Source organism: Xanthomonas sacchari (genome assembly GCF_024266585.1).
GTDB classification, from domain to species: Bacteria; Pseudomonadota; Gammaproteobacteria; order Xanthomonadales; family Xanthomonadaceae; genus Xanthomonas_A; species Xanthomonas_A sacchari_C.
The window spans coordinates 4762117-4874314 of the sequence record NZ_CP100647.1 but is presented as its reverse complement, the minus strand read 5'-3'; the positions used below and the strand labels follow the sequence as shown (position 1 = coordinate 4874314).

100 protein-coding genes, 1 tRNA gene, 3 pseudogenes and 2 riboswitches (2 of these 106 running past the window's edge) are annotated in these 112198 nt (G+C 70.4%); of the genes and pseudogenes, 60 read left to right on the top strand and 44 right to left on the bottom strand.

What is annotated here, in order from left to right:
- Positions 1 to 347 carry the beginning of a response regulator transcription factor gene (locus NKJ47_RS20635; protein ID WP_254459564.1) on the bottom strand. The gene continues 364 nt to the left of window position 1, outside the view, so the window shows 347 of its 711 coding nt (coding positions 1-347); its start codon is at positions 345 to 347; the stop codon falls past the left edge of the window.
- Between the two features lie 121 nt (positions 348 to 468).
- Here NKJ47_RS20635 and NKJ47_RS20630 point away from each other — a divergent pair, with 121 nt between their 5' ends.
- Both NKJ47_RS20630 and zwf read left to right on the top strand, forming a co-directional pair.
- The gene (locus NKJ47_RS20630) at positions 469 to 2259 is read left to right on the top strand and encodes a glycoside hydrolase family 15 protein (RefSeq protein WP_254459563.1); all 1791 of its coding nucleotides are present in this window, start codon (positions 469 to 471) and stop codon (positions 2257 to 2259) included.
- The gene (gene zwf / locus NKJ47_RS20625) at positions 2256 to 4073 is read left to right on the top strand and encodes a glucose-6-phosphate dehydrogenase (RefSeq protein ID WP_254459562.1); all 1818 of its coding nucleotides are present in this window, start codon (positions 2256 to 2258) and stop codon (positions 4071 to 4073) included. Before NKJ47_RS20630 ends, zwf begins: the two co-directional genes overlap by 4 nt.
- A gap of 736 nt (positions 4074 to 4809) precedes the next feature.
- On the opposite strand, the gene NKJ47_RS20620 is transcribed toward zwf, so the two are convergent.
- Positions 4810 to 6639 (bottom strand): monovalent cation:proton antiporter-2 (CPA2) family protein, encoded by a 1830-nt coding sequence (locus tag NKJ47_RS20620; protein WP_254459561.1) that lies wholly within the window; start codon positions 6637 to 6639, stop codon positions 4810 to 4812.
- 472 nt (positions 6640 to 7111) lie between these two features.
- On the opposite strand from NKJ47_RS20620, the gene NKJ47_RS20615 reads away from it, so the two are divergent.
- The 3 genes from NKJ47_RS20615 (at position 7112) to NKJ47_RS20605 (ending at position 11331) form a co-directional block, all read left to right on the top strand.
- A complete protein-coding gene (locus NKJ47_RS20615; RefSeq protein ID WP_254459560.1) occupies positions 7112 to 9808 on the top strand; it encodes a bifunctional acetate--CoA ligase family protein/GNAT family N-acetyltransferase in 2697 nt (898 codons plus the stop codon).
- Between the two features lie 534 nt (positions 9809 to 10342).
- Positions 10343 to 10891 (top strand): excalibur calcium-binding domain-containing protein, encoded by a 549-nt coding sequence (locus NKJ47_RS20610; protein ID WP_254459559.1) that lies wholly within the window; start codon positions 10343 to 10345, stop codon positions 10889 to 10891.
- Between the two features lie 65 nt (positions 10892 to 10956).
- Positions 10957 to 11331 (top strand): hypothetical protein, encoded by a 375-nt coding sequence (locus tag NKJ47_RS20605; RefSeq protein WP_254459558.1) that lies wholly within the window; start codon positions 10957 to 10959, stop codon positions 11329 to 11331.
- 130 nt (positions 11332 to 11461) lie between these two features.
- On the opposite strand, the gene NKJ47_RS20600 is transcribed toward NKJ47_RS20605, so the two are convergent.
- The 5 genes and pseudogenes from NKJ47_RS20600 to NKJ47_RS20585 all read right to left on the bottom strand — a co-directional run bounded on the left by NKJ47_RS20600 (position 11462) and on the right by NKJ47_RS20585 (position 18251).
- The gene (locus tag NKJ47_RS20600; protein WP_254459557.1) at positions 11462 to 12199 is read right to left on the bottom strand and encodes a DUF6065 family protein; all 738 of its coding nucleotides are present in this window, start codon (positions 12197 to 12199) and stop codon (positions 11462 to 11464) included.
- Between the two features lie 79 nt (positions 12200 to 12278).
- A pseudogene (locus NKJ47_RS20845) lies at positions 12279 to 12545 on the bottom strand (acetyl-CoA carboxylase biotin carboxyl carrier protein subunit); the annotation flags it as partial.
- Positions 12546 to 12772: 227 nt separating this feature from the next.
- Positions 12773 to 14288, bottom strand: a pseudogene (locus NKJ47_RS20595) (acetyl-CoA carboxylase biotin carboxylase subunit); the annotation flags it as partial.
- A gap of 1075 nt (positions 14289 to 15363) precedes the next feature.
- A complete protein-coding gene (locus NKJ47_RS20590; protein ID WP_254459555.1) occupies positions 15364 to 16974 on the bottom strand; it encodes a carboxyl transferase domain-containing protein in 1611 nt (536 codons plus the stop codon).
- Positions 16975 to 17087: 113 nt separating this feature from the next.
- Entirely contained in the window at positions 17088 to 18251 is a 1164-nt protein-coding gene (locus tag NKJ47_RS20585) for an isovaleryl-CoA dehydrogenase (RefSeq protein ID WP_254459554.1), read from the bottom strand.
- Positions 18252 to 18382: 131 nt separating this feature from the next.
- Here NKJ47_RS20585 and NKJ47_RS20580 point away from each other — a divergent pair, with 131 nt between their 5' ends.
- From NKJ47_RS20580 to NKJ47_RS20570, 3 genes are all read left to right on the top strand, one after another.
- Positions 18383 to 18991 carry a TetR/AcrR family transcriptional regulator gene (locus NKJ47_RS20580; RefSeq protein ID WP_254459553.1) on the top strand — a complete coding sequence of 203 codons (609 nt, stop codon included), beginning with the start codon at positions 18383 to 18385 and terminating at the stop codon, positions 18989 to 18991.
- Positions 18992 to 19147: 156 nt separating this feature from the next.
- A complete protein-coding gene (locus NKJ47_RS20575; RefSeq protein WP_254459552.1) occupies positions 19148 to 19666 on the top strand; it encodes a c-type cytochrome in 519 nt (172 codons plus the stop codon).
- A 94-nt stretch (positions 19667 to 19760) separates the two neighbouring features.
- Positions 19761 to 21509, top strand: a complete 1749-nt coding sequence (locus NKJ47_RS20570; RefSeq protein WP_254459551.1) for an ExeM/NucH family extracellular endonuclease — start codon at positions 19761 to 19763, stop codon at positions 21507 to 21509.
- A 1173-nt stretch (positions 21510 to 22682) separates the two neighbouring features.
- Here NKJ47_RS20570 and NKJ47_RS20565 read toward each other — a convergent pair.
- On the bottom strand, positions 22683 to 23066 hold the full coding sequence (locus NKJ47_RS20565; RefSeq protein WP_254459550.1) for a MerC domain-containing protein: 384 nt from the start codon (positions 23064 to 23066) through the stop codon (positions 22683 to 22685).
- Between the two features lie 75 nt (positions 23067 to 23141).
- Here NKJ47_RS20565 and NKJ47_RS20560 point away from each other — a divergent pair, with 75 nt between their 5' ends.
- Positions 23142 to 24467: a GTP-binding protein gene (locus NKJ47_RS20560; protein ID WP_254459549.1), complete on the top strand. Its 1326-nt coding sequence runs from the start codon at positions 23142 to 23144 to the stop codon at positions 24465 to 24467.
- Between the two features lie 176 nt (positions 24468 to 24643).
- Here the strand turns inward: NKJ47_RS20560 and NKJ47_RS20555 are convergent, their stop codons facing one another.
- Positions 24644 to 25507 carry an EamA/RhaT family transporter gene (locus tag NKJ47_RS20555; protein WP_254459548.1) on the bottom strand — a complete coding sequence of 288 codons (864 nt, stop codon included), beginning with the start codon at positions 25505 to 25507 and terminating at the stop codon, positions 24644 to 24646.
- An 85-nt stretch (positions 25508 to 25592) separates the two neighbouring features.
- Here NKJ47_RS20555 and NKJ47_RS20550 point away from each other — a divergent pair, with 85 nt between their 5' ends.
- Both NKJ47_RS20550 and zapE read left to right on the top strand, forming a co-directional pair.
- Positions 25593 to 26258, top strand: coding sequence for an alpha/beta hydrolase (locus tag NKJ47_RS20550; protein WP_254459547.1), 666 nt, complete (start codon positions 25593 to 25595; stop codon positions 26256 to 26258).
- On the top strand, positions 26255 to 27352 hold the full coding sequence (gene zapE / locus NKJ47_RS20545) for a cell division protein ZapE (RefSeq protein WP_254459546.1): 1098 nt from the start codon (positions 26255 to 26257) through the stop codon (positions 27350 to 27352). The genes NKJ47_RS20550 and zapE overlap by 4 nt, the downstream gene beginning before the upstream one ends.
- 22 nt (positions 27353 to 27374) lie before the next feature.
- Here zapE and NKJ47_RS20540 read toward each other — a convergent pair whose 3' ends face one another.
- Positions 27375 to 27779 (bottom strand): hypothetical protein, encoded by a 405-nt coding sequence (locus NKJ47_RS20540; protein WP_254459545.1) that lies wholly within the window; start codon positions 27777 to 27779, stop codon positions 27375 to 27377.
- A 144-nt stretch (positions 27780 to 27923) separates the two neighbouring features.
- Here NKJ47_RS20540 and NKJ47_RS20535 point away from each other — a divergent pair, with 144 nt between their 5' ends.
- The 3 genes from NKJ47_RS20535 to NKJ47_RS20525 all read left to right on the top strand — a co-directional run bounded on the left by NKJ47_RS20535 (position 27924) and on the right by NKJ47_RS20525 (position 29819).
- A complete protein-coding gene (locus NKJ47_RS20535) occupies positions 27924 to 28382 on the top strand; it encodes a MarR family winged helix-turn-helix transcriptional regulator (protein ID WP_254459544.1) in 459 nt (152 codons plus the stop codon).
- A 73-nt stretch (positions 28383 to 28455) separates the two neighbouring features.
- Positions 28456 to 28887, top strand: coding sequence for an organic hydroperoxide resistance protein (locus tag NKJ47_RS20530; protein ID WP_254459543.1), 432 nt, complete (start codon positions 28456 to 28458; stop codon positions 28885 to 28887).
- Between the two features lie 161 nt (positions 28888 to 29048).
- Positions 29049 to 29819, top strand: a complete 771-nt coding sequence (locus NKJ47_RS20525; protein WP_254459542.1) for an SIR2 family NAD-dependent protein deacylase — start codon at positions 29049 to 29051, stop codon at positions 29817 to 29819.
- 34 nt (positions 29820 to 29853) lie between these two features.
- Here the strand turns inward: NKJ47_RS20525 and NKJ47_RS20520 are convergent, their stop codons facing one another.
- The 3 genes from NKJ47_RS20520 to ompR form a co-directional block, all read right to left on the bottom strand.
- Entirely contained in the window at positions 29854 to 30780 is a 927-nt protein-coding gene (locus NKJ47_RS20520) for an alpha/beta hydrolase (protein ID WP_254459541.1), read from the bottom strand.
- A 77-nt stretch (positions 30781 to 30857) separates the two neighbouring features.
- Positions 30858 to 32126 (bottom strand): ATP-binding protein, encoded by a 1269-nt coding sequence (locus NKJ47_RS20515; RefSeq protein WP_254459540.1) that lies wholly within the window; start codon positions 32124 to 32126, stop codon positions 30858 to 30860.
- Positions 32123 to 32851, bottom strand: coding sequence for a two-component system response regulator OmpR (gene ompR / locus NKJ47_RS20510; RefSeq protein WP_254459539.1), 729 nt, complete (start codon positions 32849 to 32851; stop codon positions 32123 to 32125). Before ompR ends, NKJ47_RS20515 begins: the two co-directional genes overlap by 4 nt.
- 178 nt (positions 32852 to 33029) lie before the next feature.
- On the opposite strand from ompR, the gene NKJ47_RS20505 reads away from it, so the two are divergent.
- The 6 genes from NKJ47_RS20505 to NKJ47_RS20480 all read left to right on the top strand — a co-directional run bounded on the left by NKJ47_RS20505 (position 33030) and on the right by NKJ47_RS20480 (position 39692).
- Positions 33030 to 33557: a hypothetical protein gene (locus NKJ47_RS20505; protein ID WP_254459538.1), complete on the top strand. Its 528-nt coding sequence runs from the start codon at positions 33030 to 33032 to the stop codon at positions 33555 to 33557.
- 186 nt (positions 33558 to 33743) lie between these two features.
- Positions 33744 to 33964, top strand: a riboswitch (cobalamin riboswitch).
- A 178-nt stretch (positions 33965 to 34142) separates the two neighbouring features.
- A complete protein-coding gene (locus NKJ47_RS20500) occupies positions 34143 to 36554 on the top strand; it encodes a ribonucleoside-diphosphate reductase subunit alpha (protein WP_254459537.1) in 2412 nt (803 codons plus the stop codon).
- A gap of 110 nt (positions 36555 to 36664) precedes the next feature.
- Positions 36665 to 37705, top strand: coding sequence for a ribonucleotide-diphosphate reductase subunit beta (locus NKJ47_RS20495; RefSeq protein ID WP_010340146.1), 1041 nt, complete (start codon positions 36665 to 36667; stop codon positions 37703 to 37705).
- Between the two features lie 87 nt (positions 37706 to 37792).
- Positions 37793 to 38353: a flavodoxin gene (locus NKJ47_RS20490; protein WP_254459536.1), complete on the top strand. Its 561-nt coding sequence runs from the start codon at positions 37793 to 37795 to the stop codon at positions 38351 to 38353.
- A gap of 85 nt (positions 38354 to 38438) precedes the next feature.
- Positions 38439 to 38771 (top strand): thioredoxin family protein, encoded by a 333-nt coding sequence (locus tag NKJ47_RS20485; protein WP_148827238.1) that lies wholly within the window; start codon positions 38439 to 38441, stop codon positions 38769 to 38771.
- Between the two features lie 255 nt (positions 38772 to 39026).
- Positions 39027 to 39692 carry a VOC family protein gene (locus tag NKJ47_RS20480; protein ID WP_254459535.1) on the top strand — a complete coding sequence of 222 codons (666 nt, stop codon included), beginning with the start codon at positions 39027 to 39029 and terminating at the stop codon, positions 39690 to 39692.
- A gap of 148 nt (positions 39693 to 39840) precedes the next feature.
- On the opposite strand, the pseudogene NKJ47_RS20475 reads toward NKJ47_RS20480, so the two are convergent.
- A pseudogene (locus NKJ47_RS20475) lies at positions 39841 to 40719 on the bottom strand (LysR family transcriptional regulator); the annotation flags it as partial.
- Positions 40720 to 40818: 99 nt separating this feature from the next.
- Here NKJ47_RS20475 and NKJ47_RS20470 point away from each other — a divergent pair.
- The 7 genes from NKJ47_RS20470 to purU all read left to right on the top strand — a co-directional run bounded on the left by NKJ47_RS20470 (position 40819) and on the right by purU (position 47773).
- Positions 40819 to 42072 carry an MFS transporter gene (locus NKJ47_RS20470; protein WP_254459534.1) on the top strand — a complete coding sequence of 418 codons (1254 nt, stop codon included), beginning with the start codon at positions 40819 to 40821 and terminating at the stop codon, positions 42070 to 42072.
- 33 nt (positions 42073 to 42105) lie between these two features.
- Entirely contained in the window at positions 42106 to 42486 is a 381-nt protein-coding gene (locus NKJ47_RS20465; protein ID WP_254459533.1) for a VOC family protein, read from the top strand.
- Positions 42487 to 42670: 184 nt separating this feature from the next.
- Complete coding sequence (locus tag NKJ47_RS20460) at positions 42671 to 43549, top strand: NAD-dependent protein deacetylase (protein WP_254459532.1); 879 nt, start codon at positions 42671 to 42673, stop codon at positions 43547 to 43549.
- Between the two features lie 87 nt (positions 43550 to 43636).
- On the top strand, positions 43637 to 44734 hold the full coding sequence (locus NKJ47_RS20455) for an NADH:flavin oxidoreductase/NADH oxidase (RefSeq protein ID WP_254459531.1): 1098 nt from the start codon (positions 43637 to 43639) through the stop codon (positions 44732 to 44734).
- A gap of 58 nt (positions 44735 to 44792) precedes the next feature.
- Positions 44793 to 45671, top strand: coding sequence for an NAD(P)-dependent oxidoreductase (locus tag NKJ47_RS20450; protein WP_307547109.1), 879 nt, complete (start codon positions 44793 to 44795; stop codon positions 45669 to 45671).
- 123 nt (positions 45672 to 45794) lie between these two features.
- Positions 45795 to 46235: an XVIPCD domain-containing protein gene (locus NKJ47_RS20445; protein ID WP_254459530.1), complete on the top strand. Its 441-nt coding sequence runs from the start codon at positions 45795 to 45797 to the stop codon at positions 46233 to 46235.
- A gap of 686 nt (positions 46236 to 46921) precedes the next feature.
- Positions 46922 to 47773: a formyltetrahydrofolate deformylase gene (gene purU, locus NKJ47_RS20440; protein ID WP_254459529.1), complete on the top strand. Its 852-nt coding sequence runs from the start codon at positions 46922 to 46924 to the stop codon at positions 47771 to 47773.
- Between the two features lie 239 nt (positions 47774 to 48012).
- Here the strand turns inward: purU and NKJ47_RS20435 are convergent, their stop codons facing one another.
- Positions 48013 to 50007, bottom strand: a complete 1995-nt coding sequence (locus NKJ47_RS20435; protein WP_254459528.1) for a choice-of-anchor X domain-containing protein — start codon at positions 50005 to 50007, stop codon at positions 48013 to 48015.
- 239 nt (positions 50008 to 50246) lie between these two features.
- Entirely contained in the window at positions 50247 to 52538 is a 2292-nt protein-coding gene (gene metE, locus NKJ47_RS20430) for a 5-methyltetrahydropteroyltriglutamate--homocysteine S-methyltransferase (protein ID WP_254459527.1), read from the bottom strand.
- A 211-nt stretch (positions 52539 to 52749) separates the two neighbouring features.
- A riboswitch (cobalamin riboswitch) is annotated at positions 52750 to 53003 on the bottom strand.
- Positions 53004 to 53145: 142 nt separating this feature from the next.
- Between metE and dusA the strand changes: the two genes are divergently transcribed.
- The 6 genes from dusA to NKJ47_RS20400 all read left to right on the top strand — a co-directional run bounded on the left by dusA (position 53146) and on the right by NKJ47_RS20400 (position 60171).
- Complete coding sequence (gene dusA / locus NKJ47_RS20425; RefSeq protein ID WP_254459526.1) at positions 53146 to 54165, top strand: tRNA dihydrouridine(20/20a) synthase DusA; 1020 nt, start codon at positions 53146 to 53148, stop codon at positions 54163 to 54165.
- 407 nt (positions 54166 to 54572) lie between these two features.
- Positions 54573 to 54956, top strand: coding sequence for a hypothetical protein (locus NKJ47_RS20420; protein WP_429002464.1), 384 nt, complete (start codon positions 54573 to 54575; stop codon positions 54954 to 54956).
- Between the two features lie 73 nt (positions 54957 to 55029).
- Positions 55030 to 55713 (top strand): response regulator transcription factor, encoded by a 684-nt coding sequence (locus NKJ47_RS20415; RefSeq protein ID WP_003469280.1) that lies wholly within the window; start codon positions 55030 to 55032, stop codon positions 55711 to 55713.
- An 82-nt stretch (positions 55714 to 55795) separates the two neighbouring features.
- A complete protein-coding gene (locus NKJ47_RS20410; RefSeq protein WP_254461485.1) occupies positions 55796 to 57166 on the top strand; it encodes an ATP-binding protein in 1371 nt (456 codons plus the stop codon).
- 198 nt (positions 57167 to 57364) lie between these two features.
- Positions 57365 to 58951 carry a DUF1800 domain-containing protein gene (locus NKJ47_RS20405; protein ID WP_254459525.1) on the top strand — a complete coding sequence of 529 codons (1587 nt, stop codon included), beginning with the start codon at positions 57365 to 57367 and terminating at the stop codon, positions 58949 to 58951.
- Between the two features lie 29 nt (positions 58952 to 58980).
- The gene (locus tag NKJ47_RS20400) at positions 58981 to 60171 is read left to right on the top strand and encodes a DUF1501 domain-containing protein (protein ID WP_254459524.1); all 1191 of its coding nucleotides are present in this window, start codon (positions 58981 to 58983) and stop codon (positions 60169 to 60171) included.
- A gap of 478 nt (positions 60172 to 60649) precedes the next feature.
- Here the strand turns inward: NKJ47_RS20400 and NKJ47_RS20395 are convergent, their stop codons facing one another.
- A complete protein-coding gene (locus NKJ47_RS20395; RefSeq protein WP_254459523.1) occupies positions 60650 to 61438 on the bottom strand; it encodes a zinc-dependent peptidase in 789 nt (262 codons plus the stop codon).
- On the bottom strand, positions 61405 to 61689 hold the full coding sequence (locus NKJ47_RS20390; RefSeq protein WP_254459522.1) for a hypothetical protein: 285 nt from the start codon (positions 61687 to 61689) through the stop codon (positions 61405 to 61407). Before NKJ47_RS20390 ends, NKJ47_RS20395 begins: the two co-directional genes overlap by 34 nt.
- Before the next feature lie 142 nt (positions 61690 to 61831).
- Between NKJ47_RS20390 and birA the strand changes: the two genes are divergently transcribed.
- The 4 genes from birA (at position 61832) to NKJ47_RS20370 (ending at position 64814) form a co-directional block, all read left to right on the top strand.
- A complete protein-coding gene (gene birA / locus NKJ47_RS20385; RefSeq protein ID WP_254459521.1) occupies positions 61832 to 62809 on the top strand; it encodes a bifunctional biotin--[acetyl-CoA-carboxylase] ligase/biotin operon repressor BirA in 978 nt (325 codons plus the stop codon).
- Positions 62806 to 63543 (top strand): type III pantothenate kinase, encoded by a 738-nt coding sequence (locus tag NKJ47_RS20380; protein ID WP_254459520.1) that lies wholly within the window; start codon positions 62806 to 62808, stop codon positions 63541 to 63543. The genes birA and NKJ47_RS20380 overlap by 4 nt, the downstream gene beginning before the upstream one ends.
- 105 nt (positions 63544 to 63648) lie before the next feature.
- Entirely contained in the window at positions 63649 to 64479 is an 831-nt protein-coding gene (locus NKJ47_RS20375; protein ID WP_254459519.1) for an SPOR domain-containing protein, read from the top strand.
- A gap of 259 nt (positions 64480 to 64738) precedes the next feature.
- Positions 64739 to 64814, top strand: a tRNA-Thr gene (locus NKJ47_RS20370).
- A 10-nt stretch (positions 64815 to 64824) separates the two neighbouring features.
- Here NKJ47_RS20370 and NKJ47_RS20735 read toward each other — a convergent pair.
- A complete protein-coding gene (locus NKJ47_RS20735; protein ID WP_302329799.1) occupies positions 64825 to 64950 on the bottom strand; it encodes a hypothetical protein in 126 nt (41 codons plus the stop codon).
- Between the two features lie 63 nt (positions 64951 to 65013).
- On the opposite strand from NKJ47_RS20735, the gene NKJ47_RS20365 reads away from it, so the two are divergent.
- Complete coding sequence (locus tag NKJ47_RS20365; protein ID WP_254459518.1) at positions 65014 to 65478, top strand: hypothetical protein; 465 nt, start codon at positions 65014 to 65016, stop codon at positions 65476 to 65478.
- A gap of 41 nt (positions 65479 to 65519) precedes the next feature.
- Here the strand turns inward: NKJ47_RS20365 and NKJ47_RS20360 are convergent, their stop codons facing one another.
- Together NKJ47_RS20360 and NKJ47_RS20355 are read right to left on the bottom strand one after the other, a co-directional pair.
- A complete protein-coding gene (locus NKJ47_RS20360) occupies positions 65520 to 66017 on the bottom strand; it encodes a hypothetical protein (protein ID WP_232131726.1) in 498 nt (165 codons plus the stop codon).
- A 1-nt stretch (position 66018) separates the two neighbouring features.
- Positions 66019 to 66963, bottom strand: coding sequence for a hypothetical protein (locus NKJ47_RS20355; protein WP_254459517.1), 945 nt, complete (start codon positions 66961 to 66963; stop codon positions 66019 to 66021).
- Positions 66964 to 67488: 525 nt separating this feature from the next.
- On the opposite strand from NKJ47_RS20355, the gene NKJ47_RS20350 reads away from it, so the two are divergent.
- Positions 67489 to 67845: a PriCT-2 domain-containing protein gene (locus NKJ47_RS20350; protein ID WP_254459516.1), complete on the top strand. Its 357-nt coding sequence runs from the start codon at positions 67489 to 67491 to the stop codon at positions 67843 to 67845.
- A 139-nt stretch (positions 67846 to 67984) separates the two neighbouring features.
- On the opposite strand, the gene NKJ47_RS20345 is transcribed toward NKJ47_RS20350, so the two are convergent.
- Entirely contained in the window at positions 67985 to 68254 is a 270-nt protein-coding gene (locus NKJ47_RS20345) for a hypothetical protein (protein ID WP_104562876.1), read from the bottom strand.
- A 55-nt stretch (positions 68255 to 68309) separates the two neighbouring features.
- Positions 68310 to 68744 (bottom strand): hypothetical protein, encoded by a 435-nt coding sequence (locus NKJ47_RS20340; RefSeq protein WP_254459515.1) that lies wholly within the window; start codon positions 68742 to 68744, stop codon positions 68310 to 68312.
- A gap of 398 nt (positions 68745 to 69142) precedes the next feature.
- Here NKJ47_RS20340 and rocF point away from each other — a divergent pair, with 398 nt between their 5' ends.
- The 4 genes from rocF (at position 69143) to NKJ47_RS20320 (ending at position 70989) form a co-directional block, all read left to right on the top strand.
- Positions 69143 to 70066 carry an arginase gene (rocF, locus tag NKJ47_RS20335; protein WP_254459514.1) on the top strand — a complete coding sequence of 308 codons (924 nt, stop codon included), beginning with the start codon at positions 69143 to 69145 and terminating at the stop codon, positions 70064 to 70066.
- A gap of 144 nt (positions 70067 to 70210) precedes the next feature.
- Positions 70211 to 70363: an entericidin A/B family lipoprotein gene (locus tag NKJ47_RS20330; RefSeq protein ID WP_017908941.1), complete on the top strand. Its 153-nt coding sequence runs from the start codon at positions 70211 to 70213 to the stop codon at positions 70361 to 70363.
- Between the two features lie 90 nt (positions 70364 to 70453).
- Positions 70454 to 70588, top strand: a complete 135-nt coding sequence (locus tag NKJ47_RS20325) for an entericidin A/B family lipoprotein (protein WP_160966335.1) — start codon at positions 70454 to 70456, stop codon at positions 70586 to 70588.
- 185 nt (positions 70589 to 70773) lie between these two features.
- The gene (locus NKJ47_RS20320) at positions 70774 to 70989 is read left to right on the top strand and encodes a CsbD family protein (RefSeq protein WP_254459513.1); all 216 of its coding nucleotides are present in this window, start codon (positions 70774 to 70776) and stop codon (positions 70987 to 70989) included.
- A 70-nt stretch (positions 70990 to 71059) separates the two neighbouring features.
- Here NKJ47_RS20320 and NKJ47_RS20315 read toward each other — a convergent pair whose 3' ends face one another.
- Positions 71060 to 72004 carry a hypothetical protein gene (locus NKJ47_RS20315; RefSeq protein ID WP_254459512.1) on the bottom strand — a complete coding sequence of 315 codons (945 nt, stop codon included), beginning with the start codon at positions 72002 to 72004 and terminating at the stop codon, positions 71060 to 71062.
- Positions 72005 to 72112: 108 nt separating this feature from the next.
- Between NKJ47_RS20315 and NKJ47_RS20310 the strand changes: the two genes are divergently transcribed.
- From NKJ47_RS20310 to NKJ47_RS20300, 3 genes are all read left to right on the top strand, one after another.
- The gene (locus tag NKJ47_RS20310; RefSeq protein WP_254459511.1) at positions 72113 to 73405 is read left to right on the top strand and encodes a tryptophan--tRNA ligase; all 1293 of its coding nucleotides are present in this window, start codon (positions 72113 to 72115) and stop codon (positions 73403 to 73405) included.
- 287 nt (positions 73406 to 73692) lie between these two features.
- Complete coding sequence (locus tag NKJ47_RS20305; RefSeq protein WP_254459510.1) at positions 73693 to 74625, top strand: MBL fold metallo-hydrolase; 933 nt, start codon at positions 73693 to 73695, stop codon at positions 74623 to 74625.
- A gap of 107 nt (positions 74626 to 74732) precedes the next feature.
- Positions 74733 to 74900 carry a peptidase gene (locus NKJ47_RS20300; RefSeq protein WP_254461484.1) on the top strand — a complete coding sequence of 56 codons (168 nt, stop codon included), beginning with the start codon at positions 74733 to 74735 and terminating at the stop codon, positions 74898 to 74900.
- Positions 74901 to 75219: 319 nt separating this feature from the next.
- Here NKJ47_RS20300 and NKJ47_RS20295 read toward each other — a convergent pair whose 3' ends face one another.
- Entirely contained in the window at positions 75220 to 75834 is a 615-nt protein-coding gene (locus NKJ47_RS20295) for a hypothetical protein (RefSeq protein ID WP_254459509.1), read from the bottom strand.
- 442 nt (positions 75835 to 76276) lie between these two features.
- The gene (locus NKJ47_RS20290) at positions 76277 to 76690 is read right to left on the bottom strand and encodes a Rap1a/Tai family immunity protein (RefSeq protein WP_254459508.1); all 414 of its coding nucleotides are present in this window, start codon (positions 76688 to 76690) and stop codon (positions 76277 to 76279) included.
- Positions 76691 to 76813: 123 nt separating this feature from the next.
- Here NKJ47_RS20290 and yedA point away from each other — a divergent pair, with 123 nt between their 5' ends.
- Complete coding sequence (gene yedA, locus NKJ47_RS20285; protein ID WP_254459507.1) at positions 76814 to 77710, top strand: drug/metabolite exporter YedA; 897 nt, start codon at positions 76814 to 76816, stop codon at positions 77708 to 77710.
- Positions 77707 to 78624 carry an EamA family transporter RarD gene (gene rarD / locus NKJ47_RS20280; RefSeq protein ID WP_254459506.1) on the top strand — a complete coding sequence of 306 codons (918 nt, stop codon included), beginning with the start codon at positions 77707 to 77709 and terminating at the stop codon, positions 78622 to 78624. The genes yedA and rarD overlap by 4 nt, the downstream gene beginning before the upstream one ends.
- A 104-nt stretch (positions 78625 to 78728) precedes the next feature.
- Here the strand turns inward: rarD and NKJ47_RS20275 are convergent, their stop codons facing one another.
- From NKJ47_RS20275 to NKJ47_RS20255, 5 genes are all read right to left on the bottom strand, one after another.
- The gene (locus NKJ47_RS20275; protein ID WP_254459505.1) at positions 78729 to 79871 is read right to left on the bottom strand and encodes an alpha/beta fold hydrolase; all 1143 of its coding nucleotides are present in this window, start codon (positions 79869 to 79871) and stop codon (positions 78729 to 78731) included.
- 144 nt (positions 79872 to 80015) lie between these two features.
- Positions 80016 to 81326, bottom strand: coding sequence for an ABC transporter permease (locus NKJ47_RS20270; RefSeq protein ID WP_254459504.1), 1311 nt, complete (start codon positions 81324 to 81326; stop codon positions 80016 to 80018).
- Between the two features lie 64 nt (positions 81327 to 81390).
- A complete protein-coding gene (locus NKJ47_RS20265) occupies positions 81391 to 82548 on the bottom strand; it encodes an ABC transporter permease (RefSeq protein ID WP_254459503.1) in 1158 nt (385 codons plus the stop codon).
- A gap of 13 nt (positions 82549 to 82561) precedes the next feature.
- On the bottom strand, positions 82562 to 83251 hold the full coding sequence (locus tag NKJ47_RS20260) for an ABC transporter ATP-binding protein (RefSeq protein ID WP_048489272.1): 690 nt from the start codon (positions 83249 to 83251) through the stop codon (positions 82562 to 82564).
- A 1040-nt stretch (positions 83252 to 84291) separates the two neighbouring features.
- Positions 84292 to 85536, bottom strand: coding sequence for an efflux RND transporter periplasmic adaptor subunit (locus NKJ47_RS20255; RefSeq protein WP_254459502.1), 1245 nt, complete (start codon positions 85534 to 85536; stop codon positions 84292 to 84294).
- A gap of 250 nt (positions 85537 to 85786) precedes the next feature.
- Here NKJ47_RS20255 and NKJ47_RS20250 point away from each other — a divergent pair, with 250 nt between their 5' ends.
- The 5 genes from NKJ47_RS20250 to NKJ47_RS20230 all read left to right on the top strand — a co-directional run bounded on the left by NKJ47_RS20250 (position 85787) and on the right by NKJ47_RS20230 (position 91223).
- Positions 85787 to 86689, top strand: coding sequence for an ABC transporter ATP-binding protein (locus NKJ47_RS20250; protein WP_254459501.1), 903 nt, complete (start codon positions 85787 to 85789; stop codon positions 86687 to 86689).
- The gene (locus NKJ47_RS20245) at positions 86686 to 87474 is read left to right on the top strand and encodes an ABC transporter permease (RefSeq protein WP_254459500.1); all 789 of its coding nucleotides are present in this window, start codon (positions 86686 to 86688) and stop codon (positions 87472 to 87474) included. The genes NKJ47_RS20250 and NKJ47_RS20245 overlap by 4 nt, the downstream gene beginning before the upstream one ends.
- Positions 87475 to 87574: 100 nt before the next feature.
- The gene (locus tag NKJ47_RS20240; RefSeq protein WP_254459499.1) at positions 87575 to 88774 is read left to right on the top strand and encodes a sensor histidine kinase; all 1200 of its coding nucleotides are present in this window, start codon (positions 87575 to 87577) and stop codon (positions 88772 to 88774) included.
- 51 nt (positions 88775 to 88825) lie between these two features.
- Positions 88826 to 89428, top strand: a complete 603-nt coding sequence (locus NKJ47_RS20235) for a response regulator transcription factor (RefSeq protein ID WP_254459498.1) — start codon at positions 88826 to 88828, stop codon at positions 89426 to 89428.
- 103 nt (positions 89429 to 89531) lie between these two features.
- Positions 89532 to 91223, top strand: a complete 1692-nt coding sequence (locus NKJ47_RS20230) for a diguanylate cyclase (RefSeq protein WP_254459497.1) — start codon at positions 89532 to 89534, stop codon at positions 91221 to 91223.
- Between the two features lie 70 nt (positions 91224 to 91293).
- Here the strand turns inward: NKJ47_RS20230 and fhuE are convergent, their stop codons facing one another.
- From fhuE to NKJ47_RS20215, 3 genes are all read right to left on the bottom strand, one after another.
- A complete protein-coding gene (gene fhuE / locus NKJ47_RS20225; protein ID WP_254459496.1) occupies positions 91294 to 93459 on the bottom strand; it encodes a ferric-rhodotorulic acid/ferric-coprogen receptor FhuE in 2166 nt (721 codons plus the stop codon).
- Between the two features lie 370 nt (positions 93460 to 93829).
- Complete coding sequence (locus tag NKJ47_RS20220) at positions 93830 to 94396, bottom strand: cytochrome b (RefSeq protein WP_254459495.1); 567 nt, start codon at positions 94394 to 94396, stop codon at positions 93830 to 93832.
- Positions 94393 to 95490, bottom strand: a complete 1098-nt coding sequence (locus NKJ47_RS20215) for a catalase family peroxidase (RefSeq protein WP_254459494.1) — start codon at positions 95488 to 95490, stop codon at positions 94393 to 94395. The genes NKJ47_RS20220 and NKJ47_RS20215 overlap by 4 nt, the downstream gene beginning before the upstream one ends.
- A 207-nt stretch (positions 95491 to 95697) precedes the next feature.
- Between NKJ47_RS20215 and NKJ47_RS20210 the strand changes: the two genes are divergently transcribed.
- Entirely contained in the window at positions 95698 to 96648 is a 951-nt protein-coding gene (locus NKJ47_RS20210; protein ID WP_254459493.1) for a calcium/sodium antiporter, read from the top strand.
- A gap of 95 nt (positions 96649 to 96743) precedes the next feature.
- Here NKJ47_RS20210 and NKJ47_RS20205 read toward each other — a convergent pair whose 3' ends face one another.
- The 6 genes from NKJ47_RS20205 to NKJ47_RS20180 are packed head-to-tail and all read right to left on the bottom strand — an operon-like array spanning position 96744 to position 102653.
- Positions 96744 to 97115, bottom strand: a complete 372-nt coding sequence (locus NKJ47_RS20205) for a Na+/H+ antiporter subunit G (RefSeq protein WP_254459492.1) — start codon at positions 97113 to 97115, stop codon at positions 96744 to 96746.
- Positions 97112 to 97396 carry a K+/H+ antiporter subunit F gene (locus tag NKJ47_RS20200; RefSeq protein WP_017908201.1) on the bottom strand — a complete coding sequence of 95 codons (285 nt, stop codon included), beginning with the start codon at positions 97394 to 97396 and terminating at the stop codon, positions 97112 to 97114. The genes NKJ47_RS20205 and NKJ47_RS20200 overlap by 4 nt, the downstream gene beginning before the upstream one ends.
- Positions 97393 to 97896 (bottom strand): Na+/H+ antiporter subunit E, encoded by a 504-nt coding sequence (locus NKJ47_RS20195; protein WP_254459491.1) that lies wholly within the window; start codon positions 97894 to 97896, stop codon positions 97393 to 97395. Before NKJ47_RS20195 ends, NKJ47_RS20200 begins: the two co-directional genes overlap by 4 nt.
- Before the next feature lies 1 nt (position 97897).
- Entirely contained in the window at positions 97898 to 99460 is a 1563-nt protein-coding gene (locus tag NKJ47_RS20190; RefSeq protein ID WP_254459490.1) for a monovalent cation/H+ antiporter subunit D, read from the bottom strand.
- Complete coding sequence (locus tag NKJ47_RS20185) at positions 99457 to 99822, bottom strand: Na+/H+ antiporter subunit C (protein ID WP_010341385.1); 366 nt, start codon at positions 99820 to 99822, stop codon at positions 99457 to 99459. The genes NKJ47_RS20190 and NKJ47_RS20185 overlap by 4 nt, the downstream gene beginning before the upstream one ends.
- Positions 99822 to 102653: a monovalent cation/H+ antiporter subunit A gene (locus tag NKJ47_RS20180; protein WP_254459489.1), complete on the bottom strand. Its 2832-nt coding sequence runs from the start codon at positions 102651 to 102653 to the stop codon at positions 99822 to 99824. Before NKJ47_RS20180 ends, NKJ47_RS20185 begins: the two co-directional genes overlap by 1 nt.
- A 431-nt stretch (positions 102654 to 103084) precedes the next feature.
- On the opposite strand from NKJ47_RS20180, the gene NKJ47_RS20175 reads away from it, so the two are divergent.
- Complete coding sequence (locus NKJ47_RS20175) at positions 103085 to 104020, top strand: NAD-dependent epimerase/dehydratase family protein (RefSeq protein WP_254459488.1); 936 nt, start codon at positions 103085 to 103087, stop codon at positions 104018 to 104020.
- 124 nt (positions 104021 to 104144) lie between these two features.
- Here the strand turns inward: NKJ47_RS20175 and NKJ47_RS20170 are convergent, their stop codons facing one another.
- The 4 genes from NKJ47_RS20170 to NKJ47_RS20155 form a co-directional block, all read right to left on the bottom strand.
- On the bottom strand, positions 104145 to 104627 hold the full coding sequence (locus NKJ47_RS20170; protein ID WP_254459487.1) for a DUF962 domain-containing protein: 483 nt from the start codon (positions 104625 to 104627) through the stop codon (positions 104145 to 104147).
- A 521-nt stretch (positions 104628 to 105148) separates the two neighbouring features.
- On the bottom strand, positions 105149 to 105607 hold the full coding sequence (locus NKJ47_RS20165; RefSeq protein WP_254459486.1) for a hypothetical protein: 459 nt from the start codon (positions 105605 to 105607) through the stop codon (positions 105149 to 105151).
- 220 nt (positions 105608 to 105827) lie between these two features.
- Positions 105828 to 106508, bottom strand: a complete 681-nt coding sequence (locus NKJ47_RS20160; protein WP_254459485.1) for a hypothetical protein — start codon at positions 106506 to 106508, stop codon at positions 105828 to 105830.
- A 169-nt stretch (positions 106509 to 106677) separates the two neighbouring features.
- A complete protein-coding gene (locus tag NKJ47_RS20155) occupies positions 106678 to 107604 on the bottom strand; it encodes a phosphoribosylaminoimidazolesuccinocarboxamide synthase (RefSeq protein WP_254459484.1) in 927 nt (308 codons plus the stop codon).
- Between the two features lie 141 nt (positions 107605 to 107745).
- Between NKJ47_RS20155 and NKJ47_RS20150 the strand changes: the two genes are divergently transcribed.
- The 5 genes from NKJ47_RS20150 to trpE form a co-directional block, all read left to right on the top strand.
- Complete coding sequence (locus NKJ47_RS20150; protein WP_254459483.1) at positions 107746 to 108078, top strand: J domain-containing protein; 333 nt, start codon at positions 107746 to 107748, stop codon at positions 108076 to 108078.
- Positions 108079 to 108087: 9 nt separating this feature from the next.
- Positions 108088 to 108756: a ribulose-phosphate 3-epimerase gene (gene rpe, locus NKJ47_RS20145; RefSeq protein ID WP_254459482.1), complete on the top strand. Its 669-nt coding sequence runs from the start codon at positions 108088 to 108090 to the stop codon at positions 108754 to 108756.
- A gap of 1 nt (position 108757) precedes the next feature.
- Positions 108758 to 109243, top strand: a complete 486-nt coding sequence (locus NKJ47_RS20140; RefSeq protein ID WP_254459481.1) for a GNAT family N-acetyltransferase — start codon at positions 108758 to 108760, stop codon at positions 109241 to 109243.
- A 221-nt stretch (positions 109244 to 109464) separates the two neighbouring features.
- A complete protein-coding gene (yegS, locus tag NKJ47_RS20135; protein WP_254459480.1) occupies positions 109465 to 110403 on the top strand; it encodes a lipid kinase YegS in 939 nt (312 codons plus the stop codon).
- 888 nt (positions 110404 to 111291) lie between these two features.
- Positions 111292 to 112198 carry the 5' portion of an anthranilate synthase component I gene (gene trpE / locus NKJ47_RS20130; protein ID WP_254459479.1) on the top strand. Its footprint extends 569 nt past the window's final position, so the window shows 907 of its 1476 coding nt (coding positions 1-907); the start codon lies at positions 111292 to 111294; its stop codon lies off the right edge, out of view.

Here is a 112198-nt window from a genome sequence, read left to right as displayed (position 1 = left end):
TCGATTTCCACCGGCTTGGACAGATAGGCGTCGGCGCCGCCGGTCAGGCCGCGGATGCGGTCCTCGGTCTGGCCCAGGCTGGTCAGCATGACGATGCCGAGGTCCGGGTACTGCTGGCGCAGCACGCCGGCCAGGGTGAAGCCGTCGGTGTCGGGCAGGCCGACATCCAGCACCACGATCTCGGCACCGTCGCGCTGCACCCGCTGCTGCAGTTCCGCGCCGGTGCCGCAGCCGTCGGCGACGAAGCCGAAGCGGCGCAGGCCCGGCACCAGGATGCGGTCGCGCAGTGTCGGATCGTCCTCCAGGACCAGGGTGCGCAGGGCGGCGGCAGCGGGATCGGAAGTCATGCGCAGGCGCAGTGTAGCCGCAGCCGCCGGCTTGCGCGCGCCTGAACGGCACCTCGCGGCGATTACGCAACGCAAACACCGGCGCTGGCAGACTCGAGGCTCCTCCGTCTCGGCCCCCACGATGGCCTCGCGAATCGAAGACTACGCCATGCTGGGCAACTGCCGCAGTGCGGCGCTGGTGGACCGCCACGGTTCGATCGACTGGCTGTGTTTGCCACGGTTCGATTCCGATGCCCTGTTCGCCGCCCTGCTCGGCGAACCCGACCATGGCCGCTGGGCGATCGCCCCGCAGGGCGCCTACACCAGTACCCGCGCCTATCGCGACGGCAGCCTGGTGCTGGAGACGCGCTTCGAGACCGAGACCGGCACGGTGGCGCTGCTCGACTTCATGGTCGCCAGCCACGACGATGTGCTGCACAGCCACGTAGTGCGGATCGTGCGCGGCCTGCACGGCCGGGTGCCGCTGCGCATGCAATTGCAGTTGCGCTTCAACTACGGACGCACCATCCCCTGGGTGTCGCAGATCGACGGCGGCCTGCAGGCGGTGGCCGGGCCGGACCAGATCGCGCTGCGCAGCCCGCAGGCCATGCACGGCCACGGCTTCGCCACCGAGGCCGAGTTCGCGCTGGAGGCCGGCGAAAGCACCTGGTTCGTGCTCAGCCACGGCGCCTCGCACCTGGAGCTGCCGCCGTTGCTGGCGCCCGAACAGGCGCTGGCGCAGACCGAGGCGTTCTGGCACGGCTGGTCGCACCGCTGCCTGCATGCCGGCCCGTGGACCGAGGCGGTACGACGCTCGCTGGTGGTGCTGAAAGGCCTGAGCTACCTGCCGACCGGCGCCATCGTCGCCGCGCCGACCGCTTCGCTGCCCGAACGCCTGGGTGGCGAGCGCAACTGGGACTATCGTTTCTGCTGGCTGCGCGATGCGGTGTTCACCCTCAACGCCCTGCGCGCCGCCGGCTACGACGATGAGGCCGCGGCCTTCCATGCCTGGCTGCAGCGCACCGTGGCCGGTTCGCCGGACCAGTTGCAGGCGCTGTACGGCATCGGCGGCGAGCGGCGCATGTCCGAATGGGAGGTGGAGTGGCTGCCAGGCTACGAAGGCGCCGCACCGGTGCGCATCGGCAATGCCGCGGTCGGTCAGTTCCAGCTCGACGTGTATGGCGAGGTGATCGCCGCGTTCCATCACGGCCACCGTGAAGGCATGACCAGCGCGGTGCACGGCCGCTCGCTGGCGCGGCAGTTGCTGGAGGTGCTGGAGCAGCGCTGGCGCGAGCCGGACGAGGGCATCTGGGAGATCCGTGACCATCGCCGCCATTTCGTGCACTCCAAGGTAATGGCTTGGTTGGCGTTCGACTGCGGCGCCCGCGACGGCGTCACCGACGCCGATGCTGCGCAACGCGCGCACTGGCGCGCGGTGGCCGACGAGATCCGCGAACAGGTGCTGGCGCAGGGCGTGCACGCGGACGGCTATTTCGTGCAGAGCTATGGCAGCGACCGCCTGGATGCGGCGACCCTGCTGATCCCGCTGGTGGGCTTTGTGCCGCCTGACGATCCGCGCGTGGCGGCCACGGTCGATGCGATCGCCCAGCGCCTGAGCATCAATGGCCTGGTCGAGCGTTACCGCGCCGACGAGGACAGCGGCGACGGCCTGCCGGCCGGCGAGGGCACGTTCGTCGCGTGCAGCTTCTGGCTGGTGGAGAACTACGTGTTGCTCGGCCGTAACGAGCAGGCGCGCGCGCTGTTCGAGCACCTGCTGGGCCTGTGCAACGACGTCGGCCTGCTGGCCGAGGAATACGATCCGCGCAGCGGCCGCATGCTCGGCAATTTTCCGCAGGGCTACTCGCACGTGGCACTGGTCCACGCGGCGTTGCGCCTGCACGGCTTGATCGGTAAACAGGAAACCCTCCCATGAGCGATGCGACCCGGACCCCGCAGACCACCCCGCCATGCCTGATCGTGGTGTTCGGTGCGCGTGGCGACCTGACCCGGCGACTGGTGCTGCCCGCGCTGTACAACCTGCGCCACAGCGGCGCGTTGCCAGAGCAGTTCGCGGTGATCGGCGTGGACCACGGCCAGATCAGCGAGGCCGGCTGGCGGCGCTCGCTCGGCGACAGCATGCGTGGCCTGCTCGCCGACCGCGACGCCGAGTTCAAGGCCGACGGCCTGGATGAGGAGGTATGGGATTGGTTGCGCTCGCGCCTGTACTACCTGCAGGCGGAATTCGACGACACCGCCACCTACCAGACGCTCGGCGGCATGCTGGAGAAGATCGGCGCGCAGTATCGTACAGGCGGCAACGTGCTGTTCTATATGGCGACCGCCGCGCGCTTCTTTGGCCCGGTGATCGAACGGCTGGGCGCGGCAGGGCTGGTGCGGCAGGGCATCGGCGGCGGCTGGCGCCGGGTGATCGTGGAGAAGCCGTTCGGCCACGACCTGCAGAGCGCGCGCGAGCTCAACGCCATCGTCGGCCGCGTGCTCGGCGAGGACCAGGTGTTCCGCATCGACCATTTCCTGGGCAAGGAAACGGTGCAGAACATCCTCGCGTTCCGCTTCGCCAACGGTCTGTTCGAGCCGGTGTGGAACCGCGACCGCATCGACCACGTGCAGATCACCGCGGCCGAGACGATCGGCGTGGAGGGCCGCGGCGGCTTCTACGATCCCACCGGCTGCCTGCGCGACATGGTGCCCAATCACTTGTTCCAGTTGCTGGCGATGATCGCGATGGAGCCACCGGCCGCGTTCACCCCGGCGTCGATGCTGCGCCGGCGCGCCGAGGTGATCGAGGCGGTGCGGCCGCTGAGCCCGGCCGACGTGGTCCGCGGCCAGTACGCGGCCGGTGCGATCGGCCGCAACGCGGTGCCCGGCTACCGCGAGGAAGACACGGTGCCGCCGGATTCCAACACCGAGACCTATGTGGCGATGAAGCTGCAGGTCGACACCTGGCGCTGGGCCGGCGTGCCGTTCTACCTGCGCACCGGCAAGCGCCTGCGCGAGCGCACCACCGAGATCGCGATCCGCTTCAAGCCGGCGCCGCTGGCGCCGCTGCGCAGCGCCGAGATCGGCGGCTACGGCCCGGACTGGCTGGTGCTGCACATCCAGCCCGACGAGGGCATCTCGCTGCAGTTCGACGTCAAGCGCCCGGGCGCGCGGGTCAGCCTGGCACCGGTGCGCATGGATTTCCGCTACCGCGACTGGTTCCCCAAGGAATACACGGTGGGCTACGAGCGCCTGCTGCAGGACTGCATGCACGGCGAGGCCGGGCTGTTCCAGGATGCGACGATGGTCGAGGCGGCCTGGACCATCGTGCAGCCCATCCTCGATGCCTGGCAGACCTCGGCCGACGAAACCCCGCAGTACCCGGCCGGCAGCGCCGGCCCAGCCGCCGCCGACGCGCTGCTGGCGCTCAACGGCGGCCACACCTGGCGTACCCTGACCCCCGGCCGCCGGCCACCACCGCGGCGTCCGCCGGAATCGCCCACCCCCACCGAGACCCAGCCGGTGACCCCGGCGCCCAAGCGCAGCGTGGCAAAGGCGGCCAATCCCTCGGATTCCACCGCGCCGCGCAAGTCGACCAGGCGCAAGGCCGCCTCGTCGCCAGCGACGAAGACGCCTGCGGTGAAGAAGGTCGCCAAGAACGCCGCGAAGAAAGCGGTCAAGCGCGCCGCAAAGAAGGCGACGCAGCCTGCCGCGGGCAGCCGTGCCCGGCGTCCGTCGCGCGCACGATGAGGGGGCGTGTCCGAGCGCCTGCCTGAGCGCCGGCGCCCGCGGCAGTGCTCTGCGGCGAAACGGGAAGCAGGGACCGCGGTTGGATGGTGCAGTCGGGGCTGAAGCCCCCTCCCACACGGGAAGGTCGGCAGGCGGCGGACAGGGCGCGGGCGCCGAACGTGGTCTTGGCGGATCGGGCATGCATCGTCGGGCTCAGTCGCCCGTCGCCCCCGTCGTCACAGCGCAGCAATCGGTCGCCGTGGCGGACGCTATCGGCCGCACCTGTGGGAGCGGCTTCAGCCGCGACGCGACTCAGCGTCAGCGCACGGGGAAGCCTCCATGACGAGGAGCGGGCAGCGACGACGGCGGGATACTGCAGTCGGGGCTGAAGCCCCTCCCACATTGAAGGTTGGCGGGTGGCGGACAGGGCGCGGGCGCCGAACGCGCGCGTGATGAAAACGGGCTTCAACGAGCCGGGCAACGAGTGCATTGGTCTTGGCGGATCGGACATGTGCATTGCCAGGGGTTCGTCGCCCTCGTCGTCACAGCCAGTAATCCTTCACCTCGGCGGACGCTATCGAACGCACCTGTCGGAGCGGCTTCAGCCGCGACGCGACCATGCTGGACGGCCCCCGCGCCACGCCGCACCTTGGCGATGCATCCACCTCCCAGCGCGTTCCCGTCGCGTGCGTACATCGCAGCGCACGCCTGCAATACCACTGGCCATGTGGCCACAGCCACACCCAAGCCCCCGGCATCAACTGCGCTGTGGTCCCGTGCCTGGCGCATCCGTCGGCCCAACCGAGGGATCGTTGACGTCGGCTTCGAACAGTTTGGTCAGGTCGGCGCGCGCCGCGCGGGCGGTCTGCACCACCGCGGCCTCGTCGTCGTAGACCAGGTGCTGGGCGCGCAGCAGCTGCATGTCGTGCTCGCGGAAGCGGGCGATGCGGTCGTGGGCGGTGGCCGCGTCCAGGCCGAGGCCGAGCAGCACCTGCTCGCTCAGTTCCAGGCTGGAGGCGAACACCTCGCGGAACGGTTCGGCGCCCAGGTCCATCAGCCGCCAGGCATGCTGGCGGTTGCGCGCGCGCGCCAGCACCTTGGCGGTGGGGTAGAGCCGGCGGATCAGCCGCGTGGTCTTGATGTTGGTCTCCGGGTCGTCCATCGCCACCACGAAGATGCGGATGTCATCGCTGCCGGCCGCACGCAGCAGGTCCGGTCGGCTGGGGTCGCCGTAGTAGAGCTGGTTGCCGAAGCGGCGCAGGTCCTCCACCCTGTCCGGATTGTGTTCCAGCGCCACGAACGGGATGCGCTGCGCGGTCAGCAGGCGCGCCACGATCTGGCCGAAGCGGCCCATGCCGGCGATCAGCACCTGCGCGCGCTGTGCGTCCACGGCGTCGTACTGCGCGTCCGGCGGCGGCGGGCGCTTGCCCTTGCCGGCCTCGCTGCCGCCGAGCAGGCGCTGCATGCCGATCAGCAGCAGTGGCGTCAGCGCCATCGACACGCCGACCACCGCGACCAGGCGGTCGTGGGTGGCGTCGTCGAGCAGGCGCACGCGCTGCGCCTCGGTGAACACCACGAAGGCGAACTCGCCGCCCAGCCACAGCAGGCTGCCCAACAGCAGCGCGCTGCGCCAGGGCAGGCGCAGCACGCGGCCGATGCCGGCCAGCAGCGTGAACTTGACCAGCAGCAGCGTGGCCACGGCGCCGGCGATCAGCCACGGCTCGGCGACGATGCGGTCCAGGTCGATGCCCATGCCCACGGCGATGAAGAACACCCCCAGCAGCAGGCCCTGGAACGGCTCGATCTGCGCTTCCAGCTCATGGCGGAACTCCGAATCGGCCAGCAGCACGCCGGCCAGGAACGCGCCCAGGCTGGGGCTCAGCCCGGCCTTCTGCAGGAACCAGGCGTTGCCCAGCACCACCAGCAGCGCGCTGGCGGTGAACACCTCGGGCATGCGTGTGCGCGCCACCGTGCGGAACAGGTGGCGCAGCACGAAGCGCCCGCACAGCACCACCAGGGCCAGCGCGCCCAGCGCCTGGCCCACTTCCGACCAGGTCAGCGTGTCGTTCTTGGCGCCGCCGAGCAGCGGCACCGCGGCCAGCAGCGGGATCGCGATCAGGTCCTGGAACAGCAGGATGCCGAAGCCGAGCCGGCCGTAGTCGCTGTTGAGCGCCTTGCGTTCGGCCAGCAACTGCAGCCCCACCGCGGTGGAGGACAGCGCCAGCGCCAGGCCGATCACCAGCGCGCTCTTCCAGTTCAGGCCCATGCACAGCGCCAGCGCGCCCAGCGGCAGCGCGGTCAGCGCCACCTGCGCGCTGCCGGCGCCGAACACTGCGCGCCGCATCAGCTTCAGCCGCGCCGGCGACAGTTCCAGGCCGATCAGGAACAGCAGCATCACCACGCCGATCTCGGCGGCGTTGAGGATGCGCTCGGTGTCCTGCACGAAGCCCAGCCCGTCCGGCCCCAGCACCACGCCCGCAGCCAGGTAGGCCAGCACCGCGCCCAGGCCCAGCCGCTTGAACACCGGCACCGCGATCACCGCGGCCAGCAGCAGGACCAGCGCCAGTTCCAGGCCGCCGCTATGCACGAGTCGTCTCCATCGCCGCATTATGCGGCCGCCAAGGCGACCGTCTGCTGACGCGCGCATATGCGGGTGCCCGCTGCGTCGCGAATCCTTGGGTCGGGGTGGGTGGGGCGGTCCTGCGGGCATCCTGTGGAGGAGGGGGAATCGCCCGGGGTAGAGTGCCGTGTGCGCCCTGTTGCCTGGCCTGGCCTGGCTTGGTTGCGTCGCGACTGAAGTCGCTCCCACAAGGGCAAGCCTGCCGTGGCCCGCGTCGTTCCGGATTCCAGCAACGCGGGCGAGCTGCGAGCACCAAGCGGCCGATCAAGCCCTTGTGGGAGGGGCTTCAGCCCCGACGCGCGGATGCCGGACTCGCGACAGTGCAGCCCGTCGCCGAACGCGCGGCACGTCCTGCACCAGCGCATCCCTCGACCCGGATCATCCCCGCGCCGCGGCCAGCCGTGTACCGTTAGCGCATTCACTGGTCCTTGCCGTCGCCATGAGCACCTATCACCTGCAGTCCGTGTTCCGCCCCGCCTCGGTCGCCATCGTCGGTGGCAGCCCGCGCGAGCGCTCGGCCGGGCGCGCGGTGGTGCGCAGCCTGCGTGCGGCGGGGTTTCCCGGGCAGATCGGCTGGGTCAGCCCGCGCTACCGCGAGATCGACGGCGTCCCCACCGTGCGCCGCCTCACCGACCTGCCGTGGGTGCCGGACCTGGTGGTGATTACCGCGCCGGCGCGGATGTTGCCGCGCATCGTGTCGATCGCCGCGCGGCGCGGCGTGGCCGCGGCGATCATCCTCACCGCCGGGCTCGGCAGCGGGCCGGGGTCGGCCGCGGCGCGGGTGGAAAGCGCCGCGCGCGCCAAGGGCCTGCGCATCCTCGGCCCGCACTGCCTGGGCGTGATCGCCCCGCATGCGCGGCTCAACGCCAGCATCGCCGCGCACTGCCCGCAGCCGGGCGACCTGGCGCTGATCTCCGAATCCAGCGCCATCGCCGCGGCGCTGGTGGAGTGGGGCGTGGCGCGCGCGGTCGGGTTCTCCGCCGTGGTCTCGCTCGGCGATGCGCTGGACGTGGACTTCGCCGACCTGCTCGACTACTTCGCCACCGACTACCGCACCCGCGCGATCCTGCTCTACGTCGAGCACATCCGCGACGCGCGCAAGTTCATGTCCGCCGCCCGCGCCGCCGCGCGCGCCAAACCGGTGGTGGTGGTGAAGTCGGGCCGGCAGCTGCGCATCGATCCCAACGCCGACACCCACGTGCAGGCGCTGGCCAGCTCCGACGCGGTCTACGGTGCCGCGTTCGCCCGCGCCGGCCTGCTGCGGGTGCGCGCGCTGGACGAACTGTTCGCCGCGGCGGAGACGCTGGGCCGGCTCAGCACCTTCCCGGGTCGGCGCCTGGCCATTCTCAGCAACGGCGGCGGCGTCGGCCGCCTGGCGGTGGATACGCTGGCCGACCTCGGCGGCACCCTGGCCGCGCTGTCGGCGCCCATCCAGCAGCGGCTGGACGCGGCGCTGCCGCAGGAGTGGTCGCACCGCAATCCGGTGGACATCGTGGTGGACGCCGATGGCGAGCGCTACGCCGCCGCCGCCGGCGCGCTGCTGGACGATCCGGAGAACGACGCGGTGCTGGTGGTCAATGTGCCCACCGCGTTCACCTCCTCCGCCGATGCGGCGCAGGCGTTGACCCGCATCCTCGGCCAGCGCCCGCGCCACCACCGCGACAAGCCGGTGTTCGCGGTGTGGCTGGGCAACGACGAGAGCGCCATCGCCACGCTCAACGCCGCGCGCATTCCGACCTACGCCACCGAGGCCGACGCGGTGCGCGGCTTCATGCACCTGGTGCGCTACCGCGAGGCGCAGGCGGCGCTGATGGAAACCCCGCCGAGCCTGCCCGACGATTTCGCCTTCGACGCCGCCGCCGCGCGCGGCATCGTCGACGCCGCGCTGGCCGCCGGGCAGACCTGGCTGGATCCGCTGGCGGCCACGCGGTTGCTGGCCGCCTACGGCATTCCCACCGCGCCGGTGGCGCACGCCGCCGATGCCGAGGCCGCGGCGCAGGTGGCCGCGCCGATGCTGGCGCAGGGCTCGGCGGTGGCGGTGAAGATCCACTCGGCCGACATCCCGCACAAGTCCGACGTGGACGGCGTGCGCCTCAACCTGGTCAGCGTGGAGGCGGTGCGCGATGCGGCCGAGGGCATCCTCGCCCGCGCGCGCGCCGCGCGTCCGCAGGCGCGCATCGACGGCGTGCTGGTGCAGCCCTCGCTGCTGCGGCCCAAGGCGCGCGAGCTGATCGCCGGCATCGCCGACGATCCGACCTTCGGTCCGGTGATCGTGTTCGGCCGCGGCGGCACCGCGGTGGAGGTGATCGACGACAAGGCGCTGGCGCTGCCGCCGCTGGACCTGCGCCTGGCCCACGAACTGATCGGCCGCACCCGCGTCAGCCGCATCCTCAAGGCCTACCGCGACGTGCCGGCCGCCGACGAGCGCGCGGTGGCGATGGTGCTGGTCAAGCTGGCGCAACTGGCCGCCGATTTGCCGGAGATCCGCGAACTGGACATCAATCCGTTGCTGGCCGACCGCGACGGGGTGATCGCGGTCGACGCGCGGGTGGCGGTGGCGCCGTCGCGGCGCCTGCACAAGGGCCGCGGCCATCCGCGCTTCGCGATCTTCCCGTATCCCAAGGAGTGGGAGCGGCGCATCGTGCTCAACGACGGCAGCGCCGCGCTGGTGCGTCCGGTGCGGCCGGAGGACGACGCGCTGTTCCGCAGCTTCTTCGCCCGCGTCACCGACGAGGACCTGCGGCTGCGCTTCTTCCAGGCGGTCAAGCATTTCAGCCACGAGTTCATCGCGCGCCTGACCCAGCTCGACTACGCGCGCTCGATCGCGCTGGTGGCGATCGAACCGCGCAGCGGCGACATGCTCGGCGCGGTGCGCCTGCATGCCGATGCCGACTACGACCGCGGCGAGTACGGCATCCTGATCCGCTCCGACCTCAAGGGCCACGGCATCGGCTGGCAGCTGATGCGGATCATGATCGAGTACGCCGGCTGGCTGGGCCTCAAGGTGGTCGAAGGCCAGGTGCTGCGCGAGAACCGCACCATGCTGGCGATGTGCCAGCAACTCGGTTTCAAGGCCACCCCGGATCCGGACGACGCCACGCTGATGGATGTGGTGCTGCCGGTGACGCAACACTGAAGGGGGCGCCGCGCTGTCGACGTTCTCGCGCAGCGTCTTTAGATCCGTCCGTCGACGCCTTGCGGATCGCCCGGCATGGCCAGTTCGTTCGCCTGCCCCGCATGGAGGCAACCGCAATGGACGAGCGTGCGCGCCGAGCGTGGGGGGAAAGGCGCGGACCCGGCAGGCAGCATCGGGGGACGAATGCTGCGGGGCGGCGCCGTGCGGCGGCCGCGATGCCGGGTTGCGCGTCGATCGCCGGCCCCGCGCAGTCGCGGGCGTCGGCGTTGCTCGACGCGTCGAACTCTAGCGAGCGCCGCGCAGCCGGTGGTAGACAGTTGCGCCCGCGGGGCCGCGGCGGCGAACGGGCGGCAGGCCATCGCGGTGCGCCGACCTCGCATGCGGCCGGGGTCCCCGGCCGGCACGGACGCCCCGGCCGTGGCATGCTGCCTGCCGGGGCTGCGCTTGCCGGGAGCGGGCAGGCGCGGTGGGGACGGTGGACGCGCCAGGCACGGCGGCATCCACCGCGGCGATGCACTTTCTTGCGGTGACGCCATGCGCACGCACGGAACCTTGATTCAGTGGAACCAGGAGCGCGGCTGCGGCCTGGTGCGCCTGGCGCATCGCGAGACCGAAGCCGAGGTGCAGCGCGCGGCGTTTCCCGCCGACGGCGTGCCCCCGCGGGTCGGCGAGCTGATCTCCTTCGACCTGGAGCACGACACGCAGGGACGGCTGCGCGCGGTGCGGGTGATGCGGCCTGGCCGCGCAGCGGCAGCGCCGGCGCGTGCGGTGGCCGCACCGCGCGCATGGCGCGGCCTCTGGCTCGGCGTGCTGGTGCTGGCGCTCGCGATCGCCGCCTACGCGGCGCTGCGCTTCCTGGCGGCACCGCAGGTCACTCGTACAGCGCCACCATCGACCACTTCGCCAACGCCCACTGCACGGGCCACGCCCGCGACGGCACCCGCGTTCCAGTGCGATGGCCGCACGCATTGCGCGCAGATGACCTCCTGCGCCGAAGCGGTGTACTTCCTGCAGCACTGCCCAGGTGTACAGATGGACGGCAACCACGACGGCGTGCCGTGCGAACGGCAGTGGTGTCATTAGGGCGTGTTTCGCTCACGCAATCCGCCCTCCTTGCCAATGCGGCTCAGCCCAGGCGTCAGTCCATCGTGCGGTCTCTTGCAGCGATCGATATTCCCGCGGCGTTGCGTCGTGGAAAGTCGGTGGAGCGGTTCCTTGGCCGCGGTGGCCGGGGCAAGGCATGCATCGTCACCTCGTGCGCAGGAGCGATACAGCGATGGGGGCACGATGTCGGGGATATCGGCAGCGAGCACGCTCTGGATTTGTACCACGTCCCGTATCAGGAAGCAGACGGGCCTGAAGCGCCGGTAGCCACATTCGCCGATCCGCAAGGCGCGCTTGCCTATGCCCATGCAGCGCTGGCCGCCGATACCGGCCGCTGGGTGAATGAAGGCGTCGCGCAGTCCGAGTACCTCGATGACATCCGGGCAGGCCGGCCGGCCAAATGGCCGCATGCCCGTTGACGCTCCACCGAACACCGATGCGGCGTGGCGGGCCGGTGTCGATGTCTGTCTTGGCGCGCAGCCGCATGCGCCACGTCAGCCGGTCACTGGCAAGGTCGATGCCCCACCTCGGCAATGCGTCGACGCGCGTTCAGCCGTCTTCGTCGCGGGTGAACGGCGCCAGCCGCAACTTGACCCGATGTTCCACGCCGGCCGGGCACTGCCCCGGCGCCGGCCCGCGGAAGTAGCTGCGCTGCCAGCCTTCGCGGCTGGCGTCGGAGTCGGGCTGGTCCAGGTCGTGCAGGAATTGCCCGCGGCTGCGCATCCACGCGTGGTGTTCGCGCTCCAGTTCCGGCGTCTGCGACAGCGGTTGCCAGCGCGGCTCGGTCTCGGCCAGCACCCGTCGCTGCACCGGGAAGAAGTGGCAGAACGGCTCGCCGGCCTCGAACCGCACCCGGCCGGGCCGGGTGAACTGCCAGTTCATGGTGAAGGTGTACGGGCTCCAATCGGTCTCGATCAGCCCGGTGAGCCCGGCGATGCCGTCCTTGGGCCGGTTCACCGGCGCGGTGACGTACAGGTCCACGCCCGCCTCGGTACGGAACAGGCAGGGCACGTGGAAGGTGAGCACGCCGTAGCCGAAATGGCTGACCGCCGGCGCGTGCGTCCCCGGCGCCGGCTGCACGCGCAGGTCGTCGAGCGCGTTGCCGCCGTTCCATTCGGCCTCGAACGCGGTCTGGCACAGCAGCTCCCAGCCGTGCGCATTGGCGATGTCCAGCGGCAGGCAGCGGTAGGCGTAGCGCTCGGCGGTGCGGTCCATCCACGGCCGCTCGCGCGGTGCCGGGCGTACGTCGAGCGTATGGCCGTCGAGAACGTGGGCAGTGAGTTTCATGGCGCAGGCAGGACGATGGACCAGTGCCGAGTGTGACGCCTCGCCGCGGCCTTGGCGACCGCGGCACGGCACGCGGGGCTCAGACCGCTTCGAAATCCAGCAGCGCCACGCCGTCGCCGACCAGCTCGCCCTCGCGCACGCGGAAGCCGTGCACGGTGCCGTCGGCCGGCGCCTGCAGGGTGTGCTCCATCTTCATCGCCTCCAGCACCAGCAGCGGCGTGCCGCGACTCACCTGGGTGCCGGGTGCGACCAGCAGGGCGACGATGCGCCCGGGCATCGGCGCGGTCAGGCCGCCGCTCTCCACCGCCGGCTGGTCGGCCTCGGCGACCGGGTCGTGGCGTTCGAACAGATAGCCCTGGCCGTCGACGAATAGGTGCAGCTGCGCGCCGGCGAACACCGCATCGGCCTGCACCCGCTGCGTGCCGAGAAACGCGCACAGGCGCCCGTCGTGCCACTGGCCGCTCGCCTCGAGCGCGTCCTGCGCCTGCGCGGCGTGGATCCGCCAGCCGCCCGCGTGCGCGGCCAGGTGCAGCGTGCGTTGCGTGTCGCCGTGCCGCAAGGTCAGCGTACGCGGCGCCGGCGCGCCCAGCCGCCAGCCGTCGCGCAGGTCCCACGGCGAGTGCGGATCGGTCGGCTGCGCGGGCGCGTCGCGTTCGTGCAGTTGCCAGGCCAGCGCGGCCAGGCTCCACAGCGCATCGGTGGTGGGAGCGGGGGTGTCGAACAGGGCGGCGTGCTCGCGCTCGATCAGCGCGGTGTCCAGGTCCGCCTGCGCGAACGCGGTGGTGCCGACCAGGCGCTGCAGGAACGCGGCATTGGTCGACACCCCGACCACCTGGCACGCCGCCAGCGCCGCCTGCATGCGCCGCAGCGCGCGCTCGCGGGTCACGTCCCAGACGATCAGCTTGGCGATCATCGGATCGTAGTGCGGGCCGATCACGTCGCCCTGCTCGACGCCGGCATCGACGCGGGTATGCGCATCGGCGGCGGGCAGGCGCAGGTGTTGCAGCGTGCCGATCGAGGGCAGGAAGCCACGCGCCGGGTCTTCGGCGTACAGCCGTGCTTCCACTGCGTGGCCGCGGATCGCCAGTTCGTGCTGGCGCTGCGGCAGCGGCTGCCCGGCGGCCACGCGCAACTGCCACTCGACCAGGTCGGTGCCGGTGATGCACTCGGTGACCGGGTGTTCCACCTGCAGGCGGGTGTTCATTTCCATGAAGTAGAACGCGCCATCGGGCGCGACGATGAACTCCACGGTGCCGGCGCCGACATAGCCGACCGCGCGCGCGGCCTCCACCGCGGCCTGGCCCATCGCCGCACGCCGCGCCGGGGCCATGCCCGGCGCGGGCGCTTCCTCCAGCACCTTCTGGTGGCGGCGTTGCACCGAGCAGTCGCGCTCGAACAGGTAGACCAGTTCGCCATGCATGTCGCCGAACACCTGGATCTCGATGTGCCGCGGCCGCAGCACGTACTTCTCCACCAGCACGTGCGCATTGCCGAACGCGGCCTGCGCCTCGCGCTGGCAGGCGGCGAGCGCGGCGGCGAACTCTTCGTCGCGATCGACCCGGCGCATGCCCTTGCCACCGCCGCCGGCGCTGGCCTTGATCAGCACCGGGTAGCCGATGGCCGCGGCCTGTTCGCGCAGGAAGTCCGGGTCCTGGCGCTCGCCATGGTAGCCGGGCGTCAGCGGTACCCCGGCCGCCTGCATCAGCGCCTTGGCCGCGCTCTTGTCGCCCATGGCACGGATCGCCGCTGGCGGCGGCCCGATGAACACCAGCCCGTGGGCGGCGCAGGCTTCGGCGAATTCGGCGTTCTCGGACAGGAAGCCGTAGCCGGGATGGATGGCCTGTGCGCCGCTGCGTTGTGCGGCGTCGAGGATGCGTTCGCCGCGCAGGTAGCTTTCGCGCGCCGGGGCGGCGCCGATGTGCACGGCTTCGTCGGCCAGGCGCACGTGGCGGGCGTCGCGGTCCGCATCGGAGTACACGGCCACGGTGGCGATGCCGAGCCGGCGGCAGGTGGCGATCACCCGGCAGGCGATCTCGCCGCGATTGGCGATGAGGATCTTGTCGAAGGTCGGCAGGTCGGGGGTGGCCATGGTCGGGTGCCTGGAAATTAGGTCAGGGGTGCTGCGGGTGCTGAGCGAAGCGTTGCGTGAGACGCGCGCGTTGGTTGAGCCGTAGCTGTGGCCGTTGCGTCTGCATCTGTAGTTGTTGGCGTTGGCGTTGGCGTTGGCGTTGCTGTAGCTCTGCTTTTGCTGTTGCGTTTGCTTTTGATTTACTGGGTTCCCTTACGAAGCGGCGGCCAGCTCGGGGAAAAACCCCGAAGGGGCGGCGCACAGGGATGTGCGCCGTCCGCGGCAGGGGCAGGATGCCCCTTCCGCGGATCCCCGGGCTGGACGCGGACCCGGAGCGCGCAGCGCGGAGGGCGCGAGGCAGGGCGCGCTTGACCAGCCTTCGGCTGTGGTAAAGCGCTTCTTTTGGTTACCTTTTCTTTGCGCGAGCAAAGAAAAGTAACTCGCCCGCAAGGGCGAAAGCTCTTGCTGTTGCTCGATGTTTGCGTGTCGGGCGAGAAGGTCTGTAGGAGCGGCTTTAGCCGCGACCCACATGATCGGTAATGCCAGTCGCGGCTGAAGCCGGTCCTATGATCCAGCGGCCGCCGCCGCCGCAGCAGCAGCAGCAGCAGCAGCAAGTGCAAGAGCAAGTGCAAGAGCAAAGCTTTCGCCTTGCGGCGAGTTACTTTTCTTTGCTTGTGCAAAGAAAAGTAACCAAAAGAAAGCACACCCCGCAGCGCGCCCTCCGCGCTACGCGCTCCGGGTGCGCAGCCACGACGGGGATTCGCGGAAGGGGCATCCTGCCCCTGCCGCGAACGGCGCACATCCATGTGCGCCGCCCTTCGGGTTTTTCCCCGCCGCGGCTGCCGCGCCGAGGGGACCCGGTAAGTCAAAGGCAAAGCAAGAGCAACCGCGGGAGCAACCGCGGGAGCAAAAGCGGGAGCAAAAGCGGGAGCAAAAGCGGGAGCAAAAGCGAAGGCCGTCGCGTCGGCCGCCGCCGCAGAGCCGATCAAATGGGCCACTGCCGGGCACGCTGCCCCACACATCGCTTGCGACCACCTGCGTGGCCACCGCCGATCCCGGCACACGCGCGCCTGCCACCGCGAGCCTATACGCCCGCTCACATCCGGAACACCCCGAACCGGCTCGGCTCCGCCGGCGCGTTCAACGCCGCCGACAGGCCCAGCCCCAACACCCGCCGCGTCTGCGCCGGATCGATCACCCCGTCGTCCCACAACCGCGCACTGGCGTAGTACGGATGCCCCTGGCGCTCGAACTGATCGCGGATCGGCGCCTTGAACGCCGCCTCCTCGGCGTCCGACCACTGCCCGCCCTTGGCCGCGATGCCGTCGCGGCGCACCGTCGCCAGCACGCTCGCCGCCTGCTCGCCGCCCATCACCCCGATGCGCGCGTTCGGCCACATCCACAGGAAGTTCGGCGAATACGCCCGCCCGCACATGCCGTAGTTGCCGGCGCCGAACGAACCGCCGATCACCACCGTCAACTTGGGCACCTTGGCGCAGGCCACCGCCATCACCAGCTTGGCGCCGTCCTTGGCGATGCCGCCGTGCTCGTACTTGCGGCCGACCATGAAGCCGGTGATGTTCTGCAGGAACACCAGCGGAATGCCGCGCTGCGCGCACAGCTCGATGAAGTGCGCGCCCTTCAGCGCCGACTCGGAGAACAGGATGCCGTTGTTGGCGACGATGCCGACCGGATAGCCATGAATGTGCGCGAAGCCGGTGACCAGCGTGCTGCCGTAGCGCGCCTTGAATTCGTCCAGGCGCGAGCCGTCCACCACCCGCGCGATCACCTCGCGTACGTCGAACGGCTTGCGCGGGTCGGCCGGGATCACCCCGTACAGCTCCTCGGCCGGATACAGCGGCGGCTCCGGCGCGCGCAGCGCCAGCGCCGGGGCCGGCTTGCGCCAGTTGAGCTGGGCGACGATCGCGCGCACCCGCGCCAGCGCCTGCAGGTCGTTGTCGGCGAAGTGGTCGGCCACGCCGGAGATGCGCGTGTGCACGTCGGCGCCGCCCAGCTCCTCGGCGCTGACGTCCTCGCCGGTGGCGGCCTTCACCAGCGGCGGGCCGCCGAGGAAGATGGTGCCCTGCTCGCGCACGATCACCGTCTCGTCGCTCATCGCCGGCACGTAGGCGCCGCCGGCGGTGCACGAGCCCATCACGCAGGCGATCTGGGCGATGCCCTGCGCCGACAGGTTGGCCTGGTTGTAGAAGATCCGGCCGAAGTGGTCGCGGTCGGGGAATACCTCGTCCTGCAGCGGCAGGAACGCGCCGCCGGAATCGACCAGGTAGAGGCACGGCAGGCGGTTCTGCTGGGCGATCTCCTGCGCGCGCAGGTGCTTCTTCACCGTGATCGGGTAATAGGTGCCGCCCTTGACCGTGGCGTCGTTGGCGACGATCACGCATTCCACCCCGGACACGCGGCCGATGCCGGCGACCACGCCGGCGCACGGCACCTCGTCGTCGTACAGGCCCAGCGCGGCCAGCGGCGCGATCTCCAGGAACGCGCTGCCCGGGTCGAGCAGGGCGTCGATGCGTTCGCGCACCAGCAGCTTGCCGCGCGCCTGGTGCTTGGCGCGGGCGGCGTCGCTGCCGCCCAGGGCGATGCGCGCCTGGGTGGCGTGCAGGTCGTCGACCACCGCGCGCAGCGCGGCGGCATTGGCGGCGAAGGCGTCGCTGCCGGATTGCAACTGGGTCTGGATCGCGCTCATGGCTGGGCCGTGGGGGGAAGGAGGGAAAGGTGGACGGCGACTGTGGGAGGGGCTTCAGCCCCGACGCGATGGCGCCGGAACGGCCTGTCGGCCGATACCTCTTTCGCCGCGCATCACTTGGTCCGCTCGAACAGCTCGCGGCCGATCAACATGCGGCGGATCTCCGAGGTGCCCGCGCCGATCTCGTAGAGCTTGGCGTCGCGCCACAGGCGCCCGGTCGGGTAGTCGTTGATGTAGCCGTTGCCGCCCAGCACCTGGATCGCCTGGCCGGTCAGCCAGGTCGCCTTCTCGGCGGCGTAGAGGATCGCGCCGGCGGCGTCCTGGCGGGTGGTGCGGCCGGCGTCGCAGGCGCGCGCCACCGCGTACACGTAGGCGCGGCAGGCATTCAGGCCCACGTACATGTCCGCCAGCTTGCCCTGCATCAGCTGGAAGCTGCCGATCGGTTCGCCGAACTGGCGGCGTTCGTGCACATACGGCAGCACCACGTCCAGCGCCGCGGCCATCAACCCCAGCGGCCCGCCGGACAGCACCACACGCTCGTAGTCCAGGCCGGACATCAGCACGCGCACGCCGCCGCCGATCTCGCCCAGCACGTTCTCCGCCGGCACCTCGCAGTCCTGGAACACCAGTTCGCAGGTGTTGGAGCCGCGCATGCCGAGCTTGTCCAGCTTCTGCGCGGTGCTGAAGCCGGGCATGCCCTTCTCGACCACGAACGCGGTGATGCCGCGCGCGCCGCCGCTCGGGTCGGTCTTGGCATAGACCACCAGCACGTCGGCGTCGGGGCCGTTGGTGATCCACATCTTATTGCCGTTGAGCACGTAGCGGTCGCCGCGCGCCTCGGCGCGCAGCTTCATCGACACCACGTCCGAACCGGCGCCGGGTTCGCTCATCGCCAGCGCGCCGACGTGCTCGCCGCTGCACAGCCTGGGCAGGTAGCGCGCCTTCTGCGCCGGGCTGGCGTTCTTGCGCAGCTGGTTCACGCACAGGTTCGAGTGCGCGCCGTACGACAGGCCGATCGCGCCGCAGGCGCGCGAGATCTCCTCCATCGCCACCACGTGCGCCAGGTAGCCCATCGCGCTGCCGCCGTACTCCTCTTCGACGGTGAGGCCGAGCAGGCCCTGCTCGCCGAGCTTGCGCCACAGCGGCGCGGGAAAGGCGTTGTCGCGGTCGGCCTGCTCGGCCAGCGGCGCGATCTCGCGCGCGGCGAAGGCGGCGACGCTGTCGCGCAGCAGGTCGACCTCCTCGCCCAACTCGAAATTCAACGACGGCATCAGCATGGCGGCAACTCCGGGGATGGCGGATGGCCGGCGGCGCCTAGAATCGGACCCGCGCCGGGCAAGAGCGCCCAGCGTAGCCGGGAACGGCAAAGAAGTGAACAGAAATTCATTAATTGAACATAGAATCAGCCATGGCCTACAAACGCTCCGCCCTGATGGAAGAACGCCTCGCCGGCAACCGCCAGCGGATCCTGCTGGCGGCGCGTCGGCTGATCGCCGCCGACGGCTTCCGTGGCGCCCCGGTGACCGCGGTGGCGGCCGAGGCCGGCGTTTCCACCGGGCTGATCTACCGGCATTTCCCGTCCAAGGCCGAGCTGTTCGTGGAGGTGCTGACCGCGGCGGTGGAGCACGAGCTGACCATCCTGCGCGGCATCGCCGCCGCGCCGGCGCCGGCGGCGCAGCGCCTGCGCGAGGCCATCGCCTCGTTCGTGCGCCGCGCCCTGGCCGGCCCCGGGCTGGCCTACGCCTTCATCGCCGAGCCGGTGGAGCCGGAGGTCGACGCCGAGCGCATCCGCTGCCGGCGCCTGCTCGGCGACGTGTTCAAGGGCATCCTCGCCGACGGCGTGGCCGCGGGCGAGTTCCCCGCGCAGGACCTGGATGCGGCGGCCGCGTGCCTGGTCGGCGCCTACACCGAGGCCCTGGTCGGCCCCACCGCGCCCAGCCGCGACGGCCCACGCGACAGCGAGCGCCTGGTCGAGGCGGTGTGCGGGTTCTGCCTGCGCGCGGTGGGCAGTGCCTGAGCGTGTCGACCGCCGTAGCGCATGTGTCGAACTGCTGCGATGCAGCACGCATCGCCTGCGATTCCGTGCGGTTCCGGCGTGCCGCGCGGCGCAAACGCTGGCTATACTCGGCCGCGTAGCGGTGGTCCGGATTACCACGTGCCAAAGGGGTGTGATGTGCGGAATTACGACCTCGAATTTCTCAAGCGCTTCTCGATGGTGATCGGCCTGCTGGTGCTGATCACCCTCGGCCTGATCGTGTTCGCGCACTACCTGCAGCGGGCCATCCCGCCGGAGGTCTCGCCGATCGCGCAAAAGCGCACCGAGGAGCGCATCGCGCCGGTGGGCGCGGTCTACGCCGGCAGCACCGGCGCCGCGGCGCAGGCCGCCGCGCAGGCGGCGGCACTGGCCAAGGCCTCGGCGCAGGCGGCCTACGGCGGCACCACCGACGGCAAGACCATCTTCAACAACCTGTGCACCGCCTGCCACACCACCGGCGTGGGCAAGGCGCCGACGCTGGACCACGCGCATTGGGATGCGCGCATCGCGCAGGGCAAGGAGACGCTCTACAAGCACGCCATCGAGGGCTATACCGGCCCCGACGGCGGCATCATGCCGCCCAAGGGCGGCAATCCCGGCCTGACCGAGGAGCAGATCCACGCCACCGTGGACTGGATGCTGGCCAACCTGAAGTAACCTTGCGCCTCCCGCACGCCATTGCGCCGCCTTCGGGCGGCGCAGTCGTTTCCGCGCCCGTCGCGTGCCGGCGCAAAACAAGGAGAGTGATCGCATGCGCATGCCGCCGCCATCGTTGTTGTCGTTGTTGCTGCTGGTCGCAGCCCCCGCCGCGCAGGCGCTGACGCCGCCGACGCTGCTGCCGATCGGGCAGTTGCGCCCGGGTCCGCAGGCGCAGGGTGTGGTGTTCGAGGGCGTGGTCACCGCGCGGGTGGAGGCCGGCGGCAGCGGCTACCTGGTGCAGGACGCCGGCGACGACGATCCGCTCACCGCCGACGCGCTGCTGGTGCGCGGCGATGCCGAGCGCAGCCTGACGCCGGGCGACCGCGTGCGGGTGTGGGGCGAGCTGGCGCCGCAGGCCGCGGCGCCGGCCAAGGCCGGCACCGCGTTCGTCGGGCGCAGCGTGCTGGAGCAGGGGCATACGCTGCTGGCGCGCGCGCAGCCCTTGCCGTTGCAGGTGCTCGACGCCGCACCGGCCGACTGGTCGGCGCTGGCCGGCATACGCGTGCGCATCGCCGCGCCGCTGACCGTGGTCGACAACGACGCGCTGGGCAAGACCGGCGAACTGGGCGTGGCCTTTGGCGGGCGCCTGTGGCAGCCCAGCGAAGTGGCCGCGCCCGGCAGCGCCGAGTTGGCGGCGGTCGTGGCCGACAACGCGCGGCGCGGGCTGCGGCTGGGCACGCTCGGTGCATCGACTCCGACTCCGACTTCGGCAACGGCAACGGCAACTGCAAAACTCCCGGATTATCTGGGCAGTGCCACTGCGCCGCCGCGCGCGGGCAGCACGGTGCAGGACGTGGAGGGCATCGTCGGTGGGGTGATCGATGGCACCGCGCGGCTGTACCCGACCGCTGCGTTGCAGCTGACCCCGCCGCCGGAGCCGGCGCCGCCGCAGGTCGACGGCAGCGTGCGCATCGCCGCGTTCAATCTGGAGAATTTCTTCAACGGCGACGGCCGCGGCGGCGGTTTCCCGACCTTGCGCGGTGCGCGCACGCCCGCCGAGTTCCAGGCGCAGCTGCGCAAGCTGGTGGCGACGATCCGCCCGCTGCAGGCCGATGTCGCCGCGTTGATGGAGCTGGAGAACGACGGCTACGGGCCGACCTCGGCGATCGCCAGTCTGGTCGATGCGCTCAACGCCGGTGGCGGCGACTGGCGCTTCGTCGATGCCGGGCGTGGCCCCGGCGACAACCCGATCCGGGTCGGGCTGATCTACCGTGCCTCGCGGGTCAGCCCGGTGGGCAAGCCGGCGGTGCTGGAAGGCGGGCCGTTCGCCGAGCACAGCCGGGTGCCGTTGGCGCAGGCGTTCCGCCGCGGCAACGGTGTGCCGTTCGTGGTGGTGGCCAATCACTTCAAGTCCAAGGGCTGTGGCGAAGCCAGCGGCGCCGACGCCGACCGTGGCGACGGCCAGGGCTGCTGGAACGCGACCCGCACCGAGTCGGCGCGCCGCGTGGACGCGTGGTTGCGCAGCGACCCCACCGGCACCGGCAGCGCGGCCAGCGTGTTGCTGGGCGACTTCAACGCCTACGCGATGGAAGATCCGCTGCGCCTGCTGGGCGATGCCGGCTGGCGCGACGCGCTGCGCGAGGCGCATGTCGCGCAACCCTACAGCTTCGTCTATCGCGGCCTTAGCGGCCGGCTGGACCACGCCTTGCTGAGCCCGGCGCTGGCTTCGCGGTTGCGCGGCGCCGCCGAATGGCACGTCAACGCCGACCTGCCCGACAGCGACGGCTACCGCGAGCGCGATCTGCCTGGTCCGTGGCGCAGTTCGGACCACGATCCGTTGCTGCTGGGGTTTGATCTGTAGGCCGGGAATGGGGAAATGGGAATGGGGAATCGGGAAAGCTGGTTGTCGCTTTCCTTTCCCAGCCTCGATGTACGGGGCGTACCGCCGTAACTGATGTCATGCGCGAAGCGCACGACTGCCGTCATGCGTAATAGTGCTGTGTTTCAGACGGCACGTGCTGCGCGTCCCGCCTTGCATGTCACCAACGGCTCTTGAGGACTGCTTATGTCCCTTGTGGCGTTGCCGCGCGTGTTGCCTTGGTGCCGACCGAAGCCGGTAGATGCCGAGCTTTTGCCCGATAGAACGACAGCATCGACTGTTGCGGTTGCGGTTGCGGTTGCGGTTGCGGTTGTTATTGCTTTGGTTGTGGTAGTTGTTGTTGTTGCCGTTGCCGTTGTTCTGGCTTTTGACTTACCGGGTTCCCTTCCGAAGCGGCGGCCAGCGCGGGGAAAAACCCCGAAGGGGCGGCGCACAGGGATGTGCGCCGTCCGCGGCAGGGGCAGGATGCCCCTTCCGCGGATCCCCGGGCTGGACGCGGACCCGGAGCGCGTTAGCGCGGAGGGCGCGTAGGCAGGGTGTGCTTTCTTTTGGTTACTTTTCTTTGCACAAGCAAAGAAAAGTAACTCGCCGTCAGGCGAAAGCTTTGCTCTTGCTCTTGCGGTGGCGATCGCTAGATCGTAGGAGCGGCTTCAGCCGCGACCCACATGATCGGTAATGCATGTCGCGGCTGAAGCCGCTCCTACAGACCTTCTCGTCTGACACGCAAAATTCAAGCAACAGCAAAGGCTTTCGCCCTAACGGGCGAGTTACTTTTCTTTGCTCGCGCAAAGAAAAGTAACCAAAAGAAAGCGCGCCCTGCCTTGCGCCCTCCGCGCTGCGCCCTCCGCGCTGCGCGCTCCGCGCTGCGCGCTCCGGGTCCGCGGATGCACCGGGGATTCGCGGAAGGGGCATCCTGCCCCTGCCGCGAACGGCGCACATCCATGTGCGCCGCCCTTCGGGTTTTTCCCCGGTCCATCCGCCGCTGCGGAAGGGAACCCGGTAAATCAAAAGCAAAACAACAGCAAAACAACGGCAACAGCAATGGCAACAGCAACGGCAACAGCCAAAGCCAAAGCCGCAACAACAACACTGCGCCTCGACCCGATTGCCGCCTCCAGTAACCGTGCGCTATGCCGCCTGCCGCCCGCCTGCCTGTTAGTGCCGGCAACGCTGCCGGTGCCGGCGCCAGTTCCACAGGTGCGCACTGGCCAAGGCCAGGCTGCCGCTCACCGTCATTGCGGTTTCGCTGGCCTCGTCGGGAATGCCGAAGGCGCCGGCCAGCAGACCGAGCAGGCCCAGCGCCGCCAGCGTCCACAGCGGCCAGGGCAGCGCGTCGCGCTGGTGCCCGCGCCACAACGCCAGCCCCGCCAACGGCGCGGCGATCGCCACGAACAGCACGTGCACCCATTCGGCCTCGGCCCAGACGCCGAACAGCGGCAGCGCCGCCGCCAGCAACGGCAACGCCAGGCAGTGCAGCAGGCACAGCCCGGACAACACCATCGCCGAAGCATCGAAGAAGGATTGCGGCAGGGATTTCATGGACGTCCACTCCAAAGCAGCAAGTGTTATATAGTAACACTTCTTGCCCGCCACGCCTCCGCGCCGATGCCCGCCATGTCCACGTCCGCCGTTTCCGATCGCCGTCTTCCCGTCACCGTCCTGTCCGGCTTCCTTGGCGCCGGCAAGACCACCCTGCTCAACCGCGTGCTGCACAACCGCGACGGCCGCCGGGTGGCGGTGATCGTCAACGACATGAGCGAGGTCAACATCGACGCGGCGCTGATCCGCGACGGCGGCGCCGCGCTCAGCCGCACCGAAGAGACCCTGGTGGAGTTCAGCAACGGCTGCATCTGCTGCACCCTGCGCGACGACCTGCGTCAGGAAGTGCAGCGCCTGGCCGAGAGCGGGCGCTACGACTACCTGCTGATCGAATCCACCGGCATCTCCGAGCCGATGCCGGTGGCGGCGACCTTCGCCGTGCGCGATGCCGACGGCCGCGGCCTGGCCGACGTCGCGCGCCTGGATACCATGCTCACCGTGGTCGACGGCGTCAGCTTCCTGCGCGACTTCGGCTCGGCCGAGCGCCTGGCCGACCGCGGCCTGCAGGCCGGGGACGACGACGACCGCGGATTGGTCAACTTGCTGGTGGAACAGATCGAGTTCGCCGACGTGATCGTCGTCAGCAAGGCCGACCTGGCCGATGCGGCCACCCTCGACCGTACCCGCGCGGTGCTGCGCGCGCTCAACCGCGACGCGCGCATCGTCGAGGCCAGCCGCGGCGAGGTGCCGCTGGACCTGGTGCTGGACACCGGCCGCTTCGACTTCGTGCGCGCGCAGCTGGCGCCGGGCTGGATGCAGGCGTTGCGCGGCGAGCACGCGCCGGAGACCGAGCAGTTCGGCATCGAAAGCTTCGTCTATCGGGCGCGCCGGCCGTTCCATCCGCTGCGCTTCGCGCGGCTGGCGCAGCGCGGCCTGCGCGACGTGATCCGCAGCAAGGGCTTCTTCTGGCTGGCCAGCCGCATGGACTGGGTCGGCGAACTGTCCATCGTCGGCGCCGCCACCCAGACCCAGGCGGCCGGGTTCTGGTACGCGGCACGCGAGCGCGTGGACCGCGGCCTGCTGGAGACGCCGCTGGTATTGCCGCCGTCACCGCTGCCGTACACCGAGCTGGGCTGGCAGCGCCAGCAGACCGCGTGCTGGAACGCGCCGCCGCCGCAGGCCGAGGAGGTCGGCGATGCGCGCGAGTACGCGGCGTTGCGCGCGATGTGGCATCCGCTGTGGGGCGACCGCCGCCAGGAACTGGCGGTGATCGGCGTCGGCCTGGACGAGGCGCGGGTGCGCGCCGAACTCGATGCCTGCCTGCTCGACGATACCGAGCTGCGGCAGGGGCCGGTGGCGTGGCAGGGGTTGGAGGATCCGTTTCCGGTGTGGAGGCGTTGAGGGGCCGGGAATCGGGAATCGGGAGTGGGGAATCGTAGGAGCGGGCTGCGGGCGCTGAGGGTTGGTTGCCAGCGCCAGGGCCGACGATTCGCGGTGAGCAGTGTCCAGAGCGGATAGGCGTTGAGCGGCCTGGAATTCGGGAGTCGGACCTGGGACGCGCAGGCGCGCGCTGCAGGTTAGCCGCGCGCGCCCAGCGCGATCAGGACGATCGCCGGCACCGCCAGCAGCAGGCCCAGGCGGTTCCAGCGGTTGGTCTGCTCGCCGAATACGGCGATGCCGAGCACGGTGCCCAGGCCGATCACGCCCAGGTTCATTGCCGCGAACACGCTGGCCGGGCTGTCCGGCAGCGCCTGGTGCGCGCGCACGTAGAACAGGATATTGCCGAAGTTGAGCGTGCCCAGCAGCAGGCCGGCGCCGAGGTTGCGCCAGGCCAGCGCGGCGCTGCCGCGCAGGTGTCGCCACAGCTGCACGCCCAGCAGCAGCACGAGGGCCAGGGCGAAGGCCACCAGCAGCGAGGCGGCGAACGGGGTGCCGGCCTGGGCGATGCGCTTGAGCAGTACGTCGATCGCGGCGAAGCCGACCCACACCAGCAACAGCCATGGCGCGGTGCGGGCGGCGCTGCGCGGCGTCGTGTCCGGCCGCTGCACGATGCCGGCGATCGCCAGCAGGCCCAGCGCCAGGCCGGCCAGCTTGACGCCGTTGGCGCGTTCGCCGAACCAGAGGAAGGCCGCCGCCAGCGACAGCAGCAGCGACAGCCGCTGCGCCGCGTCGGTGCGCACGATGCCGGCGCTGGCGACCGCGCGGCCCAGCACCAGGAAGATGCTCGGCAGCAGCACGCCCAGGGCCAGCAGCGCCGCCCACGGCGTATGCGCGTTCTTCAGCGCGGCCAGCGGCGGGTGCAGCAGGGCGGCGCACAGCAGCAGCGCCGCCAGGTAGTTCCAGGTCACCGCCTGGGCCAGGTCGATGCGCCGTTGCGGCGCCAGCTTCAGCAGCGCCGAGACCAGCACGCTGCACACCACACTCAGCAGGACGAAGACCACACGCAGGATCCGGATCGGGAGAAAAAGAACGCTGCGTGCACCGCATCGGCATGTGGCCGCGACCCAGCCCCGGTATTATGACCGCATGACCTCTCCCGCTTTCCCCACCGCTTCCGGCGCGCTGACGCTGCAAGGCCCCGCCGGCCCGATCGAGGCCGCGGTCGATCTGCCCGACGCCGACGTCGCCGCGCTGCCGGTCACCGCCATCGTCTGCCATCCGCTGTCCACCGAAGGCGGCAGCATGCATAACAAGGTGGTGACGATGGTCGCGCGTGCGCTGCGCGAACTGGGCGTGCGCGTGGTGCGCTTCAACTTCCGCAGCGTCGGCGCCTCCGCCGGCAGCTTCGACCACGGCGACGGCGAGCAGCAGGACCTGGCCGCGGTGGCCGCCTGGGTGCGCGCGCAGCGTCCGCACGACGCGCTGTGGCTGGCCGGTTTCAGCTTCGGCGCCTACGTCTCGCTGCGCGCCAGCGCCGCGCTGCAGCCGCAGGTACTGATCTCGATCGCGCCGCCGGCCGGGCGCTGGGATTTTTCCGACATGGCGCCGCCGCCGCAGTGGCTGGTGATCCAGGGCGAGGCCGACGAGATCGTCGACCCGCAGGCCGTGTACGACTGGCTGGAGACCCTGCAGGCGCAGCCGCAACTGGTGCGCATGCCCGACACCAGCCATTTCTTCCATCGCAAGCTGATCGACCTGCGCGGCGCCCTGCAGCACGCGGTCAAGGCCTGGCTGCCGGCGGCACAGGCGTGAGCGCGGCGGCATTGCCGTCGCAGCGCTACGCCGAAGGCGTGGCGCGCGGCGACTGGCGCGACGATCCGGCCCAGCACGCGGCGCTGGCCGAACTGGACCGCATCCACACCGCGATCGTGGACGGGGACCAGGAGGGCTGGCTGGACCGCCTGTCGGCGTTCTGGAAGAAGCCCGAGCCGGTGCGCGGCCTGTATTTCTGGGGCGGGGTCGGCCGCGGCAAGACCTTCCTGGTCGATCTGTTCTACGACGGCCTGCCGATCACGCGGAAGTACCGCACCCATTTCCACCGCTTCATGCGCGGCGTGCACGAGCGCCTGCGCGAGCACGCCGGGCAGAGCGATCCGCTGGCGAAGATCGCGCAGGAGTGGCGCAGCCGGCTGCGCGTGCTGGTGCTGGACGAGTTCTTCGTCACCGACATCGGCGATGCGATGCTGCTGTCGCGCCTGCTCGAGCGCTTGTTCGCCGAGGGCGTGACCCTGGTCACCACCTCCAACACCGCGCCGCAGAACCTGTACCTCAACGGCCTGCAGCGCGAGAGCTTCCTGCCGGCGATCGGCTTGCTGCAGACCTATTGCGTGGAGCTGTACGCCGAGGGGACCGAGGACTACCGCATGCGCGCGCTGACCCGCTCGCCGGTGTACCGCGCGCCGCTGGCCGAGGACAGCGACGCCTGGCTGGGCGAGCGCTGGAGCGCGTTGACCGGCAATGCCGAGGCGCGCCGCGGCAACATCGAACTGGAAGGGCGCAAGATCCCGGTGCGCGCGCGCGGCAAGAGCATCGTCTGGTTCGATTTCGCCGCCCTGTGCGAAGGCCCGCGCGGTCCCAGCGACTACATCGAGATCGCGCACGAGTTCACCACCGTGCTGCTCGGCGGCATCCCGCACTTCGATCGCATGAACGAGGATGCGGCGCGGCGCTTCGTCAACCTGATCGACGAGCTGTACGACCGCCACGTCAACCTGGTCTGCACCGCGCAGGATCCGCCGCCGTTGCTGTACACCGGCGAGCGCTTGGCCGGGGCCTTCGAGCGCACCGCCTCGCGGCTGATCGAGATGCAGAGCGCCGAGTACCTGGCGGCCGCGCACCGGGTCTGAGCGCGGCAGCGGCCACGCGCGCTCAGCGCACCGCGCCGGGCCGGCACAGCCCGGCGACGAAGCGCGGCATCAGGCCCGCGCCTGCGATTTCCTCCAGATAGGCGGCGGCCGGGCAACTGGCGCCGCCTTCGCTGCGTGCGCAGCGGGCCGGGCCGGACGCACCGTCCTGCGGCAACTGCCGGTCCATGGCCTGGCGCTGCGCCGCGGCCAAGCCGTCGCGAAAGCGCTCCTCGGCAGCGAGCAGGTCGGCCGGGGTCAAGCGCTCGGTCGGCACGCCGGGGCACTGGCGGCGGGTTTCGCGGGCCAGTGCGTCGGCGCCGGCACCGACCAGCACCGGACCGTGGGGCAGGGTGTTGGGCGCGGCCTTCGGCAGCGCGGCGGACGGCGCGGCGCCGAGCGCGGCCAGCAGCAGGAACGATGCGCGCATGCGGAAGCTCCTCGGGGATGCGCGGCAGCGTAGTCCTGCGCCGGTGGCCGCGGGTGGCAGGACGCGGCGCCCGCTTCAGCCGGGAGTTAGCGCAGGTATAAATATCGCTTGCTATTAAATAGCGCGCTATGTAATGTGGCGTCCATGGACCGCACCTCTCCCGCCGACGCCACCGCCCTGCTCAAGCTGGACACCCAGCTGTGCTTCGCGCTGTATTCGGCCAACCTGGCGATGCACAAGCTCTACCGTGCGCTGCTGCGCGACCTCGGCCTGACCTATCCGCAGTACCTGGTGATGCTGGTGCTGTGGGAGCAGGACCAGCGCAGCGTCTCGGACATCGGCGAGCGCCTGTTCCTGGATTCGGCCACGCTGACCCCGTTGCTCAAGCGCCTGGAGGCGGCCGGCCTGCTGACCCGCAGCCGCGCCGCCGAGGACGAGCGCCGCGTGCTGATCGCGCTGACCGCCGATGGCCAGGCCCTGCGCGCGCGCGCGCAGGCGGTGCCGGAAGGCGTGCTGTGCGCGGTCACCTGCGATCTGCAGCAACTGACCCGGCTCAAGCACGACCTGGAAGAGGTCCGCGGCAAGTTGCTGGCCGCGGCCTGAGCGATTCCCACCCCCGATCCCGCAATCCCCTCTACCCCTGGCGCCGCGGCGCCGCCCTGTAAGGAGAACCACCATGGCTTCACCGACCACCATCGTCTACACCGCCGTTGCCACTGCCACCGGGGGCCGCGACGGCCGCGCCGCCACCCCGGACAAGGCGCTGGACGTCAAGCTGTCGACCCCGCGCGAGCTGGGCGGCGCCGGCGGCGACGGCACCAACCCGGAGCAGCTGTTCGCGGCCGGCTACTCGGCCTGCTTCATCGGCGCGCTGAAGTTCGTCGCCGGGCAGGAGAAGGTCAAGCTGCCGGCCGAGCCGAGCATCGAAGGCCATGTCGGCATCGGCCAGATCCCGGGCGGCTTCGGCATCGCCGTGGAACTGCGCATCGCCGTGCCGGGCCTGGAGCGTGCGACGCTGGAATCGCTGGTGGAGAAGGCGCACCAGGTGTGCCCGTACTCCAACGCCACCCGCGGCAACATCGACGTCAAGCTGGTCGTGCTCGACTGAGCCAGCGGGATGTCCGGGCCGGCGCGTGCGTCGGTCCCTGGCGGTAAGCGACGGGCGGCCACTGGCCGCCCGTTCGCGTTGCAGGCGCCGTGTGTTGCCGCGCACATTGAGGACGCCTTGCGTCAATGCAATAGTGTGCGCTTCATCAAATCGAGCACGCCATGCTCAGTTCCGCCTACAACGCCGAGACCGTTGCCGCCTTTCTCCAGGGCGCGCGCCGCCTGCTGGTGCTGACCGGTGCCGGCATGTCCGCCGAGAGCGGGGTACCGACCTTCCGTGGCCAGGACGACAGCCTGTGGGCGCGTTTCGATCCGGAACAGCTGGCCACCGAGGACGCCTGGCGCGCCGATCCGGCCCTGGTCTGGGGCTGGTACCGCTGGCGCATGGCGATCGTGGCGCAGGCGCAGCCGCACGCCGGGCATCTGGCGCTGGCGCGCCTGGCCGAGATCCGCCACACCACGCTGGTGACCCAGAACGTGGACGACCTGCACCAGCGCGCCGGCAGCGAGGTCGCCGCGCACGTGCATGGCCGCCTGTCGGCGCTGCGTTGCAGCGACTGCGGCCAGCCCTGGCGCGGGCTGCTGCCGCCGGTGGACGTGCACATGCCGAGCCAGCGCCTGGCACCGCCGGTGTGCGCGGCCTGCGGCGGCACGGTGCGCCCGGGCGTGGTGTGGTTCGGCGAGGCGCTGCCGGCGGCGGAGTGGGCGCGGGCGCAGACCGCGGCGGACGCCGCCGATCTGGTGCTGGTGATCGGCAGTTCCGGCCTGGTCCATCCGGCGGCCGGCCTGCCGCTGCAGGCCAAGGAGCGCGGCGCCTGCGTGGTCGAGATCAATCCCGAACCCAGTGCGCTGTCGGCGCGCGCCGACCTGCACTGGCGCGACAGCGCGGCGGTGGCGCTGCCGTTGCTGCTGCAGCAGTGCCTGGTGGCCTGAGCGCGTTGCCGGCCGCGGAAGCTGCGCACGGCGCTCAGCGCAGCGTGTGCAGGAACGCGTCCACCGCCGCGGTGTAGGCCGAGGGCAGGCCCAGCTCGCGGTTGATCTCGGCGTGGCTGGCATCCTGCGGCAGCACTTCGACGCGGATGCCGCGTGCGTTGGCCTTGGCGGCCAGGCGGCGCGCCTGCGCGCAGGCATCGGCGCGGCGGCTGGAGCACACCGCCAGCAGCGGCGGCGCGCTGTTGCCCATGACGTGGTACGGCGAGGCGGCGATCCAGTCGCTGCGTGCGCTGCCGAAGGCGCGGTCGTACAACGGCAGGTGCCGGCCCTGCATCACCTGCTCCACGTCCATCGCCGCGCTGTCCAGCGCCACCGTGCCCAGCGGCCGACGCGCCCCGGCCTGCGCCAGCAGGTCCGGCGACAGGTCCAGCAGGGACACCAGGTGCGCGCCGGCCGAGTGGCCCATCAACACCAGCTGCGCCGGGTCGGCGCCCCACTGCGGCGCCAGCTGCTGGATCCGCGCCACCGCGCGCGCCACGTCCTGCGCCTGCTGCAGCGGCGTGGCCTGCGGCAGCAGGCGGTAGTTCACCGACACCAGCGCACGGCCCTGCGGCAGCCAGTGCGCGGCCTTGTTGGCGGCCACGCCGGGGTTGTCCTTGTCGCCGTCGGCCCAGCCGCCGCCGTGCACCATCACGATCAGCGGGGCCTGGCGCGCGCCGGCCGGCAGGTACACGTCCATGCGCTGCGCCGGGTCCTGCCCGTAGGCGACGTCGCGCAGCACCTGCGCGCCGGCGGGCAACGGTGCACGCGCGGTGTCGGCGCCTTCGCGCTGGGCCAGGCGCTGCAGCAGGCGTGCGCGCAGGCGCCCGTCCTGGGCGTGGCCGGGGGCGGCGGATAACCCCGGCAGCAGCAGCGCCAGGGCGAGCAGGCAACGGGCGGGCGAGGGACGCGACAGGCGCATGGGCGGATCACTCCATGAAGGACGACGAAGGCGGTCGTGGCGCGGCCGGCCCGTGTGGGCGCCGGCACGCGCCGGGGTCATGCCGGGCGCAGGTGCAGGCTGGCGCACAGGCCGTGCGGAACGATGGGCTGCAGCAGCAACTGGCCGCGATGCTGGCGCGCGACCCGCTCGACGATCGCCAGGCCCAGTCCGCTGCCGCCGTGGCCGCCGTGCACGAACGGCTGCGGCGCGCGCGCGGCCAGCGCCGGGTCCAGGCCGGGGCCGTGGTCGCGCACCTCGATGCGCCAGCCATCGCCGCCGTCGCCGTGCAGGCGCAACTGGAACGGCGCGGCGCCGTGCCGCTCGGCATTGCCGATGAGGTTGCCGAGCGCGCGCTGCAGCGCCAGCGGCCGCCCGTACAGCGGCGCCTGCGCAGGCAGCAGCTGCTCCCAGCCGGGCTGCGCCGCGCCCAGCGCCTGCCGGCAGAGGTCGGCCAGGTCCAGCGCCACGGCCGGTTCGTCGCGGCCGTCGCGGGCGTAGGCGATGAACTGCGCCAGGATCGCGTCGATCTCGCCGATGTCGCGTTCCATGCCTTCGCGCAGGTCCGGCTCCACCTGCGGCAGCAGCGCCAGCGCGTATTGCAGCCGGGTCAGCGGGGTGCGCAGGTCGTGGGAGATGCCGGCCAGCAGCAGCACACGCTCGGCCGCGGCATGGCGCACGTCGGCGCTGGCCTCGGTCAGCGCCTGCGCCAGCGCCGCGACTTCGCGCGGGCCGCCGGTGGCGATCGGCGCGGCCTGCTCGCCGCGCACCAGGTGCGGCGCGGCCTGCGCCAACTGCCGCAGCGGGCGCACCAGGCGCCGCGCGGCCAGGGCGGCGGCCAGCCAGACCAGCAGCGTGCAGCCGGCCAGCAGCGCCACCGAGAATCGGCGCAGGCCGTGTCCGTGCGGCTGGCTGGAGAATGCGATCCACAGCGGCGTGGGCGTGGCCAACTGCAGCCACAGGGTGCCGTCGGCGTCGCGCCGCAACGCGCGTCCGGGGCCGAGCTGGTCGGCCGCGCGGCGCTGCACGGCGTCGACCAGCGGGCCGGCGGCACTGGCCGAGGGCGGCGCGGTGCGCAGTTGCAGCCCGGCCTCGCGCAACGCCGGCGCCAGCGCCGCGGCGTCCGGCGAGCGCTGCAGCGCCTCGGCGACATTGGCCAAGCCGTGCAGCACGCGCAGTTGCTGCTGCGCCGCTGGTCGCAGCGCCAGTTCGCGGCCGAGCAGCAGCGCCAGCAGGCCGGCGCCGGCCAGCACCAGCGCGATCACCAGCGCCAGCTGCCCGAACAGGCTGCGCGGCCAGCCGCAGGCGCCAGGGGCGGCGCCGCTCATGCCTGCGGCTCCGGCGGCACGTACACGTAGCCCACGCCCCACACGGTCTGGATCAGCCGCGGCAGGCGCACGTCGTCCTCCAGCAGCTTGCGCAGCCGCGCGACGATCACGTCGATGCTGCGGCCCAGCGGCTCGTGTTCGCGGCCGTGGGCCAGGCTGGACAGGCGGTCGCGGCTGAGCGGCTGCTGCGGATGCCGCAGCAGCACCGACAGCACCGCGAACTCGGCGGTGGTCAGCTTCAGCGGTTCGCCATCGCGGCGCAGTTCGCGCCGTCCCAGGTGCAGGCGGAAGCGGCCGAAGCCGATCTCGCCGCCCTCCGGCTGCGGCGCGCCGGCGCCGCCCGGGCGGGTGCGGCGCAGCACCGCGCGGATCCGCGCCAGCAGCTCGCGCGGGTTGACCGGCTTGGGCAGGTAATCGTCGGCGCCGATCTCCAGGCCGACGATGCGGTCGATCTCGTCGCCCTTGGCGGTCAGCATCACGATCGGGGTGGTGTCGCCCTGGCCGCGCAGGCGCCGGCAGATCTCCAGGCCGGTCTCGCCGGGCAGCATCAGGTCCAGCACCACCAGGTCGTAGTGGCCGCGCGCCAGCGCCTGCTGCAGTTGCACGCCGTCGGCCGCCGCCTTGACCGCGAAGCCCTGGCTCTCCAGGTAGCGGCACAGCAGGGCGCGCAGGCGGTCGTCGTCGTCGACCAGCAGCAGGCGGGGAGCGGGCGCGGCATCGTGCATGGCCGTCACTATCGGCTGCGCCGCCACCTTGCGGCAACGGCGGCCGCGGCGCATCTGTAAGCGGATGTTTCCGCCGCGGCCTGCGGCAACATCCGCTGGCCGATGCGGCGCCCGCGGCGCCCGCGTCGTGGCTACGGTGGCATCCGGCAGCACGCCGCTGCCGTCACCGGAGTCCGCCATGTCGCTGTCCCGTCGCATCTCCCCGTTGCTGCTGGCGCTGGCCGCCGGCGTCCTGGCCGTCCCTGTCGCCCAGGCGCGCGAGCACACCCGCACGCGCACCGCCGGCGGCGCCGATGGCGCCCGCCACGCCGCCGTGCAGGCCAGCGCCAGCGGCGCCCACGGCAGCACGCAGCGGGCCCGGCAGTGGCAGGCCGACGGCCAGGGCAACGCCAGCGCGGGCAGTGCCGCCACCCGCACCACCGCCGCCGGCGGCAGCGCCACGCGCCAGGGCAGTACGGACCGCGATGCCGATGGCAGCCTCAGCCGCCAGGGCAGTGCCAGCGTCCAGCGCGCCGACGGCGCCAGCGCCAGCAGCAGCGGCAGCCTGACCCGGGCCGCCGACGGCACGCGCAGCGGCAGCCGCCAGAGCAGCGTCGACGGCGCGCAGGGCAGCTACCAGGGCAGCACCAGCGTGCAGGGCGGCAGCATCGTCCACACCGGCACCTGCACCGACGCGAGCGGCACCGTGGTGCCGTGCCGGCCGTAGGCGAGGGCGCGGCGGCGGGGCGGTTCCAGGACATACGCCCGCGTCCGCCGCCGGCTTCACAGACCCGTCACGGCCGCGAACGGGCCCTCCGCGGCGGGCCGGAACCCGCCGCCATCGGCAAACCGTTGCCAGGCTTAGGTTTTCGTAATTCCACCCATATTTAGCGTTGACGTCGTCGAGCGACCACACTATCTTGGGGTGGTCGGTTCCGGCGGCCCCAAGCCGCGGGATCAAAAGGGAAGCCGGTGCGGCGTGGCAACGCCAATTCCGGCGCTGCCCCGCAGCGGTAATTGGGAACGAACCCGTCATCCGCACTGAGGCGCCCGCCTTGGGAAGCGACGGGCTAGGAACCGGCCACGCGGCCGCCGCCCATCAGCCCGAAGACCTGCCGACAGCCGCGCGAAGCACACCGCGCGGCGCCGACCGTGTGATCTCCGGGGGGAGAGGGTCGGTGCAGCGACGACCGCCCGCAGGCCCGCCGCCTGCGCCGTTGCAGTCTTCGCGACACCGCCGCCACCCGCCGATCCGGTCGGACCGCTGCCTGCGAGGGTCGGGCGGCCGCGTGCACCACGCTTGGAGACCTTCATGAGCCAGACCCACAGCCTGCCGGCCACCGCGTCCGTGGACGCCGTCGTCGACCCCACGACCGCTGCCGCCACCGCCCAGCCGGAGCCGGCCAGCAGCGAGCCGAGCAACGACCAGCGCGCCGTGACCTGGATCGTCAAGGACGGCGGCAACCGCCGCATGGCCTTCGACCGCTCGCGCCTGCAGCGCACCCTGGACCGGATCCACGCCGAGTTCCCGCAGCTGGACGTGAGCGACTACGAGCGCAAGGCCTTCGCCTTCATCGAGAAGAAGGAAAGCCTGTCGGCCGACGACATGGTCGACTACCTGATCCGCGAGGCCGAGTCGCGCGTGGACATCGCCACGCCGGAGTGGGAGTACTTCGCCGCGCGCCTGTACCTGGACCGCCTGTACAAGCGCGCCAGCAAGAACCGCTTCTACGATGCCGGCGAGAAGTACGGCTCCTACGTCGGCCTGCAGGAAAGCCTGGCCGACCGCGGCGTGTACTCGATCGACATCCTCAAGAACTACTCCAAGGACGAACTGGCCGAAGCCGGCCGCATGATCGACCCGGAGCGCGACAAGCTGTTCGCCTACAACGGCCTGTACCTTCTGGCCACCCGCTACCTGGCCACCGACAACTCGCGCAAGGTCTACGAACTGCCGCAGGAGCGCTGGCTGACCATCGCCCTGTACCTGATGCAGGACGAGAAGCCGCGCGAGCGGCGCATGCAGCTGGTCGGCGAGGCCTACTGGGCGCTGTCCAACCTGTACATGACCGTGGCCACCCCGACCCTGGCCAATGCCGGCAAGATCGGCGGGCAGCTGTCGAGCTGCTTCATCGACACCGTCGACGACAGCCTGCAGGGCATCTACGACTCCAACACCGACGTGGCGCGCGTGTCCAAGCACGGCGGCGGCGTCGGCGCCTACCTGGGCTACGTGCGCTCCTCCGGCTCGGCGATCCGCGGGGTCAAGAACTCCAGCGGCGGCGTGGTGCCGTGGATCAAGCAGCTCAACAACACCGCCGTGTCGGTGGACCAGCTCGGCCAGCGCAAGGGCGCCATCGCCGTGTACCTGGACATCTGGCACCGCGACATCGAGGCGTTCCTGGACCTGCGCCTGAACAACGGCGACCAGCGCCTGCGCGCGCACGACGTGTTTACCGCGGTGTGCGTGCCGGACATCTTCATGGAAGCGGTGGAGCGCCGCGGCGAGTGGTACCTGTTCGACCCGCACGAAGTGAAGGAGGTCAAGGGCTGGTACCTGCAGGACTTCTTCGACGAGAAGCGCGGCGAAGGCAGCTTCCGCGCGCGCTACGAGGAAGTGGTGGCCGACGAGCGCATCGGTCGCAAGGTGGTCAAGGCCATCGACATGTTCAAGCGGATCATGGTCAGCCAGCTGGAGACCGGCAACCCGTTCATGTTCTATCGCGACGAAGTCAATCGCATGAACCCGAACAAGCACCAGGGCATGGTCTATTCCAGCAACCTGTGCACCGAGATCCTGCAGAACATGAGCCCGACGCGGGTCATCCAGGAGATGATCAGCGGCGACCAGATCGTCACCACCAAGCAGGCCGGCGACTTCGTCGTGTGCAACCTGTCCTCGGTGAACCTGGGCCGCGCGGTCACCGCGCAGCCGGACCTGCTGTCGCCGGACATCCTGGAGCGGCTGATCCGCATCCAGGTGCGCATGCTCGACAACGTCATCGACCTCAACGAGCTGCCGGTGCCGCAGGCCACCATCACCAACCAGAAGTACCGCGCGATCGGCCTGGGCACCTTCGGCTGGCACCACCTGCTGGCGCAGAAGGGCATCGACTGGAACTCGCCGGCGGCCGAGGAGTACAGCGACACGCTGTACGAGCGCATCAACTACCTGACCATCCAGGCGAGCCTGGCGCTGGCCAAGGAGAAGGGCGCCTACAAGGTGTTCAAGGGCAGCGACTGGCAGAACGGCGAGTACTTCAGCAAGCGCGGCTATACCAGCGCGGAGTGGCAGGAACTGGCCGCGCAGGTCGGCGTGCACGGCGTGCGCAACGCCTGGATGGTGGCGGTGGCGCCGAACATGAGCACCGCGCAGATCGCCGGTTCCACCGCCTCGATCGACCCGATCTACAGCGCGTTCTACTACGAAGAGAAAAAGGACTTCCGTCGCCCGGTGGTGGCGCCGGGGCTGACCGTGGACACCTACCCGTACTACGAGAAGGGCGCCTACCGGGTCGACCAGTTCGCCAGCGTGCGCCAGAACGCGCGCCGCCAGCGCCACGTCGACCAGTCGATCAGCTTCAACTTCTACGTGCCCAGCGGCATCCGCGCCAGCACCCTGCTGGACCTGCACATGACCGCGTGGAAGGAAGGCCTGAAGACCACCTACTACGTGCGTTCCAACGACATCGACATCAGCGAGTGCGAGTGGTGCTCGAGCTGATCGCTGGCGCCTGAGTCCAGCGTCGCGCGGCAGGCCGGTCCTGCCGCGCGCGTTCCGCATTCCCGCGCCGACCGCCGGCGCCGTTCACCCGACTTCACGAAGCAACTTCCATGGCCATCGCGCTCGACCGCATCAAGATCCTCGAACCACTGCACCCCAACCGGTCCACCGGCATCATCAACGGCACCACCAGCGGCATCCTCAACTGGAACGACATCCCGTACCCGTCCTTCTACCGGGCGTACAAGGAGCTGTCGACCAACTTCTGGATCCCCGACGAAGTGGACATGAAGGGCGATGCCAAGCAGTACGGGGAGCTATCGGCGCGCGAGAAGAACGCCTACGACTCGATCATCGGCCTGCTGGCCACGCTGGATTCGCCGCAGACGCGCTTCATCTACAACGTCGCCGAATACATCACCGACCCGGCCGCGCACGCCAACGCCGCGATCATCGGCCAGCAGGAAGTGATCCACAACGAGAGCTACTCGTACGTGCTGGCCTCGATCGCCGGCCTGGCCGACCAGAACCGCGTGTTCGAGATCGCCCGTACGCACCCGACCATCATCGCGCGCAACCAGCCGATCATGCAGGCCTACGACGACTTCATGCGCGAGAAGACCGCCGAGACCCTGCTGCGCTCGCTGATCCAGTCCTCGATCCTGGAAGGCATCAACTTCTATTCCGGCTTCGCCTACTTCTACAACCTGGTGCGGCAGAACCGCATGACCGGCACCGGCAAGATCATCAGCTTCATCAACCGCGACGAGCTGGCCCATACCAAGTTCATCAGCGAACTGATCCGCGCCATCATCGGCGAGAACGCCGAGCTGCAGACCAACGAGCTGACCGACTACGTGCACCAGGCCTTCGAGCATGCGATCCGCCTGGAGACCGAGTGGTCCTCGGAAGTGCTCGACGGCATCGAGGGCATTGACGTGGACGAGATGATCCAGTACGTGAAGTACCGCGCCAACAAGATGTCCGGCATGCTCGGCATCGAGAAGCTGTACAGCGGCGCCAGCGACAACGTGATGCCGTGGATCAAGGCCTACGCCGACAACTTCACCGAGACCAAGACCGACTTCTTCGAGATGCGCAACGCCAGCTACAAGAAGACCAACTCGGACAACGGCTTCGACGATCTCTGAAGAGCCGGGATTGGGGAATCGGGAATGGGGATTGGTAAAGGCAAGTCTCCGCGCTCTGACGAATCCCCAATCCCGAATCCCCGCCTCATGAAAATCTTGCTCGCCTACGCTTCGCTCAGCGGCAACACGCGCGACGTCGCCCGCCGCGTGCATGCGCAGTGCGAGGCGGCGGGGCACGAGGTCACCTGGATCCACACCGACCTGCAGACGCTGCAGGACGCGCTCGGCGATGCAGGGCGCGCGGCGGAGTTCGATCTGCACCTGCTCGGCAGCTGGACCGACAACGCCGGGCGCACGCCGTCGGAGATGAAGCGCTACATCGCCGAGCTGGTCGAGGCGACCGGCAAGACGATCGAGGTGGCGGTGTTCGGCACCGGCGAGACGCAGTGGGGACTGGAGTACTACTGCGGTGCGGTCAAACGCATCGCGCGGTTCTTCGACAGCGCCTATCCGGTGCTGGAGATCGAGCAGATGCCGCATGGCGACCGCGACAGTGCCGCGATCGACGATTGGTGCGCACGCGTGCTGGCCTTGCGCGCGGCACGCGCGTCGTCGGCAGGCGCCGTGCCGGGCGCCGCTGCCGCGCCCCCGTCCGCCGCTGCGGGCGGGTTCGCTTCGAGGGTGTTGCCGCTGCATGGCAGCGGCTGACGCCGTCGTCCATCCGTTTTCCTGGCATCACCGGCGTCGCCATCGCACGCCGTGCTTCCTCCGACATCAGACAAGGTTCCGTTCCATGCTTACCACCATCACCGTCTCCAGCGCCGAACAGTTCGCCGATGCGCTCGCCGCGCACCCGCGCGTGCTGGCCGATTTCAACAAGGACAACTGCCCGGGCTGCCGCATGCTCGACAAGTCGCTGGAGCGCTTCGCCGAGGGCGAGAGCGCGCAGGGCGTGACCCTGCTCAAGGTGAAGATGGAAGACGTGGGCGAGGACTTCTTCCGTGCCCAGGGCCTGCGCCAGACCCCGACCCTGATGCTGTTCCGCCAGGGCGAGGAAGTGGCGCGCGTCCCCGGCTTCGTGCCGCCGGCCAAGATCGACGAAGCGGTGCGCACGCACCTGGGGTGAGCGCGCGCTGTTTCTCGTAGGAGCGGCTTCAGCCGCGACTGGGTATCCCAGGCAACGTCCTGGTCGCGGCTGAAGCCGCTCCTGCAATCGCTCTTGCTGGATCGCCGCGCATCCGCGCGGCGCCAGACTGCATCGCATCCCGGGCACGACGCGCCGCCGCAAGCATCCTGCTGCAGGCGCGGACAGGTCGCGTGCGCTTGACCTCAACCGCAGTTGAGGTCGTGCAATAGGCGCTCCGCCGCCAAGGAGCCTGCGATGCGCATCACCCATGTCCATTTGCCTTGTACCGATCCCGCTGCCGGTCTGGCCTTCTATGGCGAGGTGCTGCAGTTGCCCGTCGCATCCGAGCAGGTGCGGATCGGCTGGAGCGTGTTGCAGCTGACCCGCGGGACCGACGTCGGGAGCGCGCACCTGGCCTTCAACGTGTTGCCCGCCCGGTTCGAGGCGGCCTGCGATTGGCTGTCGCAGCGGGCCGCGTTCCTGTCCGACGCGCAGGGAACCACGCGGTTCGCGCTCGGTGGCGCATGGCAGTCGCAGTCGGTGTATTTCGCCGGCCCGGATGGCGCGGTGCTGGAACTGATCGCACGCGCACCGCTGCCGGCGCAGCCGGCGCCGCAGGGCGCGTTCTCGGCGCGCGAGGTGTTGTGCATCAGCGAGGTCGGCCTGCCCAGCGCGCAGGTGCCGGCCGTGGTCGCGGCCGCGCAGCGGGATTTCGGATTGCGTCCACTGCAGCCGCCGTCCGCCGAATTCGCCGCGCTCGGCGACCACACCGGTTTGCTGATCGCGGTGGACGCGCAGCGACGCTGGTTTCCGCAGCAGCGGCAGTTGCCGTTCGCGCGCGGTGTGCAGGTGGTCGTGGACGGTGTGCGCCCAGGCCAGGTGCTGGGCGATGCGGCGGGATGGGAGGTGCGTACGTTGTGATCCGTTGCGCGCAGGCGCACGTGGCGTAGGACCGGCGTCAGCCGCGCCGCGCTTTCCCGCTGGCGCCTGTCGCGGCCGAAGCCGTTCCTGCGGTCTTCGGATCGGGCAATCCTGTCGGGGGAGTGCCGCGCCCGCCCGCTGCATGTCCCTGCGCCAGCTGCCACAAATGGCGCACGATCGGCATCGCCTGCGCGGTGGCCGGCAGCGCGGCCAGCGCCAGCCGCGCCATCGGCACGCGGCCTTCGATGTCCAGGTAGCGCACGCCGGGCAGCTGCACCTGCGCGGTCGAGGCGGGCACCACCGACACGCCCAATTCGGCGGCGACCAGGTTGACGATGGAGGACATCTGCGGCGCTTCCTGTTCGATCTTCAGTTCGAAGCCGGCCTGGCGGCAGGTATCGAGGATCTCGTCGTACAGGCTGGTGCCGAAGCTGCGCGGGAACAGGATGAACGGTTCGCCGGCCAGCGCCGACAGCGGCGCGCGGCGCCGCTTGGCCAGGCGGTGCGCCACCGGCACCGCGATCTTCATCGGCTCGTCGGGCAACTTGAGCAATTGCAGTTCCGATGGCGTAGCCACGCTGTAGCGGATGAAGGCCGCATCCAGCCGGCCCTGCAGCAGCGCGGCGAGCAGGCCGGCGGTATTGGTCTCCTCCAGCGCCAGCGTCACCGCCGGCCAGCCGCGGCGGAAGCCGCGCACCAGGGTCGGCACGATCGGGTTGAACGCGGCCGAGGCGGTGAAGCCCAGCCGCAGTACGCCGCTTTCGCCGCGTGCGGCACGGCGCGCGGCGTCGCCGGCGCGCTCCAGGTCGGCGAGCACGCGCCGCGCCTCGTTGCGGAACGCGCGGCCGGCATCGGTGAGGTCGGCGCCGCGCGGCGTGCGCACGAACAGCGGCGTGCCCAGTTCCTCTTCCAGCGCGCGGATCTGCTGGCTCAGCGGCGGTTGCTGGATGCCCAGCTGCGCGGCGGCGCGGGTGAAGTGCCCGGCCTCGGCCACGGCCAGGAAGTAGCGCAGATGGCGCAGTTCCATGTCATATCCAAAGAATATGGAGAATGGGGTGATCATATATTGGACGCGAGGGTCCGGCAGGCGAATACTGGCCCTCCATTTCCCGCCGCGACCCACACCGTGAACGCCTCCAGCCAATGCCCGCCGCTGCCCGCCGTGGACGATGCGTTGCTGCTGCGCATCCGCCTGGCGCTGTTCCTGGCCGGTTTCGCCACCTTCTCGCTGCTGTACAGCGTGCAGCCGCTGCTGCCCGAGTTCGCGCGCGAGTTCGGACTCAGCGCCGCGGCCAGCTCGCTGCCGCTGTCGCTGGCCACCGGCGGCCTGGCGATCGCGATCTTCTGCGCCGGTGCGGTGTCGGAAACGCTGGGCCGGCGTGGGCTGATGTTCGTATCGATCGCGCTGGCGGCGCTGCTCAACCTGCTGGCGGCCTGCCTGCCGCACTGGGGCGCGCTGGTGGCGGTGCGCGCGCTGTCCGGCATCGCCCTGGGCGGCGTGCCGGCAGTGGCGATGGTGTACCTGGCCGAAGAGCTGCCGGCGAACCGGCTCGGCGCGGCGACCGGGCTGTACGTGGCCGGCAATGCGTTCGGCGGCATGATCGGCCGCATCGGCATGAGCATGCTCACCGACCACTTCGACTGGCGCATCGCGCTGGCCACGCTGAGCATGGTCGATCTGCTGGTCGCGGTCGGCTTCGTGTGGCTGCTGCCGCCGTCGCGGCACTTCGTGCGCCGCCAGGGGGTGAACCTGCGCTTCCACCTGCGCGCCTGGGGCGGGCATCTGCGCGATCGCCATCTGCCGTGGCTGTTCGCGATCCCGTTCCTGGCGATGGGCGTGTTCGTCAGCGTCTACAACTACGCCGGCTTCCGCCTGGGCGGGCCGGAGTTCGGGCTGAGCCAGAGCCAGCTCGGCATGATCTTCAGCGCGTATGTGTTCGGCATCGTGTCCTCGTCGGTCGCCGGCGCCGCCTCGGACCGCTTCGGCCGCGGGCCGGTGGTGCTGGCGGGCATCGTCACCGCCGCGCTGGGCGTGGCGCTGACCCTGTCGCATGCGCTGGTGCCGGTCATCGCCGGCATCGTGCTGCTGACCATCGGCTTCTTCGTCGCGCACTCGGCGGCCAGCGCCTGGGTCGGGCGCCTGGGCGGCCAGCACAAGAGCCACGCCGCCTCGCTGTACCTGCTGGCCTACTACGCCGGTGCCAGCCTGATCGGCTCGCTCAGCGGTGCGGCCTGGCAGCACGGTGGCTGGAACGCCCTGGTCGCCTGCTGCCTGGTGCTGCTGGGCATCGGCCTGGTCGCCGTGCAGGTGCTGCGCCGCGGCGCCGACGACAGCCGCCCCTACGGCCGTTTCGGGCCGCATCCGCCGCGCGGCGAGTGAACCGCGCCGCCGTCACCCAACGGGAGTTCTCAGATGCAGATCGACCACCTCGACCATCTGGTCCTCACCGTCGCCGACATCGAGGCCAGCTGCGTGTTCTATGCGCAGGTGCTGGGCATGCGCGTGGTGACCTTCGGCGAAGGCCGCAAGGCGCTGGCGTTCGGCGAGCAGAAGATCAACCTGCACCGGCACGGCCACGAGTTCGACCCCAAGGCGCGCACGCCCACGCCGGGCTCGGCCGATCTGTGCTTTCTCACCGCCACGCCGCTGGCGCAGGTGGCCGAGGAACTGCGCGCCGCCGCCGTGCCGATCGAGAGCGGGCCGGTGCAACGCACCGGCGCCCGCGGGCCGATCCTGTCGCTGTATTTCCGCGATCCGGACGGCAACCTGATCGAGGTCGCCAACCCGTTGTGATGGTGGGCGCCGCGATCGCTTGACGGCGTGCGGTTCGGGCACGGCCTCATCCTCCAACGGCGCCGCCCTGGATGCGGTTCACAGGCGGGCGTTGCCGGGCCTTGCGTTGCCGGGCTGCACGCCCTACATACAGGAGGGCGCTGCCGTCGTTGTGCGCGCCGCCAACGCCGACGGGAGTCGCACCATGCCGCAGTTGCTCGATCACGCCGCGTCCGTGCCGGCGGCGCTTGGCGCGCTGCAGGCGTTCGTCGACCGCCATCGGCGCCTGTTCGTGCTGACCGGTGCCGGCTGCAGCACCGACTCGGGCATTCCCGACTACCGCGACGCCGCCGGCGACTGGAAGCGTGCGCAGCCGGTGACCTACCAGGCCTTCATGGGCGAGCTGGCGACGCGGCAGCGCTATTGGGCGCGCAGCCTGCTCGGCTGGCCGCGCTTCGGCCATGCCCGGCCCAACGCCACCCACGCCGCGCTGGCGCAGCTGGAAGCGCGCGGCCAGGTCGAACTGCTGCTGACCCAGAACGTGGACGGCCTGCACCAGGCCGCCGGCAGCCGCGCCACCATCGACCTGCACGGGCGCCTGGACGTGGTGCGCTGCATGGGCTGCGAGCGGCGCCTGCCGCGCGAGACGTTCCAGCAGCATCTGCTGCGGCACAACCCGCAGTGGGCGACGCTGCAGGCCGCGCCGGCGCCGGACGGCGATGCCGACCTGGACGGCGTGGACTTCGCCAGCTTCGTGGTGCCGCCCTGCGCGCACTGCGGCGGCGTGCTGAAACCGGACGTGGTGTTCTTCGGCGAAAACGTGCCGCGCGAGCGCGTGGCCAGCGCCTTCGCGCATCTGCAGCGCGCCGATGCGGTGCTGGTGGTCGGCTCGTCGCTGATGGTCTATTCCGGCTTCCGCTTCGTGCAGGCCGCGGCCAAGGCCAGGCTGCCGATCGCCGCGATCAATCTGGGCCGGACCCGCGGCGACGACCTGCTGCAACTGAAGGTGGCGCAGCCGTGCGCGCAGGCGCTGGACTTCCTGCTGCCGGCGACGGCGCGCGTTCCGAATCCCGGCACGAACTGATCCACCGGCAGTGGTTGATCGCGCTGCGCGGCAGGAGTGCAATGGTCGCCTCCCGCGCCGTGCGCGGCGTTTCCCTGGATCCGTATCGTGACGCATTTGTTCTCGCCCCTCGCACTGGGGCCGCTGTCGTTGTCCAACCGCATCGTGATCGCGCCGATGTGCCAGTACTCGGCCGAGGACGGCCGCGCCAGCGATTGGCACACCCAGCATCTGGGCCAACTGGCGCAGTCCGGCGCCGGCCTGCTGATCCTGGAAGCGACGGCGGTCGAGCCGCGTGGGCGCATCAGCTACGCCGACCTGGGGCTGTGGGACGACGCCACCGAAGCGGCGCTGGACACGGTGTTGCGCGCGGTGCGGCGCTGGTCGCCGATGCCGTTGGGCATCCAGCTCGCGCACGCCGGACGCAAGGCATCCACGCGCAAGCCCTGGGAGGGCGACGGCGCGATCGCGCCCGACCAGCCGAACGGCTGGCAGACCGTGGCGCCATCGGCGCTGGCGTTCGATCAGGACGGCGTGCCGCCGCAGGCGCTGGACCTGGCCGGCATCGACGCCATCGTCGAGGCGTTCGTGGCGTCGGCGCGGCGTGCCGAACGCCTCGGCTTCGCGCTGATCGAACTGCACGCCGCACACGGTTACCTGCTGCACCAGTTCCTGTCGCCGCTGAGCAACCAGCGCGAGGATGCCTATGGCGGCAGCCTGGAGAACCGCATGCGCCTGCTGCTGCGGGTGCATGCGGCGGTGCGCGCCGCGGTGGCGCCGACCATCGCGGTGGGCGTACGCATCTCCGCCACCGACTGGGTCGACGGCGGCTGGGACCTGGCGCAGAGCCAGGCGCTGGCGCAGGCCCTGCAGGCGCAGGGCTGCGATTACCTGCACGTGTCCAGCGGCGGCCTGGACCGCCGCCAGCGTATTCCGGTGGCGCCCGGTTACCAGGTGCCGCTGGCCGAGGCGCTGCACCGCGCGGTGCGCATGCCGGTGATCGCGGTGGGCCTGATCACCGAGCCGCAACAGGCCGAGGCCATCCTCGCCGAGGACCGCGCCGACGCCATCGCGCTGGCCCGCGGCATCCTCTACGATCCGCGCTGGCCGTGGCATGCGGCCGCCGCGCTGGGCGCGCGGTTGCGCCCGTCGCCGCAATACCTGCGTTGCGAGCCGCATGCGGCGCGCGGCGTGTTCGACGCCTGACCGGCGCGTTGCGCGTGCCGGTGGCGGCCTCCATTTCGATTCCTTCAGGGAGCCTGCAATGACGACGATTGGATTTCTCGGCCTGGGCACGATGGGCCAGCCGATCGCGCTCAACCTGCTGCGTGCCGGTCACGCATTGACGGTGTGGAATCGCAGCGCGGCGGCGGCGCAGCCCCTGCTCGAGGCCGGCGCGCAGCTGGCCGCGCAACCGGCCGATGCGGTGCGCGGGCCGGTGCTGTTCTCGATGCTGGCCGACGACACCGCGGTGCGCGAGACCCTGCTCGATCGCGGCGCACTGGACGCGCTCACCGCCGGCAGCGTGCACGTCAACATGGCCACCATCTCGGTGGCGCTGGCGCGCGAACTGCATGCGCTGCATGCCGAGCGCGGCGTCGCCTACCTGGCGCTGCCGGTGCTGGGGCGGGTGGAGGTGGCCGCGGCCGGCCAGCTCAACCTGCTCGCCGCCGGCGATGCCGCGGCGCTGGCGCGGGTGCAGCCCTTGCTCGATGTCATCGGGCGCAAGACCTGGTACTTCGGCGCCGCGCCGGAACAGGCCAACGCGGTCAAGCTTGCCGCCAACCTGTGCCTGGCCAGCGCCATCGGCACCATGGCCGAGGCATCGGCGCTGGTGCGCGGGCATGGCGTGGAGGCGGCCGATTTCCTCGACATGCTCACCAGCACCGTGTTCGCCGCGCCGGCCTACCAGACCTACGGCGGCATGATCGCCGAACAGCGCTACAGCCCGGCCGGCTTCAAGGCCGTGCTGGGCCTGAAGGACGTGCGCCTGGCGCTGAACGCCGGCGAGACCCGGCACGTGCCGATGCCGCTGGCGGCGGTGCTGCGCGATGCCTTCATCGAGGCGATCGCGCATGGCGACGGCGACCTGGACTGGGCGGCGCTGGCCAAGGTCGCCGCGCGCCGCGCCGGCCAGGCCTGAGCGGCGCCGACGGATCTTCAGCGGACCTTGGCGGCGCCTGCGGCACACTGCGTGCCTGCTTGAGCCTGGCGTGCGCTTGCCGCTAAGGTGCGGCGATTTGCTGGCGCATCACAGGAGGATGCCATGAGTCCGACTTCGTCCGATCCCGACGACAGAGCGCCGATCCAGCCGCCGCGCGCGGTGGTGCGCGAGGCCGTGCCCGGGCCCGATCATCCGGACCATCCCGACCACCTGCTGTACGCGCAGATCCGCGAGGGCGTGCACGCGCTGGATGCCGCCTGCGGCCGCGCCCCGGACGCGATCAGCGAGCGCATGGTGGCGCGGCTGCTGCCGCTGGCCAAGGAATACGGGTTCGACCAGGTCGACCACGTGGTGCTCAGCCGCGAGATCGGCGACGTGGAGGATGGCGAGAACGTGTTCCTGGTGCGCGGCGACCTGGACGATCCGGCGCATCTGCGCGCGCACATCACCACTCACGAAGCGGTCGGGATGTCGGTGGAGGACTCGCTGGCGCGCCTGGAGAAGGTCAACCGCCGCCTGGCGCTGCGCCTGCGCCCGGAGTGAGGGCAGGCGAGTGAGCAATGTCCCAGGCGCGGTGTCGGCCGCGACCGGGTTGCAGTGCGAGGATGGCCGAGCCCCTCTCCCTCCGGGAGAGGGGTTGGGGTGAGGGTACGGACGCGCAGCGCACGCGATGTTTTGACCGCGCGAGGCTTCGCCCGACCCTCATCCGCCCCTTCGGGGCACCTTCTCCCGGCGGGAGAAGGAAAAAACCAGTGCCGGTGGGATGGCTAGTCCCTCTCTCTCGGGGAGAGGGGTTGGGGTGAGGGTACGGACGCGCAGCGCACGTGATGTTTTGACCGCGCGAGGCTTCGCTCGACCCTCATCCGCCCCTTCGGGGCATCTTCTCCCGGCGGGAGAAGGGAGAAGCCAGCGCCGGCGGGATGCCTAGCCCCTCTCGCTCCCGTCGCGGCTGAAGCCGCTCCTATAGGACACTTCTTTAAGTTATTGGCGGTGCCTTGGAGCCGCTACGACACGGCGGCTCCAGCGCGGCTGGGGGACTGCACTGTGGGAGGGACTTCAGTCCCGACGCCTTCCAAGGTCGAATGCCCGCCAGCTCTGTCCCGTCATGGCTGCACGACAGCTGCCCCAGGTCTCCGTGGTGGACTCTTCCGAATCCCGAATCCCGAATCCCGAATCCCGAATCCCCAATCCCCAATCCCCAATCCCGCCCTTTCCCCTATCATCGGCGGATGCGCCCCGACTACATCCTGACCCTGTCCTGCCCGGACCGTACCGGCATCGTCTTCCGCGTCAGCGGCCTGCTGTTCGAGCACGGCTGCAACATCCTCGATGCGCAGCAGTTCGGCGACGAGGAAAGCGGCCGTTTCTTCCTGCGCGTGCATTTCGATGCGCCGGCCACCGACACCGCCGCAGCGGTGCAGGCGCAGCTGGCGCCGCTGGCCGCCGACTACGCGATGGACTGGCAACTGCACGACGCGCGCCGCCGCGCGCGCCTGCTGGTGCTGGTCAGCAAGCAGGGCCACTGCCTCAACGACCTGCTGTTCCGCGCGCACAGCCGGCAGTTGCGGGTGGACATCGCCGCGGTGGCTTCCAACCATGCCGATTTCGCCGGGCTGGCCGGCTCCTACGGCGTGCCGTTCCACCACCTGCCGGTGAGTGCCGCCAACCGCGCCGAACAGGAAGCGCAGCTGCTGGCGCTGGTCGAGCGCGAGCGCATCGACCTGGTGGTGCTGGCCCGCTACATGCAGATCCTGTCGCCGACGCTGTGCGCGGCGCTGGCCGGGCGCGCGATCAACATCCACCACAGCTTCCTGCCCAGCTTCAAGGGCGCGCAGCCGTACCACCAGGCGCACGCGCGCGGGGTCAAGATCATCGGCGCCACCGCGCACTACGTCACCGGCGACCTGGACGAAGGCCCGATCATCGAACAGGACGTGGCCCGCGTGGACCACGCCATGACCCCGCGCGATCTGGTGCGCCTGGGCAGCGACACCGAATCGCAGGTGCTGGCCCGCGCCGTGCGCCGCCATGTCGAGCATCGCATCCTGCTCAACGGGCATCGGACGGTGGTGTTTCGGTGAGGCCGGGAGTGGGGAAACGGGAATCGGGAATGGCAACAGCAATAGCAACAGCGACGCGCTTTGCTCCGTTGAACTCCTGATTCGCACAGCCTGCCCGACACTGTCCGCGTCGATTGCCGCTTCGTTCGACAGTGACCGGACGGATGGCCGTCCGGAAAAGCGTTGCATCCCAGAATGGCAAGAGCAACGCCAACCCGCGGCGCCGCTCTTGCCAATCCCCAATCCCCAATCCCGACCCTTCAACGCGCCGCGTTGGCGTTCATCGTCGCGTTGCGGCTGGCGTCCAGGTACTGCGCCGGGTCGCGCATGCCGGTGGTGTGGCACTGGCCGGTGGTGTGGCCGCGGTTGACGCCGCCGGGCAGCTGGCCGTTGACCTGCTCCACGGTGCCGTCCTCCGGGTCGCTCAGCACCAGGTCCGAGGCTGCATTGCAGTAGTCGTTGGTGTACCAGTTGGTCTTGGCGAAGGAGGTGGTGTAGTAGTTCACCAGCGCCCGCGCCGAGTTGGGGATGCCGGCCAGCCAGGCCTTGGCGCCGTCGTAGGTCAGGTCGTTGTTGGTGCCGCAGCCCACGCCGAACCACGAGCCCACCGCGGCCAGGATGCCGGCCAGGTTGGTGCCCTGATAGGGCGTGCCCACCGACTGCATCACCCGCCCGCCGCTGGCATTGTCCAGGCCGCTCCAGTAGTAGACGTACAGATGCAGCGCGGCCATGCCGCCTTGGCTGTGCGCCACCGTGCCGAACGAGTTCCATTGGCTGCCGAACTGCGCCAGGCGTTGCGCGAACTGGTCGTTGCTGCGGTTCTGGTTGACGTCCAGGAACGCGGAGGCGTTGCTGAACTGCGCCACCGGCCACACCCCGCCCGAGCAATAGCCGTGCACCAGCACCAGGCGCTTGCCGGTGGCCTGCGCTTGCATGTCGGTGGCCGCGCTCAGCTGCGCGGGGCGCTCGCCCATGCGCATGCTCTCGTCGATCGTACCGCTGCTACGCGCCACGCTGCTGCGGCGCAGCGCCGGCAGGGTCAGCGGCAGCGTCGCGCGCGTGGCCAGCGGCACGAAGTTGTCCGGATCCTCCACGCGCAGGTTGCGCAGGGTGAACGGCGCGCGTGCGCCGGCGCGGACGATCCAGCGTTCGTCCACGCTCAGCGGCAGGCGCCCGTCCTGCGGCGCGAGCATGCCGCCGAGCCAGGCCACCGGCACCGCGCTGCCGTCGCGACCGGTGCCCCACAGTTCGCCGAGCACGCGATAGTGCGCCGGCGCCTGGCCGCCGCCGATGCGCACCGGGATCGGCAGGGTCAGGCGGGTGCCGGGCTGGGCGCTGGCGGCGACCGCATCGGCATTGATGCGCAAGGTGGTGTCCAGCACCGGCAGCACGTGCTCGCTGGTGCGCACGAAGGCCTGGCCGCCGGCGTCGTGGCCGTGCACCACCACCTGCGCGATGTAGGTCCCGGTGACGGTCGCCGGGAAGTCGCCGGCATACACGCCGTCGCCCGCGGCGCCGTCGCCGTGACGGCCGTCGTCGGCCATCGGCCACTGGCGGATCGAGCCGTCCGGCGCGATCACCCGCAGCTGCGCGGTGTCGATGCGGCCGCTGCCGGCGCTGCGCGCCAGGCTCACGTTGCCCTGCGCATCGATGCCGCCGAGCAGGGCGGTCAGGCCGATGCGCTGGCCGCGCTGCAGTTGCGCGCGGTCGCTGGGATAGGACGCCAGCTGCGTGCGCGGGTCGCCTTCCATCAGCACATAGCCGCGCTGCGCCGTGCTGCTGCCGTCGGCCTGCAGGGTCAGGGTCCAGTCGCCGTTAGCGGCGCTGTCCACGCGGTATTCGCGGGCCGGCAGTGCGGCGGCGCCGGCGCCCAACTGGGTGGCCTTGGCGCTGGGCGCGAGCATCGACATCGCGGCGGCGGTGCCTGCGCGTGCGCTGGCCGTGGCCGGCGCGCTCAGGCGCGGCTGCCAATCGTGTTCGCCGGACAAGACCACGAAGCGCAGCTTGCCGTTCTCCACCGGCAGCGTGGTCTGCCATTGCGCCGGGCCGCCGCTGCGCGCGGCGGAGAACTCCACCGGCAGCAGCGCGCTCTTGGACAGGATCGCCGCTTCCGCCGGCGCGGGCGCGCGCATCTGCGCGAACTCCTCCGGCGGACCGGCCAGTTGTTTGGGGATCAGTTCGGCCGCGTGCAGCGCGGCGGCGGGGACGACGAGAGACAGGACGCAGACGGCGGACAGTTTCGACAGCTTCGGCATGACGCGCTCTCCCTGGCAGTGCTGAGAAGCCCACGCGTATGCCGGAAACCGCGGCGCGGTGCGCCGCCGGCAGCACGTCGGCGAGGACGCAGCGCCCCCTCGCCACGCGTTCGCCTGCGGTTATAGCCAGCGCACATTGCCGGACAAAGACGCAATGCAGCAATGCGCGCCGAACTGGGATGCCAGACATGCCTGGAGCGCGATGATGCCCGGCGCACGTGGCGCCGGGCATCACCGGGTCACGCGGCCTGCGCCTGCTGCGTGCGCAATTGCCGCGCCGCGGCGACCATCGCTTCCAAGGCGCTGCGCGTTTCCGCCCAGCCGCGGGTCTTCAGCCCGCAATCCGGGTTGACCCACAGTTGCTGCGGATCCAGCACCGCGCGCGCCTTCTCCAGCAACTCCACCATCTCCTGCGTGCTCGGCACGCGCGGCGAGTGGATGTCGTACACGCCCGGCCCGATCGCGTTCGGGTAGCGGAAGCGCACGAACGCATCGAGCAGTTCCATGCGCGAGCGCGAGGTCTCGATCGAGATCACGTCCGCATCCATCGCCGCCACCGCCTCGATGATGTCGTTGAACTCCGAGTAGCACATGTGGGTGTGGATCTGCGTCGCATCGCGCACCCCGGCCGCGGCGATGCGGAAGCACTGCACCGCCCAGTCCAGGTACGCCTGCCAGTCGGCGCGGCGCAGCGGCAGGCCTTCGCGGATCGCCGGCTCGTCGATCTGGATCACGCCGATGCCGGCCGCCTCCAGGTCGCGCACCTCGTCGCGCAGCGCCAGCGCGATCTGCCGGCAGGTCTGCGCGCGTTCCTGGTCGTCGCGCACGAACGACCACTGCAGCACCGTCACCGGCCCGGTCAGCATGCCCTTCATCGGCCGCTCGGTCAGCGACTGCGCGTACTGGGTCCAGCGCAGCGTCATCGGCGCCGGGCGCTGCACGTCGCCGTAGATGATCGGCGGCTTGACGCAGCGCGAGCCGTAGCTCTGCACCCAGCCGTGCCGGGTGAAGGCGAAGCCATCGAGCTGCTCGCCGAAGTACTCGACCATGTCGTTGCGCTCGAACTCGCCGTGCACCAGCACGTCCAGGCCCAGTTGCTCCTGTGCTCGCACGCAGCGCTCGGTCTCGGCGGCCAGGAACGCGTCGTAGGCGGCATCGTCGAGCTTGCCGGCCTTGTGCTGCGCGCGCGCCTGCCGCACCTGCTCGGTCTGCGGGAACGAGCCGATCGTGGTGGTCGGATACAGCGGCAGCCGCAGCGCCGCCTGTTGCGCCTGGCGGCGCTGCGCATACGGCGACTGTCGGCGGCCGGCGTCGTCGGTCAGCGCGTCGACCCGCCGCGCCACCTCGGCGCGGTGCACGCGGGTGGAGGCGCGACGGCTGGCCAGCGCATCGCGCGCCGCGTCCAGCCCAGCCTGCGCCTGCGGCTGGTCGTCCAGCGCATCGGCCAGGGTGCGCAGTTCCTGCAGCTTCTGCTTGGCGAAGGCCAGCCAGCCGACCAGTTCGCGGTCCAGCTTGGTCTCCTGCTGCAGATCCACCGGCACGTGCAGCAGCGAGCATGACGGCGCCAGCCACAGCCGCTCGCGGCCGACATGGCCGGCGGCGTAGCGGGCCAGGGTCAGCGCGTTGTCCAGCGGCGTACGCCACACGTTGCGGCCGTTGACCAGGCCGGCCGAAAGCACGCGCCCGGCCGGCAGGGCCTGCAGCACCGCATCCAGTTGCGCCACGCCGCGCACCAAGTCCACGTGCACGCCGTCCACCGGCAGCGCCATCGCCAGCTCCAGGTTGTCGCCCAGTTCGCCGAAGTAGCTGGTCAGCAGCACCTTCGGCCGCGGCGCCTGTGCCAGGAAGGCGTAGGCGCGGCGATAGGCCTCGCGCGCGGTGTCGTCCAGGTCCAGCACCAGCGCCGGTTCGTCGAGCTGTACCCAGCCAGCGCCGGCCGCATGCAGACGTTGCAGCAGCTCGGCGTACACCGGCAGCAGGCTGTCCAGCAGCGCCCAGCGATCGCTGCCGTCCACGGTCTTGGACAGCGCCAGGAAGGTCACCGGCCCGATCAGCACCGGCCGGGTCTGGATGCCCTGCGCCTTGGCTTCCAGGAACTCCACCACCGGCTTGTCGCCGCGCAGGCGGAAGTGCTGGCGCCGCGCCAGTTCCGGCACCAGGTAGTGGTAGTTGGTGTCGAACCACTTGGTCATTTCCAGCGCGTGCAGGTCCAGGCCGTGTTCCTGCGTGCCGCGCGCCATCGCGAAGTAGCCGGCCAGCGGATCGGCATCGGCCAGCGCGCGGTAACGTTGCGGAATGGCATCGAACAGGAACGCGGTGTCGAGCATCGCGTCGTACAGGCTGAAGTCGTTGCTGGGCGGCACGTCCACCCCGGCCTCGCGTTGCAGTTGCCAGTGGCGCTGGCGCAGCTCGCGTGCGGTGTCCTGCAGTTGCGCGCTGTCGATGTCGCGGCGCCAGTAGCGTTCCAGCGCCTGTTTGAGCTCGCGCCGCGCACCGATGCGCGGGAAGCCCAGGTTGGTCACGATCGTCATGTTGCGTTTCCTCATTGCGTTCAAGGGCATTGAGGAACGAAGGAACCGCGCGCCGCGCGCCCCGTTCGCACGGACCGCCCGCCACGCCAGCGACCTTCGCCCCCGCGGGCGAACCGGTACCGCGCGGGCAGGCGGACGACGCGGCGCGGCGCAAGGCCGGGTCGCGGTCCGGCCGCCTCCCCGCGGAGGCGCCAGGTCGAATCGGAGGACGCACGGTCCTCCGGCCGGGGCCGGTATTCGGGCTGATGGACACGCGCACCGTGCCGGCTGCGCACCTACTGTCCGTCGCTTCCCAGGCCGGCATGCGCCGGCCCAGTGCCATTGACGGAGGTCGTTTCCATTCACCGCTGCGGGGCAGCTCCGGAATGGGCAGGCGCTTGCGGCGCCGGCCGTCACCGGATTCCCGTTTAAGTCCATCCCTTCATCCGAATGAAGCGATGAATACCTTCGGCGAGCGCACGATAGGCTGGATGCGGCGGCGGGTCAAGCGCCAGGTGCGTTTTCCCGGCAGGTCCCGGCAACGATCAGCGCGAACGTGTAAGCTATTGATCCCTAAGCCAAGACTTGGCGTTGCGGCGCATGGCCGGCAACGCCGGTACGACGTGCGATGACGCTTCAGCGCCCAACCTCCGATCTCCCCGCGCGCTACGCCGCTTCGCTGCGCCTGTCCGTTGCGCCCATGATGGACTGGACTGACCGGCATTGCAGGGTATTCCACCGGCTGCTGGCGCCGTCGGCGCGGCTGTACACCGAGATGGTGCACGCCAATGCGGTGGTGCTGGGCGATCGCGCGCGGCTGCTGGATTTCGATGCGTCCGAGCATCCGCTGGCGCTGCAGCTCGGCGGTAGCGAGCCGGCGCTGCTGGCGCAGGCGGCGCGGATCGGCCAGGACTGGGGCTACGACGAGATCAATCTGAATTGCGGTTGCCCGTCCGACCGGGTGCAGGCCGGGCGCTTCGGTGCCTGCCTGATGCGCGAGCCGGGGCTGGTCGCCGAGTGCGTGGCGGCGATGGTCGCGGCAGTGGACATCCCGGTGACGGTGAAGTGCCGGCTGGGCGTGGACCAGGACGACGACTACGCGGTGTTCCTGGCCTTCGTCGACCAGGTCGCCGCCGCCGGCTGCGGGTTGTTCGTGGTGCATGCGCGCAACGCCTGGCTGCAGGGCCTGTCGCCCAAGGAGAACCGCGAGGTGCCGCCGCTGCGCTACGACTGGGCGCACCGGCTCAAGCGCGAGCGGCCGCAGCTGCAGGTGGTGCTCAACGGCGGCCTGGCCGAGGTGGAGATGGCGCAGGTGCAGTTGCAGGCGCTGGACGGGGTGATGCTGGGCCGTGCTGCCTACCACGACCCCTACGTCCTGCACCGGCTGGACGCGGCCCTGACCGGCGCCGCGCCGCGCCCGCGCGCGGAGCTGCTGCGCGCGCTGCGTCCCTACGTCGAGGCGCGCCTGGCCGAGGGGCTGGCGCTCAAGCACATCACCCGGCACCTGCTGGGCCTGTTCCACGGCCAGCCCGGCGGCCGCGCCTTCCGCCAGGTGCTCAGCGAAGGCGCGCATCGGCCGGGCGCGGATTGGGCGCTGCTGGAGCGGGCGCTGGCGGTCACCGACGGGGCGGCGCGCGCGGCGGCCTGATCCGGCGCGGTTCGACCGGAGGATGGCGGGCGCCTCGCCCCGCCCGATGAACCGCCAGCCTTACAGCGCGGGCGGCACTGTAAGGCGTGGTGCCTCGATCGCCGCCTGTGTCTTCCGCGTGCCGTTCAGGGATTCCGTTCAGGCGCTCACGGCTAGTCTCTGTGCCTGGGGAGACGCCGCGAAGCGCCTGCCGAAGGGCCTCTCCGAGCGCCTGGCGCGGCCCTTGCATCGGCCTCCCGCAGGTTCATTTCACTGAATGCCGCCGGCATCGCCCGGAAAAGTTCAGACCGGATTCACCCCGAAAAATCAAGAATTTGCCTCGATTTCTCGAGGTTGTCTTCGTTTCCACGAGGTGTCGCGCTTCACAAGTTTTGAACGTTTCCGATCAGTCCGTTAGGATGCCCGTCGTGACCTCTTCCGCTTCCCGCCACTACCGCTTCGCCGCTGTCTTCGCGCTCGCGCTGGCGTCGGTCGCGGCTGGGCATGGCCGTGCGCAGCAACCACCCATGCCGGGTGCGATGGCGCCGCCGGAGCGCGACGCGGGTCGCAGCCGCGACTATGTCGGCAGCTCGCTGTCCGACGCGGTGCGCCGCGTGCAGCGGTCCACCGGTGGGCAGATCCTCGGCGCCGAGCGCGTGCCGTTCGACGGGCGCGACATCAACCGCGTCAAGTATATGGATGGTCGCGGGCGGGTACGCTATATGGACGATCCGCAGCCTGGCCGTGCGGCGCCGCCGCGGGCGCCGCGGTCGGGCGAGCCCCCCGAGCCACCACGCGACGATCACCCGTGAGTCCGGATAGTTCGGTTCAGGTTCCACACACCGCCCCGGCCACCGGCCACCTGTAAGTTACTAGGGAGAGTTCATGCGTATCCTTCTGGTCGAAGACGAAGCTCCGCTGCGAGAGACCCTGGCCGCTCGCCTGAAGCGCGAAGGCTTTGCGGTGGATGCGGCGCAGGACGGCGAGGAAGGCCTGTACATGGGCCGCGAAGTGCCCTTCGACGTGGGCATCATCGATCTGGGCCTGCCGAAGATGTCGGGCATGGAGCTGATCAAGGCGCTGCGCGACGAAGGCAAGAAGTTTCCGGTGCTGATCCTCACCGCGCGTTCCAGCTGGCAGGACAAGGTCGAAGGCCTCAAGCAGGGCGCCGACGACTACCTGGTCAAGCCGTTCCATGTCGAAGAGCTGCTGGCGCGCGTCAACGCGCTGCTGCGCCGCGCCGCCGGCTGGAGCAAGCCGACCCTGGAATGCGGCCCGGTCGCGCTGGACCTGGCGGCGCAGACCGTCAGCGTCAGCGGCAGCAACGTCGACCTGACCAGCTACGAGTACAAGGTGCTCGAGTACCTGATGATGCATGCCGGCGAACTGGTCTCCAAGGCCGACCTGACCGAGCACATCTACCAGCAGGATTTCGACCGCGATTCCAATGTGCTGGAGGTGTTCATCGGCCGCCTGCGCAAGAAGCTGGACCCGGACGGCGAGTTGAAGCCGATCGAGACCGTGCGCGGCCGCGGCTACCGGTTCGCGATTCCGCGCACCGAAGGCTGATCGCAGGCGCCGGCGAGCACACCGAGGAAGCGACCGCGTGGCGGCACGACCCAGGTGGTACAAGCGCTGGCGCCCGCGTTCGCTGCAGGCCCGCCAGCTGCTTGCCGCCAGCCTGAGCCTGCTGGCGTTCCTGGCCGCGGCTGGCTACGCGCTGGACCAGGCCTTCGCCGACACCGCGCTGAGCAACCTGCGCGAGCGCCTGAAGAGCTACGCCACCGCCTACGCCAACAACGTCGACGTGGCGCGCGACGGCTCGCTGTACATCAACTACGACAAGCCGCCGCCGGATCCACACTTCGACCGGCCGGGCAGCGGCCTGTACGCGCAGATCGTGCTGCCCAACGAACGTTGGGTCTCGATGTCCAGCGAGGGTCCGCTGCTGCCCACGGGCGGCATGCTCGAACCGCGCCAGGAAACCTTCGACGGCCCCTGGCCGATAACCCAGATCGACGGCAGCCAGGGCGAGGTCTACCGCTACGGCATCGGCCTGGCCTACGTGCGCCGCGACAAGGAAACCCCGGTCACCATCTACATCATGGAGGACACCCGCGCGCTGGGCGCGCAGCTGCGCGTGTTCCGCGGCCGGGTGTGGTTCAACCTCGGTGGCGCCGGCCTGATCCTGCTGGTGCTGCAGGCCTTCATCCTGCAATGGAGCCTGCGCCCGCTGCGGCGGGTGATCAACGAACTGACCAAGGTGCAGCGCGGCGAAGCCCTGCGCATGGGCGATCGCCATCCGCGCGAGCTGGAACCGCTGACCGACAGCATCAATGCCTTCATCGAGAGCGAGCGCGAGAACCTGGAGCGCCAGCGCAACACCCTGGCCGACCTGGCGCACAGCCTGAAGACGCCGCTGGCGGTGCTGCGTACCCAGCTCGACAGCGGCGCGCAGGGACCGGAGCTGCGCGAAGAGCTGGACGTGCAGCTGCGGCGCATGAACAACCTGGTGTCCTACCAGCTGGCGCGCGCCGCCTCCAGCGGCCACAAGCTGTTCGCCGCGCCGCTGCCGATCGAACCCAATGCCGAGGAGATCGTGCGCGGCCTGGAGAAGGTCTACGCGGCCAAGGGCGTGCTGTGCGAGTTCGACATCGAGCCCAGCGCGCGCTTCCACGGCGAGCCCGGCGACCTGCAGGAACTGCTCGGCAACCTGCTGGAGAACGCGTTCAAGTGGGCGCGCCGGCGGGTGCTGCTGAGCGTGCGGCCGGAACCGGCCGCCGGCAGCCGCCGTGCCGGCCTGATCATCGCGGTGGAAGACGACGGTCCCGGCATTGCCCCGGAGGAAGTGGCGCATATCCTGCAGCGCGGCGTGCGCGGCGACGAGCGCGTGCATGGCCACGGCATCGGCCTGGCGATCGTGCAGGACCTGGTCAAGGGCTACCGCGGCGAACTGCAGGTCAGCCGCTCCGAGGAACTGGGCGGGGCGCGCTTCCTGGTCACCCTGCCGCCGGGGCTGTAGGCGCAGCAGCGCCCCCGTGCCGGTCTGCGACCGGCGTCACGCCGCATGGCGGGCCAGCGCTGGCCCGCCCCCGGGCCACCGCCCCAGGTGAATCCCGTGCAAATGTCAGCCGCCTTTCCGACAGTGGCTTAACGCGGCAGGCGCCCAGCTGGCGATACTGCGCCCGTCTTCACGCCGATTTCTCGTCAGGAGCGTCGCATGTCCGAATCCCGGCATCGTCCTGCCGCCGCACGCCTGCGCGTGCACGGCCGGCGTGTGTGGCGCAACACCCAGCGGCTGCTGCTGTCGTTGCTGCTGGTGCTGTTCACCGTCGCCGCCATCGCCGCCACCGACAAGGTGATCAAGCGCGACGACGCCCGCTGGTTGCAGTCGATGACCATCGGCCTGGACAGCGCCAGCGTGGCGCAGTTCCAGCGCGACGGCCGCAAGCGCTTCCTGCGCGAGCAGCTGCAGGCCGACGACGTCGGCGACGCCGACCTGCCGGCGCCGGTGCGCGCACAACTGGATGGCTACGAGGCGCTGCACACGCCGGTGCAGGAGTTGCTCAAGCAGCAGGCCGCCGCGCAGCAGGCGATCAAGGCGATGCCCGACGGCGACGCCAAGGTCGCGGCGAAGAAGGCCGCGCAGCAGCGCGGCGATCTGCTGCTGAACCAGGCGCGCCAGGCGCAGCTGCTGCGCGCGATCTACGCGCCGGACCAGCTGCGCGAGCAGATGGTGTGGTTCTGGCTCAACCATTTCAGCGTGTTCGCCGACAAGGGCCGCGTGCACTGGACCGTGGCCGACTACGCCGACAATGCGATCCGCCCGCATGCGCTGGGCAAGTTCTCCGACCTGGTGATGGCGACGCTGCAGAGCCCGGCGATGCTGGAGTACCTGGACAACGCGCAGAACGCCAAGGGCAAGGTCAACGAGAACTACGCGCGCGAGCTGATGGAGCTGCATACCCTCGGCGTCAATGCCGGCTACACGCAGAAGGACGTGCAGCAACTGGCGCTGATCCTCACCGGCGTCGGCATCGCGCCGGTCGACCGCGACGGCCCGCCGAAGTTGCCGCCGGCACTGCAGGCGCAGTACCTGCGCCGCGGCGCGTTCGAGTTCAATCCCGCCCGGCACGAGCCCGGCGACAAGACCCTGCTCGGCCAGCGCATCGTCGGCGGCGGTTTCGACGAGGTCGAGCGCGCGGTGCAGCTGATCGTGCGCCAGCCGGCGTGTGCGCACTTCATATCGCAGCAGCTGGCCGACTACTTCGTCGCCGACGAGCCGCCGCCGGCGCTGGTGGAGAAGATGGCGCGCACGTTCCAGCGTAGCGATGGCGACATCGCTGCGGTGCTGCAGGTGATGTTCACCGCGCCGGAGATGGCCGCCGGCGCGCCGCACAAGTTCAAGGACCCGTACCGCTTCCTGGTCTCGGCGCTGCGCCTGGCCTACGACGGGCAGACCATCGTCAATCCGCAGCCGCTGCTGGGCTGGTTGAACCAGATGGGCGAGCCGAGCTTCGGGCGGATCACCCCGGATGGCTGGTCGCTGCAGTCCAGTGCCTGGAACAGTTCGGGGCAGATGGCGCAGCGCTTCGAGATCGCGCGCGCGATCGGCAACGGCAACACCCAGCTGTTCACCGTCGACGGGCAGCAGCGCGGCGGTTTTCCGCAACTGAGCACGCCGCTGTACTACCAGGCGATCGCGCCGCAACTGAGCGATGCCACGCGCCAGGCGTTGGCGCAGGCGCGCTCGCAGCAGGAGTGGAACGGCTACCTGCTGGCCTCCCCCGACTTCAATTACCGCTGATCGCGGCCTTCGCCGCACGGAGATCCGTCATGCACCGTCGCCGCTTCCTGCTCGCCTCCGCCGCCGCCGCGGCCAGCCTGCCGTTTGCCGGGCGCCTGTTCGCCGCACCGGCACCGTCGCCGCGTTTGTTGGTGGTGTTCCTGCGCGGCGGCTACGACTGCAACAACCTGCTGGTCCCGTACGCGAGCGATTTCTACTACGCCTCGCGGCCGAGCCTGGCGATCGCCAAGCCGGATCCGGCCAATCCCAACAGCGCCATCGCGCTGGACACGCAGTGGGGCCTGAACCCGCGGCTGCGCGACACGCTGCTGCCGTTGTGGAGCGACAAGCAACTGGCGTTCGTGCCCTTCGCCGGCACCGACGACCTGTCGCGCAGCCACTTCGAAACCCAGGACAGCATCGAGGCCGGGCAGCCTGCCGGGCAGCGCAGCGACTACCGCACCGGTTTCCTGGCGCGGCTGTCGCAGGTGGCCACCGGCACGCCGTCGATCGCCTTCACCGATTCGCTGCCGCTGAGCTTCCAGGGCGGCGGCGACATTCCCAATCTCTCGCTCAAGCGCAATCCGACCCCGGCCTTCGACCAGCGCCAGGCCGACATCCTCGCCGGCATGTACCACGACACGCAGTTGGCCAGCGCCGCGCACGACGGCCTGGCACTGCGCCAGCAGGTCTCGCAGGCGTTGCGCGACGAGATGCAGCAGGCCAACCGCGGCGCCGCCAGTGCGCGCACCTTCGCCGACGAGACCCGCCGCATCGCTACGCTGATGCGCGAGCGCTACCGGCTCGGCTTCGTCGATGTCGGCGGCTGGGACACGCACGTCAACCAGGGCAGCACCGACGGCGCGCTGGCCAACAACCTGGCCAACCTGTCCGAGGGGCTGTCGGCCTATGCCGAGGCGCTGGGACCGGAGTGGCGCAACACCGTGGTGGTGGTGCTGTCCGAGTTCGGCCGCACCTTCCGCGAGAACGGCGACAAGGGTACCGACCACGGCCATGGCACCACGTACTGGGTGCTGGGCGGCGGGGTCAATGGCGGCCGCATCGCCGGCGAGCAGGTGGCGGTGAGCAAGGACAAGCTGTTCCAGGACCGCGACTACCCGGTGCTGACCAACTACCGCGACATGTTCGCCGGCCTGCTCGGGCGCATGTGGGGCCTGTCGCCGACGCAACTGCAGAAGGTGTTCCCGCAGGCGCATGCGCGGGATTTGAAGTTGGTGTGAGGCGTTCCTCCTGGCTGCCACGTCGTTCGCTGCGGCAGCGGGAGGCTTCTTCGTGGCTGAAGTCGCTCTCGCGATGGACGCGCGCCGAGCCGGCGCACGGCGCGCGTTTCAGCCAACCCTGCCAGGACCGGTCGCAATTCCAGACTTCGTTCGTCGCGACGAAGGGCACCCATGTGGGAAATGTCCCGTAGGAGCGGCTTTAGCCGCGGCGGGCTTTGCCGGGAATGCCCCGTCGCGGCTGAAGCCGCTCCTGCGCGGCAACCTGCATCCGGCTCGATAGCGGCGGATGCGGAGTGTTGGATGCGTCCGGAAGCCGCTCCCACAGGCGCGCGCGGCCTGCATGGCGAGTGCACTGTGGGAGGGACTTCAGTCCCGACGCGTTCCACGCTCGGCTCCGCGTACCGCGTGCTTTGTCGCGTTCATCGCGGCGGCAACCGTTCCGTGCAACGGAAGCGATGGCTCGAGATGCGTTCGCGGTTCAGGCCGCAGAGAACGGCGAGGGCCCATAGAACCGCGCCAGATGCGCAGCCACCTCGGGCATCTCGCGCTGCAGGCGATCCGGCGCGGAGAAGTGGTACTCGCTGACCACGGCGAAGAATTCCTCCGGTGCCTCGGCGGCGTAGGCGTCGACCTCGCTGGCGCGGCCGCGGTCCACGCGCGCGCAGAAGGCGTCGTAGCTGCGCTGGAAATCGGCGGCCCATTGCCGCTGCCATTCGCGCGGCAGCAGCGGCGTGCCGTCGAGGACGCCGTCGAGCGCGTCGAGCTTGTGCGCCATCTCGTGCACCGCCACGCAGTAGCCGGCATGCGGATCGTCCAGGTCGGCCTGTACGTCGGCCCAGGACAGGATCAACGGGCCACTGCCCCACGACTCGCCGATCAGTTCGTCTTCCCACTCATGCAGGACGCCGGCCGCATCGACATGGCTGCGCTGCACGCGGAACGCATCCGGGTAGACCAGCAGTTGCGACCAGCCGCTCATGCCGCCAACGCCGTATTCCAGCAGCGGCAGACAGCACAGTGCGGCGAGCAGGGCGCACCGGCGGGCATCCAATTGCAGGCCGCCCAGCGGCGAGATGGTCTTGCGGTGCAGGAACTCGTTAGCCAGTGCGCGCAAGCGCTGTTCGCGCGGCGCATCCAGGGCGGCGACCCAGGCGCAGCCGGCGCGCACGGCATGCCAGGTCGCGTCATCGATGGCGGCGGGCGTCGGCCACAGCCAGCGCAACCAGCGTGGGATCAGCGGAACATCCCCGGCAGGAAGCTGTGCCACTTGGGCATGCGCATGCGCGGCACCAGGTCGCTGTCGCTGCCGCCGCCAGTGGTGGTCGTGGCGGGCTTGCCGGTGGAGGCGGGCGCATGCAGCGTCGCGGGCGGCCGCGTCGGGGTGCCGTCGACATCGGCCGCGTCGCCGTAGGCGCAGTCGGTGTGCGGCTTCTCCGCCAGCACGTTGGACGCGTGGGCGGCAGCCAGCGGCAGCAGCAACAGGAGCAGGCAGGACAGGGAACGGCGCATCGTCGGCATCCAGGGCGAGCGGCGGTGAATCCCGATTCTAACGCGGTTTTCGCCGGCTGCAGGGCCAGGCGCTGGGCGCCCGGGGGAGGTTGCCGCATACTTTTCGGTTTACGAGGGCGTGCCGCGGCGCGCCCAGGGGCGAAACGAGGCGATGGAACCGGCGTTGGACGAGCGCGAACTGTTGGCCAGGCTCAGCAAGGGCCCCCTGTCCGGCGATGCCCTGGCGCGTGCCTGCGGGCTGACCCGGGCGGCGGTGTGGAAGCGCATTCAGGCGCTGCGCGCGGCCGGGGTGGAGATCGAGGGCCGGGCCGGCGAGGGCTATGGCCTGGCGCGGCCGCTGGAACTGCTCGACGCCGCGGCGATCCGGGCCGGGCTGAATGCGCCGGCGCGCGCCGAACTGGCCGGGCTGGAGATCGCCTGGAGCCTGGTCTCCAGCAATACCACCCTGCTACAGCGCCCGGCGCCCGCGCAGGGCAGCGAGGTCCTGCTGGCCGAGCGCCAGACCGGCGGCCGCGGCCGCCGCGGCCGGGTCTGGGCCTCGCCGCTGGCGGCGCACCTGTACCTGTCGGTGGCGCGCAGCTTCCAGGGCGGGCTGGGCCGGCTGGGCGGCCTGAGCCTGGCGGCCGGCGTGGCCGTGGCCGAAGCCCTGCGTGCGGCCGGATTCGCCACGGTCGGGCTGAAGTGGCCCAACGACCTGCTGGCCGACGGGCGCAAGCTGGGCGGCCTGCTGGTGGAAGGCGGCGGCGAGTTCGCCGGGCCGGCGCGGGCGGTGATCGGCCTGGGCCTGAACGTGGCGATGCCGGCGGCCAGTGCCGCGGACATCGGCCAGCCGTGGACCGACCTGACGCGGCTGGCCGCTGGCCCCGTGTCGCGCAACACGATCGCCGCGGCGGTGCTGTCGCACCTGCTGCCGGCGCTGGCGCTGTTCGACGCGGAAGGGCTGGCGCCGTTCCTGCCGCGCTACGCCGCGCTGGATCTGCTGGCCGGACGCGCCGTGCGCATCGACGATGGCGGCCAGGTGCGCGAAGGCACGGCCCTGGGCCTGGCCGAGGACGGTGCGCTGCGGGTGGCGTTCGCCGATGGCGAGCAGCCCGTGCATGCGGGCGACGTCAGCGTGAGGGCGGCATGAGCGACTGGCTGTTCGACCTGGGCAATTCGCGCTTCAAGTTCGCCGCGCTGGAGAACGGCCAGGTCGGTGCGGTGCAGGCCTGGCCGCATGGCGCCGAGGCCATGGACGCGGCGGCGGTCGCGGCGCTGCCGCAGGGCGGCACCGCCTACGTCGCCAGCGTCGCCGCGCCGGCCCTGACCGCGACCGTGCTGGAGGCGCTGCGCAACCGCTTCGCGCAGGTGCAGGTGGCGCGCACCGAAGCGGCGTGCGCCGGCGTGCGCATCGCCTATGCGCGACCGCAGGCGTTCGGCGTGGACCGCTTCTTGGCCCTGCTCGCCGCGCATGGCGGCGGCGACGTGCTGGTGGTGGGGGTGGGTACGGCGCTGACCGTGGACCTGCTCGACCGCGACGGCCTGCACCACGGTGGCCGCATCGCGCCGTCGCCAACGGTCATGCGCCAGGCCCTGCAGCAGAAGGCGGCGCAGCTGCCGGCCGAGGGCGGCGCTTACCACGAGTTCGCCGCCGACACCGCCGACGCGCTGGCCTCCGGCTGCGACGGTGCCGCGGTGGCGCTGATCGAACGCAGCCTGCAGCAGGGCGAGGCCTTGCTGGGACGGCGACCGCGCCTGCTGCTGCATGGCGGCGGCGTGCCGCCGCTGCTGCACGCGCTGCCGCCAGCCGAGCAGCGCCCCGCGCTGGTCCTGGACGGACTGGCGCTGTGGGCGCAGGCGCATGCCGCGGCCGGTGGTGCCTGAGGGGGCGACGATGGCCGCCGTGATGCGGCGCGTCCGCGCGGACGCTGCGCCCGCGCGAAGGCCACTGGCTCTCCCAAGGCGCATCGCACGCACTAGAATCCGGCCATGCTCGTTCGCGCCCTGCTCGTCGTCCTGACCATCCTCAACCTCGGCGTCGCGGTGTGGTGGGCGATGCAGCCGCCGACCTCGCCGTCGGTGCCGATGCCGGCGGTGCCGGCCGGGGTGGTGACGCTGCAACTGGTCAACGAGGCGCCGGCAGCGGCCGCTGCGCCAACGCCGCCGCCGGCCGCGCCTGTCGCGGCGCAGGACAGTGCCGTCGCCGCCGATGCGGCCGGGTCCGCCCCGGCATCGGCCAGCGCGCCGGCCGCCACCACGACCGCCGCGCCGGCAACCGAACCCGCACTGCCGGCCGCCCCTGCGCCCGCGCCAACCGAGGCCCAGGCCGAGCCTGCGGCCAAGCCCGCCGCCGGCACCGCGGTGTGCCTGAGCCTGGGACCGTACGCGGACCGCGACGCCGCCCAGGCGGCCGTCGCCGCGCTGGCGCCGGGAACGCCGCGTCCGCGGCTGCGCGAGGCCGCCGACAGCAATGCCGCCAGCTTCCGCGTGATCTTGCCGACCATCGGCGGCGAGGACGGCCTCAAGCAGGCCACCGAGCGCATCGTCGCCGCCGGCATCCACGACTACTACCCACTGCGCCAGGGCGAGACCGGCAATGCCATCGCCCTGGGCCAGTACCGCAGCCGCGAGGGAGCCGAGCGCCGCCGCGCGGAACTGGCCCGTGCCGGCTTCAACGCCGACCTGATCCCCAACGGCGGCAGCGGCCAGTCGCGCTGGTGGCTGGACCTGCGCGCCGACTCCGCGGCGCAGGCCGCTGCCCTGCGCCGCCAGCTCGGCGCCGCGCACCAGCGCAGCGTGGACTGCGCCACGCTGCGCTAGAATGCCGCGCCTGCCGGTGCGCAGGCCGCGCCGGCAGGCGTGTCGAGGCCCGCGCCAGCAGGTTAGACTGCCCCGGGCCCACCCGCGGGCGTCGTCGATCTTGCCGCTTTAGCTCAGTCGGTAGAGCAACTGTCTTGTAACTCGGACGCGGTTGTTGTGGTGACCGGCTGGAAGGCTAAGCGCGGCAAGGCTTTAGGCTCGTCAGCGCGTAGACTGCGGGGCAAGCCGGACACGGTTTGAGCAAGAGAAGTACGACATCGCCGCTTTAGCTCAGTCGGTAGAGCAACTGATTTGTAATCAGTAGGTCGTCCGTTCGATTCGGACAAGCGGCACCATCTCTCCTAGTTAGCGCCGCTTTGCGCTGCTCTTTCTGGACTTCGGCTGCAGCCTGGCCGCACGCTGTTCCAGGTACTCGCCCAGCAGCCCGAGCGGCGGCACGCCGAGCGCCTCGGCGAACTCGACCAGTTCCACGGCGTCGATGCGCCTCTCCCCGCGCTCGCACTTGGATACGAAGGTTTGCGTGGGGGGGAGTGCATGAAGCGGATAGGGGTTTTTCTGGTCGTCCTGGTGGTCCTGGCCTGGGTCGGGTCGAAGCTAGTGCCGCGCAGCGAGCCCGCTGTCGCCGCCGCCGCGCCCGCAGTAGTAGCCGGGGTGCAGCAGAAGCTGGCCCAGCAGCCCGAGGCAACGAAGCCCGAGCCGGAGCGCCCCATAACAGCCGCGGAGAAGAAGGTGCAGCAGGAGAAGTGGTTCGGCGCCGAGACGGTCGTGGCTGCCGAGCGCGCGGTGAGGGACGAGCTGAAGGACCCGGACGCCGCGCAGTTCCGGGACGTGCGTGCCAACTACACCGAGGAGTTCGGCGTGGTCGCCTGTGGCTGGGTCAACGCCAAGAACGAGTTAGGAGGGTACACAGGCTTCCGGCGCTTCGTGTCGGGTGGAAAGAGCGTCATCCTTGAGGGGCGGGACAATGTGGCGGACGCATGGGTTGGCGCTTGCCTGTAGCACCTCCACTAAACGGGAGGCGCCTTGCGCCTCCCGAATCATCATTCGGACTTCTGACCGTTACGCCTTGATTCCACGAGTTCGTCGAAGCGCGCTAGCTGGAGATTCAGCAATCGGCTTGGAAGCATCAGTGAGTACATGAATGCGAAGGCAGCGAAGCCGAGATAAAGCGCTTCCAAGCAGGTGACCAGTCGTCCGTCCGGCTCGCGTTTGGCCACGATGGTCGTCAGAAAGACCAACGCAAGCACAATCAAGTAGGAGATAAAGAGCCACTTATGGCGTACGAGCCGCTGGTAAACGTTGCTCCGCTTGACGGCGTCCGAACGCCACGTGCGCCCTCGATATAGGCCGGGCTCGCCCAGAAGGGTCATCACTGTGATGAGAAAGCCAGCCAGGATCGAGAATACGTTGACGATGACGCCGCGGGCTTCGTCGTTACCGTGGACGAATGGCTGCCCATACCAACCGATCACCGCCGAAACGGCGGTGATCGCGGCGAACAGCCCGATTCGGCTCCAGTCAACTTCGAGGGGACGCACGTCATTGCTCCAGCAGGTTCCCCTGCGTTATCTGGTCAAAGTAGATTCCCATCTCACCCCATACGCTGGTGTGACTGACGGAATTGTCCTTCGTTTCCACCTTCACGCCCGTCTGAAGTCGGATTTCCCCGGAAGTGATGCGTTCGTTCTTCTGGGTGATGATCGTGAACTCGCTTACGGGTGTCTCGGTGTCGTCATCAAGTACCGTCTCCGCGAGATCCTCGATAAAGTCCTTAGAGCTCTGGATCGCACGGGTGTTGCCGTCCAGCTTGACCTCAACATTCACGATGAGGTCCTCCAGCGCCTTCTGTTTGGTCAGCGACTGGTCCTTGCTTACTAGCGCGCCAAGCTCATCGCCGAGAGAACCGAGAGACTTTGCTATCCAACTTGTACGGCGCGCCTTCGGCAAGCTCAGGTCGAAGGCGCTCACGGCCAGTTGGATGGACTTGACGCCGTGATCCTGGATCAGTTGCAACTTGTCCAAGTTGCTCGCAGGAACCAGATCGAAGCCGCTGGACTCATCATGAAGCTCTGCTTCCCTGAAAAGCTGGGACAAGTACAGCGACGCTTTGCTCTTGCTGATACCGTGCCCGCAATAAAGGACATGGTGTTCTTTCAGTAGCAGGAAGCAGTCTCCGTCCTTGAATTCTTTGCCTCTCGGAGGCGGCTGGGCGCCTTCGTCATCTTCGGCGGTAGTCGCCTTGGGCTGGAGCGTTGATGCCTGCACGCCAGGAACATATCGCGTGAGGTGCATCAGCGTACGCCCATTAGAATTGCTGAAGTGCTGAATCCGCACCACGTCTCCGCCGCCGAGCTCGATCTCGGTTGCATCGCAGGTGCTCTTTTTCCTTCGCGCCTTTTTTGCGATCGACTGAAGGTCAAAAGGCTGGTCGTCGCGTCTGGCGCGTAGGTAGTAGACCGTCTTGGTGGTTTGGTCTGCTGGCATTATCCATTTCCCCGTGTGTTGGCATTCCTGAATGGATATTCAGGGACGGGAGGTCCGAAGTCAAAAGTCTGCTCTTGCTGCGTCGCAGCGATTAAGACTGCACAGGCTCGCCAGGCAGCCCGTATCGCGTCCCGGATCGTGCGACTTGATGCCGAGCAGCCCGGACCGAATCGGGCGACACGGACTCACCGGGGAGCTTGGACGAAGTGCTGGTATCAGCGCGCGGGCCGTCCGGGATCGCCGGCAATGGCTATGGCGATCAGAAGTGCTTTCGGTGGCAAGAACAGCCGAGGCCAGCCCAGAGTGACGAACTGAGCAGTCCATCTCTGCGACGCACAGCAGGCCCAGTCCCCCGGCGGCATTCCGCCTCCATGGGAACTTGGAGATGGAGCACGCCTGTGACTACCCCGAACCCAAGAAGCTCAACCCCGAAGAGCTGGCCGAACTGCACGCGCTTCCCGACGAGGCGATGGTCAAGCCTGAGGAAGCCGCCGCGCTCCTGCGGCTGAAGCGCGCCACGTTGGCGTGGTATCGCTGCCGCGGCGGTGGCCCGAAGTACATCCGCGTCGGACCGAAGCTGAGGCGCGCAGGGCGGATCGCGCCAAGAAGCAGGCGATCGGCGCGGGCGAGCTGACGCCTGAACAGCTGGCCGAGACCCTGGCGCAACTCGACCCGTGCGACTTCGGCGAAAAGCAGCACGATCGCTGGCGCGACCTGATGATGGCCTGCCACTTTGCCACCGATGGCGAAGGCCGACAGGAGTTCATCGACTGGTGTATGGGCGACGGCCATTACCTCGGCCAGGAGTGGATCGTCGGTCGCCGCCCGATGCGGTCCAGGCGATGGGCGGGCGCGACGCCCTGGCCCGACGCAGCGAGATGACCTGCATCGGCCCGGTGCCGCGCCTGGACGCCGAGACCTGGGAGCGCATGTCGCAGGAGTACGAGGGGCGGCGCGAGCATGGCAGCGTCAACCGAGGGAGCTGAAAGCCCTACGGCCTTCAGTTCCCCGCCTCAGTCGACTATTGGTCTCTCTTGATCTGAGAGATTCGCCCAGCAGACAGACCGTACTTTGCCGCCACATCCTTGTTGGGAGTGCCAAGGCGCAACTCCGCAGCGATGGCCGCGTTCCGCAGTTCCATCACATTCCGTTCTAGCGTATCGATCTGCAGTGACTGAACTGCAAGTATCTTCTCGTGACGATTCACGTCAGAGCGGATCTGCTCTTGAGCCTGCGCGAGCTTGGCAACTGCTTCCGCAATCAGGCTTTCAGTGGACTTCTTCTTTCCCATATCTCTAATGTCCTGTGTGAACTGCTGCCGGGATAGTGAATTTAGTGTAATTAAATTAAACAACTGAAGTCAACCGCCCGACATTCCATCGGTGGGTGGCGCGATGCCAAGCCCATGATTCGCAAGCCGCAGCGACCGCGGCAGATCCGAGGGAAACACGTCCGGGAAACGATGGCGTTCGCGCCCAACCGTGCCGGTGCAACACGGCGATGGCCTCTCGTGTTCGCCGGAGCAGCCCGGTGTTGGCGATGAAGGTCGTCTTCGCCCGCTGGAACTCCAGTACCACGTTCTCGGTTCCCCATGCCTTTCGGTAGTCCACCCTGGCGATCTCGCGGTAGGGACGGGTGCGCGTGCGCAGCACGCGATACTCCACGTGGTCCGCGTGCAGGACCAGTCTTGGGTTCAGGCTGTTGTGCGCCCACGCGAACCAGGGAAGGAACGTCAGTCCGGCGAACGCGGCCTCCAAGGTGACGATCAAGGGCTTTTTCAAGGCGATCTCCACTGGCGGCGGCGCAGCTTAGCCAGCCGCCGCCGTCGACGTCCAACCGCATGCCGTGTGCAGGCGATTGCAGGCCTCCAGTGCGCGGCCTTCGCCACAAGATTCAGGCAGGCCTGCGCAGCCCTCCGGAAAGGACCGCGCGACGCGGCGCGCGATACGGCGGCCCAAGCCCTTGGATGCTCGCGTTGTTGGCGTCTGCATTGGAGTGTGGTTTCTGCAGACGCGGTCCCTGGTTTCTCGCATCAGCACACCCATCGGCGTCCACCTTTCGCCGACGCTGCATCCAACACACCCGCGCCTGCGCGCGCCTGTCGCCTGCTGCGACGCGGCGGGTCGTGTCGTGCCGGAGTCGTTAGACTGGCGCCCACTTTTCGCTGGAGCGTATGCGCATGAGGTCGTCCTTTTTGCCGGTGTCCCTGATCGGCGTTCCCACCGACATCGGTGCGGGTCATCGCGGCGCGCGCATGGGACCGGAGGCGCTGCGCATCGCCGGCCTGCACGAGGCGCTGGCCAATCGCGGCGTGGAGGTGCGCGACGTCGGCAACATCGACGGCCCGCGCAATCCCTGGCAGGCGCCGGTCGACGGCTACCGCCACCTGGCCGAGGTGGTGGCCTGGAACCGCGCGCTGATGGAGGCCAGCTACGCCGAGCTGCGCGACGGCCGCATGCCGATCGTGCTCGGCGGCGACCACTGCCTGGGCATCGGTTCGATCACCGCGGTGGCGCGGCATTGCCGTGAGCAGGGCCGCAAGCTGCGGGTGCTGTGGCTGGATGCGCACTCGGACTTCAACACCAGCGAGGTCACCCCGTCGGGCAATGTGCATGGCATGCCGGTGGCCTGCCTGTGCGGGCTGGGGCCGAAGGCGCTGACCGAGCTGGGCGGCAGCGCGCCGGCGTTGCGCCCGGAGCAGGTGCGGCAGATCGGCATCCGTTCGGTCGATCCGGACGAGAAGCGGCTGATCAAGCAGCACCGCGTCGACGTGTACGACATGCGCTACATCGACGAGATGGGCATGAAGCGGACCATGGAGGCGGCGCTGGACGGACTGGATGCCGACACCCATCTGCACGTCAGCTTCGACGTCGACTTCCTCGACCCCAGCATCGCCCCGGGCGTCGGCACCACCGTGCCGGGCGGCCCCAACTACCGCGAGGCGCAACTGGTGATGGAGATGATCGCCGACAGCGGGCGCATGGCCTCGCTGGACATCGTGGAGCTGAATCCGGTGCTGGACCACCGCAACCTGACCGCGGAACTGGCCGTGGACCTGGTGGAAAGCCTGTTCGGCAAGTCGACGCTGATGCGGGACTGATCGGCGATCGTGCCAGCCTGAATGGGGTGCGGGTTCATTCACGTGAAATCCACAGCCGTAACGGCAGATTCACCGCCAGACGGTAGCGCGGCGACGCCTATCGCCGCCCACCCCGACCACCTGCGATTGCCGAGGACGACCACGATGAAGCGACTGACCACCCTGTTGATGCTGACCCTGTTCTGCGCTGGCGTGCTGACCGGCTGCAACACCGTCGCCGGCGCCGGCAAGGACATGCAGAAGGCCGGCGAGAAGGTGGAAGACACGGCGAAGGATTGCAGCGCGGGCAAGTGCTGATCGCCGCGGTCGATCGCCTGGCGAAAGACCGAGCCGAATGTTTCGCGCGGTCCACGTGGCCGCGTTCCATGATCATGAAGGAGTGAACCTATGAAGCGTACGTTTGCGTGGATGCTGCTGGCGATGTTCTCGGTGGGCCTGCTGGCCGGTTGCAACACCGTTGCCGGTGCCGGCAAGGACGTGCAGAAGGCGGGCGAGAAGGTCGAAGACGCCGCCAAGAACTGAGCCTCGTCTCGGTGAGGAAAACGGGTCGGCTTGCCGGCCCGTTTTTTTTTGCGCGGCCGCCGGCCGCGGCGTAACGGTTCACGATGCTCATGCCTCCCTGACGCTGCATTGATCGGTCCGCGACGCTGGCTGCGCGAAGCTGCGTGGGCGGCGTACGGCGCCGCACACACATCACGAGAGATGCCATGAACAAAGACATCATTGCCGGCAAGTGGACCCAGCTCAAGGGTAAGATCAAGGCGCAGTGGGGCGACCTCACCGACGACGATTTCGACGTCGCCGAGGGCAACACCCAGTACCTGGCCGGCAAGCTGCAGGAGCGCTATGGCTGGGCGCGCGACCGCGCCGAGAAGGAAGTGCATGCCTTCCGCGACAGCCTGGACAAGGAATACCGCGACTGAGGCGCGCACCGCGCCAGCGTCGCCGACACGGGCCGCATTGCGGCCCGTGCGTTTTTGCGCGTGTGCTGGCTCAGCGCGCCGGCGGGTCGGACACGTAGTCGCCGGGGAAGGCATTCGGTGCGACCGCCACACGCGGCGGCGGCAGGTCGCGCGGCAGCACGCCGCGTGCGATCAGCCGCGCGCGGCTGTCGTAGCGCAGCTGGGTCCGCTGCATCGGCACGTCGCTGGCGCGCTGGAAGTCGGTCACGCGCGAGGGCGACCATTCGCGCGCGCCGTGGCCGGTGCCCAGACGTTGCCGCACGTGTGCAGCGGGGTTGCCCTCGCGTGCATACGCCCGCGCGTCGGCCGCCGGTGCCGCGGCGAGCGACGCGGCTGCGCTGCGCTCCGGGGTGCCGGCGGCCGCTGCCGGTGCAGGCATCGCCTCCGCGGGCGGGGCGCCCGGCGTGGCCGCGCGTGCGGTCGCGGCGGCCGCACGCGCGGCGTCGACGCTCGCCTCGCCCAGGGCGACATCGGGCCACGCCCGCGCCTCGTCGAATACCGCCATGCCGATCACGCCGACGTTGCGCGGGCGCCCGGTGCGTGCGGCATAGCTGTCGTCCAGGTCGGTGAACACGAACTGCGCCACGTCCTCGGACGATTTGCGCCAGCCGGCGATCTCGGTACGTTGCCACGGCGCCAGCACATAGCCGCGCTGGTCGCTGGCCGCGGTCTGGCCGCTGACTGCGTTGACACCGTCCACCGACAGCACCACCAGCACCCGTGCGCCGGTCAGGTTGGTCAGGCGCAGCGCATAGCGATGGCCGGGCGTGGCGGCGATCCAGCGCTCGCCGCGCCAGGCGTGCGCGGGCAGCGGCGCATCGTCGGCATCGCGATCGATCACCTGCAACTGCACCGCCGGCGCCGAGGCGGGCGGCGCAGACCATGGACGGAAGCCGCACAGCCCGCCGATGCACAGCAGGGCGAAGGCGAGTACGGCGAGGCAACGGCGGGGCAGGAACGTAGCAAGAGCATGCATCGCGGGGACTCCAGGACGGGGACGCTGGATTGAACGACCCACGCGCCGGAACGGGGTTGGCGCGCAGCGGGTAAACTCGCCGGGTTTCCCCCAGACTGTCCCTTCCGCATGACCACCCGCGTTCTCACCGGCATCACCACCTCCGGCACGCCGCACCTGGGCAACTACGTCGGCGCCATTCGCCCCGCGCTACAGGCCAGCCGGCGCCCCGGCATCGAGAGTTTCTTCTTCCTGGCGGACCTGCACAGCCTGATCAAGGCGCAGGACCCGGCGCGCACCCAGCGCTCGACCCTGGAGATCGCGGCGACGTGGCTGGCGGCGGGCCTGGACCCGGCGCAGGTGTGGTTCTACCGTCAGTCGGACGTGCCGGAGACCAACGAGCTGACCTGGTTCCTGACCTGCGTCGCCGGCAAGGGCATCCTCAACCGGGCGCACGCCTACAAGGCGGCGGTGGACAAGAACCGCGCCGAGGGCGAGGACGACGATGCCGGGGTCACCGCCGGATTGTTCATGTATCCGGTGCTGATGGCCGCCGACATCCTGCTGTTCAAGGCGCAGCAGGTGCCGGTGGGCCGCGACCAGATCCAGCACATTGAGATGGCGCGCGATTTCGCGCAGCGCTTCAACCACGTCTACGGCCGCGAGCACTTCGTCCTGCCCGACGCGCTGATCGACGAGCAGGTGGCGACGTTGCCCGGATTGGACGGGCGCAAGATGAGCAAGAGCTACGACAACACCATTCCGCTGTTCGCTCCGCGCGAGGAGTTGAAGAAGCGGGTGTTCGCCATCGTCACCGATTCGCGCGCGCCCGGCGAGCCGAAGGAGACCGAAGGCTCGGCGCTGTTCCAGCTGTACCAGGCCTTCGCCAGCGCCGAGGAGACCGCCGCGTTCGCGCAGGCGTTCGCCGCCGGCATCGGCTGGGGCGAGGCCAAGCAGCAGTTGTTCGAGCGCATCGATGCCGAGATCGCGCCGATGCGGGGGCGCTACGAGGCGCTGATGGCGCGCCCGCAGGATATCGAGGCGATCCTGCGCGACAACGCGCAGCGCCTGCGCGAACGCTATGCGATCCCGTTCCTGGCCGAGCTGCGGCACGCGGTGGGCCTGCGCGACCTGGCGGCGCAGGCCGGCGACGCTGCCGCAGCGACGACGGCCAAGCCGGCGCTGCCGAGCTTCAAGCAGTACCGCGAGGCCGACGGCCAGTTCTATTTCAAGCTGCTCGATGGCGAAGGCACGCTGCTGCTGCAGAGCGGCGGCTTCGCCTCGCCGCGCGATGCCGGGCAGACCATCGCCGCGCTCAAGCGGGCCGCGCAGGCCGAGGCGCTGCAGGCGGCGCCGGTGACCCTGGAAGCATCGGCCGAGACGGTGCTGGCGGCGCTGGCGCGGTTGCGCGAGGCGGGCTGAGCGCTCGCACGGTGGTCCGTCGTAGGAGCGGCTTCAGCTGCGACGCTTTGGCGTTGAAGCGTCGCGGCTGAAGCCGCTCCTACAGACAAACGACGCGTTCCATTGCGACATCCGAAGCGCGCGTGTTTGCTGGTCGCATGCAGTCGGGACTGAAGTCCCTCCCACACTGGGCTGTCACGGTCTGCGGCGGTTCCGGCATTCGTCCTCATCCGGCCCTTGCCGCCCGGGACTGGCGGCGCCCTCCATACCGCCTAGAATGGAGCCTCGCCCAGCCACGCTTCTGCGCCATGCCACGCGACTCCAGCATCCATCTTGTCGATACCGGCTTCCAGCGCGCGCAGTTCGATGCCGCCTACCTGATCGTGGAGAACGGGCGCGGCGCCTTCGTCGACTGCGGCACCAGCCACGCCGTGCCGGTGCTGTTGGACGCAGTGGCGAACGCCGGCCTGGCGCCGGGCGAGGTGGACTGGTTGATCCTCACCCACGTGCACCTGGACCACGCCGGCGGCGCCGGCGCGCTGCTGCAGCACTTGCCGAATGCGCGGCTGCTGGTGCATCCGCGCGGTGCCCCGCACATGATCGATCCGGCGCGGCTGATCGCCGGCGCCACCGCGGTGTACGGCGAGGCGGAGATGGCACGCAGCTACGGCCGCATCGTGCCGGTGCCGGCCGCGCGCGTGGTGGTGGCCGAGGACGGCCATCGCGTGTCGCTGGGCGCGCGCGAGCTGCTGTGCATCGACACTCCGGGCCACGCCCGCCATCACCTGTGCGTGTGGGACGCGCGCAGCCGCAGCTGGTTCAGCGGCGACACCTTCGGCCTGTCCTACCGCGAACTGGACAGCGCGCGCGGCGCGTTCGCGATCCCGACCTCATCGCCGGTGCAGTTCGAACCGGGGGCGATGCAGGCGTCGATCCAGCGCATGCTCGGCTACGCGCCGCAGACGCTGTATCTCACCCACTACGGTCCGGTGGAGGGCGCCGACACGCTGGCGGCCGAATTGCAGGAGCAACTGGAGGCGATGGTGGCGATCGCGCGCGGCTGCGACGGCCGCTCCGACCGCCATCGTTGCCTGGTCGCGGCGCTGACCGCGTTGTATCTGGAGCGCGCGCGGCTGCATGGCTGTCGGCTGGACGATGCCGGCGTGGAGCGCGTGCTGCACATGGACATCGAGCTCAACGCGCAGGGCCTGGCCTGCTGGCTGGACCGCCCCGTGCGCTGAACGGCACCTCGCCTCGCGCACGCGAAAACGTCGCCGCGCTGTCTCGGCGCGACGCCATTCTCTACACTGTGCGGCCCGCTTGTTGCCAGGTCGTGACCGTGAACCCGATGCGCATGTTGCTGCTGTCCGCTTCCCTGTTCATGGGAGATGCGGCACAGGCGGCCAACGATGCACTGGCTGGCGAGACGGGCGGCGACGCCGACGCACTGGAGCGGCATGCATTGCCGGCGGCGTGCGACGCCTCTGAAGGCCGTGGCCCGGCGATGCCGGGCTGAGCGATTTTGCAGGAAGACGATGCCGGGTCTGAGGCACGCTGGCCACCACGGCAAGTCGGTTGCGCAGTGCTGGCGCCTGTTGGCGATGGCCGCCGACGCGCACGGTTGTGCTGGGTGTCGCGGCAGAAGGGACTTCCCAATAGTGCTGCAGGGTCATCCGTAGGAGCGGCTTCAGCCGCGACGGGCGTTACCGGTCACGCCTGTTGCGGCTGACGCCGCTCCTACGGGGGGACGATGCGCTGTCGGGCGAGTCGTGACGAGAAGGGCCACTGACCGGTCAGACGCACGCTGGCGCTGCAGGGCGGCCGCCGCTCAGCGCTCAGGCAGTGGTATCGATCAATCCGCCGACGATGCCCTGATTGAGCAGGTCGCCGGTCACCGTGCCGCTGAGGCTGGGGTTGGACTGCAGCAGGGACGACAGCTGCGGGGTCAGGCCCTGGCTGCTGAAGACACCATTGGCGTTGTACAAGCCGGGCATCGACGGCGGCGCGCTGATGGTCCCGAGCAGGCCCTGGTCGTACGTCTGGGTGGCCTGGTCGAGGGTGGGATACGGCGAGGTGGTCGTCGAGGTCGCGGTGCCGGTGCCGCTGGTCGACGTCGAGGGATCGGTGCTGGACCCGGAGGTGCCGGTGGTCGTGGTCGAACGCGCGTCGCTCGGGCCCGCGCTGACGATGCTGTTGAACAGCCCGGCTGCGTTGTAGGTCAGGCCCATGTCGGCCGGGATGGTCCCCGCGAGGCCGCCGAGGCCGAAGATCACCGAGGCGTCGCCGGACAGTTCCACGGCCTGCTGCACGGCGGCCGGGTCGTTGCTGCTGACGACCGGATTGCCGGCCTGGGCCGCGTCGCTGGAGGCGCCGGGGCTGGAAAAACCATACGGCGAGGCCCCATACGGAGTGACGGTGCCCAGCGGCGACAGTGCGGTATCGATGGCCATGGCGGTGCTCGGCGAGCAGGTGTATGTGCGTACAGATACGCCCGTGCGGCTGAACCGTCTCTTAGGTATTTCGGGTGACCGCGAAGCGCCGGAGCAGGTGCCAGCCGCGTCGGCATGGACGTCCATTGATCGGCGAAGACGTCAGTGCCGGAACTGCATTGAGCAGCACAGTCCTTGCGCGAGACCGATCGCGTTTCCTCCGCGGGAGCGCAGCGCGGGACGGCCGCGCACAGGGCGGCCACTGACGCGACGCGGCGCGCTCGTACTGGCCTGCAACACCGGCCTGGTGGTGCGGGTGGAACGCCGGGCGCCGCTGCGGCGGGTGGCGGCCGGCTGTGCTGCCACGGTGAATGACCTGCCGGCACCCACTACGGTTATCGTGCCAGCTGTGGCGAATCACGGTCTCGCCGCGCCGACGCGACCCCGCAGGCAGTCGGGCGCCTCAGCGCGACGGACGGCGCGGCGTGGTGGCTTTGCAGGGATACCGTTTGGCCAAGGCCTGCACGACCAGGTCGCTGGCGCGCGCGTCCAGGCGTGCGTCGGGCAGCGCGGCGAGATCGGCGACCAGTGCCTGGATATCTGGTGGGCCGGACTGGCCGGCCGGTCGGCACCATCGCGTGCCCTCGCTGCCGGCCGCGATGCCGAGCATGTATGCCGCCGCCGTGCGCGAGGACACCATGACCCGCAGTTCCTGCGGTTGCTGCGGGCCCAGGTCGGCCGCCAGGGAGCCGTCCAGCGGGGCTTCCAGCAACTGGTGTCCGTTCAAGTCCCAGGGGGCAGCCGGCGGGCGTGCTGCGCTGTTGCTGCTGAGCGCGGCCAGCAAGGGCAGCGCGAGCCAGGTGCGGTGTGATGCCATACGCGACTCCTTTCTCGACGAGTGACCTGCGCGCCGCGGCGGCGAGAACGCGCGGGTGATCCGGCGTGCGCGCAGAGCAGGTGCTCTAGAATAGCCGCCCCCCGCTGTCTCTGGGACCGCCCGATGCCTTCCGCTCCTGTCGCTGCCGCGCCTGCGCGCGGCGGCTTCGTCGTTCTCGCTCTGTTCCTGGTCTATGTGGTCTGGGGTTCGACCTATCTGGCGATCCGCTTCGCCCTGGAAGGCGGTGCGCCGCCGCTGAGCGTGGTGTCGGGCACCCGCTTCGTGATCGCCGGCAGCGTGCTGTACGCGGTGCTGCGCTGGCGCGGCGTGGCCGCGCCCACGCGCGCGCAGTGGCGGCCGCTGGCCATGCTCGGCGCGCTGATGCTGGTCTGCGGCAACGGCCTGGTGGTGCTGGCCGAGCGCCAGGTGTCCTCGGGGCTGGCGGCGGTGGCGGTGGCCTCGGTGCCGCTGTGGATGGCGCTGTTCGGCACGCTGCGCGGCCACCACGCCAGCCGCGGCGAATGGCTGGGCATCGTGGTTGGCTTCGCCGGGGTGGTGTGGCTCAATGCCGGCAGTAGCCTCACTGCCAGCCCGCTGGGCCTGGTGCTGCTGTTGATCGCGCCGATCGGCTGGGCATTCGGCTCGGTGTGGTCGCGCGGGCGCGACCTGCCGATGCCGTTCATGGCCGCGGCCGGGCAGATGCTGTGTGGCGGCGCCATGCTGGTGGCGATCGGCCTGCTCAGCGGCGAACGCCTGCACGCCCTGCCGAGCGCGCAGGGGATGCTGGCGGTGGCCTACCTGTGCGTGTTCGGCTCGATCGTCGCCTTCACCGCCTACGTGTGGCTGCTGCAGAACGTGCGCCCGGCGCTGGCCGGCAGCTATGCCTACGTCAATCCGGTGATCGCGGTGGCGCTGGGCAGTTGGCTCGGCAGCGAACGCTTCAGCGCCAGCGATTTCGGTGCGATGGCAGTGATCCTGGCCGGCGTGGTGGTGATCACCTTGGCGAGGACCCGGCGATGACCGCGGCCGCCGGGCAGGACGCGCGGCGCGGCCTGTGGATCACCGCGGCGACCTTCGCGCTGTGGGGCGTGGTGCCGGTGTACTGGCACCTGCTGCAGGCGGTGCCGTCGCCGCACATCATCGCCCACCGCATCATCTGGAGCACGCTGCTGGTGGTGGCCTGGCTGGTGTACAGCGCGCGCCTGCAGTGGTGGCGGCGCATCGCCGCGCAGCCGCGCGCGCTGGCCACGCTGGCGCTGAGCAGTGTGGCGATCGCCTTCAACTGGGGCCTGTACATCTGGGCGGTCAATGCCGGCCACGTGATCGAGACCAGCCTGGGCTACTTCATCAATCCGCTGGTCAACGTGCTGCTGGGCGTGCTGGTGCTGCGCGAGCGGCTGCGTCCGCTGCAATGGCTGGCGGTGGCCTGCGCTGCGCTCGGCGTGGCCTGGCTGACGGTCGATGCCGGCACGCTGCCGTGGATCGCGCTGGGCCTGGCCGGCTCGTTCGGGCTGTACGGCCTGCTGCGCAAGCTGGTGCAGGTGGATGCGGTGGCCGGGCTTGGCGTGGAGAGCCTGTACCTGTTCCTGCCGGCGCTGGGCTTCGTGCTGTGGGGCGAGGCCGGCCACGGCGGCGGCTTTACCGGCGGCTGGGGCTGGCGCAACGATCTGCTGCTGGCGTTCGGCGGCGTGGTGACCGCGGTGCCGCTGATCGGCTTCGCATACGGCGTGCGGCGCATCCCGCTGTCGCTGGTGGGCCTGCTGCAGTACATCGCGCCGAGCCTGCAACTGCTGCTGGGCGTGTGGTTCTTCCGCGAGCCGTTCGATGCCGGCAAGGCCATCGGCTTTGCCGCGATCTGGATCGGGTTGTTGCTGTTCGCCGGTGAGAGCTTGTGGCGGTCGGGCGTGTGGCGGCGAGCGGGGATTAGGGATTAGGGATTAGGAATTCGGGATTGGTAAAAGCAGCAGCGCAGTCCGCCGTTACGAATCCCCAATCCCGACTCCCGGCTTTCCACAGCCGAATGGCTGGTCATCCCGGCTCAGCCGCGGCTACCGCTCGCCGCCGGCCCACCGGTCAGTTGCAGATCGGGATCCGCACGCGGTGGCAGCGGCTGCGGGCAGCGGCCGCCGTGGCTCGGCGACTGCAGGTCGGCGAACCAGTCCTCCACGGTCGGCCCCAGCAGGTCCAGCCGCATCGGCAGGCTCAGGTGGTTTTCGCCGGGCATCTCCAAGTAGTGCGCGCGCGGCGCGTCCAGCGCCAGCAGGCGGCCATGCGCCACCGGGATGTGCTGGTCGGCGCTGCCGTGCAGCAACAGCACGCAGGCCGGCGCGGCGCGCGCGGCGGCGGTGACGTCGACCTGGTCCAGGTTCAGCGCCAGGCGCTGGTTGGCGCTGGCGATCACCGCGTCCAGGTTCTGCCCGCCGTAGCGCCAGCGCGCCAGGTCCATCGCCGCGCTGGCCATCCAGCCGCGCGGGTGGCTGGCGAGCATGTGCGGGATCATGTCGCGGATGCCGCGGCCGGCGTTGGCGAAGGATTCCATCGCGACCACGCCGTCGACCTGGTCGCCGAGCTTCTGCGCGGCGAACAGCGCGGTGGCCGCGCCGTAGGACACGCCGAACAGGTATACCGGGCCCTGCACCTCGCCGCTGGCGCGCAGCGCGCGGATCACCGCGACCACGTCGTCGGACTCGCGGGTGCCGTAGCCGGCCGGGCCGCCGCCGGAACGGCCGTGGTTGCGCAGGTCGATGCTGATGCTGCGGTAGCCGGCCTGGGCCAGGTCCAGCGACCACGGCAGCAGCGAGTCGCCGTCCATCATCCAGCCGTGCAGCAGCACCACGGTGCCGCGCGGGGCGACACGCGTGGCCGGCGCCGGGGTCGCCACCTCCATGGCGAAGTCGGCATGCTCGCGGCCGCTGGCGTCGCGGCCGGCGTGCTCGTAGCGGTAGCGCATGTGGTAGTCGCCCGGGTCGATGGCGCGCCAGAAGATCGGGATGCCGCCCGGCACCACCACGTGGCCGCTGCGGTTGGGCAGGGTCGCCAGCAGGCTCTGGATGCGTTCCTCGTCCATCAGCGGCGACACGCCGCCCGGCGCGACCAGGCGGTCGCTGAGCGAGGTGGAGGAGCAGCCGCTCAGCCACAGGCTGGCGCAGAGGACGAGCAACAGGCGCAGGCGCGAGGACATGGACGGGGCGGCGTTGAACCAAATGGCCGCGCAGGCTAGCGCCTCGGCGGCGGCCGTTCTACCGCGTTTCGATGACGAAACGATGACGCGTCAGCGGCCATTGGGCCGGGCCGGTGGTTCCGGCCCGGCACCGTGGCGCCGGTGCTACAGCGCGCGCAGGGCGGTGGTGATCGGCAGCCGCGCCGCGCGCAGCGCCGGGAACAGGCCGCCGACCAGGCCGATGCCCAGCGCCCACTTCAGCCCGGTCCACAGCAGCGGCGGGGAGACCTTGAACTGGAACACCACCTGGCTGAAGTTGCTGCCCAGGGTGGAGACGCTGTAGCCGTTGAAGATGGCCCAGGCGATCAGCCCGCCCAGCACCCCGCCGAGCAGCGCCAGCAGCATGGTCTCCAGCATCACCGCCACCACCACCGGCAGCCCGCGGAACCCCAGCGCGCGCATCGTGGCGATCTCGCGGGCGCGGGTGGCGACCGCGGCGTACATGGTGTTGAGCGCGCCGAACACCGCGCCGATCGCCATGATGGTGCCGATGAAGGTGCCGAGGACCTCCAGCACCTTGCTGAGGTTGCCGCCCTGCTTGCGGTAGTACTCGCGGGTGGTGAACACGTCCAACTTCAGCCGCGGGTCGGCGTCCATCGCCGCCTTGAACTGGCGGTAGCCGTCCTGGCCCTGGGTCCGCACGCTGATCGACTGGTAGGCGCTGCGGTTGTAGGTGGTGGCCAGGGTCTGGGTGTCGGTCCACAGCTCCGAGTCGTGGGCATCGCCGCTGGCGAACACGCCGACCACGGTCCAGGCCTGGTTGCCCAGGGTCAGGGTCTGGCCGAGCTGCAGGCCGCGGAACTGCGACTGCGCGCCCTTGCCGACCACGATCTCGCGCAGGCCGGGTTTGAAGCGCCGGCCCTCCACGAGCCTGACCTTGTCGTGCACCGCCCAGCCCTGCTCGCCGACGCCGCGGAACTGCGCGTTGACGTCGCTGCCGTCGGACTTGGACTGCAGGTTCACCACCTGCGACAGTTCCGGCGAGACCAGCGGGCGGTTGTCGGCGCCGCGCGCCACGCCGGCCAGGCTGGCGATCAGCGGCACCTGGTCGCGGGTGATGACCGAGTTGGTCTCGGCCTGCGAGCCGCCGCGCAGGACGATGGCGGTGGTGTCGTCGCCGGTGCTGTCCAGGGTGGCCTGGAAGCCCTGGCCCATCGCCAGCATGGCCACCAGCACGCCGACCACGCCGGCGATGCCGACCACGATCACCGAACTGGCCCCCCAGCGCTGCGGCAGGCTGGCGATGCCGATGCGCGCGGCCGCCAGCGACAGCCGGCCGCTGCGGGTGACCAGCAGCAGCACGACGATCACCGCCACCAGCGCCAGCACCAGGAACCAGGGCAGGGCGATCCACACGCCCAGGCACAGCGCGAGCGCCGCGATCGCCAGGACATTCCATAACCATTGCATCTTCATTGCGTTGTTCCTCGGGTCTGCGTCGCCGTCCGTGGCCGTGATGTTCTGGAGAGAAGCGGCGGGCTCAGCGCCCGGCCAGGGCGTCGACGATCTTCAGCCGCTGCGCGCGCAGCGCCGGCAGCAGGCCGACCACCAGGCCGATGACCAGCATCAGCGCGATGCCGATCAGCCAGGTCTGCATCGGCACCGCATGCACCGGCAGCGCACCGCGGCTGGCGCTGGCCAGCACCGGGATCGCCACCGACGCCAGCGCCATGCCGAGCAGGCCGCCGAGCACGATCAGCAGCACCGACTCCACGATCACCAGGGTCAGCACCGTGCGGTCCTGGAAGCCCAGGGTCTTGAGCGTGGCCAGCTCGGGGATGCGCTCGCGCACCGCCTGCGCCATGGTGTTGCCGGTCAGCAGCACCAGGGTGAAGAACACCGCGCCCATGATCGAGGTGACGATCAGGCCGATGTCGGCGAACTGCTTCACGAACGCCTGCTGGAACGCCGACTCGGTCTGCGACTTGGTCTCGTGGTCGGAGTTGGCCGACAGCGCATCGATCGCCTGCGCCACGCGCGAAGCATGCTCGGGGTTGTCCAGCCGCACCGTGTACCAGCTGACCCGGCCCTTGATGTAGTCGTTGCTCTCGTCGAAGTACTTCCAGTTCATCATCAACTGGTTCTCGGCCTGCACGTTGGCGCGGTCCTTGGCGCGGAAGATCGCCTTCAGCTCCAGCGGCCAGTCGTTGCTGCCGCCACGCGGGAAGATGGTGGCCTGCAGCGGGATCACGTCGCCGACCTTCCAGCCGTTCTTCTTCGCCAAGGCCTCGCCCACCGCCGCACCGGTGCGGGTTTCGCGGAACGCCTTGAGCTGTTCCGGCGGCACCACGTATTCGCTGTACAGGTCGAAGAAGTTCGGCGCGACCGAGAAGTTGGGGAAGAAGTCCTTGGGGTCCTTGTAGATGCCGCCGAACCACATCGCATAGGTCACGTCGCGCACGCCGGGCACGTTGCGGATCTGCGCTTCCAGGCGCACCGGCAGGGACTGGGTGATCGACAGGCGCGAGGCCACGACCAGGCGGTTGACGCCTTCCACCGAGCCGCCGGCGGTGAACGCCACGCGCACCGAGTCGAGCAGGCCGAACAGCAGGAACGCGACGATCACCGAGAACAGGGTCAGCAGCGTCCGTGTCTTGCTGCGGAACAGTTGTGCCCAGATCAACGAGAAATACTTCATGGCATCGCCTCGCTCAGTGCGCGGCCGGCGCGTCGGCCAGCTCGCCCTTGTCCAGGTGCACGGTGTGGGTGGCGTACTCGGCGGCCTTGGGATCGTGGGTGACCATGACGATGGTCTTGCCGTGGCTGCGGTTGAGTTCCTGCAGCAGGCCCAGCACGTCCTCGGCCGAGCGCCGGTCCAGGTCGCCGGTGGGTTCGTCGCAGATCAGGAAGGTGGGGTCGGAGACGATGGCGCGGGCGATGGCCACGCGCTGCTGCTGGCCGCCGGACAGTTCGCTGGGCTTGTGATTGCGGCGGTCGGCCAGGCCGACCAGGGTCAGGGCGATTTCGGCATTGCGCTTGCGCTGGGCGGCGCCGAGCGAGGTCAGCAGCAGCGGCAGTTCGACGTTCTTCTGCGCGGTGAGCATCGGCATCAGGTTGTAGAACTGGAACACGAAGCCGACGTGGTGGCTGCGCCAGGTGGCGAGCTGGCCGCCGCTCATGCGGTCGATGCGCTGGCCTTCGATCTCGATCTCGCCGCCGCTGGGCGAGTCCAGGCCGCCGATCAGGTTGAGCAGAGTGGTCTTGCCGGAACCGGACGGGCCCATCAGGGCGACGAAGTCGCCGCGGGCGATGTCCAGGTCGATGCCATGCAGGACCTGGACTTTCTCGGGGCCGCGCTGGTAGGTCTTGGTGACGTTGCGCAGGGTGACGAGGGTGGACATGGTGGTGTTCCTGGCGGTGGACGAGGTGGAGGCGATGTGTCGCCGCTGGCGGCGAGGGGATTACCGTTGCGGATGTGGTGCAGTTTCGGTGCAGTTGTTGCTGTTGCTGTTGCTTCTGCCGTTGCGGTTGTTCTTGCTTTTGATTTACTGGGTTCCCTTCCGAAGCGGCGGCCAGTGCGGGGAAAAACCCCGAAGGGGCGGCGCACATGGATGTGCGCCGTCCGCGGCAGGGGCAGGATGCCCCTTCCGCGGATCCCCGTGCTGGACGCGGACCCGGAGCGCGTAGCGCGGAGGGCGCGTAGGCAGGGTGTGCTTTCTTTTGGTTACTTTTCTTTGCACAAGCAAAGAAAAGTAACTCGCCGTCAGGCGAAAGCTTTGCTCTTGCTCTTGCTCTTGCTGTTGCGGTGGCGATCGCTAGATCGTAGGAGCGGCTTCAGCCGCGACATGCATTACCGATCATGTGGGGCGCGGCTGAAGCCGCTCCTACAGACCTTCTCGTCTGACACGCAAACTTCAAGCAACAGCAAAGGCTTTCGCCCTAACGGGCGAGTTACTTTTCTTTGCTCGCGCAAAGAAAAGTAACCAAAAGAAAGCGCGCCCTGCCTTGCGCCCTCCGCGCTGCGCGCTCCGGGTCCGCGGATGCACCGGGGATTCGCGGAAGGGGCATCCTGCCCCTGCCGCGAACGGCGCACATCCATGTGCGCCGCCCTTCGGGTTTTTCCCCGGTCCATCCGCCGCTGCGGAAGGGAACCCGGTAGAGCAACAGCAACAGCAACTGCAACTGCAAAAGCAAAAGCAAAAGCAACTGCAAAAAGCAGAGGCAACAGCGCCCTTCGGGAATTCGTTCCTCATGGCTACTGAACCGAGGAAGCCGCTGAAGCAGAAGCACAAACACTGGAATAACAACTGCAACTGCAACTGCAACTAGAGCTAGAGCTAGAGCAATGTGGCTACGGTGGGGGCGCAGCTGGAAAAACCGACTACCGGCAAGTGCGACGTGGAAACACCGGCGCAATGCGCAGCACCCATCGTGCGTCGCGCTACTGCGCGGCCGCCTCCGCCGTCTTCACCTGCATGCCCGCATGCAAGGTCTCCGGCGGATCCAGCACCACCGTGTCGCCCGCAGCCAGGCCGGACAGCACCTGGCGGTCGTCGCCCAGGGCGATGCCGGTCTTCAGCGCGCGCTGCGCCACCGTGTTGTCCTCCTGCACCGCGAACGCCACGTCCTGGCCGTCGCGCTTGACGATCGCCGCGCCCGGCACCCGCACGCCCTGCGGCGTGTTCTGCGCCTGCGGCTGCGGCGCCTCCAGGAAACTGACCCGCACCCCCATCTCCGGCACGATCCGCGCGTCCTTCTGTTTCAGCGCCACCCGCACCTTCACCGTCGCCTTGCCGCGATCGGCGGAGGGAATGATCGCGATCACCTCGGCCGGGATCTTCCAGTCCGGATACGCGTTGAGCACCGCTTCCACCGGCATGCCCGGCTTGACCCGGCCGATGTAGGACTCGCCCACCTCAACCTCGATCTCCAGCGAATCCATGTCGACGATGGTGCCGATGCCGGTGCGGGTGAAACCGCCGCCGGCCGACAGCGGTGAGACGATCTCGCCCGGCTGCGCCGCCTTGGCGGTGACCACGCCGGAGAACGGCGCGCGCACGATGGTGTTGTCGACGTTGAGGTCGGAGATCGACAGCTGGTTGCCGGCCACCGCCACGTTGCGCTGCGCGTTCTGCAGCTGCGCGCGCAGCGCGTCGCGCTGCGCCACCGCCTGCTCGTACTGCGAACGCGAGACCAGTTGCTGGCCGACCAGGGTCTGCAGCCGCTGCGCATCGGCGTCGGCCTGGCGCACCTGCGCCTGCATGTTGGCGACCAGGCTGCGCGCCGCCTCCAGTTGCGAGGCCGACAGCACCCGCTGCGCGTTGGCATCGATCGGGTCCAGCGTCGCCATCACCTGGCCCTGCTCGACGCGCATGCCTTCCTCGATGCGCACCTCGCGGACCTTGCCGGTGATCTTGGCCGAGACCGTGGCCATGCGCCGCGCCACCACATAACCGCTGGCGTCCAGCACCGAGGCGCTGCTGCTGCCGGGGGCGATCGCCACCACCGCGGCGGTGCGCACCTCCAGCGGCTTGCTGCGGCCGAACAGCAGCCAGGCGCCGGCGCCCAGGGCGAGCAGCACCAGCAGCACCACGGCGATCCACAGCCCGCGCCGCGACGGCGGCTCGCTCGGCGGCGCCTTGCGGTCGATACGGAGTTCCTTGAGCAGGTCGGAGGAAGTACTCATCGTGTCCTTGAACGAAACGGTCGGCGCGCTGCAGTGTGCGAGTACCCGGTCGCGGTGGGCATGGCCGGAAGTCACTTTCTGCGATGCGCTGTAGCGGGAGAACGCCGCCCCTCGGCGTGGACCGCAGCATGCGGCAATCGTGCGGGGGCTGCCAGTGACAGATGTCATCCGCTGCAGTTGACGCGCCGCACTGGGCGATGGCCGCGCTGCGGCGCAGCCTAGGCACTCCCCGCCACCACCGGAATGTCCCATGCACGATCACGATGCGTTGCCGCTGGCGCAGCTCAGCGGCGTCCACAAGCGCTACGGCGCGCTGGTCGCGCTCGACGGCGTCGACCTGCAGTTGCGCCGCGGCCAGGTGCTGGCGCTGCTGGGCGCCAACGGCGCCGGCAAGAGCACCGCGGTGGGCCTGCTGCTCGGGCTGCAGACGCCCGACGCCGGCAGCGCGCGCCTGTGCGGGCAGGATCCGCGGTCGCTGGCGGCGCGCCGCCAGGCCGGGGCGATGCTGCAGACCGCCGGGCTGCCGGAGACGCTGCGCGTGGGCGAACTGCTGTTGCAGGCGCGCGGCTACTACCCGCAGCCGCGCAGCGTCGCCGACTGCGTGGCGCTGGCCGGTCTGGACGGGTTGATGGCGCGCCGCTACGGCCAACTGTCCGGCGGCCAGCAGCGACGCGTGCAGTTCGCGATGGCGATCTGCGGGCGGCCGCGGGCGCTGTTCCTGGACGAGCCCAGCACCGGCCTGGACATCGAGGCGCGGCAGGGCCTGTGGCGCGGGATCCGCGAACTGGTCGCCGACGGCTGCGCGGTGCTGCTGACCACGCACTATCTGGAAGAGGCCGAGGCGCTGGCCGACCGGGTGGCGGTGCTGCAGCGCGGCACGCTGATCGCCGAGGGCGGCGTCGCCGAACTGCGCGCGCGCTTCGAGCAATGCACGATCCGCTGCCGCAGCGCGCTGCCGGCGGCGCAGGTGGCGCAGTGGCCGCAGGTGCGCCGCGCCGACAGCCGCGACGGCGTGCTGGAGGTGGTCGCCGAGCCGGCCGAGCCGGTGGTGGCGCGCCTGCTCGCCAGCGATCCGGCGCTGACGGCGCTGGAAGTCCGCCGCGCCGGCCTGGCCGATGCCTTTCTCGCCATCACCCGTGCGGAGGCCGCATGAACCCGATCGATCTTTCCGTTGCCTCGCCGGCGGCCGCCTGGTCGTTGCGCGACCAGCTCGCGCTGCTGCTGCGCGAGATCCGCTACGAGGTGCTGCGCTGGCTGCGCACGCCGTCGTTCGCCTTGCCCACGCTGCTGTTTCCGCCGCTGTTCTACCTGTTGTTCGGCGTGCTGCTCAATCATGGGCGCCACGACGCGGCGGTGTACCTGATGGCCAGCTACAGCGTGTTCGGGGTGATGGCGCCGGCGCTGTTCGGGTTCGGCGTCGGCCTGGCCCTGGACCGCGAGCGCGGCCTGCTGGCGCTCAAGCGGGCGATGCCGGTGCCGCCGCTGGCGCTGCTGCTGGCGCGGACCGCCCTGGCGATGGCGTTCGCGCTGGCGATCGGGGTGCTGCTGCAGGCGCTGGCGGCGTTGCTCGGCGGGGTCGCGCTGGCCCCGGGCCAGCGGCTCTGGCTGCTGCTGGTGGACGTGCTGGGCACGCTGCCGTTCTGCGCGATCGGGCTGGCGCTGGGCGCCTATGCCGGCGGCAGCGGTGCGCCGGCGCTGGTCAACCTGATCTACCTGCCGATGGCGTTCCTGTCCGGGCTGTGGATTCCGTTGCAACTGCTGCCGGCATGGCTGACCACGCTGGCGCCGCTGTGGCCGTCCTACCACCTCGGTCAGCTTGCGCTGCGCGTGGTCGGGCAGGGCGACGGACACGGCAGCGCCGCCGGCCATGTCGCCGCGCTGCTGGCGGTGACGGTGGTGTGCTACGCACTGGCGCAGCGGCGCCTGCGGCGCGGCTGATGGCGTACCGTGCCGATCCCGGCGCCGCCGCGCGGTTCCGCGCGCCGCCGCCTTCGCTAAGCTATGCGCCGCGGCGGCCGTGCCGCCCTGGGAGCCCGACGTGATTGCCTTGTTGCACGCCTCGCCCGACTCGCTGATCGCCCGCCGCATCGGCTGGACCTCCGCCAAGCCCAGCACCCACTGGTTCGTGTGGCTGTCGCTGGTGTGGTCGATCTGGCTGTTCGTCACCCCGCTGTACGAACCGTACTACTTCCGCAACTGGTTCCCGCCGACGCTGGCCAGCTATCTGATGTTCCTGGCCTTGTACTACGTGGCCTACTACCGCCACCGGCGCTACCTGCCGTGGTGCGTGGCCGGCATGACGGCGCTGGCGTTCGTGGTGCTGCCGTACAACCCGGGTGCGCAGTGCTACATCATCTATGCCTGCGCGTTCCTGGCGTTCTGCTTCGAGCCGGTGCGGGCGGTGGCGGCGATGCTGCTGGTGCTGGCCTCGTTCGCATTGGCCTGGACGATGCGCGGCTGGTCGCCGCTGTACATGGTCAGCGCGGTGGTGGTCGGCCTGTCGGTGGGGCTGATGAACATCAGTTTCGAGCGTCGTGTGCGCGGCGAGGCGCGGTTGCGCCTGAGCCACGAGGAAGTGCGGCGCCTGGCGGCGGTGGCCGAGCGCGAGCGCATCGGCCGCGACCTGCACGACCTGCTCGGCCACACCCTGTCGCTGGTGGCGCTGAAGTCGGACCTGGCCACGCGCCTGCTCGCCCACGACGCCGCCGCGGCGCAGCGCGAGATGGAGGAGGTGGGGCAGGTTGCGCGCGAGGCGCTGAGCCAGGTGCGGCGCGCGGTCAGCGGCATCCGCGCCGCGCAACTGGCGGCGGAGATCGCCGCGGCCAAGCTGCTGCTGGAATCGTCGGGGGTCACCTTCCGTTATCAGGTCGAGGCGTTGCCGCCGTGCCCGCAGCTGGAGACGGTGTTCGCGCTGGTGCTGCGCGAGGCCGCCACCAACATCCAGCGCCACGCGCGTGCCCGCAACGCGCAGCTGCGGCTGTGGTGCGAGCGCGGCCAGGCGCTGCTGGAGCTGCGCGACGACGGCCGCGGCGGGGCGCTGCAGCCGGGCACCGGGCTGAGCAGCATGCGCGAGCGGCTGGAGGCGGTGGGCGGCAGCCTGCGCATCGCCTCCGAGCGCGGCCTGGGCACCTGCCTGGTCGCCGCCGCGCCGCTGCCGCGGGTCGAGGCGGCGATGCCGGAGGCCGCCCCGGCGGCGCGGGTGCCGGCCCCGGCGGACCGGGACGCCGCGCTCGGCTGAGCGCGGGCGCGGGCCGGGCACTACAATGTGCCCAAAGGACCGGGGGGCGCCGTGATTCGTTTAGTGCTGGCGGAGGACCAGGCGATGGTGCGCGGGGCGCTGGGCGCACTGCTGGGCCTGGAAGCGGATCTGGACGTGGTCGCCAGCGCGGCCGACGGCGAGGCCGCCTGGCGCGCGCTGCAGGCGCATGCGCCGGACCTGCTGGTCACCGACATCGAGATGCCCGGCCTCAGCGGCCTGGAACTGGCCCAGCGTATCCAGCGCCAGCAGTTGCCGGTGCGCGTCATCATCGTCACCACCTTCGCCCGCCCCGGCTTCCTGCGGCGCGCGCTGGACGCCGGGGTCGGCGGCTACCTGCTCAAGGACGCGCCGCCGCAGCGGCTGATCGAGGCGATCCGCCAGGTGCACCGCGGCGGCCGCGCGATCGATCCGGAACTGGCGCTGGAGGCCTGGTCCGAGGCCGACCCGCTCAACGACCGCGAGCGCCAGGTGCTGCGCCTGGCCGGCGAGGGCGCCTCGGCCGGCGACATCGCCGCGCAGTTGGGGCTGTCGTCGGGCACGGTGCGCAATTACCTGTCCGAAGCGATCGGCAAGCTGGGCGTCGGCAACCGCATCGAGGCGGCGCGGCTGGCGCGGCAGAAGGGCTGGCTGTGAACCGGCGCGCCGTTCGGTCCGGAACTTGCAAGGTCTCCTGCGCTTGACTGCGCAGCGCAGTTGGTGGCGCGCACGGTCTTCTTCCCTCCCACACGTCGACGCCATGCCCTCCACCACGATCAACCGCTATGGCGTGCCGCTGGCCTTGCTGCTGCTGCTGGGCATCAGTGGCGGCGTGCTGGTGGGCAGCGAGCGCTTCCTCGCCGCCGCCACCGCGGTGCAGCGCAGCCACCAGGTCATCGCCGAGATCAACGGCCTGCAGCTCAACCTCGCCGACTGCGATGCCTCCCTGCGCGGCGTCCTGCTGCTGGACAGCCGCGAGCACCTGGCCGACTTCCAGGCCTGCCAGCGCGCGCTGCCGCCGCGGCTGCAGCACCTGGCCGCGCTGCTGCAGGGCAATCCTGCCCAGCAGCGGCGGCTGCAGGAGGTCCAGGTCCAGATCCAGACGCGCATGCGCGACAGCGCGCGCGCGGTGGCCCGCTTCCAGGGCAAGGGGGCGGGCACGCTCACGCCGGACCCCGAGCGCGCGCGCCGCGGCCGCGAGATGTCGCAGGCGATCCGGCGCAACACCGACACCATGGTGCGCAGCGAGCGCGCGGCGCTGGCCAGCAGCGCCCGCGCCACCGCCGCCAACGCCGACCTGCTGCGCAGGCTGGCCGTGGTCGGCATTCCCGCGGTCTGCGCGCTGACCCTGTGCCTGTACCTGCTGCTGCGCCGGGAGATCGGCCGCCGCAGCCAGGCCGAGCAGCGCGGCCACCAGGCCAATGCGCTGCTGGTGGGCACGGTGCAGCAGATGCAGCGCACCGAGCAGGACCTGCGGACGCTCAACCGTTGCAGCCGCGGACTGCAGAGCTGCGTGCAGCAGGACGAGGCGGTGGAGGTCGCGCGGCAGGCGCTGGAACGCTTGCTCGGCGATACCGGCTGCAGCGTGTACTGCACCGACGCGGCCGGCGAACAGGCGGTCTGCGTGGCGCACTGGGGCGAGGAGGCGGTGTGCGTGCCGTCGCTGTCGCTGAGCGGCTGCGAAGGCCTGCGCCGCCGCGTCACCCAGGTGCAGCGGCCCGGCGAGGCGCCGGCCTGCGCGCATGCCGCCGGCGCGGCGCGGCACGGCACCTGCGTGCCGATGCTGGTGCAGGACGAGCCGTTGGGCCTGATCCACCTCTCCAGTCGCGACCCGACCGTGCTCGAACGCCTGCACCTGGTCGAGGTGGTGGCCGAACAGCTGGCGATGGCGCTGCACAACCTGCAGTTGCGCCAGCGCCTGCGCACGCAGTCGATCCGCGATCCGTTGACCGGGCTGTACAACCGCCGCTACCTGGAGGAATCGCTGCTGCGCGAACTGGCGCGTTGCGAGCGCCGCGACCAGCCGCTGGCGCTGATGATGCTGGACCTGGACCACTTCAAGATGCTCAACGACCGCTTCGGCCATGCCGCCGGCGATGCCTTGCTGACGGCGTTCGGGCAGTCGCTGGCCGGACTGGTGCGGCCGGAAGACATCGCCTGCCGCTACGGCGGCGAGGAGTTCACGGTGATCCTGCCTGGCGCCGCCGCCGACGTGGCGCGGCGCCGCGCCGAACAGATCCGCGCCGCGGTGGCGGCGCTGCAGGTGCAGCACCAGGGGCAGGCGCTGCCGGCGGTGACCGTGTCGATCGGCGTGGCCGCCTATCCGGACCACGGCCGCAGCACCGAGGACCTGTTGCGCTGCGCCGATGCGGCGCTGTACCGCGGCAAACGCGGCGGCCGCAACCGGGTCGCCGCCGCCGGCGACGTGCCGCTGCGCGTGGCCGGGGCCTAGGCCGGGTCATCTCCGTCGTCGCGCATGCCGCGCCGCGCTCGCGGCATGCGCCCGGGCGCGGAGCGCCTGCTCAGAACGACCAGCTGAAGCTCAGCGTGCCGTTGCGCGGCTCGCCCCAGGCGCCGTAGCCGTAGATCTGCGCGTAGTAGCGCTTGTCCAGCAGGTTGTTGAGGTTGAGCTGCACCGAGAACGCCGGCGACAGGCGGTAGCGGGCGAAGGCGCTGACCAGCGCGTAGCCGCTCTGTTCGAAGCGGCCGTAGGTGGCATCGACATAGTAGATGCGGTTCTGCCAGTTGACGCCGCCGCCGAAGGTCAGCTCGCTGAGGCTGCGCGGGGTGTAGCTGCTGTAGAGCTTGAGCGTGGTCTGTGGCAGCTGGCTGTTGATGTCCGCGCCGGCGGCGTCCTTGGCGACGTAGCGCGAGGCGCCGAAGGTGGCGTTCCAGCCCGGCGCCAGCTCGCCGTTGAGCTCGAACTCCACGCCGCGGCTGACCGTGCCTTGCGCGGCGACGTAGGCGGTCTCGGTGGTGCCCTGCACGAAGCCGGCGGTGGCCTGGGCGACGTTGTCCTGGTCGATGCGGAACACCGACAGCGCGGCGTTGAGGCGGTCGTCGAACCAGGCGCCCTTGACCCCGGCCTCGTAGCTCTTGCCGATCACCGGGTCCAGGTAGGTGCCGCTGGCGGTGCGCGCGGTCTGCGGCTGGAAGATGTCGGTGTAGCTGGCGTAGACCGACCAGACGTCGTCGAGCGTGTACACCAGGCCGGCATAGGGCGTGGTCTTCTCCTGGTGCAGCACGTAGCCCACCCCGCTCTCGCTGCCGTCCACCTTCCAGTCGGTGTAGCGCGCGCCCAGGATCAGCTTCAGCGGATCGGCCAGCGACAGCCGCAGCGCCGCATAGCCGGCCTTCTGGGTGACGGTGCCGCGGCTGAACTCGCTGATCGGCGACCAGGCCGGCTCCGGATACGCGCCGGTCCAGTTCAGGTAGCTGGGCAGCGGCCCGGGGAAGTCGAAGGCGCCGGTGTTCACGTAGCGGCGGCGGTTGTAGCTGACGCCGGCCATCAGTTCGTGTTCGCGCCCGCCCAGCTGGAACGGGCCTTCGGCGTAGGCGTCCAGGCCGTCGACCTTGCGCCCGGTGATGTAGTAACCCGAGTACGGCACCACGCCGGCGCCGGTCTGCCGGTCGAAGCCGTAGATCGTGTAGTACGGGTAGAACAGCTTGTCGGTGACGTCGGTCTGGTCGTGGGTGGCGTTGAGCTTGAGCTGCCAGCCATTGCCGAAGGCATGCTGCAGGGTGGCGAAGGCGCGCTTGCTGGTGGTGTCCCAGAACGTCCAGTCCGCCGCCGGGTTGAACCAGCGCGGGTAGTCGGTGCGGCTGCCGTCGGCATACCACAGCGGGAAGCCGCCCCAGGTGACCCCGCCGGAGTGCTTGTTCTGGTAGTCGTAGCCCACGCTCAGCTGCGTGTCCGGGGTCAGGTCGGCATCGATCACCGCATAACCCAGCCACTTGCGCTGGCTGTAGCGCTGCACGTACGAATCGGTGTCCAGGTAGCTGCCGATCACCCGGGCGCGCACCGTGCCGCTGGCGTTGAGCGGGGTGGTGACGTCGACCGTGGAGCGGGTGCGGCCCCAACTGCCGGCGCTGACCGTGACGCTGCCGGTCAGCTCGGCGCTGTCGGCGTGCTTGCGGATCAGGTTGACCGAGGCCGACGGGTTGCCGGCGCCGGTCAGCAGGCCGGTGGCGCCGCGCACCACTTCCACGCGGTCGTACAGGGCCAGGTCCAGCGCCGAATCGCCGTAGCTCCAGTTCTGCACCATCGTGGTGGGGATGCCGTCGAACTGGTAGTTGTCGATGTAGAAGCCGCGTGCGTAGAACTCGAAGCGTTCGCTGTCCGAACGCGTGCTGGACACGCCGGTGGTGTTCTCCAGCACGTCGATGATGTCGTCCAGGCCCTGATCTTCGATGCGCTGGTGGCTGATGATGCTCACCGACTGCGGAATCTCCCGCGGCGCCAGCTCGAAGCGGGTGCCGGCGCTGGTCTTGCGCACGCTGTAGCCTTCGGCGCGCTCGCCCTTGACGCTGATCTTGTCGAGAGTGGTGACGTCGCGCTCGGTGTCGTCGACGCTGTCGGCCGCGGCCGTGGCCGCTGTCGCGGCGAACGCCGGCAGCGCGGCCAGCAGGCAGGCCACGGCCAGGGCCGAACGGCGCGGGAAACGGCAGGTGGGGGCAACACGGTGCATCGCGGACTCCAAGGCAGCAGGCATGGCCATCGCCGGCGCTGACGCAGCGCCGGACGACGATCGGATGGTGAGCTGGCTTGGCGCGCGGGACCGGCAGCCGGCGTGGCGGGCTGCGGAACAACGGCGCTGGCTGGCGCGGTCGCGGCGCCGGATTCCCTGGGGAGCAGACGCTGCGCGGAAGAACGGGGACGGACGAGCGCGCCCGTCCGCCGCCCAGTGTAACGGCGGCGCGGGGCCGCGGCCATGGCGGCACCGACACAAACGCCCTGGCGCGGCCCGGATGCGGGGCGACACCGCCCGGCGGATGTGCGCGTGGCGGGGCCAGCGCGCGTGGCGCCCGTGCGTGCCGCGCCGACGCGTCGCTGCGGGACTACGCCTGCTCGCGGCGCGCGTCCGCCGCGGGGCCGCGTGCCATGCTCGAGAACACGCCGTCGCGGCGCACCCAGGCGTGGAACAGGGCCGCGCACAGGTGCGCCAGCACCGTGGCGAACAGCAGGTAGGCCAGCCAGCCGTGCGCGCTGCGCAGCCAGGCGTACAGCACCGGGCTGTGCGGGGCGATCGGCGGCAACTGCAGGCCGGGCCACAGCACGATCGGGTAGCCGCCGGCCGAGAGCATCGACCAGCCCAGCAGCGGCATCGCCAGCATCAGCGCGTACAGCAGCCAGTGCGAGGCGTGCGCGGCGGCCTGCTGCCAGCGCGGCAGGTCGGCCGGCAGCGGCGGCGGCCGGTGCCGCAGGCGGTTGCCCAGGCGCACCAGCACCAGCAGCAGGATCGCGATGCCCAGCGGGCGGTGCAGGTCCAGCAGCCAGGGCCGCTGCGACACCGAGGCGACCATGCCCACGCCGACGAACAGCATGGTCAGGATCATCGCCGCCATCAGCCAGTGCAGCACGCGTGCGAGCAGGTTGAAGTGCGCGGAGCGGTCGTTGCGGTTCATTGCGCACTTCCGTGCGGCGTGCCGGTGGCGTCGGGCGCCTGGCCGCGGGCGATCTCGTGCTCGCGGCGGTTGAAGGACTGCGAGTACACCGCCGAGCGCGCGGCCAGGATCGGGTCGTCGGAGCCGGCGATGCCGTGCGGCAGGATCAGCGGATCGTAGTTGAGGTCGCGGCAGGGGCCGGTGGCCTGCGGTTCGGCATGGTCCAGCACCAGGGTGCCGGCGACCACCTGGCGCCGATCCTGCGGCCACGGCTGCGACGGGTCGTCGACCGGGTCGCCGGGCGCGGCCACGGTCAGCACCAGGTCCCAGCGCAGCGGGCCGCGCGCCAGCCGCGCCTGCAGGTCCTCGCTGAGGAAATCGGCGTCGGCCTTGGCGCGCTGCTCGGCCGACAGCGGCGCGAACGGGGTCTGCGGGCGCATCGACCAGCGCACCGCATGCGTGCTGCCGTCGGCGGCGGTGAAGCGGAACGCGTTGACGCCGTTGTACTGGGTGTTGGCCCAGCTGTCCGACCATGGCGCGGTCTTGGCCCACTCCTGGAACTTCTTCGCTTCCGGGTAGCGCTGCAGGAACGCGGCCATCTTCGCCGGGTCCGGTTTGCCGGTGGCCGGATCCGGCCGCGCGGCCAGCGTCTGCGCCATGAAGCCCTCGGGGCTGGCGACCACGAAGAACGGGAAGCTGTTCATCGCCGTGCGCCATTCCTGGCCATCGTCGCTGCGCAACTGCAGCGCCATGCTGCGCACGCGGGCGGCGCCGTCGGCGCCGTGCGGGTCGCCGCCGCCGATCGACAGGCGGCCCAGCACCGGCACCGAGGCCTGCGCGAACACCCGCGCCGAGGACAGCGCGCTGCCCTGGCCGTTGCCCTCGAAATGGCCGCTGACGCACACGCCCTTGCTGTGCGCGCGGCGGAAGCCCGGATGCGGCGGACCGCCGGCTTCGATGGCGTCGGTCATGCGCTGCGCGGTCAGCCGTTGCGGGCCGCCCAGCCAGCCGGCGCTCCAGGCGAAGGCGGCGGCGAGCACGGCGGCGATCGCGGCGATGCCGGCCAGCGGCAGCCAGGGCCGCCGGCGCGGCGGCGTGGGATCGGGTCGGGACATGGGGCGGCTCCTGTGGCGGCGGCGGGAGGAACACGGTCTGGCGCGTGGCAGGCGCTAGCAGACACGTTCGGGCATGAACGCAGTGCAGTGGTGTCGGCCCGCGCGCGGCCGGCCACCGCAGCGGGCCATGGCGGGCGGGCATCACCACGGCGGCGTCATCGGCGCTACGCATAGAATCGCCGCATTTGGCGGGCAGGGACATCGGCGATGGCAGGTGTGATCGGTTGGGTGGTGTTGGGGCTGGCGTTGCTGGCGCTGGGCGGGGACTCGATCGTGAAGGCGGCCTCCGGCCTGGCGCAGCGTTGCGGCGCCTCGCCGTTCGTGGCCGGGCTGCTGCTGGTGGCCTTCGGCACCTCGCTGCCGGAACTGGCGGTCAATGCGCGCGCCTACGCGACCGGCGCGCAGGACCTGGCGCTGGGCAACGCGGTCGGCAGCAACCTGGCCAATCTCGGCCTGACCCTGGGCCTGGCCGCGCTGGCGGCGCCGTTGCTGCTGCGCACGCGCCTGCTGCCGCCGCTGCTGGTAGTGCTGACCCTGGCGACGCTGGCGCTGATCGGCTTCGGCCTGGATGGCGCGATCTCGCGCGTCGAAGGCATGGTGCTGCTGCTGGCCTTCGTCGGCGTGGTCGCGTTCCTGCTGCTGCGCGCGCGTCACGAGCCGGCCGCGCGCCAGCTCGGCGTGTCCGGCTACGCGGTGACCCGCACCGGGTTGGCGCTGAACCTGCTGCGCCTGCTGATCGCCCTCGTGCTGTTGAACGCCGGCGCCTACCTGGTGGTGGAACACGCGCCACGGCTGGGCGCGGCCTGGGGCCTGTCGCCGCTGCTGGTGGGCCTGCTGCCGGTGGCGATCGGCACCGCGCTACCGGAAGCGGCCGCCGCGGTGGCCGCCGCCCGCCGTGGCCAGGGCGACATGGTGGTCGGCCACGTGCTGGGCTCGAGCCTGTTCAACCTGCTGGTGGTGATCGGCGGCATGGCGGCGCTGCGGCCGCTGCCGTTGCCGGCCTCGTTCGTGCGCCTGGAACTGCCGGCGGCGATCGCGCTGGCGGTGGTGCTGTACCCGATGCTGCGCGGGGACATGCGGTTGAGCCGCGGCGAAGGGGCGGTGCTGCTGGTGGCGTTCCTGGCGTGGGTGGGGCTGGAGCTGGCGTTGGTGGCTTGAGTGGCTGGGATTCGGGATTCGGGATTGGGGATTCGAAAAAGCGGCTGGTCTCGGTCGTAGGAGCGGCTGAAGCCGCTCCTGCGGAAAGCTGGCGCTCAGCGCTCCTCCGGTTGCTCCGGCGGCGGCAGGCCTTCCTGGTCGGCGTGGTCGCTGCCGGGCACCTGCGGGCGTTGTTCCAGCATCAGCGACAGCGCCGCCTTGGCCATCATGTGCGCGCTGATCGGCGCGGTGATGAACAGGAACGCGGTGATCAGCAATTCGCGCGGCTGCGGATCCTGGCCCAGGAACAGGTGGTAGCCGACCGAAGCCAGCAGCACGCAGCCCACGCCCAGGGTGCTGGCCTTGGTCGGCGCGTGCAGGCGCTTGAAGAAGTCCGACAGCTTCACCAGCCCCAGCGCGCCGATCAGGATGAAGAAGCAGCCGACGATCAGCAGCAGCGACAGCCCGACCTGCAGCACGCCGATCATTCGACGATGTCCCGGCGCAGCACGAACTTGCTCAGCACCACGGTGCTGCCGAAACCGAGCATGGCGATGATCAGCGCCGCCTCGAAGTACACCGGCGAATCGAGGTACATGCCGAACAGCATCAGTTCGGCGATCGCGGTCACCGACAGCGTGTCCAGCGCCAGGATGCGGTCGGGCACGGTCGGCCCGCGCAGCAGCCGCCACAGCGCCAGCAGCATCGCCAGCGCCACCACGTGCATGCACACGACGATCGTGGTCTCGATGAACATGTGGCTGGTCATGGGAAGATCTCCATCAACGGCGCCTCGTAGCGCGTCTTGATCTGCCGGATCACGGTCTCGGCGTCGTCCAGGTGCAGCACGTGCACCAGCAGGTACTTGCGGTCGTCCGACAGCGCCGCCGACACCGTGCCCGGGGTCAGGGTGATCATGCTGGTCAGCGCGGCGATGCCGTGGATGTTGGCGATGTCCAGCGGCACCCAGATGAAGCCGGGGTGGATCCGTTTCTCCGGCCCCAGCACCTGCAGCGCCACCACCACGTTGGAGCGCACGATGTCCCACGCCGCCACGCACAGCATCTTCGGCACCGAGCGCAGCGAGCCGATGCGCGCGAACTCGCGGTCCAGGCGCGCGGCGAACAGCGGCACCGCCACGCCCAGCACCGCGCCCAGCAGCAACTGGCCGAGACTGAAGCTGTCGCTCATCAGCAGCCAGAACGCGATGACGGTCAGGCTCAGCGGCCAGGACGGGAACAGGCGGCGCGACCAGGGACGGGCGGACATGTCAGGGCTCCCGCAGGATCGGCGCGGTGGCGCGCAGTTGGGTGGTGTAGTCGGCCGGGCGCAGCAGTTGCGCGGCGGCGGCCTCGCTGTAGCGCAGCAGCGGCCCGGCGGCCACGGTCATCGCCACGCCGTAGCCGAGCAGCAGCACGGTGGCGGCGGTTTCCAGCGGCCGCGCCGGCGCCTTGCGCGGCGCCGGGCGCGTCACCTCCACGGTGCCGTCCTCGGCCGTGTCCTGGTCGCCGGGCACGCGCCAGAACAGGCGCACGCCGCCGCGGGTCAGGCCCATGATCACCATCAGGCTGCTGAGCAGCACCGCCGCCCACACCGGTGCGGTCAGCCCGGCCGGCGTCGCGCTGAGGATCGCCACCTTGGCCAGGAAGCCGGACAGCGGCGGCAGCCCGGCCACCGAGATCGCCGCGATCAGGAACAGCACGCCGGGCACGGTCTTGCCCGGCAGTGGCGCGATGATCTCCTTGCGGTCGCTGGCGCCGCCGCGGCGGCGCCGGATCAGGTCGGCGATCAGGAACAGCGCCGCGGCGACGAAGCTGCTGTGCGCCAGGTAGTACAGCCCGGCGCCGAGCGTGCCCGGCGCGTCCAGCGCGAAGGCCACGAACAGCGTCGCCGCCGACACGATCACCAGGTAGCCGATCAGCACCCGCAGGCGCACCGCCGCCAGCACCCCCAGCGCGGCCAGCAGCAGCGTCGCCAGGCCCAGCCACAACAGCCAGTCGCGGCCGTAGCCGTCCAGCGCCTGCGCCTGGCTGCCGAGGATCAGCGTGCTCACCCGCAGCACCGCGTACAGGCCGACCTTGGTCATGATCACGAACAGCGCCGCCACCGCCGCCGGCGCGCGCGCATAGGTCTCCGGCAGCCACAGGTACAGCGGCAGCAGCGCGGCCTTGGCGCAGAACACCAGCAGCAACAAGCCGAACGCGGCCTTGATCAGTGGCACGTTCTGCGGCGGCGCCTGCGCCACGCGCTGCGACAGCTCGGCCATGTTCAGCGAGCCGAGCAACCCGTACAGCAGGCCCAGCGCGATCAGGAACACGGTGGAGGAGGTGACGTTGAACACCACGTAGTGGAAGCCCACGCGCAGGCGCAGGCCGCGCCCGCCGCTGAGCAACAGGCCGTAGGAGGCGATCAGCATCACCTCGAAGAACACGAACAGGTTGAACACGTCGCCGGTCAGGAACGCGCCGTTGAGGCCGACCAGCTGGAACTGGAACAGCGCATGGAAATGCGGCGCACGCCGGTCCCAGCCGGCGCAGGCGTGCAGCAGGCAGGCGCCGGCGAGCAGGGTGGTGGTGGCCAGCATCCACGCCGACAGGCGGTCGGCCATCAGCACGATGCCCAGCCGCGAGGGCCAGTCGCCGAGCAGGTAGACGTGGACCTGGCCGTCGTTCACCTGCACGCACAGCGCCAGCACCACCGCGGCCAGCACCGCCATCGCGGTCCAGGCCACCGCGCGGCGCACCTGGCGGCCGTAGCGGCGGTGCTCGACGAACAGCGACAGCGCCGCGCCGAGCAGCGGGATCAGGATCGGCAGGATCAGCAGATGGGTCATGGCGCCTCGCCTTCGCCGTCGCCCGGGTCCGGGCGCGCATCGACGTGGTCGCTGTGGTTGTCGCCGCGGCTGCGCATCGCCAGCACGATGCTCACTGCGGTCATCGCGAAGGCAATCACGATCGCGGTCAGCACCAGCGCCTGCGGCAGCGGGTCGGCGTGCTCGGCCAGGGTCGGGGCGATGCCGTCGCGCAGCACCGGCGCCTTGCCCTGCACCAGCCGGCCGCCGGCGAAGATCAGCAGGTTGGTGGCGTAGGACAGCACGGTCATGCCCAGGATCACGTCGAAGCTGCGCGCGCGCAGCAGCAGGTACACGCCCACCGCGGTCAGCACCCCGATCGCGCTCGCCAGTGCCAGTTCCATCAGGGCATCTCCCCGGTGATGGCCGAACGCCGCGTCGGGTCGATCTGCCCGCGCTGCGAGTCGCGGGTGCGCGAGGGCTTGATCGTGCCCATCATCGACAGGGTCAGCATGGTGCCGCCGAACACCACCAGGTACACGCCGGTATCGAAGCCCAGCGCGCTGGCCAGCGGCACGCTGCCGATCAGCGGCAGTTCCAGGTCGAGATGGCCGCTGGTCAGGAACGGCACCCCGAACAGCATCGAGGTCATGCCGCCGAACGTGGCCAGCAGCAGGCCCAGGCCGATGCAGCGGATGTAGTCGAAGCCGAAGCGCGACTCCACCGAGGCCGCACCCTGGATCACGTACTGCATCAGCAGCGGCACCGCCAGCACCAGCCCGGCGATGAAGCCGCCGCCGGGCGCGTTGTGCCCGCGCAGGAACAGGAAGATCGACACGGTCAGGGTCAGCGGGAACATCAGCTGCGCCAGGTCGGCCGGCACCGGCAGCTTGATCGGCGGCCCCGGCATCACCTTCTCCGGCGCCATCCGCGCGCGCCGCAGCAGCGCGTGCACCACCAGCGCGGCGATGCCGAACACGGTGATCTCGCCGAAGGTATCGAAGCCGCGGAAGTCCACCAGGATCACGTTGACCACGTTGCGGCCGTAGGCCTCCGGCAGCGCGCGCTGCAGCAGCTCGCCGGCCATCGTCGTCGCCGGCCGGGTCATCACCGAATACGCCAGCAGCGCCATGCCGCCACCGGCGACGATCGCCAGCGTCGCATCGCGCCAGCGGCGCCAGCGCCGCGGTTCCGGCGGCGAGGCCTTGGGCAGGTAGTTCATGCCCAGCAGCATCAGCACCAGGGTGACCATTTCCACCAGCAACTGGGTCAGCGCCAGGTCCGGCGCCGACAGGAACACGAACACCAGGCTCACGCCCAGCCCGCTGCCGCCCAGCACCAGCACCGCCAGCAGCCGCTGCCGGTACAGGAACAGCGTGGACAACGCGCAACTGAGGATCAGCAGCCACAGGCCCCAGCCCAGCAGCGGCATGCCCTGCGGCGCCGGCCACTGCTGCCACAGCGGCGGCGCCTGCAGCAGCGGCGCGGCCACCACCACCACCGCGGCCAGCACCAGCCAGCGCAGGCTGCGCTGCAGGCTGCCGTTGGTGAGCGCGCGGGTGAAGCGCGTGGCCACGCCGAACAGGGTCTGCACATGCCAGTGGAACACGCGCTTGCCCAGCGACCGCCGCACTTCGGTGTACAGCGCGGTCAGCCGGCGCAGGCCGAAATACAGCGCCACGCCGCCGACCACGCCAGCGATGCTCATCGCCAGCGGCGCGTTCCAGCCATGCCAGATGGCCAGGCTGTAGTCGGGCAGGGCGTTACCGAGGATCGCGCCGGCGGCGCTGCGCAGCACCGGCGCCACGGTCAGCGCCGGCACGATGCCGACCGCCACGCACACCAGTACCAGGATCTCCACCGGAATCTTCATCCAGCGCGGCGGCTCGTGCGGCATCGTCTGCAGGTCGCGCGGGCCTTTGCCGAAGAACGTCTCGTAGACGAAGCGCAGGCTGTAGGCCACGCCGAACACGCCGGCCAGCAACGCCGAGGTGGCGGTGAAGATCCGCATCGCCGCCGGGCCGTCGGCGCCCAGCGCCTCGGCGAAGAACATCTCCTTGGACAGGAAGCCGTTGAGCAGCGGGATGCCGGCCATCGACAGCGAGGCGGTGATCGCCAGCGCGCTGGTCACCGGCATCCAGCGGCGCAGGTTGCCGAGCCGGCGCATGTCGCGGGTATGGGTCTCGTGGTCGATGATGCCGGCGGCCATGAACAGCGAGGCCTTGAACACCGCGTGGTTGAGGATGTGGAACACCCCGGCCACCACCGCCATCGGCGTGGACAGCCCGAACAGCATGGTGATCAGGCCCAGGTGCGAGATCGTCGAATACGCCAGCAGGCCCTTGAGGTCGTGCTGGAAGATCGCGAACCAGGCGCCGGTGAGCAGGGTGATCGCACCGATGCCGCTGACCGTGTAGAAGAACAGGTCGCTGCCGGCCAGCGCCGGATGCAGCCGCGCCAGCAGGAACACGCCGGCCTTCACCATCGTCGCCGAGTGCAGGTAGGCCGACACCGGGGTGGGTGCGGCCATCGCGTGCGGCAGCCAGAAATGGAACGGGAACTGCGCGCTCTTGGTGAAGATGCCGAGCAGGATCAGCCCCAGCGCCCAGGGATACAGCGCACTGGCGCGGATCGCGTCGCCGGCGGCGAGCACCGCGTCGAGCTGGTAGCTGCCGACGATGCGCCCCAGCAGCAGCACGCCGCCAAGCAGCGCCAGGCCGCCGCCGCCGGTGATCACCAGCGCCATGCGCGCGCCGTCGCGCGCATCCTGGCGGTGCGACCAGAAGCCGATCAGCAGGAACGAACTGATGCTGGTCAGCTCCCAGAACACCATCAGCAGCAACAGGTTGCCGGCGATCACCATGCCCAGCATCGCGCCCATGAACAGCAGCAGATAGGCATAGAAGCGCGCGGCGTTCTCGCGCGGACTCAGGTAGTAGTGCGCGTACATCACCACCAGCGCGCCGATCGCCAGCACCAGGCCGGCGAACATCCAGGCCAGCCCGTCCAGGCGCAGCGAGAACTGCAGGCCGATCTGCGGCAGCCAGGCGTGGTCGGCGCGGACGATGCCGCCTTCGAGCACCGTCGGCGTCAGCGCGCCCAACACCGCCAATCCCGCCAACGGCGCCAGCGCCGCCGCCCAGGCCAGGGTGGCGCGCGAGCGGTGGCGCAGGGCCACCACGGCCGCCGCCATCAGGAACGGCAAGGCCAGCAGGATGTCGAGGGCGGGAATCATGCAGGGAATACGAGATTCGCGAGCAGGAGCCCGAGTGTAACAGGCGCGTCACGGCGGTGGCCGGCGCGGAAACGAGAGGCGTGCACGGTCATGGCGACAGCGTAGCGGCGGGCGGGTGATGCGCTTGCGAGTGCGCGTGGGAGGGGAGATGGCGAACGTCGGCGCGGCGTGGCGTGCGCCTGCGTTTGGCGCCCTCATCACCCTGTGCGGGCGCGCGCTGGTGCGCAGATGCGCCTCGTCCTCGATGTGGACAAGGCTGCGTGTGGCATGGGCGAGGTCCCCGGTGCGCATGGTCGATCGTCGGCGGCTGCGGATGCCGGCGCCGCGCATCGCCTTGCCTTGCCCGCCTCCACTGGCCGTGGCCGGCCGTGCGCAGGCCGATCCCGCGTGGACCCGGCCGCAAACGGCGGCGCACGCACTATCCTGTGCCGATGACCGATTCGCCTGCCGCTGCATCCGCTGCCCCTCCATCCGTTGTGTCGCCGCGCATCGCGCTGGTGTTCGGCGGCAGCGGCCAGATCGGCGAGCGCCTGCTGCATGGCTTGCTGGCCGCCGGGTGGGAGGTGCATGCCTACTCGCGGGAGGCGCGCGCGCCGCGACCCGGCCTGCACTGGCATGCCGGCGAACTCAGCGCGCTGCAGGCGCCGCCGGTGGCCGCCGACGTGGTGTTCAGTTGCGGCCCGCTGGATGCCTTCGCCGACTGGTACCGGCGCGCGCCGGTCGCCGCAGCGCGCGTGGTCGCCTTCGGCTCCACCAGCCTGGAGGTCAAGCGCGACTCGCTGGATGCCGCCGAACGCGACGTCGCCCGGCGCCTGCGCGAGGCGGAGGCCACCGTGTTCTCGGTCGCCGCCGAGCGCGGCGCGGCGGCGACGGTGTTGCGGCCGACCCTGGTCTACGGCGCCGGCCGCGACCGCACCCTCAGCGCGATCGCGGCGCTGGCGCGGCGTACCGGCTGGTTCGTGCTGCCGCGCAGCGCCAGCGGCCTGCGCCAGCCGGTGCACGTGCAGGACCTGGCCGATGCGGCACTGGCGGTGCTCGCGCATCCGGCCACGCACGGGCGCAGCTACGCCCTCGGTGGCGGCGAGGCGCTCAGCTACCGCGACATGGTGCGACGGGTGCTGGCCGTGCTGCGGCCGCCGGCGCGGCTGCTGACGCTGCCGCACGCGCTGTTCGCATCGGCGCTGGCCCTGGCCCACGCCTGCGGCCGCCTGCACGGCATGAACCGGGCGGCGCTGCAGCGCATGCGCGAGGACTTGGCGTTCGATCTGCAGCCGGCCCGGCAGGATTTCGGCTACGCGCCGCGCGCCTTCGCGCCGGATGCGGCGATGTTGGGCCTGGAGGCCGGGGACGCGACGCAGCAGGGCTGACGCCGCGTCGCGCGCGCCAGCCGGGTGCAATGGCGCGCAGGGACCTTGATGGACGAGGGAGGGGAAGATTCCGCGTAGCGCTCGTGTCCGCTTGGCGGCTTGGCAGCCGTGTGGCCGGCCGCGCTCAGTAGCGCCAGTGCATGCGCCGGTACAGCTTGGCCAGCACCCAGGCCGGGCCGATCAGCAGATAGGTCAGGTCGGTGAGAAAGCTCGGCCGGTGGCCTTCCAGCGCGTGCCCGATGAACTGCGCGATCCAGGCCACCACGAACACGCCGATCGCCAGCCACAGCAGCCCCTGCAGGCCCAGGTGCGCTTCCAGCAGCCGGCACAGGCAGCCGCAGAAGAAGAACGCCGCCAGCATGCCGTAACCCAGCGGGCGCGACAGGCGGTTGTAGTACATCCACGCCGCGAACATGCCCAGCGCCGCCCACAGCCCGCTCTGGAACCAGCTGCCGCCGACCGGGATGCACCACAGCAGCGCCACCACCGACCACAGGATCGCCGGCACCGCGACCACATGAATGCGCTGGTTGGCGACATTGCGGTGATCGTCGGAATAACTGGCGAAATAGCGGTCGATCGGGCGCGCGTAGGCGGTGGTATCCATCTTCCCTCCCAGGAACCGGCTCAGCATAGCGCCATCGTCGATGCGATGCGGAGACACTGTGCGGCGGGAGTGCGGCCATCGCGGTGGTGCGGGCTTCCGCGGCGATTCGGCGGAGTGGACGGCCGTTGCGTGCAGCACGGACGCCTTTCCCGTTCGCCGGTCGTGCCGATACCGTGCAGGTCCTCACCCAGCGCAGCACGCAGGCGGTCCCCGCCAGCGGAGCGGCCTTTCGGGCACCTCTTCTAAAGACTTCGGGACGTGTCCTGTGGGAGCGGCTTGCATCCGGTTCTATAGTGCCGGATGCAGGCTACGAGAGGCGCCCTTTCGCTGCGAGTTTCAGGAAATGCACGTGCATTTCCTCTGCTAGGTTCAATTCCCACCCGGCGATGTGGACAGAGACAGGACGCCTGGGCCGCTACCGGGCGCGAGGGTCGGATGGAAGGCGAGCGTTTGTCGCGCGATGTCCGGGATGGCGGTGCGCTAGCGAAGAAGCCTCCATGCGGCGTCGCCTGCAGGCTCGGCTACAACGTCTGATCGTCCACTTTCACCAGCGTCCAGCACGGCTTCTGCGCGAACTGGTAGACCTGCTGGTCGCCGGTATCGGGGGTGCGCACCATGACCTGTCGGCCTTCGGCGATCCGCGTCACCACGACCTCGCGTCCGCCCTTGCGGGCCGCCTCCAGATTCGGGATCACCGGCCACTCCACCTCGGCCAGCGGCACGTTGCGGGTGACCGGCGCAGGTTCCGGCTGCGCGTCCGGGTCGATGTGGATCATCGTCAACGGATCGGCAGTGGCCTTTTCCTGGACCGCGATATCGGCGCTGAAACGCGTGAGGAAGCCATCGAAATCGGCATCCTGGCAGCGCGGGGCGGCTGCGGCGGGCGCGGTCCGCGAGGGCGCGGCCGTCGCCGCAGCGACCGTGGAGCCGGCCGGTTGCGCCTTGCACGCGACCAGGGCCGCCGCCAGTGCCAGGGACATCAGAATGTGGCGTGCAGTCGCCAAGGGGTCCTCCTGATCGGGTCGGGTAGGCGATCGCCCTTCGGGCGAGTGAGACTAATTCAGCAGGATCACTGCGTCGTGAAACCAGGCGGGGCACTTGCGCAGTATCCACGAGCGTCCAGTGTGCCAGGACCGTACGCGACGCGCGGACTTTCGCCGAACGCCTTGCATTGCTTGACGAGTTTGGTCTCGCGACGGATTACAGCCCGTTCGAGAAGACATCCAGCGTTTGCGGTTCGATCCATCCCTGCGCACAGTCGCCCTCAGGACGTGCATCGCCTGTAAGGATGCAATGTCGGCCCTGCTTGCGCTGCGCCACGAAGTCGATCGGACGCTCACCATACTGATCGCAGATCGGCTTGCCCCGGCATGCGCCGACGCTCGCAGGGGGGAGGGCGACCACGTAGTAGTACGCGACGTGTTGGCCTGCGCGCGCAGTGGCGAGGATGCAGACGAATTGCCCATCCGACAGCCTGGCGGCCACCTGCGCCTTGCTGCCGGTCACCGGCAATGCATCCAGAAGTACGGCGTCGCGTTCGGCCACGCCTGCGAAGTTGCCGTCTGCGCTGCAGCTTGGAGACACCTCGACATCGTAGAAATCGCCAGCATCCATGTTGCCTGCCACGCAGCCGCTGCCCTTGGACGCCGTGTCACAACGCAGGTGCAAGGACGCGGCCAGGGCGGCAACGCCGTCCTCCTGGCGAGCAGTCTGTGGTTCGGCGGACGTGCGAGCAGATGTGGCCTTGTCCGGAGGCGCCGCGCGAGCAGGGGCCGCAGCGACGGGGTCTGCGGCGGGTGCGACGTCGGCCTGCTGGGGTGTGCAGGCGGCCAGCGCCATGCAAAGTGCGAGGGCCGTAAAAAGCGGGGGCGAACTGGCCAACGGATCCTCCTGATCGGGTCGGACGAACCCGCGCTCGCGCGGATGCCGACAGTCTAGTCGGCCGGGGCGATCGGGTGACGGCGCGGCTGAAGGTGCGGGGCGGGACCGCAAGGTGGCCGCCGTGGGCGATCATCTCCCCGCGCCGGCCACCCGGCGCAGGGCACCACACTCAGTCGACCGAAATCCCCGCCAGCCGCTGCAGCGCCTCGGCGTACTTGGCGCGGGTGCGGTCGATCACGTCCTGCGGCAGGCGCGGGCCGGGCGCGGTCTTGCCCCAGTCAAGCGTCTCCAGGTAGTCGCGCACGAACTGCTTGTCGTAGCTCGGCGGGCTGGTCCCGACGTCGTACTGGTCGGCCGGCCAGTAGCGCGAGGAGTCCGGGGTCAGCATCTCGTCCATGATGTACAGGCGGCCGTCGGCGTCGGTGCCGAACTCGAACTTGGTGTCGGCCAGCAGGATGCCGCGCTCGGCGGCGAAGTCGGCGGCGAAGCGGTAGATGCGCAGGGTGGCGTCGCGCACGCGCTCGGCCAGTTCGGCGCCCACGGTCTTGACCATGGCGTCGAAGTCGATGTTCTCGTCGTGGTCGCCGACGGCGGCCTTGGTCGAGGGGGTGAAGATCGGTTCGGCCAGTTTCTCGGCCTGGCGCAGGCCGTCGGGCAATTCGATGCCGCTGACCTTGCCGGTGCGCTGGTAGTCCTTCCAGCCGCTGCCGATCAGGTAGCCGCGGGCGATGGCTTCCACCGGCACCGGCTTGAGCTTGCGGGTCACCACCGCGCGCTTGGCGTACAGCGCCTTGTCCACGCCCTCGGGCAGCACCGCGGCCACGTCGATGCCGGTGAGGTGGTTGGGCATCAGGTGTTCGGTCTTCTTGAACCAGAAGTTGGAGACCTGGCACAGCATCTCGCCCTTGCCGGGGATCGGGTCGGGCAGTACCACGTCGAAGGCGGACAGGCGGTCGGTGGCGACCATCAGCAGGTAGTCGCCGGGCGGCGCGTCGGCCGGCAGGCGCTCGCGGGGGAGGTCGAACACGTCGCGGACTTTGCCGCGGTGGCGCAAGGGCAGGCCAGGCAGATCGGATTGCAACAGCGTGGTGGACACAGGCACTCCTACGGACTTCGCAATGGCGACCGTCCCGGGACCCGGCGGGCCCGCGGCGGACGGCGGGCCGCGTAGTGTACGGCCGGAATGCCCCACTGTGCCGTAAAATGGCCGGCCCTGACGCCGCGCCCGCTCTTGCCCATGCCCTGGTACGGAAAACTGCTCGGCGCCATCGCCGGGGCCCTGCTGCTGCGGCCCACGCCGGTGCTGGGCGCGCTGATCGGACTGGTGATCGGGCATGCCTTCGACGCGGACTGGTTCAAGCTGGCCCAGCGCGAGGATCCGTACCGGGAGCTGGGCCTGACCCGCGACGCCACCGACGCCGAGATCGAACTGGCCTACCGCCGGCTGATGTCCCAGTACCACCCCGACAAGGTCGCCAGCGCCAGCCCCGAGTTGCGCGCCCGCGCCGAGAAGAAGGCCAGCCAGCTCAACACCGCCTACGACCGTATCCGCACCCTGCGCAAGCGCTGAGATCCCGCCATGTCCGACTACCTCATCTCCCCGTCCATCCTGTCCGCCGATTTCGCCCGCCTCGGCGAGGAAGTGGATGCCGTGTTGCGCGCCGGCGCCGACTGGATCCACTTCGACGTGATGGACAACCATTACGTGCCGAACCTGACCATCGGCCCGATGGTCTGCCAGGCGCTGCGCAAGCACGGCGTCACCGCGCCGATCGACGTGCACCTGATGGTCGAGCCGGTGGACCGGCTGATCCCGGACTTCGCCGAGGCCGGCGCCAGCATCATCAGCTTCCATCCCGAGGCCAGCCGCCACGTGCACCGCAGCATCCAGCTGATCAAGTCGCACGGTTGCAAGGCCGGCCTGGTGCTCAACCCGGCCACCCCGGTGGACATCCTGGACTGGGTGCTGGACGACCTGGACCTGGTGCTGGTGATGTCGGTCAACCCGGGCTTCGGCGGCCAGGCCTTCATTTCTTCGGCGCTGGACAAGCTGCGCGCGATCCGCGCCCGCATCGACGCCAGCGGCAAGCCGATCCGGCTGGAGATCGACGGCGGGGTCAAGCCGGACAACATCGCCGCGATCGCCGCCGCCGGCGCCGACACCTTCGTCGCCGGCTCGGCCATCTTCAATGCGCCGGACTACGCCGAGGTGATCGCGCGCATGCGCGCGGCGGTGGCGGCGCGCTGAGATGGCGGCCCTGCACATCCGCCCGGCGGTGGCCGACGACGCGGCGCTGATCCTGCGCCTGATCCGCGACCTGGCGCGCTACGAGCGCGCCGAGGACGCGGTGCAGACCGACGAGGCCGGCCTGCGCGCCAGCCTGTTCGGCGCCGACGCCCGCGCGCGTGCGCTGATCTGCGAGGCCGACGGCCAGCCGGTCGGCTACGCGGTGTACTTCTACAACTACTCCACCTGGCTGGGCCGCAACGGCCTGTACCTGGAAGACCTGTACGTGGACCCGGCGCACCGCGGCGTCGGCGCCGGCAAGGCGCTGCTGCAGCATCTGGCGCGGCAGGCGGTGGCCGAGGGCTGCGGTCGCTTCGAATGGTCGGTGCTGGACTGGAACCAGCCGGCGATCGACTTCTACGAAGCGGTCGGCGCCCGCGCGCAGGACGAGTGGACCGTGTACCGGCTGCAGGGCGAAGCGCTGGCCAGGTTCGCGGCCGGCGGCTGAGCGGCGCCGGCGGGGCGGCTAAAAAGAAAGAACCGCACCGTCGCCGGTGCGGCCCCTGGGAGATCAATCGGAGGCTGATCCTGCCTCCATCCGTCTTCCTTGCTATGGCCTTCCATGTTCCGGACGCTCGGTGACGTGCGTATGACAACGCCCGCGGCCGGATTCACGCATCGCGCATGCCGCGCCCGTTAGCGTGGGCGCCTCACCCCGGGATGGTTCGCATGGCTGCAGCGCATTGGCGTCTGATCCTCAACGGCAAGTCGGCCGGCGACGAGGCGTTGCGCGAGGCGGTCATGGCCATGCGGGCGCGCGGCGTGCCGCTGCAGGTGCGGGTCACCTGGGAGCAGGGCGATGCCGAACGCTACGTGGCCGAGGCGGTGGCCGACGCGGCCGCCTGCATCGTCGCCGCCGGCGGCGACGGCACCCTGAGCGAGGTCGCCAGCGCGCTGGCGCATCGCCAGGAGCCGGCCGCGGCGCTGCCGGCCCTGGGCCTGGTGGCGCTGGGCACGGCCAACGACTTCGCCACCGCCACCGGCATTCCGCTGCCGCCGCTGCAGGCGCTGGAGCTGATCGCGCACACGCCGGCGCTGCCGATCGACCTGCTGCGCATCGAGGCCGAGCACGGTCCGCACTGGTGCGCCAATGTCGCCAGCGGCGGCTTCGGCACCCAGGTCACGGTGGAGACCGACGAAGGCCTGAAGAAGATGCTGGGCGGGTTGGCCTACCTGGTCACCGGCATGAGCCGGCTGGGCCGGATCGATCCGATCCGGGCGCGCTTCGCGGGGCCGGACTTTTCCTGGGAAGGCGACTTCATCGCGCTCGGCCTGGGCAACGGCCGCCAGGCCGGCGGCGGCCAGGTGCTGTGCCCGGACGCGCTGCTCGACGACGGCCTGCTCGACCTGACCCTGGTGCCGGAGCTGACCGGCGAGGTCGCCGCGACCCTGGGCACCCTGGTCACCGCCGGCAAGCAGGCCGCGCTGGAGCGGGTGGCGGTGCGCGCGCGCCTGCCGTGGCTGCGGATCGAGGCGGCGCAGCCGCTGACCCTGAACCTGGACGGCGAGCCGGAAACCTCGCGCCACTTCCGCATCGACTGCGTGCCCGGCCGCCTGCGCATGCATCTGCCGCCGGAGTCGCCGTTGCTGCAGGCGCGGCGGCGCTAGGCGACCGGCAGCGAACACCATCTGTCTGCCGTCGTAGGAGCGGCTTCCGCCGCGACGGGCGTTACCGGGAAGGCCCGGTCGCGGCGGAAGCCGCTCCTGCGCGGGGTGACGATGTGGCGATGACCTGACTCGATCGCGAATGCGCGTGCGAGGTCCGGAGCGCGCAGCTCGGGTTCCGCGCTACGCCCGAAGGCGACCGCTCCCCTGTGGGAGGGACTTCAGTCCCGACGCGACACGCTCGCCGGGTTCCTACGACGGTGTGACGATGTGACGCCGACCCGGCTCGATCGCGAATGCGCGTGCGAGGTCCGGAGCGCGCAGCTCGGGTTCCGCGCTACGCCCGAGGGCGACTGCTCCCATGTGGGAGGGACTTCAGTCCCGACGCGACACGCTCACCGGGTTCCTACGACGGTGTGACGATGTGGCGCCGACCCGGCTCGATCGCGCATGCGCGTGCGAGGTCCGGAGCGCGCAGCTCGGGTTCCGTGCTACGCCCGAAGGCGACCGCGCCCCTGTGGGAGGGACTTCAGTCCCGACGCGACACGCTCGCCGGGGTCCTACGACGGTGTGACGATGTGGCGACGAGCCGGCTCGATCGCGCATGCGCGTGCGAGGTCCGGAGCGCGCAGCTCGGGTTCCGCGCTACGCCCGAAGGCGACCGCTCCCCTGTGGGAGGGACTTCAGTCCCGACGCGACACGCTCGCCGCGTTCCTGACCCGGATCAAATGGTGGCGTCTGCAACCGTTGCCAGTCGCCGCAGTTGCGGTAAAGTAGCCGCCGTGTCCAGCCTGACGACCCCGCGTTCCTTCACTTCCGCTCGCCGTGCGTGGCGATGGTGGCCTGCAGCCGTCGTCCGCCCTGTCACCGAGTCCCGGAAGGAAAGCCGTCTTGATTACCCGCGAGCAGTTCCAGCGCTACGCCGCTGAAGGTCACACCCGCATCCCCGTCGTCCGCGAAGTGCTGTCCGACCTGGACACGCCGCTGTCGGTCTACCTCAAGCTCGCCGACGCCCCGCATACCTATCTGTTCGAATCGGTCGAAGGCGGCGAACGCTTCGGTCGCTACTCGATCATCGGCCTGCCGGTGCGCCGCGTGTACACCTTCCGCGGGCACACCCTGGAGGTGCGCGACCATGGCGCGCTGATCGAGCGCCGCGAGGTCGCCGATCCCTTCGCCGAAGTCGAGGCGCTGCGCGCCCAGCACGTGGTGCCCAAGCTGGCGGGCGTGCCCGGCTTCACCGGCGGCCTGGTCGGCTGGTTCGGCTTCGAATGCATCGGCTACATCGAGCCGCGCCTGGCCGGCGGCGTCGCCCGCGACGAACTGGACACCCCGGACATCCTGCTGATGCTGTCCGAGGAAGTGGCGGTGTTCGACAACCTCAAGGGCCGCCTGTACCTGATCGTGCATGCCGACCCGGCCGAGGCCGACGCCTGGGAGCGCGCGCAGGCGCGCCTGGATGCGCTGACCACCACGCTGCGCCAGCCCGGCGCCGGCTACCCCGCGCCGCTGGCGCGCGACGTGCTCGACGAGAGCGACTTCGTCTCCGGCTTCACCCGCGAGGGCTTCATCGCCGCGGTGGAAACATCCAAGGACTACATCCGCGCCGGCGACATCTTCCAGGTGGTGCTGAGCCAGCGCCTGAGCGTGCCGTTCAATGCGCGCCCGGTGGACGTGTACCGCGCGCTGCGTGCGCTGAACCCGTCGCCGTACATGTATTTCCTCGACGTCGGCGACACCCAGGTGGTCGGCTCCTCGCCGGAAATCCTGGTGCGGCTGGAGAACGGCCAGGTCACCG

What these genes read in the sequence shown, in the direction of transcription:
- NKJ47_RS20275 (WP_254459505.1), bottom strand. Translation starts at nt 79,871, where the DNA reads ATGTCCTCGCGCCTGCGCCTGTTGCTCGTCCTCTGCGCCAGCCTGTGG.
- NKJ47_RS20210 (WP_254459493.1), top strand. Translation starts at nt 95,698, where the DNA reads ATGGCAGGTGTGATCGGTTGGGTGGTGTTGGGGCTGGCGTTGCTGGCG.
- NKJ47_RS20610 (WP_254459559.1), top strand. Translation starts at nt 10,343, where the DNA reads ATGCGCACGCACGGAACCTTGATTCAGTGGAACCAGGAGCGCGGCTGC.
- NKJ47_RS20185 (WP_010341385.1), bottom strand. Translation starts at nt 99,822, where the DNA reads ATGGAACTGGCACTGGCGAGCGCGATCGGGGTGCTGACCGCGGTGGGC.
- rocF (WP_254459514.1), top strand. Translation starts at nt 69,143, where the DNA reads ATGAGGTCGTCCTTTTTGCCGGTGTCCCTGATCGGCGTTCCCACCGAC.
- NKJ47_RS20140 (WP_254459481.1), top strand. Translation starts at nt 108,758, where the DNA reads ATGGCGGCCCTGCACATCCGCCCGGCGGTGGCCGACGACGCGGCGCTG.
- NKJ47_RS20320 (WP_254459513.1), top strand. Translation starts at nt 70,774, where the DNA reads ATGAACAAAGACATCATTGCCGGCAAGTGGACCCAGCTCAAGGGTAAG.
- NKJ47_RS20560 (WP_254459549.1), top strand. Translation starts at nt 23,142, where the DNA reads ATGTCCACGTCCGCCGTTTCCGATCGCCGTCTTCCCGTCACCGTCCTG.
- NKJ47_RS20500 (WP_254459537.1), top strand. Translation starts at nt 34,143, where the DNA reads ATGAGCCAGACCCACAGCCTGCCGGCCACCGCGTCCGTGGACGCCGTC.
- NKJ47_RS20505 (WP_254459538.1), top strand. Translation starts at nt 33,030, where the DNA reads ATGTCGCTGTCCCGTCGCATCTCCCCGTTGCTGCTGGCGCTGGCCGCC.
- yegS (WP_254459480.1), top strand. Translation starts at nt 109,465, where the DNA reads ATGGCTGCAGCGCATTGGCGTCTGATCCTCAACGGCAAGTCGGCCGGC.
- NKJ47_RS20200 (WP_017908201.1), bottom strand. Translation starts at nt 97,396, where the DNA reads ATGACCAGCCACATGTTCATCGAGACCACGATCGTCGTGTGCATGCAC.
- NKJ47_RS20495 (WP_010340146.1), top strand. Translation starts at nt 36,665, where the DNA reads ATGGCCATCGCGCTCGACCGCATCAAGATCCTCGAACCACTGCACCCC.
- purU (WP_254459529.1), top strand. Translation starts at nt 46,922, where the DNA reads ATGCGCCCCGACTACATCCTGACCCTGTCCTGCCCGGACCGTACCGGC.
- NKJ47_RS20215 (WP_254459494.1), bottom strand. Translation starts at nt 95,490, where the DNA reads ATGTCCCGACCCGATCCCACGCCGCCGCGCCGGCGGCCCTGGCTGCCG.
- NKJ47_RS20375 (WP_254459519.1), top strand. Translation starts at nt 63,649, where the DNA reads ATGCTCGTTCGCGCCCTGCTCGTCGTCCTGACCATCCTCAACCTCGGC.
- NKJ47_RS20220 (WP_254459495.1), bottom strand. Translation starts at nt 94,396, where the DNA reads ATGAACCGCAACGACCGCTCCGCGCACTTCAACCTGCTCGCACGCGTG.
- NKJ47_RS20535 (WP_254459544.1), top strand. Translation starts at nt 27,924, where the DNA reads ATGGACCGCACCTCTCCCGCCGACGCCACCGCCCTGCTCAAGCTGGAC.
- NKJ47_RS20540 (WP_254459545.1), bottom strand. Translation starts at nt 27,779, where the DNA reads ATGCGCGCATCGTTCCTGCTGCTGGCCGCGCTCGGCGCCGCGCCGTCC.
- NKJ47_RS20170 (WP_254459487.1), bottom strand. Translation starts at nt 104,627, where the DNA reads ATGGATACCACCGCCTACGCGCGCCCGATCGACCGCTATTTCGCCAGT.
- NKJ47_RS20400 (WP_254459524.1), top strand. Translation starts at nt 58,981, where the DNA reads ATGCACCGTCGCCGCTTCCTGCTCGCCTCCGCCGCCGCCGCGGCCAGC.
- NKJ47_RS20255 (WP_254459502.1), bottom strand. Translation starts at nt 85,536, where the DNA reads ATGAGTACTTCCTCCGACCTGCTCAAGGAACTCCGTATCGACCGCAAG.
- NKJ47_RS20195 (WP_254459491.1), bottom strand. Translation starts at nt 97,896, where the DNA reads ATGTCCGCCCGTCCCTGGTCGCGCCGCCTGTTCCCGTCCTGGCCGCTG.
- NKJ47_RS20585 (WP_254459554.1), bottom strand. Translation starts at nt 18,251, where the DNA reads ATGCTGATGCCGTCGTTGAATTTCGAGTTGGGCGAGGAGGTCGACCTG.
- NKJ47_RS20630 (WP_254459563.1), top strand. Translation starts at nt 469, where the DNA reads ATGGCCTCGCGAATCGAAGACTACGCCATGCTGGGCAACTGCCGCAGT.
- NKJ47_RS20615 (WP_254459560.1), top strand. Translation starts at nt 7,112, where the DNA reads ATGAGCACCTATCACCTGCAGTCCGTGTTCCGCCCCGCCTCGGTCGCC.
- ompR (WP_254459539.1), bottom strand. Translation starts at nt 32,851, where the DNA reads ATGCACGATGCCGCGCCCGCTCCCCGCCTGCTGCTGGTCGACGACGAC.
- rarD (WP_254459506.1), top strand. Translation starts at nt 77,707, where the DNA reads ATGACCGCGGCCGCCGGGCAGGACGCGCGGCGCGGCCTGTGGATCACC.
- NKJ47_RS20175 (WP_254459488.1), top strand. Translation starts at nt 103,085, where the DNA reads ATGACCGATTCGCCTGCCGCTGCATCCGCTGCCCCTCCATCCGTTGTG.
- NKJ47_RS20265 (WP_254459503.1), bottom strand. Translation starts at nt 82,548, where the DNA reads ATGAAGTATTTCTCGTTGATCTGGGCACAACTGTTCCGCAGCAAGACA.
- zwf (WP_254459562.1), top strand. Translation starts at nt 2,256, where the DNA reads ATGAGCGATGCGACCCGGACCCCGCAGACCACCCCGCCATGCCTGATC.
- NKJ47_RS20205 (WP_254459492.1), bottom strand. Translation starts at nt 97,115, where the DNA reads ATGATCGGCGTGCTGCAGGTCGGGCTGTCGCTGCTGCTGATCGTCGGC.
- NKJ47_RS20180 (WP_254459489.1), bottom strand. Translation starts at nt 102,653, where the DNA reads ATGATTCCCGCCCTCGACATCCTGCTGGCCTTGCCGTTCCTGATGGCG.
- NKJ47_RS20570 (WP_254459551.1), top strand. Translation starts at nt 19,761, where the DNA reads ATGCGCATGCCGCCGCCATCGTTGTTGTCGTTGTTGCTGCTGGTCGCA.
- NKJ47_RS20380 (WP_254459520.1), top strand. Translation starts at nt 62,806, where the DNA reads ATGAGCGACTGGCTGTTCGACCTGGGCAATTCGCGCTTCAAGTTCGCC.
- NKJ47_RS20600 (WP_254459557.1), bottom strand. Translation starts at nt 12,199, where the DNA reads ATGAAACTCACTGCCCACGTTCTCGACGGCCATACGCTCGACGTACGC.
- NKJ47_RS20390 (WP_254459522.1), bottom strand. Translation starts at nt 61,689, where the DNA reads ATGCCGACGATGCGCCGTTCCCTGTCCTGCCTGCTCCTGTTGCTGCTG.
- NKJ47_RS20150 (WP_254459483.1), top strand. Translation starts at nt 107,746, where the DNA reads ATGCCCTGGTACGGAAAACTGCTCGGCGCCATCGCCGGGGCCCTGCTG.
- NKJ47_RS20590 (WP_254459555.1), bottom strand. Translation starts at nt 16,974, where the DNA reads ATGAGCGCGATCCAGACCCAGTTGCAATCCGGCAGCGACGCCTTCGCC.
- NKJ47_RS20460 (WP_254459532.1), top strand. Translation starts at nt 42,671, where the DNA reads ATGCCGCAGTTGCTCGATCACGCCGCGTCCGTGCCGGCGGCGCTTGGC.
- NKJ47_RS20580 (WP_254459553.1), top strand. Translation starts at nt 18,383, where the DNA reads ATGGCCTACAAACGCTCCGCCCTGATGGAAGAACGCCTCGCCGGCAAC.
- NKJ47_RS20260 (WP_048489272.1), bottom strand. Translation starts at nt 83,251, where the DNA reads ATGTCCACCCTCGTCACCCTGCGCAACGTCACCAAGACCTACCAGCGC.
- NKJ47_RS20415 (WP_003469280.1), top strand. Translation starts at nt 55,030, where the DNA reads ATGCGTATCCTTCTGGTCGAAGACGAAGCTCCGCTGCGAGAGACCCTG.
- NKJ47_RS20490 (WP_254459536.1), top strand. Translation starts at nt 37,793, where the DNA reads ATGAAAATCTTGCTCGCCTACGCTTCGCTCAGCGGCAACACGCGCGAC.
- fhuE (WP_254459496.1), bottom strand. Translation starts at nt 93,459, where the DNA reads ATGCACCGTGTTGCCCCCACCTGCCGTTTCCCGCGCCGTTCGGCCCTG.
- NKJ47_RS20525 (WP_254459542.1), top strand. Translation starts at nt 29,049, where the DNA reads ATGCTCAGTTCCGCCTACAACGCCGAGACCGTTGCCGCCTTTCTCCAG.
- NKJ47_RS20295 (WP_254459509.1), bottom strand. Translation starts at nt 75,834, where the DNA reads ATGGCCATCGATACCGCACTGTCGCCGCTGGGCACCGTCACTCCGTAT.
- rpe (WP_254459482.1), top strand. Translation starts at nt 108,088, where the DNA reads ATGTCCGACTACCTCATCTCCCCGTCCATCCTGTCCGCCGATTTCGCC.
- NKJ47_RS20465 (WP_254459533.1), top strand. Translation starts at nt 42,106, where the DNA reads ATGCAGATCGACCACCTCGACCATCTGGTCCTCACCGTCGCCGACATC.
- NKJ47_RS20355 (WP_254459517.1), bottom strand. Translation starts at nt 66,963, where the DNA reads ATGCCAGCAGACCAAACCACCAAGACGGTCTACTACCTACGCGCCAGA.
- NKJ47_RS20565 (WP_254459550.1), bottom strand. Translation starts at nt 23,066, where the DNA reads ATGAAATCCCTGCCGCAATCCTTCTTCGATGCTTCGGCGATGGTGTTG.
- NKJ47_RS20270 (WP_254459504.1), bottom strand. Translation starts at nt 81,326, where the DNA reads ATGAAGATGCAATGGTTATGGAATGTCCTGGCGATCGCGGCGCTCGCG.
- NKJ47_RS20530 (WP_254459543.1), top strand. Translation starts at nt 28,456, where the DNA reads ATGGCTTCACCGACCACCATCGTCTACACCGCCGTTGCCACTGCCACC.
- NKJ47_RS20315 (WP_254459512.1), bottom strand. Translation starts at nt 72,004, where the DNA reads ATGCATGCTCTTGCTACGTTCCTGCCCCGCCGTTGCCTCGCCGTACTC.
- NKJ47_RS20515 (WP_254459540.1), bottom strand. Translation starts at nt 32,126, where the DNA reads ATGAGCGGCGCCGCCCCTGGCGCCTGCGGCTGGCCGCGCAGCCTGTTC.
- NKJ47_RS20405 (WP_254459525.1), top strand. Translation starts at nt 57,365, where the DNA reads ATGTCCGAATCCCGGCATCGTCCTGCCGCCGCACGCCTGCGCGTGCAC.
- NKJ47_RS20365 (WP_254459518.1), top strand. Translation starts at nt 65,014, where the DNA reads ATGAAGCGGATAGGGGTTTTTCTGGTCGTCCTGGTGGTCCTGGCCTGG.
- NKJ47_RS20310 (WP_254459511.1), top strand. Translation starts at nt 72,113, where the DNA reads ATGACCACCCGCGTTCTCACCGGCATCACCACCTCCGGCACGCCGCAC.
- yedA (WP_254459507.1), top strand. Translation starts at nt 76,814, where the DNA reads ATGCCTTCCGCTCCTGTCGCTGCCGCGCCTGCGCGCGGCGGCTTCGTC.
- NKJ47_RS20290 (WP_254459508.1), bottom strand. Translation starts at nt 76,690, where the DNA reads ATGGCATCACACCGCACCTGGCTCGCGCTGCCCTTGCTGGCCGCGCTC.
- NKJ47_RS20190 (WP_254459490.1), bottom strand. Translation starts at nt 99,460, where the DNA reads ATGACCCATCTGCTGATCCTGCCGATCCTGATCCCGCTGCTCGGCGCG.
- NKJ47_RS20330 (WP_017908941.1), top strand. Translation starts at nt 70,211, where the DNA reads ATGAAGCGACTGACCACCCTGTTGATGCTGACCCTGTTCTGCGCTGGC.
- NKJ47_RS20325 (WP_160966335.1), top strand. Translation starts at nt 70,454, where the DNA reads ATGAAGCGTACGTTTGCGTGGATGCTGCTGGCGATGTTCTCGGTGGGC.
- NKJ47_RS20450 (WP_307547109.1), top strand. Translation starts at nt 44,793, where the DNA reads ATGACGACGATTGGATTTCTCGGCCTGGGCACGATGGGCCAGCCGATC.
- NKJ47_RS20230 (WP_254459497.1), top strand. Translation starts at nt 89,532, where the DNA reads ATGCCCTCCACCACGATCAACCGCTATGGCGTGCCGCTGGCCTTGCTG.
- NKJ47_RS20445 (WP_254459530.1), top strand. Translation starts at nt 45,795, where the DNA reads ATGAGTCCGACTTCGTCCGATCCCGACGACAGAGCGCCGATCCAGCCG.
- NKJ47_RS20345 (WP_104562876.1), bottom strand. Translation starts at nt 68,254, where the DNA reads ATGGGAAAGAAGAAGTCCACTGAAAGCCTGATTGCGGAAGCAGTTGCC.
- NKJ47_RS20520 (WP_254459541.1), bottom strand. Translation starts at nt 30,780, where the DNA reads ATGCGCCTGTCGCGTCCCTCGCCCGCCCGTTGCCTGCTCGCCCTGGCG.
- NKJ47_RS20485 (WP_148827238.1), top strand. Translation starts at nt 38,439, where the DNA reads ATGCTTACCACCATCACCGTCTCCAGCGCCGAACAGTTCGCCGATGCG.
- NKJ47_RS20305 (WP_254459510.1), top strand. Translation starts at nt 73,693, where the DNA reads ATGCCACGCGACTCCAGCATCCATCTTGTCGATACCGGCTTCCAGCGC.
- birA (WP_254459521.1), top strand. Translation starts at nt 61,832, where the DNA reads ATGGAACCGGCGTTGGACGAGCGCGAACTGTTGGCCAGGCTCAGCAAG.
- NKJ47_RS20480 (WP_254459535.1), top strand. Translation starts at nt 39,027, where the DNA reads ATGCGCATCACCCATGTCCATTTGCCTTGTACCGATCCCGCTGCCGGT.
- NKJ47_RS20435 (WP_254459528.1), bottom strand. Translation starts at nt 50,007, where the DNA reads ATGCCGAAGCTGTCGAAACTGTCCGCCGTCTGCGTCCTGTCTCTCGTC.
- NKJ47_RS20165 (WP_254459486.1), bottom strand. Translation starts at nt 105,607, where the DNA reads ATGTCCCTGGCACTGGCGGCGGCCCTGGTCGCGTGCAAGGCGCAACCG.
- NKJ47_RS20300 (WP_254461484.1), top strand. Translation starts at nt 74,733, where the DNA reads ATGCGCATGTTGCTGCTGTCCGCTTCCCTGTTCATGGGAGATGCGGCA.
- metE (WP_254459527.1), bottom strand. Translation starts at nt 52,538, where the DNA reads ATGACGATCGTGACCAACCTGGGCTTCCCGCGCATCGGTGCGCGGCGC.
- NKJ47_RS20250 (WP_254459501.1), top strand. Translation starts at nt 85,787, where the DNA reads ATGCACGATCACGATGCGTTGCCGCTGGCGCAGCTCAGCGGCGTCCAC.
- dusA (WP_254459526.1), top strand. Translation starts at nt 53,146, where the DNA reads ATGACGCTTCAGCGCCCAACCTCCGATCTCCCCGCGCGCTACGCCGCT.
- NKJ47_RS20245 (WP_254459500.1), top strand. Translation starts at nt 86,686, where the DNA reads ATGAACCCGATCGATCTTTCCGTTGCCTCGCCGGCGGCCGCCTGGTCG.
- NKJ47_RS20550 (WP_254459547.1), top strand. Translation starts at nt 25,593, where the DNA reads ATGACCTCTCCCGCTTTCCCCACCGCTTCCGGCGCGCTGACGCTGCAA.